We start from the raw sequence: 88,239 nt of genomic DNA on the forward strand, positions 1-88,239 counted from the left end.
ATTGACGGTCGGCAGGATCCACTGCGGAGTGCGCTGGAAGAGCGCCACTTTCGGCACCTGCCCGGCGAGTGCGCTCACCAGCTGGGTGCCGGTCGATCCAGTGCCGATCACCCCGATCCGCTTACCGGCCAGCTCCACCTCGTGATCCCAGCGCGAGGAATGCACCACGGGCCCGGCGAATTCGGTCAGCCCGGGGATGTCGGGCCGGTTCGGGTGGTGCAGGAAACCCGTTGCGCACATGACGAAGTCGAAGCGCGCCGTCGTCCCGTCGGCGGTGCCGACCAGCCAGCCCTCCGCATCGTATTCGGCCGAGGTCACCTCCGCGCCGAAGCGGGTGTGTGCGGGCAGGCCGTGCTCGCGCGCGACCCCGGCCAGATAGTCCTTGATCTCCGGCCCGGCCGAATACAGCTGCGTCCATTCGGGATTCATGGCGAACCGGAACTGGTAGTACCGCGACGGCACATCGCACACCAGTCCGGGATAGGTGTTGTCGCGCCAGGTCCCGCCGTAGTCGGCGGCCTTCTCGAAGATGGTGAAATCGGTGAATCCGGCCCGCTGTAGAGCGACGCCCATGCAGATGCCGGAGATGCCGGCCCCCACGATGGCGATCCGCGGTTGCTTCATGGGACGGCAGCCTAGACAGGAGTCTCATTCCCCGGGGGCGTTTTGGCGAACACCATTAGACATTCCGTCATTCGCTAGACACAGTGTAAAGCGAATGCTACCTTGTGCGCCAGATCACACGCGAGAAAACGCGGCGTCACTCGTGAGAAACACAGAGGAAGCACCATGCGAGCACTCCAGTGGACCGGCCCGGAAACGGTGGTAGTCAACGACATTCCGGTCCCCGACATCGGACCCAACGACCTGCTCATCCGGGTCGGCGCGGCGGGCGTCTGCCACTCCGACCTGACCCTGGTCAACTTCCCGATCCAGCTGCGCGAGGATCCGCTGACCCTCGGCCACGAGATCGCCGGCACCATCGAGGCCATCGGTTCGGACGTGACCGGCCGCGAGATCGGCGAGCGCGGCGTGGTGTACCTGTTCTGGACCTGCGGTGTGTGCCGGGAGTGCGTGAGCGGCAACGAGAACGTGTGCCTCGCGGCGGGCCGCGTCGCCATGCCGCCCTGCCCGGGCCTCACCATGGAAGGCGGAATGGCCGAGTACGTGCGCATTCCGGCCGGCACCTTCGTGCCCATCGGCGATCTGGACTTCATCCAGGCCGCCCCGGTCGCCGACGCGGCGCTGACCGCCTACCACGCGATTCGCGGGACCAAGGACGTGCTGCGGCCGGGCGGCACCGCGGTCGCCATCGGCATCGGCGGGCTCGGGCACGCGGCCCTGCAGATCCTGCACGCGATCAGCGGGGTGCGCGTGATCGCCGTCGATTCCGCGCCGGAGAAGCTGGAACTGGCCGCGGCCTGCGGTGCGGACGTGAGCATTCTGGCCGCCGACGACACCGCCGAGCAGATCCTGGACCTGACCGACGGCCGCGGCGCGGAAGCGGTGTTCGACTTCGTCGGCGTCGACAGCACCGCCAAGCTGGCCGTCGAGACGGTGGCCCCCAACGGCGCGTATCGCATGGTCGGCATCGGCGACGGCAATCCGGGAATCACCGCCGGACCCGCCGGTGGCCCCGGACTGCCGTGGGGCGCGACCGTGCGAAAGTCGCTGGGCGGCACCAGATCCGACCTGCACGCCTGTGTGGCGCTGGCGCAGGCCGGGAAGCTGCACATGGAGGTGGAGCGCTTCGATCTGGCCGAGGGCCCGGACGCGTTCCAGCGCCTGGACAAGGGCCTGATTCGCGGCCGTGCGGTGCTGGTGCCCTAGTCCGCACCCGGATCGACCTCGGCGAGAAAGGTTTTCACCCGCGCCGCGATCTCCTCGGGGAATTCGCCGTTGATGGCGTGCGATGCTTCCGGCCACACTTCGAACTGCCCGGCCGGCACCAGTTTGCGCGCCTTCGCGGCCAGCTTCTTGGACTTGTGCACGATGCTGCGCCCGGCGAAGATCCCGAGGAACGGGATCTCGAGACCCGAAAGCTGTTCCTTCGAAGGCTGTTTCACCATCGGCAGGTAGGCGGCGAAATCCTTCATGCCCGAGGCGATGAGCCGCCCCTCGGGCAGGTCCTGCGGCGCTTGCACGCCCCCGGAGATCCAGCCCAGCAAGCGATTACGCCATTTGTCCGGCATGCCCGGCAGTACCGAGCCCAGCGACACCATGATCATTTTCCAGGTCACGCCGCCGAAGACGAACGGTGCGTCGAAGGTGATCAGCGCGGCCACCCGCTCCGGATGGTGCACGGCCAGATTCACCGCCGACCAGCCGCCGATGGACACCCCGAGCACGGGCACCGGCCGCGGTTCCAGCGCCGCGAGCGCCTCGGCCAGCCATCCGGCCTGATCGGCATCGTCCTGCAGGGGCTTGGTCTGCACGCTCGCGCCGGGTTCGCCCAGCAGATCCAGGGTCAGCACCGGGCGCAGGGCGGTCAGGCCGGGCAGGTTCGCCGCCCACATCGGGGTCGCGGCCTGCCGTCCCGGCAGCAGGACCAGCGGCGTGGCCGGGCCGTCGCCGAAACGATAGGCCCGCACGGTCCCGAAACTCGTCGGCACATCCACGGATTCGCGGACGGCGGGCAGCTGGGCGAAGCCGTCGAGATACGCCGCTCGATACCGCTTGTACCCTGCGGTCTCGCGGAAGTACCCGATCCGCTTGCCCTTCCACTTCGGACCCACATTGTGCTCGGGAAACTCGACCATGCCCTCGATCATTCCTCGGCCGCCCGGTACTCGCGCAGCGGCCCCGGCACCCCGCGCACCGCCAGCCACTCCAGCATCCGCACGCCGTCGGCCAGCGGCGCGTGCTCGGGCCAGCCCTCCCAGCGCACCGAATTGCCGTGATGCAGGGTCACCGTGGCCAGGGTGGCGTCGGCCGCGTCGAGGAATTCCAGGGCCACATCGCCTAGGCAGCGGCAGATGAATCCGGGCAGATCGGCGATGCGCAGCGACTCCCGGAGCGCCTGCATCGCAATCGGATCGCGTTCCTCCAGCAAAGGGTCCGGATCGCCGCGCAACTCCCGCACCCGCACCCGCTGTGCGCCGGCGAGGATCCGGTCCAGCGCCTGCGGATCCCCGCCTTCGAACTTGCCGCCGGACCGCATAGCTAACCCTATCGGGACCGGCCGGTCGCTGGGGAGCGTCGGGAGTGGGTAATCGTCAGGTGTAATTCGGCAAATGTTGTCCAACCAGTTGCTGAACTGGTTCGTACCAGTGGGTGATACGGTTCGCTGTGACGCCGACAACTCAGGTCTCGCCCCGGGATCGAGAGCAAGGACCCGGGAAGAGGCGTGAACTGCACAGTTGCCGAGAAGCCCAGATATAGGAGAGACAGTGGCGACTCCGGACCCTCAGCCTGAGGCGGTCGGCCCCGCGGCCACCCGCACCACCGGCTTGTTCCGCACCAAGACGGTCGAACAGTCCATTCGCGACACCGACGAACCCGACGCCAAACTCCGCAAGGACCTGACCTCCTGGGACCTCACCGTCTTCGGTGTCGCCGTGGTGGTCGGCGCGGGCATCTTCACCCTCACCGCGCGCACCGCCGGCAATCACGCCGGACCCGCGGTCTCGCTGGCCTTCGTCTTCGCCGCCATCGCCTGCGGCCTGGCCGCGGTCTGCTACGCGGAATTCGCCTCCACCGTTCCGGTCGCGGGCAGCGCGTACACCTTCTCCTACGCCACCTTCGGCGAACTCGCCGCCTGGATCATCGGCTGGGACCTCATCCTGGAATTCGCGCTCGGCACCTCGGTCGTGGCCAAGGGCTGGTCGCAGTACCTGGGCACGGTCATGGGCGGGCACATGCCGATCTGGCACTTCGGCTCGGTCACCTTCGACTGGGGCGCGGTGCTGCTGATCGCCATCCTCGGCGTGCTGCTGGCGCTGGGCACCAAGCTGTCCTCGCGGGTGTCCGCGGTCGCGGTCGCCATCAAGCTGGCCGTCATCGCACTCGTCGTGGTGGTCGGCGCGACCTACTTCAAGCTGGACAACCTGAAGCCGTTCATTCCGGCCTCGCAGCCGGTCGCCGATGACACCTCCGGCCTACGCCAGACGCTGTTCGCGCTGGTCACCGGTGGCGGCGGCACCACCTACGGCTGGTACGGCCTGCTGGCCGCGGCCTCCATCGTGTTCTTCGCCTTCATCGGTTTCGACGTGGTCGCCACCGCTGCCGAGGAGACCAAGGACCCGCAGCGCAATGTGCCGCGCGGCATCCTCGGCTCGCTCGCCATCGTCACCGTGCTGTACGTGGCGGTGTCGCTGATCCTCACCGGCATGGTGCCCTACACCGAACTGCAGGGCGACAATGCCACGCTGGCAAGCGCTTTCGCCATCAACGGCGTGACCTGGGCCAAGAACATCATCTCGATCGGCGCGCTGGCCGGTCTGACCACCGTGGTCATGGTGCTGTTCCTGGGCCAGACCCGGGTGCTGTTCGCCATGTCCCGCGACGGCCTGATGCCGCGCTCGCTGGCCCGCACCGGCCCCAAGGGCACCCCGGTCCGGATCACCGCCATCGTCGGCGTGGTGTGCGCGCTGCTGGCCGGGTTCGTGGACTTCGGCACGCTGGAGGAAATGGTCAATATCGGCACGCTCTTCGCGTTCGTGCTGGTGTCGCTGGGCGTGCTGGTGCTCCGCAAGACCCGCCCCGACCTGCCGCGCGGCTTCCGCGTGCCGCTGGTGCCGCTGATTCCGATCCTGTCGGTGGTGGCCTGCGCCTGGCTGATGTTCAACCTGTCGGTGGAGACCTGGCTGCGGTTCATCGTCTGGATGGCGCTCGGGCTGATCGTCTACTTCGCCTACAGCCGCAAGCACTCGCTGCTCGGCAAGCGGCTGGAGAGCAGCAAAACCGGTAGCTGATCGGCTGCTCGAGTTCGGTGCCGGTGGTGTGTCGTCCCACGGACGACCTGGCGGATGCGGTTCAATTGTCTCGACTAGTGAGAGTTGTGCCACAAGTTCCGCCCCGCCAGCACCGTCTCAGCATCCGAGAGGAACCGATCGTGAGCATGCTCCTCGCCGCCGTGCACGACACGTACACCACCGTCGTCGCGCAGATCGGCAATCCGACCCCGGAAACCCCGCCGGTGGCTGACAAGCTGATGAAGCTGGTCCGCTACTTCACCTGGTTCACCATGCTCTCCGGCGTCACCGCCATCACCTACGGCGGCGGCCGTTTCGCCTGGGAGAAGTGGAGCGGCGGCGGCCTGGAATCACCGAAGATGGTGGCGGGCGCCATGATCGGCGGCGCCACCGCCACCAGTGCCGGGACCATCATGAACGCGGTCATCGGCAGTTAGCCACCACGGGTGCGCCGGATCCGGCGCACCCGTTGCCTTTTCGCTGGACTAGTTCTGGGCGAGCATGCGGTTCATCTGATCGATCTCACCCTGCTGCGCGCCCGTGATGGCCTGCGCCAGGGTCTTGGCGTCGGCGTTCTGACCGGTCGCCAGTTCGGTGTTGGCCATGGCGATCGCGCCCTGATGGTGCTCGATCATCATGCGCATCCACATCTTGTCGAATTCGGCGCCGGACAGCTTCTCGAGCTGCTTCATCTGATCGTCGGTCATCATGCCGGACATGGCGTGACCGCTCATGGTCGCGCTCGGGGCGGGTTTGCCGAACGCCTGCAGCAGGGTGCTGATCTGCTGCATCTCCGGGGACTGGGCCTGCTCGACGCTCTTGGCCAGGGTGATCAATTCCTGGTTCTGCGAACGCGACGGGACCAGCTTTGCCATCTCCACCGCCTGCGCGTGATGCGGGTACATCATCTGCAGGAAGGTGATGTCGGCGGCGTTGAAATCGGTGTGGGGGGCCGAGCTGCTCGCGGCCGGGGCGCTGCTGGAGCTCGCGCCGTGATCCATGCCGGGCATGGAACCGTCCTTGTCGTCGCTGCTGCTACAGCCGGCGGTGAGCAGCGCGACGGCCGAGGTCCCGGCGACGAGGGCGAGCTTGATGCGGGTGCTGAACATGGTTGTACTCCTTGGCGATTGCGAAGATTGCCGTTGAATCCGGAAAAGGGCATGCGAAAACCCGCGTCCGCGTGGGGGCTACGCGGCAGCGGCGGCCCATCAGATCCGCAGAATCGCCAAATCGGCCAGGGTGAGCACCGTCCAGGGTGGGGGACGGGCCCGGTGCGCGCGCGGCTGGCGCACCCGCACGGTGGTGGTTTCCCGGTCGCGTAGACCGACCCAGCCGAGCAGGGCCAAGCCCAGTCCGAGCAGCAGGGCGGAGAGGACGAACAGGCAGCCATGCATACCGGCGTGCCCGCTGTCGCAATCGCCGCCGCAGCCGGGCATGGTCGTCGCGGCGTGCTCCTGCGGCATGACCGCGGCGTGCTCTTGCGGCATGGCGGCGGCCGTCACCGCCGCGTGGGAGCCGCCGGAATGACCGGATTCGGCGTGCGACATGCCGAAGACCACGGCGTGCATCGCCACTATCCCGGCCAGGAGGGTGAACAGCCCGAACGCCCGGATACACCGGGTGCCACGTGCCTGCTGTTCGACCACGGGGCCAGTCTAGTGGTCGTGCCGTGCGCTGTTTCGATACCCCTGCCTGGTATCGCCGGTGACGCGCCCGGGCTGCGCCGCCGCGAGGATCGGCCGACCGGGCGGTAGCCTGGCGGCCGTGTCACAGCGCGAACTGGTCATCCTCGGGACAGCCAGCCAAGTACCGACCAAGCAGCGCAATCACAATGGTTATCTGCTGCGCTGGGATCGGGAGGGTCTCCTCTTCGATCCGGGTGAGGGCACCCAGCGGCAGATGAGTTTCGCCGGCGTGGCGGCCAGCGGGATCACCCGGATCGGGATCACGCATTTCCATGGCGACCACTGTTTCGGGCTGCCGGGGGTGCTCGGGCGCATCAATCTGGACGGGGCCCTGCATCCGGTCGACGTGTACTTCCCGGCCTCGGGGGAGATCTTCTACGAACGGCTGGTCGACTCCTCCGCGCACAATCGCCGGGTCGAGCTGCTGCCGCATCCGATCACCGAGAACGGTGAACTGCCCGCGCCCGGAGCCGATTTCAGCCTGCGGGCGGCGCGGTTGTCGCATCCCGTCGAAGCGTTCGGCTACCGGCTCGACGAACCCGACGGCATGCGATTCATTCCGGAACGCCTGCGCGAACTGGGACTCGCCGGGCCGGTGGTGGGCAAGCTGCAGCGGGACGGGCGAGTCGAAATCGACGGGCGGGCAATCACTCTCGACGAGGTCAGCGAACCCCGGCCGGGGCAGAGTTTCGCGTTCATCATGGACACCCGGCTCTGCGACGGCGTGTACGACCTGGCGCAGAACGTGGACATGCTGGTCATCGAGGCCACGTTCAGCGATGCCGACGAGGAACTCGCCGTCGAATACGGACACCTCACCGCCGGGCAGGCGGCCTCGGTGGCGGCCAAGGCGGGCGCGCGCCTGCTCGTGCTCACCCACTTCTCCCAGCGCTACCGCACCCTCGACCAGCATCTCGCCGATGCGCGCGCCCATTTCGACGGTGACATCGTGGTCGCCGAGGATTTGATGCGCATTCCGGTGCCGCCGCGGCTCTGATCCGGGCGGCGCCCCGGCGCGCCGTGCGCGAAGATGCCCGCTCGGGGACAGCGGGCGGGGTGCGCGGGCATGATGGTTCGCATGGACGCGCACGACGAACTCATCTCTCTCGCGGATCGGTACTGGGATGCCATGCTGGAGTCCGCGCCCAGTGAGGCAACGCTGTTGGGGGACAGGCGTTTCGACGATCGCATCGAAGACCTGTCGGAGGATGCCGAGCAGCGGCTGCTGAGCACCTGGCGGGGGCTGCTGGCCGAGGTGGACGCGCTCGATCCGGAACGGCTCGACGCGCAGGATCGGATCACCCGGAGCCTGTTGCGGACCGAACTCGCTTCCGCCGCATCGCATTTGGAATGGCGGCCGGTGGAGATGGCCTCGGATCAGATGACCGGGGTGCATGCCGGGATGCTGACCATGGCGCCGCAGCTGAACGCGCCGGAGCCGGTGCACGCCGAGCAGCTGGTGCAGCGGTACCGGCAGTTCGGGGCGTTGATGGAGCAGGCGGTCGCGCGGTTCCGGGCCGGGCTGGCGGCGGGGCGGCGGCCGGCGCGGATCACCATCGAACGTTCGCTCAATCAGCTCGACGGGTACCTGGGGTCGGATATCGCCGCGGATCCGTTCGTCACCTTCCCGGGGCCGGTGGATTGGGATGGTGAAAAGGCTTGGCGTGCTGATCTTTCCGAGGTGACCCGCGATGTCATCCGCCCGGCGTTCGCCGCGTACCGGGCTGCCCTCGCCGAGGAACTGCTGCCCGCCGCGCGCCCCGACGACCAGCCCGGCCTGTGCTGGCTGGGCGACGACGGCGCGGATGTGTACCGGCGGTTGCTGCGGCATCACACCACGCTGCCGGATCTGGGTGCGGAGCAGATCCATCAGCTGGGGCTGGACGAGCTCGAAGGGCTGCGCGGTGAATACGCCGAGGTCGGCGGGCGCTTGTTCGGGCGCACCGAGCTCGGTGAGATCTTCACCCGGCTGCGTGAGGACCCTACGCTGCGCTATGCCGACGGCGAGGAGATCATGGCCGACGCGCGTCGGTATCTCGCTGCGGCACAGGCGGAAATGGGTAACTGGTTCGGTCGGCTCCCGAAGCAGTCCTGCGACATTCTGCCGGTGCCGGAGTTCCTAGCCGCCGACGCGCCCGCCGCCTACTACTTCCCGCCCGCGGCCGATGGGTCCCGGCCGGGCGCGTATTACGTCAGCCTGCACGAGCCGAAGGGCAAGAACCGCTACGAGACCGCCGCGGTGGCCTACCACGAGGCGATCCCGGGGCATCACCTCCAGTTGACCATCGCCAACGAACTGGAACAACTGCCCCGCTTCCAGCGCATGTCCTTCTCCAACACCGCTTTCGTGGAAGGCTGGGCTCTCTACACCGAGCGGCTGGCCGACGAAATGGGCTTGTACGCCGACGATCTCACCCGCATCGGGATGCTCGCCGCCGACTCCTGGCGCTCCTGCCGCCTGGTGGTGGACACCGGCCTGCACGCCAAGGGCTGGACCCGCCAGCAGGCCATCGACTTCATGGTCGCGAACGCCCCCGTCGGCCTGGAGGAGATCCGGATCGAGGTGGACCGCTACATCGCCATGCCCGGCCAGGCCGTCGCCTACAAGGTCGGCCAGCTGGAAATCCGCCGCCAGCGCGCCGCCGCCGTTACCCGCCTCGGAAACGCTTTCGACATCAAGAACTTCCACGACGTAGTGCTGGGCTCCGGCTCGGTAAGCCTCCCGGTACTCCGCGAACTGGTCGCCGGACTGTAAGCAACCGAGCCTCCCGACGCCGTGCGAACGTCGGACATTCGCCGCAGTTGTGGCGGAGTTCCTGCCGGCGGTGCTGCCGCGGCGGCTGCTCGTGGCGGAGTTCCTCCGGCTGTTGCTGCTGCGGCGTTGTCGGGCGGTATTGCTGGTGACGGACTTCCCGCCTGGCGGTGTTGCAGCTGGCAGAGTTCCTGCCCCGTTGTGCTGCTGCGACGCCGTTGTCCGGGGGTGCTGGCGGAGCTTGCTGCCCCTCCTGCTCCGGCCGGGTCGCCGCTACTGCGGCGACCCGGCCTTGCCTTCTTTTTCCAGGAGAAATGGAATAGCGGCCCCCGGGTGGTGTTCGATTCACTTAGTGAGTTGGGCTAACGAAAGGGTTTGCCGGTGACGGACACGGAAGTGGGGGCGTCGATCGGCCTGCGGTCGGAGCGCGGGCCGATGCTCGCGGCGCTGATGCTGGCTACCTCGCTGGTGGCGCTGGACTCCACGATCATCGCCACCGCCGTGCTCACCATCACCGATCAGCTCGGCGGGTTCTCGCAGTTCCCGTGGCTGTTCAGCATTTACCTACTGGCGCAGGCGGTTACCGTCCCGATCTACGGCAAGCTCGCCGACATGCTCGGGCGCAAACCCGTCATGCTGTTCGGCATCGCGGTCTTCGCGCTCGGCTCGCTGCTCTGCGGGCTCGCCACCAGCATGCCCGCGCTCATCGCCTTCCGGGCGGTGCAGGGCATCGGCGCGGGCGCGGTCGGGCCCATGTCCATCACCATCGCCGGCGATATCTACACCCTCGCCGAACGCGCCAAGGTGCAGGCGTACCTGGCCGCGGTCTGGGCCACCTCCTCGGTGCTCGGGCCGCTGCTGGGCGGCGTGTTCTCCGAATACCTCAGCTGGCGATGGATTTTCCTGGTCAACCTGCCGCTGGCCGCGCTCGCCGCCTGGATGATCGTGCGCAAGTTCACCGAGGTCGCCCCGCGGCAGCGCCATCGCATCGACTATCTCGGGGCGGCGCTGCTGACGGTCGGCGCGGGCGGGCTGATCCTCGCGCTGCTGGAGGGCGGCCAGGCCTGGTCGTGGACCTCGCCGATCAGCCTGGGGCTCTTCGCGGGCGGCGCGCTGGTGCTGGTGATCTTCGGCCTGGTCGAACGGCGCGCGGTGAATCCGATTCTGCCGCTGTGGGTTTTCACCCGGCGCATCCTGGTCGCCAGTTCGCTGGTCTCGTTGCTGGTCGGCGCGGTGCTGCTCGGATTGACCTCGTACGTACCGACTTTCGCCCAAGGCGTGCTCGGCACCAGCGCCCTGATCGCCGGGCTGACCGTCGGCGCGCTCACCCTGGGCTGGCCGCTGTCGGCCTCGCAGTCCGGAAAGGTGTACCTGCGCATCGGATTCCGCTACACCGCGCTGATCGGCAGCACCCTGGCCGCCGTCGGCGCGGCCTCGCTGCTGCTGGTCGGCGCGCACAGCACGCTGCTGCAGGTGGCGTTCGGGTGTTTCATCGTCGGCACCGGGATGGGCCTGGTCGCGAGTCCCACCCTGATCGCCGCCCAGGACAGCGCCGAATGGTCCGAGCGCGGCGTGGTCACCTCGACCAATATGTTCGCCCGCAACCTGGGCAGCTCGGTCGGCGTCGCGGTCTTCGGCGCGATGGTCAACTCCCGCATCGGCAATACCGACCATCCCGCGCCCGAGGCGCTGTCGGACGCGGTGCACCTGGTCTTCATCGGCGTGGCGGTGATGGCCGCCGTCATGATCGGGGCCTCGGCCATGATGCCGCGCCGCGCGCCCCGGTGAATTTCGAGTATTCGGCGAAAAGCAAGATCAGCACGTGAATTGCGGGCTCGCAGAATAACACCGGGGTCGAATAGGTTGCCTTTCGCATTTAACCCGGCCGAATGCGACGCGGCGGCAATGATCTAGCACACTGTAGGTGTGGTTGAGGTCGAGGAGTTGTTCGGACGATTGCGGCGGTATCCGGATGTGGAGGCGGTGAACCTCTACGCGGTGGATGCCGCCGATCGACTGCTGCTCGATGTGGCCGCCGATTCGCTGGCCGCCGCCGGCGACGGCCGGGTGGCGGTGATCGACGACGGCTACGGGGCGCTCACCCTGGGCGCCGTCGCCGCGCACGACCTGCACGGGGTGCGGGTGCACCAGGACCTGCTCACCGGCGAATTGGCGCTGGCCAACAATGCGCGCGCGGCCGGGCTGACGGATCGCTACGGCGTGCACGAGCTGGGGCGCGGGCTGCTCGAGGACGTGCGGGTGGTGCTGTGGCGCCTGCCGCGCGCGCTCTCCGGGCTTGCCGAAATCGCCGATGCGATCGCGCGTTTCGCCGCCCCCGATGTGGAGGTGTTCGCGGGCGGGCGGGACAAGTACCTGACCCCGGCGATGAACGAGGTGCTGGCCGAATCCTTCGGATCGGTGCGGGCCAGCCGGGGACGGCAGAAGTCGCGCATCCTGCTGGCTACCGAGCCGAAACCGGTGGGGGAGCCGCGGTTTCCGATGCGGAACAAACTGGACGATCGGGAACTCGAGGTGGTGGCGCACGGGGCCGCGTTCTCCGGGCCGCGGCTGGATATCGGGACGCGATTCCTGCTCGACTACCTGAAACGAATGAAGCCCGATGCCCGGGACGCCATCGACTTGGGTTGCGGGACCGGCATTCTCGCGGTGGCGCTGGCGCAATCCCGGCCGGGCATCCGGGTGACCGCGACCGACCAGTCCGCGGCGGCGGTGGCATCGACGCGGGCTACCGCCGAGCTCAATGCCGTCGCCGACCGGGTCACCGTGCTGCGCGACGACGCCATGTCCGGCGCGCCCGACAACAGCGCGGATCTGGTGCTGTGCAATCCACCGTTCCATGTCGGGGCGGCGGTGCACACCGGATCGGCCATCAAGATGTTCCAGCAGGCGGGGCGGGTGCTGCGGCCCGGCGGGGAACTGTGGACGGTTTACAACACGCATTTGAATTACCGCGGCGTCATGGAGCGCATGGTCGGGAAAACCGATGTGATGGGCCGGAATCGGAAATTCACGGTGACGCGTTCGGTGCGCGGGCTGCACGACGTCCGGGAATGAGTGGCGGCCGTCCGGAACAGGGCGGCCGAAACCATTGAGCGACCGACCAGCACAATATTGGTCATGGGACGAATCGATCTGCGCATTTTCACCGAACCGCAGCAGGGCGCGAGCTACGACACCCTCCTCCGCGTGGCCAAGGCCTCCGAAGACCTCGGCTACGACGCGTTCTTCCGCTCCGACCACTACCTGGCCATGGGTGACGCCGACGGCCTGCCCGGCCCGACCGACGCCTGGATCACCCTGGCCGGCCTGGCCCGCGAGACCTCCCGCATTCGCCTGGGCACCCTGGTCACCGCCGCCACCTTCCGGCACCCCGGCGTGCTCGCCATCCAGGTCGCCCAGGTCGACAATATGTCCGCGGGCCGCGTCGAATTCGGGCTCGGCGCAGGCTGGTACGAAGCCGAGCACACCGCGTACGGCATTCCCTTCCCCGCCGACAAGTTCCCCCGCTACGAGGAACAGCTCGCCATCCTCACCGGGCTGTGGTCCACTCCTGCCGGAGAAACCTTCTCCCACAACGGCGTTCACTACACTCTCACCGACTCCCCGGCGCTCCCCAAGCCGCACCAGCCCCGCATCCCCGTGATCATCGGCGGCATGGGCGCCAAGCGCACCCCGCGCCTCGCGGCCCGCTACGCCACCGAATTCAATGTCCCCTTCCAATCCGCCGAAGCCTCCGCCGAGCAGTTCGAGCGAGTCCGCCGCGCCGCCAAGGACATCGGCCGCGCCCCGGAGGAGATCACCTTCTCCAACGCCCTGGTCGCCTGCGTCGGCACCTCTGACGCCGAAATCGCCCGCCGCGCCGCCGCCATCGGCCGCGAAGTAGACGAACTGAAGACCAACGGCCTGGCCGGCACCCCCGACGAAGTGGTAGCCAAGATCGCCCACTACGCCGAAACCACCGGCACCACCCGCATCTACCTCCAGATCCTCGATCTCGGAGACCTTGATCACCTCGCGTTGATCGCCGACCGGGTCATGTCGCAACTCGATTGACCGGCGGCGGGCTCGACCCGATCTCGGCCGACCAGGGGGTTCGGGGGCCGGCCCCCGAATCTCCCGCTTTTTGTGCCGAAGGCGCGACAACATCTCGGCACCCCTGGTAAAGGTCGGGTAAAGTCCGGTTGGTCTGATCCGGGAACTAGACACATGCCCGGGTCGTTGGACGAGACAGAACCCGCGCCACGACCGACGTGCGCCGCGACTCCAGAAAGGGACGCACTGTGCGCTCCACATCCAACCCGGTTTTCCGGAACCTGACGCAGCAGCAACAGCAGGGCGGCGGTTACGCCGGCTTCGGCTCTGCGGCCGCTGGAGCCGGACAGTTCGCTCACCAGTACGGCCAGCAGCCGGGCTACCCGCCGCAGGGCTACCAGCCCGCGGTGCCGACCACCCGCCCGATGACCATCGACGATGTGGTCACCAAGACCGGCATCACGCTCGGTGTGGTGACCGTCGCCGCGATCATCTCCTATGCGCTGACCGCCGCCAACAACAACCTCGCCTCGCTGTTCGTGATCGTCGGCGGCCTGGCCGGTTTCGCGCTGGCCATGGTCGCGAGCTTCGGCCGCAAGCAGGACAACCCGGCGATCGTGCTGAGCTACGCGGCCTTCGAGGGCCTGTTCCTCGGTGCGCTGTCGTTCATGTTCACCAATATCCAGTTCGGCGGGGCCGGCGGTTCCGGGCTGATCGCGCAGGCGGTGCTCGGCACCTTCGGCGTGTTCTTCGGCATGCTGGTGGTTTACAAGACCGGCGCGATCCGGGTCACCCCGCGCTTCACCCGCATGATCGTGGCCGCCATGATCGGCATCCTGGTGCTGATGCTCGGCAACCTGGTCGCCAGCTTCTTCACCAGCGGCGGGCTCGGACTGCGTGACGGTGGCACGCTGTCGATCATCTTCAGCCTCGTGGTGATCGGTATCGCGGCGTTCAGCTTCCTGCTGGACTTCGACGCCGCCGATCAGCTGATCCGCGCTCAGGCGCCGGAGAAGGCGGCCTGGGGCGTTGCCTTCGGCCTCACCGTGACGCTGGTGTGGCTGTACGTCGAGATCCTGCGACTGCTGTCGTACTTCCAGGACCGGTAAGCCGCTGCGCGGCTGGGATGGGGTAGCGGGGCAAAGCCCCGGGCCCCATTCGGGGGCAAGCCCCCGAACCCCCGATTTCCAAGGGCGGGCACCGTATTCGGTGCCCGCCCTTCCTGTTCCGGACCTGTCCCGACTCGACCCGACCCGGACCTGTCCCGACTCGACCCGACCCGGACCTGTCCCGACCCGACCCTGACCGGACCGGACCTGTTGAGACCCGGACCTGTTGAGACCCGGGAACGTCCCGACCCAAACTCTTCCCGTCCCTTCCCGTCCCGCAGCTGTTGTGTGACCGAGCCGCGCTGGATCAGTCCGTGTCCTGGCCGGGGCGTGGGCGTGTCGCGTGTGAGGATCGGGTGATGGTGTCCTCGGTCCAGGCCGCCGCGGCGGTCGCGCCCTCGGCGATCACCTCGCTGTGCTGGATTTCGGTGGTGGCGGTGGCCGCGCCGCTGGTCGCGCGGGTGTTGCGCGGGTATGTGCCGAGTGTGGTGATCCTGCTGGTGTGCGGGATGTTGCTGGGGCCGCACGGGATCGGGTGGGCGGGGTCCGAGGGCGGGGTGGATCTGCTCAGTGAGCTCGGGCTGGGGATGTTGTTCCTGCTGGCGGGGTACGAGCTGGATCCGAAACTGCTGGGCGGTAAGCCGGGCCGGGTGGCGTGGGTGACCTGGCTGGTGTCGCTGGCGCTGGCATTGGGTTTGGTGATGGTCGCCGCCGGGGACGCCGGGTTCACCGCGCAGATCGCGGTCGCCATCGCGCTCACCTCGACGGCGCTCGGCACGCTGCTGCCGATTCTGAAACAGGACGGGTTGCTCGAACAGCCGCTGGGGCGCGCGGTATTGGCGCACGGCGCGGTCGGCGAGCTGGGCCCGGTCGTCGCCATGTCGGTGCTGCTCACCACCCGCAGCGTCACCGCCGCGGTGATCGTGCTGGCCCTGTTCGGGATCGCCGCGCTGATCGTGGCGTGGGTGCCGCGGCGGCTGCTTGACCGGGTGCCGGGCGTGGAGCGGCTGCTCGGCGAACTCGCCGGCGGCACCGAGCAATTGCCGGTGCGGGTGGTGCTGTTGCTGCTGCTCGTGCTGATGGCCGTGGCCGAAGTTTTCGACCTGGACGTGGTGCTGGGCGCTTTCGCCGCCGGCCTCATCCTGCGTTTCCTGATCGCCGAGGAGCATCCGGAACTCGAATCCGCCTTGGAGACCATCGGATTCGGCCTGTTCATCCCGGTCTTCTTCGTGGTGTCGGGGATGGGCATCGACCCGCGCGCCGTGGCGGACGATCCGCTGGCCTGGGTGGTGTTCGTGGCCGCCATCGCGCTCGCGCGGGGCTTGCCGGTGTGGTTCAGCGAACGGTTCGTCCCGCACGGCGAGAATCTGACCGAACGGCAGGACCGGGTGCAACTCGCGCTCTACGCCGCCACCGGGCTGCCGATCATCGTGGCCGTCACCCAGGTCGCCACCTCGGCCGAGCTGATGAGCCCGCAATTGGCGTCGATCCTGGTGGCGGCGGGCGCCACCACGGTGCTGCTGTTCCCGCTACTGGCCAAAGGCATTGCCGCCGTGCAGTCCTGACCGCGTCCGCGCATGCCGCCAGCGGCGGATGCGGGTGAGCGGCCCGCCCTCGCGTTCGGTGCCGGGCCGAATGGCCAGCACGATGATGCCCGACACCACGATGCCGATCAGATTGACCGCCAACTGAATCAGCGAGGTGGCCGTGACATGCCATTTCCCGGCGAAGGCGGCCGCCACCGCGAGCCCGGCCGCGGGCACCGTGGTGACGGAGATGAACACCCCGACAAGTGCCGAAGAGCGAGCCGTGATCTGGGCGAGCATGCCGGCCGCACCCGCGAGCAGCGCCACCACCAGGGAGAACGGGCCGACTTCGTAGATGAAGTCGAATTGGCGGGCATTGTCCACACCGTCGACGTCGATCCAGCCGAGGCGAATCCACACCCAGGTCGCCGCCGCGGTGATCAGCATGCCCAGCGGGAAGCCGACGGCCAGTGCGAACAGGCCGCGGCGGGTCAATTCGCGCCGGCGGCGCACCAGCCCGACCGCGATGGCGGCCAGCGGACCGTATTCGGGACCCACGACCATGGCGCCGACAATGGTGATCGGCGAGGCGGTGGCCACGCCGACGACCGCCAGCAGCAGCGCGATGGTGAGCAGCGTCAGGTACACCGGACCGGGTTCGGCTCCGCGCCAGGCCTTTTGCAGGGTCTCCTGCCAGACCAGGGCATCGTCGTCCGCACCGGACCGCGGTATCCGCGCGGCGACCTGATACTCGACGGGCTGAAAGGTGAGCGCGCCGGTGCGGGTCACGCCGAGCGCGATCAGTCCGTCGAACACGTCGTCGGCGGCCGTGCGCGCCACATCGGCTTCGACCAGATCGCCCGGCGGGGTGACGCTGCCGCCCGCGGTCAGGCTGACGCGGGTGACGCCGGAGTCGGCGGCGAGCAGACTCAGGACCCGCGCGGTCGATTCCGCGGGACAGCTCACCCGGATTCTCAGCACCTGCCGAGACTAGATCAGCTGTGCGATAGCTGTGTTCTGGACACGGGGTGAAAATCAGCTGTTCGCAGCAACATTGACATTGCCGCGACAGTTGCCGGTCGGCGAGCCGGGCGGGCCCACCAGGTACCCGCCCGGCTCCGTAGCCAATCGATCGGAGCAGCTTCCGTCGTTAGGCGGTCACCCCCTTCAGCACATCGGTGGACACGTGGTCCTCGCCGCAGTCCTCGGCGATGACGGCGACGCCGACCGAGTTCTCCGTGCGCAACGGCAGGATCGCCTGGTAGGCGGGGGAGTCGTACCACTCCAAAGCTTCCTTGTAGCTGGGGAATTCGACGACCACCACGTTCGAGTTCGCCGGACCCTCCTTGATGGTCTGCCGCCCGCCGTGGACGATGAACTTCCCGCCGTACGGCTCGAAGGTGCTCTCGATGCGCTCGAGGTATTCGACGATGTCGGCATTGACGTTGACGTCGTGCAGATGAGCGATGGCGTATCCGGGCATTTCGAGCTCCTGAAGAGGTACTTCGTTGTTGCCCTTGATACTTCCCCGCCCCGGGAACGAAGTCGATTACCTGCCAGGTAATAATCCGCGGAAACGAGAACGGCCGCCCCGACCAAAAGGTCGGGGCGGCCGTTGGCGTGGGGAGACTAGCCCCGCACGCCAGAAGGCCGATGCGGCCTATGGGGGTGTGGGGGCCTGGCCCCACACCTTCTCTACTTCGACCAAAGGTCGGATCGTCTCAGCTCAGGCGCTCGATGATCATCGCCATGCCCTGGCCGCCGCCGACGCACATGGTCTCGAGACCGAACTGCTTGTCGTGGGTCTGCAGGTTGTTGATCAGCGTGGCGGTGATGCGCGCACCGGTCATACCGAACGGGTGGCCCAGCGCGATCGCACCGCCCGACACGTTCAGCTTGTCGTGGTCCATGCCCAGCTCCCGGGCCGAACCCAGCACCTGCACCGCGAACGCCTCGTTGATCTCGTACAGATCCAGGTCGTTGATGCTCATGCCCGCGGTCTTCAGCGTGTTGCGCACGGCCTCGATCGGACCCAGGCCCATGATCTCCGGCGACAGCCCGGAAACACCGGTGGCCACGATGCGGGCGAGGGGGGTCAGCCCCAGCGCCTTGGCCTTGGTGTCGCTCATGACGACCAGTGCGGCCGCACCGTCGTTCAGCGGACAGGCGTTACCGGCGGTGATGGTGCCGTTCTCGCGGAACACCGGCTTCAGCTGCGAGATCTTCTCGTAGGTGGTGCCGGCGCGCGGCCCGTCGTCGGTGGTGACGATGGTGCCGTCGGGCAGGGTCACCGGGGTGATCTCCCGCTCGAAGAACCCGGCCTTGATGGCCTCTTCGGCGCGCTGCTGCGAGCGCACGCCCCAGTGGTCCTGGTCCTCACGCGAGATGCCGGTGTAGGTGGCGACGTTCTCGGCGGTCTGGCCCATGGCGATGTAAACGTCCGGGAGCAGGTCGTTCTCGCGCGGGTCGGTCCAGGTGGCGTTGCTGGCCGCGGTCTCCTTGGTGCGGGCCTCGGCATCGGCGAAACGCAGGTTGTGCGAGTCCGGCCAGCCGTCGGCGGTGCCCTTCGGGAAGCGCGACACGGTCTCGACGCCGGCGGAGATGAACACGTCGCCCTCGCCCGCCTTGATGGCGTGGAAGGCCATCCGGGTGGTCTGCAGCGAGGAGGAGCAGTACCGGTTGACGGTGACGCCCGGCAGGTAGTCGTAGCCGAGCTGCACGGCCACGGCGCGCGCCATATTGAAACCGGCCTCACCGGCGGGCTGGCCGCAGCCCAGGTGCAGGTCGTCGATGTCGGAGACGGCGAGCCCGGGGACCTTGTCCAGGGCGGCCTGCACCATCTGCGCGGCGAGGTCGTCCGGGCGCATGCTCACCAGGGAACCCTTGCCTGCGCGGCCGATGGGCGAGCGGGCGTACGAAACGATGACGGCCTCAGCCATGAGGACTCCTTAATTGCGGGGGTGGAACCTCCATCGAATTTACGACGAGCGTGATCCGGGCCAAACATCCGGTATGCCGGTATCCCAGTAAGTGAACTGGGACATTCCTCACTCTCGGTGCTCTCGTGCCCCGCTGGGCACGCCTGTCAATCGAGTTCGGGCTCGTCAGCCGCGGGGTGGGGATCCGGCGGCGGCGCGACCGGTGCGGGCACCTCGAAGGACCCGCGTTGCGGCGTGCCGGGCATATCGGTGAAGACGTTGACCTCGACGCGGCCCGGCCCGGTGTCCTGGAACAGCGCGTACTGGATGCTCCCGTAGATCCCGGCCACCACGGTCACCCGGAATTCGCCGGCCGCGCCGGTGCTGGTGTTCCGCCACGCCATGGTGGTCACGGTCTCGCAGAGCGGCGCGAAATTGTATGGCCCCTCGCCGAACCCGGTGATGGGCAGCGCCTGGATATTGAAGATCGCCCGCCCCGCGTAGACCGGATCGGTTTCCACCCAGGACCGGATGCGCCCGAAGCACAGCGCATCCCGGAACAGCGAGGTGACTTGCGGGAATTCGATGCTCCGGGCCTGCGCCGCCGGCGCCGGCAGGATCGGTCCCGCACCGGCGAGGCAGGCGAGCAGCAGGCCGGTGGCAACCCGTTTCGGCGTCCGCATGCGGCCGATGCTAGTTTCCCGCGACCGTGATATCCCCGACGTGCGCGAAGGCCCCGATCTCCTTTCTGCAACGATGATGGGTATGCGCATCGCTAACCATGTCGTCGATCTGATCGGAAACACCCCGCTCGTTCGCCTGAACTCCGTGGTGGGTCCGGACTCGGGACTGGTGGCCGCGAAGGTCGAGTACCTCAATCCCGGCGGCAGTTCCAAGGACCGCATCGCCGTCAAGATGATCGACGCCGCCGAGAAGGACGGGCTGCTGAAGCCCGGCGGCACCATCGTCGAACCGACCTCCGGCAATACCGGTGTCGGGCTGGCCCTGGTCGCGCAGCAGCGCGGCTACAAGTGCGTGTTCGTCTGCCCGGACAAGGTCAGCGAGGACAAGCGGAACGTGCTGCGCGCCTACGGCGCCGAGGTCGTGGTGTGCCCGACCGCGGTCGCGCCGGAGGATCCGCAGAGCTACTACAACGTCTCCGATCGCCTGGTGCGCGAGATCCCGGGCGCGTGGAAGCCGAATCAGTACTCCAACCCGGGCGGTCCGGAATCGCACTACGAGACCACCGGTCCGGAGATCTGGCGCGATACCGAAGGCAAGATCACGCATTTCGTGGCGGGCGTGGGCACCGGCGGCACCATCACCGGCACCGGCCGCTACCTGAAGGAGATCTCGGGCGGCAAGGTCAAGATCATCGGCGCGGATCCGGAAGGCTCGGTGTACTCCGGCGGCACCGGCCGCCCGTACCTGGTCGAGGGCGTCGGCGAGGACTTCTGGCCGACCGCCTACGACCCGGCCGTCCCGGACGAGATCATCGCCGTCTCCGATGCCGACTCCTTCGAGATGACCCGCCGCCTGGCCCGCGAGGAGGGCCTGCTGGTCGGCGGCTCCTGCGGTATGGCCGTGGTGGCGGCGCTCAAGGTCGCCGAGCGCGATCCGGACGCCGTTGTGGTGGTGCTGCTTCCGGACGGCGGCCGCGGCTACCTGTCCAAGATCTTCAACGATCAGTGGATGCAGTCCTACGGCTTCCTCAAGCAGGACGGCACCCACGCCGAACCGCTGGTCGGGGAGATCCTGCGCGGCAAGTCCGGCAGCCTGCCCGATCTGGTGCACACCCACCCGTCGGAAACCCTGCGCGACGCCATCGAGATCCTGCGCGAGTACAACGTCTCGCAGATGCCGGTGGTCGGCGCCGAACCGCCGATCATGGCGGGCGAGGTCGCGGGCAGCGTCACCGAACGCGATCTGCTGTCGGCCGTTTTCGAGGGCCGCGCGCAGCTGACCGATCCGGTCTCCAAGCACATGAGCCCGGGCTTCCCGCTGATCGGTTCCGGCGAACCGCTCTCGGCCGCCCGCAAGTCGCTCGAAGAGACCGACGCCCTCATGGTGGTCGAAGACGGCAAGCCGGTCGGCGTGATCACCCGTCACGATCTGCTGGGCTTCCTGTCCACCGGAGCCCTCGCGTAACCTGCCACACATTCGCCGCCCGCCATGACCGGTCTTCCGGTCCGGCGGGCGTTCTGATGTCACCGCTGTGATTTGCCCTGGAACACAGGATTTTTTGCCTGCATCGGAGATCACACGTGTCGCTCCGTCGCGATAACTGCGTCGTTACTGTCCGTTAATGGTCGGCGAGCAAGATCGTCTCGTATGGACCGGAGACACGTGGTCGCCTGGGTGGCTCTCGCGGCCGCCGTACTGGGCGGCGCGGCGCTGCTGGATCGCATCGGATTCCCCGCGCCGCAGATGATCCTCGCCATCGTGGTGGGCGCGGGCCTGGCCATGACCGGGCGGCTGCCGAAACCGCTGCCGCGCCAGGTGAATACGGCCGTGCAGGGCATGCTGGGCGTGGTCATGGGCAGCTACCTGCAGATCTCGCTGCTGACCACGCTGGGCCTCGCGCTCATCCCCGTGCTCGTGGTGACGGCCGCGACGGTCCTGCTGAGCGTCGGTGTCGCACTGGTTTTCGCGCGCGCCGCCAAGGTGGATGTCCCGACCTCGACGCTGGGCCTGCTGGCCGGCGGCTCGGCCGCGGTGGTCTCGGCCGCCGAGGAACTGGACGCCGATCCGCGCCGGGTGGCGTTCATGCAATACCTGCGGGTCGCGCTGGTCGCCTTGAGCGCGCCCGCCGTCGCCGCGATTCTCGACGACGAGGAGGGCATCTCCTACGGCCCGGTCACGCTCGGCGGCGCGGTCACCGATCCGGACCTGCCGTTCTGGATGATCGTCGGCCGCGGCGATCAGGTCGCGGGCCTGTCCACCGCAATCATGTTGTGCCTCATCGGAACTTGGGCCGGTCGCCGCATCGGCCTGCCGAATGCCGCGCTCCTGGGGCCGATGCTGCTGACCGCGATCCTCACCGCCGCCGGCATCAGCCACGGCTACGCGCCGACCCACCTGTTCAAGGATCTGCTTTTCGTTCTGGTCGGTTTCGAGGTCGGCACCCGCTTCACCCGCGAGGTGGTGCGGGAGATGGCGCGCATGATCCCCGCCGTGATGACGGCGGTACTGGCCCTGTCCGGCCTGGTGGCAGCGCTCGCATTGGGCCTGGCCTATCTCGTCGACCTGGAGATGTCGGACCTGTATCTGGCCACCACCCCGGGCGGCATCAACGCGGTCCTGGCCACCGCCGACAAGATGAACGCCAACCTGCCCCTCATCACCAGCGTGCAGACCATCCGCCTGCTGCTGATGATGGCGTTGCTGCCGCTGCTCATGCGCGCCATCCGCCGTTTCAATGCGCGAAGCCGCAGTTCCGGAACCGCCACAGCGCCACCCGTGCCCACTCCGGTGTGAAGCGGATCGGCTTGCGGCGCAGTCGAATCGATGCCATCGCCGTCAGCCGTTCGCGATCGCCGTGATGTGCTTGGCGGTGTCGCCGTAATGCCGGAACGCGCTGACCCGCCCCGTGTCGTCGAAGGTCCACAGGTGCAGTTCCTCGTCGGCGATCCGGTGGTCGCCGGGCAGCACCACATCGCTGCGCACCTCGGCCACCACCTTGCGCCCGTCGCCGATCACCTCGAGCACACTGAACTCGTTGAACTTCCATTCCGCCAGCAGCGCGAAGAATTCCGCCACTTCGGCGGGCCCGCGCCGGGGCTGCAAATGCGGCACCCCGGCCTGCTGCGCGGAATTGCCCGCCCAGTCGGCGTCCCAGGACACGTCATCGGCGAGCTGATCGAGAATGAAGGCGATATCGCCGGTTCCGAAGGCACGGTAGAGGGCGCCGACGGTATCGGCATTGCTGGTTTCGCGGTGAGCGTTCATGCCACGATGGTCGGCCCCGAACCGGTCCGCTCACATCGGTCGATCGACCTATCCGGTGCGCAGGCTCGGCATTTCGCGTTCGTGCAGGCGCAGCACCTCGCGCGCGGCCTGGTCGAGCTGGTCGGCATTGATCACCAGTTTGGACCGGCTGCGGCCGTCGCCGGGGTGGGCCCGCTCCCGATCGCGGCGGTGCCGGACCGCCAGCTCCGTCTGTGCGTGCGCGATGAGCTTGTTCAGCGCGTTCTCGATCTCACCCATGAGTGATCCTTCCGTGCGCGCGGATGGGTTTGCCGAACGGATTGCCCTTTCCAGCCTACGAGCCCCGGCGCCGCCTCCGGCCCGGTCGGCGAACGCCGCAGCTCATCCGGGCAGCAGCCCGTGCTCCATGGCGAACACGGCCGCGCCCGCCCGGGTGCGGCGGCCGGTCTTGTCGTAGATGTGCGCCAGATGGTGGCCGACGGTGCGCTCGGACACCACCAGGTCGGCCGCGATCTGGCGATTGGAGAGGCCGCGGGCGGCCAGGCGCAGCACGTCCACCTCGCGCTCGGTCAGCCCGCACGGATATTCGGTGCGGGCCGGGCGCAGGCCCGCCGCCTCCACCACCGCGGCGCAGGCCTCCCGATCGAGCCGGCCCGCCGCGGCTTCGGCGGACAGGTGCGCGGCGGCCTCGCTGGGTTTGTGAGCGGGCCGGTGCGGGCGCGGTTCGGTCATGGCGGCGAAGACGTCGGCGGCGGCGAGCAGCCGGGCCGACTGCGAGAGGTCGTGCACTCGCACGCCGCGGTGGTAGCCGCTGCCGTCGAGGCGTTCGTGATGCCCGGAGGCGACCTCGGCCAGATCGCTCAGGCTGGGGCAGCGGCGCAGGATGCGATCGGTCCAATAGCAGTGCAGCCGAACCCTTTCCCAGTCGCCGGGGCCGAGCGGCCCGGGTCGATCCCAGACCGCGCTGGAGACCGCCGCCCGCCCGATATCGTGCAGCAGCGCGGCGGCGCGCAGGGCGGCGCGATCGGTGGCGTTCATCCCCGCCAATTCGGCTGCCGCATTGGATAATTCGGCTACGTGGCCCGAATGTCCCAGCAGGTAGCGGCCTTTCAGGTCGACGATCACGGCCATGGCGGTGCACAGGTGGTCGCGGTCCTCGGGCCGGATCACGGTGGGCAGTCCGGGTTCGGCCGCCACCACGGCGGTGAGCAGATCGGGCTGATCCAGCACGCTCCAGACCGCGTCCGGTTCCGCCGCGAACGCCGCCACCAGATCCGGATCCAGGTGTCCGCCCGCGCGCCGCCGCAATTCGGTCACGGCGGCCATGCGGTCCCGGGTGCCGAGCGCCAGCACCGCCTGTTCGGCCAGATGCAGGATGCGGCCGGGCAGCGACAGGTCCTCGCCGGACAGCCGGTCGGGCGCGCCCAGACCGTCCCAGCGCTCCTTGACCTCGGTGAGTGCGCGTACGGCCGCCTCGGGCAGCCCCAGACGCGGTCCCAGCGCCCGGCTGACCTCGCAGACCGATCGGACCGCGATCGGCGCTCCCTGCGGCGCCTGGGTCACGAAACGGTCACGCATAGCGGCCTGGGTCAGTGGCGACCAGGACCCGAAGTCGCGCATCTGATCGGCGAAAACGCCCGGATCACCCGGGTCGAGGGTGTGATACGCCTGCTGGAAGGCGATGTCGTCGGCGTAGGACTCGGCGTTCTCCGAGGCCCGGCTGGTGCACCCGACCGCGCCGAGCAGGGCGGCGTGGAACACCACGCGCCGATCGGGCTCGTCCAGACCGAGCCGGCCGGCCACGGCATCGGCCACCAGGCACACCGACAGGCCCTTCTCGAACGGCATTCCGGTCGCGAGATCGGTGGTGAGCGAAAGGGCCGCCAGCACCTCGGTGACCCGGATGGATGCCATGGATCGACCCTAATCCGCGGTGCGCCCGCGTGCATGGCGTTGACGGTGGTGAATGCGTTCGTGATCGGCCGGTGATTGGCGTCCGGAAGATCGCCGAAAGTTCGCCGAATGGCACGCGAAACGCCGACAAATGGTGCGATTCATGCTTTATCGCAATATCGGGACTAAATTTCTCTGTGATCTGAAACACTCTGTGGTTTGAATTGAATCACCTGGTCAGCGCTTGTATTAATGCAGGTCCCGAGGTTGCCGCCCGGACCGGTTCACCGTCTGTTCATGTTTGGTTCAGGCTGTGTTCATCTAGCGCAATCAAGCTGTGACCTTGTCGGAAACAGACCACAAGTCTGCTAGGCGCAAGGAGATGTCGAAAACATGCGGAACGTGATCACGACAACGGTGCGATGAGGCACCTCGGCCCGCGCGGCCGTCGCTGACACCGCTGACCTCCGATTCAGCGTCAATTTCCCTGGCCCGCAACGGGTCTCACAACAGAAATAACAAACACCGGTAGTGCGTGGTGAGCATCCCAATGGGTGCTCGCGTGGCCGCGCGCTGCCACTCGAGGCCCAGCGAGGCCGAAACCGAACAGGAATCCTACTTCGCCATGCCCACGAACCCTATGACCGCTCTGAAATGCCCCGCCAGACGTAGCAAGGTGGTTGCCGCCGCCCGTACCGCCGGCACCGCCGCCCTGGCCCTCGGGGTCTTCGGATCCATCATCACCGCCGCGGGCTCCGCGCAGGGTGAGGTCGAGCCCGTCGCGCTGAAGGAAACCCTCGCAGCGACCGCTCCCGCCATGCAGGCCGCCCCGGGCAAGCTCGACGCCGCTCCCGCCCCGGCCCCCGCGCCCATGCCGGCCCCCGAGGTCGCCGCGCCGGCCCCCGCGCCGCTGCCGCCTGCCCCGGTCTACGCCGACAACCTCGACGGCTGGATCCGGCACGCGCTGGACATCATGGCCGCCAACAACATTCCGGGCAGCTACGACGGCATCATGCGCAACATCCTGCGCGAGTCGAGCGGCAACCCGCAGGCCATCAACCTCTACGACTCCAATGCGGCCATGGGCATCCCGTCCAAGGGTCTGCTGCAGGTGATCGACCCGACCTTCGCGGCGTACCACGTGCCCGGCACCGAGTTCAATGTCTGGGATCCGGTCGCGAACATCGTGGCGGCCTGCAACTACGCCGCCCACCGCTACGGCTCGATGGACAACGTCAACAGCGCGTACTGATCCCGCTGCTCGATTCCTGCCGGTTTCCCGGCTGATCGCGAGTACGCCGGAGCCCCCCGATGAGGGGAGGGCTCCGGCGTTTTCGTCGTTCGGGAGCCGATCGGCAAATCGTAGGCATCCTTTTTGGCAACTTTTTCGCAAACAACGCATTGCGAAGATCAACTGGGGGTATAACCGCCCTTGGAGCAAGTCCCGGCATCCGGCCGGGGCCGGATAGCGACGAGGAACGGGGTACCCATGTACACCTCGAGTTTGGCTATCGATATCCAGCAGGGGTTGTCGGACGCGTGGAGTTCGGTGGCCACGTTCGTACCGAAATTCGTCGGGTTCCTGGCCATTCTCCTCATCGGCTGGTTCGTGGCGAAAATCATTGAGCGCCTGGTGGTTCGAGTGCTGCACCGGGTCGGCTTCGACCGGCTGGTGGAGCGCGGCGGCATCAAGGACATGCTGGCGAACTCGCGCTACGACGCGACGCAGATCATGGCGCGGCTCGCCTACTACGCGATTCTGCTGATCACCCTGCAGCTCGGCTTCGGCGTCTTCGGCCCGAATCCGGTGAGCACCATGCTGAACGGGATCGTGGCCTGGCTGCCGCGGCTGGCCGTCGCGCTGGTCATCGTGTGCATCGCGGGCGCGATCGCCAAGGTGGTCATGGACATGATCGCGAACATGCTCTCGGGCCTGGAGTACGGTGCCATGCTCGGGCGCATCGCGGCCGTATTCATCTGGGGCATAGGCATTATCGCGGCGCTGAACCAGATCGGCGTCGGCACCTCGGTGACCATGCCGATTCTCGTGACGGTGCTGGCGACCATCGCCGGCGTGGTGATCGTCGGGTTCGGCGGCGGGCTCATCCGGCCGATGCAGCAGCGCTGGGATCGCTGGCTGAACAATATCGAAGGCGAGATGCCCGAGCTCAAGGGTCACGCGCAGGCGTACCAGCGGGGCCGCGAGGACGCGGCTCGGGCGCGCGAGGCGGCTCGGCAGCAGCAGGCCATGATGCAGCAGGGCATGAGCGGCGGTCAGCAGATGCCGCCCGGCAAGTGGGCCGAGCAACCCGTCGGCACCGCTCCCGGTGCGGGACAGCAAGGTTACGGCCAGCAGGGCTACGGCCAGCAGGGGTACGGGCAACAGGGCTACGGTGCGCAGAACTATGGCCGGCAGGGTGGCTATGGAGCGCAGCAGCAGCCCATGCCGGGCGGTCAGATGCCGGGTCAGCCCGGCCGGAGCGGCTACGACCCGGAAGATGATTCCGGAATGCGCTGACGCGCAAGTGAATACGCGAACGGCCCGCGCACTTGAAGTGCGCGGGCCGTTCGTATGTCCAGGTGTTCAGTCGCCGCGCGCCAGGGCACAGACGCCCGCCAGGCGCAGGTGCACCCAGTCGGCGTGCTGCCAGTCCTCCGGCACGATCGGCAGTCCGATGCCGGATTCGCGCAGGTCCTCCAGGAGTCCGCGCGCGTATCCGGCGAGCAGCACGCTCACCGGCACGGTGGCCGAGTTCTCCACCCCGAGCTCCAGGATGTCGCGGACCGCGGCGGCGTGCTGATCCACCGCGGCGCACACACCGGGGAGCTCGCGGGCGGCCAGCATGGCCGGGGCTCCGTGCGTGCGCTGCAGTCGGTTCAGGGTCTTACGCGCCGAGACGACGAGCAGGGCGGAGCCGGGCAAAAACACGCCGTCATGCTAGCAATCGGGGAGCATTCTCGGATCGGGCTGTGAGATATCGCGCAGTTGCTCCCCGAACGTCCGGAATGTGGTTCAGCGGAAGGCTTTGGCACCGGTCAGCGCCTCGCCGAGCACCAACTGATGCACCTCCGCGGTGCCCTCGTAGGTGAGCACGGATTCCAGGTTGTTGGCATGCCGCAGCACCGGGTATTCGAGGGTGATGCCGTTCGCGCCGAGAATGGTCCGGCATTCGCGCGCGATGGCGATGGCCTCGCGGGTGCTGTTCAGCTTGCCCGCGCTGATCTGCTCGTTGGTGACCGCGTGCCGGTCCTTGAGCCGGCCCAGGTGCAGCGCCAGCAACTGGCCCTTGCCGAGTTCGAGGGCCATATCGGCCAGCTTGGCCTGGGTCAGCTGGTAGGCGGCGAGCGGCTTGTCGAACACCTCCCGGGTGCGGGCGTAATCGATTGCGGCGGAAAGGCAATCGCGGGCCGCGCCGAGCGCGCCGAACACGATGCCGAACCGCGCCTCGGACAGGCAGCCCAGCGGCGAGGCCAGCCCGCGCGCTTGCGGCAACTGCGCGTCGGCGGGCAGCCGGACTCCGTCGAGGGACAGCTCGGCGGTGAGCGAGGCCCGCAACGACAGCTTGTGCTTCATCTCCCGTGCGCTGAATCCCGGTGTGTCCGTGGGCACTACGAACCCGCGCACCACATCCCGTTCGCCTTCGCGTGACTGCGCCCAGATGATCGCGACATCGGCCACCGACCCGTTGGTGATCCACATCTTGGATCCGTCCAGAATCCAGTCGTCCCCGTCGCGCCGCGCCCGCGTCCGCATGCCGCCGGGATTCGACCCGAAGTCGGGTTCGGTCAACCCGAAGCAGCCGATCACCTGCCCGGCCGCCATGCCCGGCAGCCACCGCTGCTTCTGCTCCTCCGACCCGTACTTGTGAATCGCCGTCATGGCGAGCGATCCCTGTACCGAAACCAGGCTCCGCACACCGGAATCCACCGCTTCGAGCTCCAGGCACGCCAGCCCGTACGCGGTGGCAGAGGTGCCCGCGCATCCGTAGCCCTCGAGATGCATGCCCAGCAGCCCAAGCTTGCCCAGCTCCGGTGCCAGCTCCCGCACCGGGAAGGTCCCCGCCTCGAACCATTCCGCGATATGCGGCCGCAACCGCTCGGCCGCGAAATCCCGCACGGTAGCGCGGATCTGCCGCTCCTCGTCGTCCAGCAGCGAATCGATAGCGAAGAGTTCGTCAACGGTCACCATGCGCCCCACCCTAGAACCGCCGCGCCCCCCTCACAATCCCGCCCCACCCCGGTTCCCACCTGCGAATAAGCCGCTCCCCGAGACACCTTCCGGTACATCCTCGAGACACTCTCCGCCGCACCCGCCGTCTACCGGCCGTGCCTTCGAGAGACACGGCAGAGCGCCGATACGAGACATTCCGGCGGGTTCGCCCGTGTCTGTGCCCGAGATTGGTCCGTTTGCCTGTTTAGTCCGCTCGCGATCTGATAGAACCCGCCCCGGAGCGGGCGCGAATTCTGCGCGACCTAGGCTGGGGCCATGAGTGATCAGCTGGGTTTCTCCACGCGGGCCGTGCATGCCGGGTTCGATCCGGACCCCCAGACCGGTGCGGTGAACGTGCCGATCTATGCCAGCTCGACCTTCGCCCAGGACGGCGTGGGCGGGATGCGCGGCGGGTACGAGTACGCGCGCACCGGTAATCCGACGCGGACGGCGCTCGAAGCCAATCTGGCGGCGCTGGAGTCGGGCACCTACGGGCGGGCGTTCGCGTCCGGGATGGCGGCCACCGACTGTGCGCTGCGGGCGAACCTGCGGCCCGGCGATCACCTGGTCATTCCGAACGATGCCTACGGCGGCACCTTCCGGTTGATCGACAAGGTGTTCACCCAGTGGGGGATCACCTACGACGTGGCCGCGGTGTCGGATCCGGACGCGGTGGCGGCGGTCATGAAGCCGAACACCAAGCTGGTCTGGATCGAGACGCCCACCAATCCGCTGCTGAACATCGGCGATATCGCCGCGCTGGCGGCGGTGGCGCACGCCGGCGGCGCGAAGCTGGTGGTGGACAACACCTTCGCCTCGCCGTACCTGCAGCAGCCGTTGCAGCTGGGCGCGGACATCGTGATCCACTCGACCACCAAGTACCTGGGCGGGCATTCCGACGTGGTGGGCGGCGCGCTCATCACCAACGATCAGGAGCTGGACGCCAAGTTCGCGTTCCTGCAGAACGGCGCGGGCGCGGTGCCCGGGCCGATGGACGCGTTCCTCACCATGCGCGGCATCAAGACCTTGGCCGTGCGCATGGACCGGCATTGCGACAACGCCGAGACCATCGCCGAGTTCCTGTCCAACCACCCGAAGATCGCCGAGGTCATCTACCCCGGCCTGCCCGAGCACCCGGGCCACACCGTCGCCCAGAAGCAGATGAAGCGCTTCGGCGGCATGATCTCGGTCCGCGTGCACGGCGGCAAGGAAGCGGCGCTCGACTTCTGCGCCCGCACCAAGATCTTCACCCTGGCCGAATCCCTCGGCGGCGTGGAATCCCTCATCGAGCACCCCGGCGCCATGACCCACGCCTCCACCGCGGGCTCCGCCCTCGAGGTCCCGGCCGACCTGGTCCGCCTCTCGGTCGGCATCGAAGACATCGGCGACCTGCTCGCCGACATCGAACAGGCACTGGCCTAGGGGACCTTCGACGCATGACGAAAAACGCAGCGCCGCACCAGGATTGGTGCGGCGCTGCGCCGTTCTTACAGTGTCCGCGGAATCGCGGCAGAAATTCAGCTGTGGTAGGGCTCAGCCGATACGAGCGTCACCTTCATGGTGCTGCCATTGGGAAGGGTGTATTCGCGAGTCTCGCCGACCTTGGCGTCGATCAAAGCGCCACCCAACGGGGAGTTGGGGGAGTAGGTCTCCAGGTCCGCGGACCCCAGGCCCTCTTCGCGGGTCGCGATGAGGAAGGTCTCGGTGTCGCTCTCGTCGCCGTCGTAGTACACCTTGACGACGGAGCCGGGCAGCGCGATCCCGGACTGCGACGGGGCCACGCCCACCTTGGCGTTGTTCAGCAGTTCCTGCAGCTGGCGAATGCGCGCCTCCTGCTGGCCCTGCTCCTCACGCGCGGCGTGGTAGCCACCGTTCTCCTTGAGATCGCCTTCTTCACGACGCTCGTTGATTTCGGCCGCGATGACCGGACGGTTGGCGATGAGCGCGGCGAGTTCGCTCGTAAGCCTCTCGTGCGACTCCGGTGTCAGCCAGGTCACGTTCTCAGTCATCTCGATCACTCCCTAGTAGTTGTCCCCGGCAGGCCGGGATTCCCTGATCCCGACATACCCAGCCGGGGCCAGGCATGACGAGGTTGGACGGCCAGAGCGTTCCTGGGGGAGATACCCGAGCGCACCTGCCGCCAATGCAAGCAAACACGGCTCCGAACCCCGGAACCGTGTATCGCGTCATTCTAGCACGTTTTATAAAGGCGCAGGTAGAAGCGTCAAAGCGGGTCGCGGACCGGACTTTTCACCCGGCACGAAGATATGCGGGCACCTTGTCGTCGCAGGCGTAGATATTGGCCGCGCCGGCCCGCGCGGTGGTCTTCAACGTGGTGGTGAGCCGGACCGTGCCGCTGTCGGAGCCGGGCACCAGCACCTCGCGCCGGCCGACCTCGACGCTGTCGGGATCCATGGCGCGGATGTAGCAGACCACCGGTTGGCTCGGGTCCTTGCGCGTCACCTTGAAATCGACCTCGACGGTGGAATCGTCGAACACGGTGTAGCCCAGGCGTTCCGGCTCGATGTCCTTGGGTCCGTAGGTCTTGTACCCCATCCAGGCCACCCCGAGCCCGGCCAGGATGACCACCGCGCCCAGGGCGAACGGAAGCCAGCGGCGGGTCTTGCGCGGCGCAATCCCGTACCGGTCGGCCGGTCTTTCGGTCATGACGCGCACTCCCGGGGGGTAGGTCGGAACAAATAACGATCGGATGGAACTATAGGGAATAGAGATCGGACACGGCCTGGGACTCCGGCGGAAGCGATGAGATGAGCATTGTGATCGGTGAGGTGAACGAGAAGTGAGTGGTCTTCGCCTCATGGCGGTACACGCGCACCCCGACGACGAATCCAGCAAGGGCGCGGCGACGACCGCACGCTATGCCGCCGAGGGCAACGAGGTGCTGGTCGTCACGCTGACCGGTGGCGAGCGCGGTGACATTCTCAATCCGGCCATGGACACCCCCGGCATCAAGGATCGCATCGCCGAGGTGCGGCGCGAGGAGATGGCGGCGGCGGCCGAGGCGCTCGGGGTCGAGCAGACCTGGCTGGGCTTCGTGGATTCCGGTCTGCCCGAAGGGGATCCGCTACCCCCGCTGCCCGAGGGCAGTTTCGCGCTGGTGCCCCTCGACGAGGCCACCGAAGCGCTGGTGAAGGTGGTGCGCGAGTTCAAGCCGCACGTCATCACCACCTACGACGAAATGGGCGGCTACCCGCACCCCGACCACATCATGTGCCACAAGGTGTCGGTGGCGGCCTACGAGGCCGCCGGTGATCCGGAGAAGTTCCCGGACGCGGGCGCGCCGTGGACGCCGTTGAAGCTGTACTACAACCACGGATTCAGCCTGTCCCGCCTGGAGATCTTCGCCGACGAGTACGCGCGGCGCGGCGAACCGTTCCCCATGCAGGACTGGATGGACCGGATGCGGAAATACGCCGCCGAGCGCGGCGATATCATGGGTCGGGTCACCACCCAGGTCGAATGCGCCAAGTACTTCCCGGCGCGCGATGACGCCCTGCGCGCGCACGCCACCCAGATCGACCCGAACGGCGCCTTCTTCGCCATCCCGACCGAGTTGCAGCAGAAGCTGTGGCCCACCGAGGAATTCGAGTTGGCCAAGACCCGGGTGCAGACCGCCATCCCCGAAACCGACCTGTTCGCGGGAATCGACGACGCCGACACCGAGGACCCCGACCGATGATCCTGACCCTGCTCGCCCAAGGAAATACGCCCACCGGACCCGAGTTCGGCAAGGCGTCACCCCTGGGACTCGTCATCGTCCTGATCCTGCTGGCCGGCACCGTGCTGCTCATCCGCAATATGAACAAGCACATCAAGGGCCTGCCCGCGACCTTCTCCCCGGAACACCCGGAACCGGACCAGGAAGCCGACGAGGGCACCGAGCACGGCGTCGCCGCTCGCGAAGCGGAGCAGCCGAAGCCGGAGGCGTCGAACGGCAGCACCGCCTGACGCGTCGGCGCAAAAGCAATACACGGCCCCGGTCCTGACGGACCGGGGCCGTGGTGTTTTTCAGAAGGGCCAGTTCGCGTGCTTGCCTGCTTCGATGAGAGGGATCATCGTGAACGCGGCGTCGGACAGGCCGCCGAAGGCGTGGCGGTTGTGGGAGCCGGTGGGGGCGTGGCCGGGGCGGTAGCCCACCAGGTTCCAGGTGTAGAGCGGGACCGTGGCGGGCAGGGCCGTGTGCACGTTGTGGCCGGTGGCCTGTTCATCGGTGAGGATGACCACGCGGTCGTGGTTCGCGAAGTGCTTGCGAACCGCGCCCGCGGTGTCGGTGCCGCCGTTGATGAAGTAGCCGTCGGACTTCCAGCGTTCGACCGCGCGCAGTACCGGTTCCCCGGCCCGGGCAGGGAAGGGGATGGTGTACGGGCCGATGCCGCCGTCCGGGCCCCAGGCGCCGGAGTAGGACACCACGTCGGCGTGTGCGCAGCGCGAGGCGAGGGCGAGGCCGAACAGGGCTGCCGCGTCCCAGTAGCGCAGGGTGCCGTCCTTGGCGAAGTTCGCCGTCATCGAACCGGAGGTGTCGATCAGCACCAGGGTGCGACCGGGCAGCGCCGGGATCGAGGTCAGCGAATGGTTCAGCGCCTGCTCCAGGGCGTGACCCCAGCGCAGGGACGGCGCCGCGCGGTAGGCGGACAGGAAGCGCATGGGCAGCTGGCGCGAGGCCCGCACCTGCTCCGGATCCGCCAGGCGCGCGGCGACTTCCGCCGCCACCGCATCCGAGACGCCCGCCAGGTCGAAATTGCGGACGTTCCGCAGCAGCGCCATGTAACCCATGGCCGGGATCAGGGCTTCCCACACGGCGGCGTCCATCGGGCCCTGCAGCCAGCCGCCGACCGCCTCCCACGTCATGCCCGCGGAACGCAGTGTGGTGCGGGCGGTTTCGGCGTCCTCGAAGAGCGCGCGCCGCTGTTCGACGGGAGTCGCGAGCAGTCCCGCCCGGGCCCGCAGCACCCGCAGCTCCTCCGGAATGGGATTGTCCCGATGGTGCCGGCGATCGATGGCATGCGCGAAAAGCGCTCCCTGCCAAGGCTTGTCGGCAGCCGCGGCGGGATGCGTCAGCTCCAGCACGTCACCGAACCGGAAGCTGTGCGCATCGCCGTCCCACTTGGCGAGCGCGCGTTCCCCGTACAGCCGCCGCACCGCATCGCCGATACCGCGCTTGACCGGCTTGGGCAGCGCCCGCCCGTAGACAGCGTGCCAGTAGGCGATGAGCTCGCCCGGTTCGTCGGCGCGCAGCAGCACGGAATCGATGACCTGGCGCGACATTCCGGCCGCACCGGCATCCAGCCGCGCCTTGGTGAACTCGGCCGCGCCGACCAGTGCGGCGGTGCGCATAGCGGCGTCGGCGCGCAGCCAGCGCAGGAAGCGCGCGGTCCATTCGGGATCGGCGACAGTGGCCTCGCGGACCAGAGCGGCGTACCGCTGATCCCGCGCGCCGGCGGCTTCGTAGAAAGTGTTCTCTCCCACCAGGTTCGATACCGCGAGCAGGAACAGCTCACCCTGCACCGTGCGCCGGTAGCCGGGCGCGCCCTCGTGGGTGCGCGCGGACGGCAGCTGCTCGCCGCGGATGGGCGAGGTGGCGGTGGCGGTGAGCGGCGCGACCAGGCCGCGCAGGCGTGCGATATTGAACTTGGCCATGGGATTTCCCCTGATTCGTGCGGGGTGGCAGGGGTGTGACCGGCCCGAGAACAAAGCGACGACGGTACCGTTGAGCTACCACTACACCACCGCACGCGGTGACACGCGTACGGGCCGGAATCGAACCGACGCCGCCTGAACCCGAATCAGATGTGAAGTAACCGTTGTCTGCGCACCGGGCCGGTGCACACCATGCCCCCGAGATAATTGTGGCGACAGTGGAAATACCGCTCCCGAAGCGAGCCATCGCCCCCTGAGTGGAGCGACCAGGAATTGAACCCGAAGTAACTGTCACCGGCGCACCGGGTGCGAAAAGAAAAGTACGCCCGGCCGATTCACCGCCGCAACCGAATTACGCTGCTGGAAATGTCCTGGTGTGCGGCCGGGCGCTGTGTGAGGCTGGAACGGTGACCGATCGACTGGATTCCGAGATCGCCGGAGAATTCCTGCTCACCGCGCGGTCGCTGGCCGAGTATCGGGCCATGTTCGCGCTCGGTGCGGACGAGCTGCGCGGGCGGATTCTCGACTGCCCGGGCGGTGCGGCCAGCTTCGCTTGCGAGGCAGCAGAATTCGGGGCCGAGGTGATCGCCGTGGACCCGTGCTACGCGCAGCCGGCCGGGGAGTTGCGAGAGACCGCGCTGGCCGATACCGATCGCGGAAATGCCTGGTCCGCCGCGCACGCCGGCCTGTACAGCTGGGATTGGTACGGCGGCGATCCGGCCGTGCACCGCCGCATGCGGCACGCTGCGGTGCGCCGGTTCACCGCCGACCTGAGCGAACATCCGGGTCGCTACGTCGCCGCCGCGCTGCCCGCATTACCGTTCTCCGACAACACCTTCGACCTGGTCCTGTCCTCACATCTGCTCTTCACCTACGCGGACAGGCTGAACGCGGATTTCCATCTCGCCGCGCTGCTCGAACTGGCGCGGGTGAGCCGGGGCGAGGTGCGGCTGTACCCGCTACTGGACCATTCCGGGGAGGACCTCGCCGAGTTGGTGGCCTGGGTGCGGGCGGAATTGCGGGCCCGCGGCGTCGGCAGCGCGCTGCGACCGACCGTCGCGTACGAATTCCAGCGCGGGGCGGATCGGCAACTGGTGCTGAATCCTCAACCCAGCGTGGGCGTTTCGTAGAGCGAGAAACCGCCCTTCCCGTCGGTGTCCACGCCGACGAACCTCCCGGCCCGGAACGGATTGTTGGCCAGGAATCGCACCACCAGATTGTCTGGATCGATGATGTCCAGCACCGCCCCGTATTCCCCGCGGTCGTAGACCTCGCCGCGCGTGCATTCCAATTCGTCGGCGAGGGCGGCCAGCGCGTGCAGATCGTCCACGGAATCGACCTCCAGCGCGAATACGTCGAATCCGCCCAGATCGGGCTTGCCCACGCAGTATTCGCGTTCCCGCAGCGCGATGCCGAATCCGGAGCGATGCATGAGCTGAGCGCCGCGCAGCACACCCTGTTCCCGGAATTCGCCGGCCAATTCCAGCCCGAGCAGATCGCAATACCAGGCGACGCTGCGCGCCAGATCGCTCACCGGCAGTTTGACATGGCGGATACGGGCGAACCCGGGCATGGTGCCTCCTGTGTCGGGATCGGGTGCGGCGGCCTGCGTGAGCCTTCTGCAGGATGCCACCTCCCGGCGTTTCCGTCAGCGGTGACGTGCGATGACGTCCGAATTCGTTCGGGGGCATGATAGGCGGATGCTTTCCACCGACCAGCTCGCGCAGGCGGACCGCGTGCCCGCCGTGATCGTCACCCCGCTCGGCACCGTCGAGTTCACCGTCGCACTGGGTTCGGACACGCTGTCGCAGGTGCCGGATACCGTGTGGCGCTTGCCGAACGGCGCCCGCCTGCACCGCTGGCGCACCCGCACCGCCACGGTCGATCTGCTGCTGGGCAGCATCGACGTGCCCGCCGCGGAGAGCGGTGAGCGCATCCCGACCTGGGCCGCCATCTGGCAGGTGGTGGCCGACGCCCCGGTGCCGGGCCTGACCGTGGCGGCGGAACTGACGGACCGGCCCGCCGGAGCGGACGGCGGCGGCGACCCCGGTGAATGGCTGGCGGCGGTCAGCCTCGAGGACGAGAACTTCGTCGTCTCGATCGGCGGCCCCGACACCGAACTCCTGGCCATGCAAGCCGCCGACGGCCGCCTGCTGCCCGCCGACTGGGCGGACGTGCTGCCCCCCGACGGCGACGACAGCGCCTCCGAATACGGTGTCCGCTACACGAATCCGGCCCGCCTCGCCTGGCACCTGCCCGGCCTGGCGACCGGCGAAGCCCTCCGCCTGTGCATCGCCACCGCCTGGTGCTCCCGCGCGGGCGACCCCTCCGCCGCCTGGTACGCCGTCGACGTACCCCTCGACACGGCGTTCTACCACCTGGCCACGAACCCGGCCTGAGCGTGTGCCGGCCGAATTACATCAAATCCATTTGATGTATTGAGTGCTAGGCTTTGGTGCATGGCGCCCACCCGGCACGAGCTCCCGCCGTTCGTTCAACTGGCCGCGCATCCGGTGCGGTGGCGGCTGCTGACGGCATTGTCGAGCGGCGACCAGCGTGTTCGCGAACTGGTGGCGCTGGTGGGCGAGCCGCAGAATCTGGTGTCCTACCACCTGCGCCTGCTGCGTGACGGCGGCCTGGTCACCATGACCCGCAGCAGTCACGACGGCCGGGACAGCTACTACCACCTGGATCTGGACCGCAGCGCCGAATTGCTCGGGGGTGCGGGGGCGGCGCTGCATCCGGGACTCCGGATGACGCCCGCCGCAACGGAATTCGAGACCGCGGCGCCGCCGGTGGTCTTGTTCGTGTGCACCGGCAACAGCGCCCGCTCCGTGATCGCGGAGGCGCTCTTGCGCCGGCACACCGGCGGGCGGCTCGAAGTGTTCAGTGCCGGAACGGATCCGAGGCCGGCCATGCACCCCGATACCGTGCGGGTGCTGCGCGCGGACTTCGATATCGACCTCGCCGGTCGATGTCCCCGCCACCTCGACAGCCTCACCGGGCAGCGGTTCGATCTGGTGATCACGCTGTGCGACAAGGCCCGTGAACGCTGTCCCGAATTCGGCGGTGAGGTGCGCCGGATCCACTGGAGCATTCGCGATCCGGCGGCCCCGAACGCCGCGAACACCGGCGGCTATCCCGAATTCCGGGCCACGGCCGCCGAGATCGACAGCCGGATCCGGTATCTGCTGCCGACCCTGAATCTTCTCGACTCCACGAACAGGAGTGTCCGATGACAACTTCCACCGAATACGCCGGCGTCCGCTACCTCGTCGACGATGTACAGGCGGCCGTCGACTTCTACACCACCCGGCTGGGCTTCACCCTGCACAACAGTGCCGCGCCCGCCTTCGCCGACGTGGTGCGCGGGCCGCTGCGATTGCTGCTGTCCGGTCCGGCGAGCTCCGGCGCGCGGGCGACCCCGGCCGATGCCGCCGAACCGGGCGGCAATCGCATCCATCTCATCGTCGACGACCTCGATGCCGAGATCGAACGGCTGCGTGCGAGCCAGGTCGAATTCCGGAGCGATCGGATCAGCGGCCCGGGCGGCCGGCAGATCCTGATCGCCGATCCGGCAGGCAATTTGATCGAGCTGTTCCAACCCGCCGAGCGCGCGGCGCGGCGCTGACCCACACCCGCCCGGGCCGTCACGACTCCGAGGTGCGCGGGAGCCGCCAACTCTTTGCCACTTCCGGCCGCGGCCCCGGCGGGCCCGTAGGCTCGGCACACGATGAGCGAGATCGAACTACACGGGTACGCGGACGACGGCTATGGCAAGGTCGCTGATGCGTTCAGGCGCAACTTCACTCAGCGTGGTGAGATCGGTGCGGCGGTCGCGCTGTACGACGGCGAGCGGGCGGTGGTGGACCTGTGGGCCGGGTATCGGGATCGGCGGCGGGGACTGGAGTGGGAGCGGGACACCATCGTGCCTGTTTATTCCTGCACCAAGGGTGTCGCGGCGCTGGTGGTGGCGGCCCTGGTTTCGGGCGGGCACCTGGATTACGACGAGCCGGTGGCGCGCTACTGGCCGGAATTCGCCGCGCACGGCAAGGGCGCGGTCACGGTGCGTGCGCTGCTTGATCACCGTGCGGGCTTGCACGCGCTCAGCGGTCCGCCGCTGACCATCGCCGATCTGGGCGATCTCGATCGTGTCGCGGTCGTGCTGGCCGCGCAACGTCCCGCGTGGACGCCGGGACTCCGGCAGGGCTACCACACCATTTCGTTCGGCCTGTTCGTCAACGAGCTGGTCCGCCGCGCCGATCCGCGTGGCCGCAGTATCGGGCAGGTGCTGGCCGAGGATATCGCCGCGCCCTTGGACCTCGACTTCACCATCGGTTCGGCCGATCCGCAGCGGCTCGGCCGGCTCGCGAAGCTGGTTCGCACCGGCGGCCTGGCGATCCGCCACGAGCGAGATCCCGCCTGGCAGTTGGGTATCGAGCTGCTGGTGCGCCGCGGCGACTTCTACCGCAGCACCATCAGCCCCGACCTGGGCATGCCCGAACACTTCGATCGACCCGAGCTGCTCGAGGTGGAGGTGTGCGGCAGCAACGGCATCGGCAATGCCCGAGCCCTGGCCCGCGTCTATGGCGCGGCGGTCGGCGGATCCCCGAAACTGCCTGTCGGTGAAGCGATCCTACGGCATCTGGCTGAGCCCGGCCCGGCCGCCGAATCCGACGCGGTGCTCCGGGTGCCCACCCGCTATCACGCCGGTTTCCGCCGCTCCTGCGACCGCTTCGCCTTCGGTTCGGCCGACCATCGCGCCTACGGCACCCCGGGACTCGGCGGTGCGCTCGGTTTCGCCGATCCCGCCACCGGCCTCGGCTTCGGTTACACGCCGAACCGACTGGGCCTCACCATCAACGCCGATGTGCGCTGCCGCGCCCTGATGGCCGCCGCCTTCTCCTGACCCGTTCCGTCACCCCGCGTTCGAGGTGCAGATCGTGTCCAGTACGAACAGCGGTTTCACGGTTTCGAAAAGCGGCGGCTGGTGCAGATCCGGCCCGGCCAGCTTCCTGGCGTTCGCTTCCGCTTCGGCGGCGGTAGCGCCCACGCCGGACGTGTAGGACGGCACGACCGCGTAGATGCTCCAGGTATCGCGTTCGAGCACGACGCCGCACTGATTGTGCACTCGCACTTGGATGTAGCAGGCGTTGGAGGACTGACGACAGGTGTCCAGCGCGGCTTGGTCGGCTTCGTGCTGGGTGGGGTAGTCGAACGCCGCACCGACATTGAACCCGCCCGTCGCGATCGCGCCGTAGAGGTCACGGGCGGCGTGCGCCGGAGCGGCCCCGCCGACGAGAAGCGTCCCGGCGGCGACGGTGATCATGGGCGCGGCGAATTTGCGCAGCATCGGCATGGTTCCCGGCCTCACCGCGCGCTCGAAGTGCACGCGGTCTGCTTGACGAACGGCGCCGAGGTCACAGTGCTACCCCAAGCGGCCTGTAGGGCAACGGCCCACGGCTGCAAGGGAAAAGGAGCCTGCGATAGCGCCATCTGTTCCGCGTCGGCCGCGGTGGCGCCGGTTCCCCACCACAGCGAGGACGCTCCGGGCACCAGCCCCCACCACCCCCGATTGGGCAGCTCGACCGCGGACCCGCAACTGTTCTTCAACTCCAATTTGATTACGCAATAAGACTTCCCGCACGCCTGCAACGCGGCCTGATTCGCCGCCTCCTGCGTCGGATAGTCGACCGCATCGAACACCTGCGAATAGTCGGTAGCCATCGCACCGTAAGCACCCGCCGCCTGCGCCGTCCCACCCCCGACACCGGCCAGCGTCCCACCCGCGGCAATCGCGACGGCCAGCGTGAACTTACTCGACAACGACATGCAACCAACCCCCGTTGGGCTCTACAGCGATACCCGGGCATCATCGCGGCGATTGTTCCGTGTGTCCAGTCCTGTCCTGATCTTCGATGGCTAGTCTCGCGAGATGAGTTGCAGCACAGCCTTTGTCCTGCGCGACGCCGATGGTCGTTGCCTGCTGATGGGGCAGAAGCAGAGCTGGTGGGACCTCACGCGCGCCGACCACCTGGCCGAGGCCCTGGCGGCCATTCGGCAGGTGGGCGTGCCCGCGGAACGGGCGAGCTCCGACTTCCTGGGCCGATATCACTGCAACGGATTCGCGCTGGATCTACTCGAAAAGCGTTGCCATCTCTATGTCTGCGGTGAGGGCCAGGGTGCGACGTATTTCGACAGCTACGCGGCTCGTTTCGGGGCACAGCCACTGTGGGCCGGATGGGAGGTGCGCTACGCCTGGGGCGGGCACGAAGAGCTCGCGCTGGCCATACCGCAGGCCGCCGGGGCCGTGAGTCCGGATCTCCGTCCGCCGGCGACGAGTTCGTCCACACCGTTCTTTTCCCGCGACGAGTGGTTCATCGATTGGGACCCGGTGCGACGGGAAATAACGGTGCGCGAGAGCGAATGGTCCGCCGATTGGCAGGACTCGCCCTGTGCGGTCCTCAGCGTGATCGGCACAGGCAACGCCGTGCTGGATTATCGGCTGGAGGACGAATACGTGCTGGACTGGCTTGCGGAGCAAGGGGCTTCAGGGGTCGCGGTGCTGGACCGGGAAGCCCCGTATCCGCTGCCGCACGAGAGCCTCGCGCACGCGGGCGCGGTCATCGACACCGCCGCAAAACGGTTGTCCTACTGGACCTTCACGTTATCTCGGCCCGCATTGCACGATTACGTGGTCGACGCCTGGCCTGGATGGCGCGTCGAACGTCTGCCGTTCGGCTATGCCTGCCACCTGGCGGTCACCGGTCGCGCCGACCACCAGGTGCTGATCGAGCGCGAGCAGTTGCTCGCGAGCTATTGGTGGGACGAGGCGCTGGTCACTCATCGTGAACAGGCTTGCCGCTCGGCCTCGCTGTCTCCGGCGATGTTTCAGTTCTGCCGAGTGATCGCAGCACCGTGAGCGGATTCCAAGGCCCGGGGCGGCCACGGGTGAACGGGTAGCAGGCGAAGCCGATCAGCATGGCGCTGAAGTGGCCGAGTGAGGTGAAGGTGCGTTCGGAAATGAGCGGGGCGGTGTAAACGACTGCCACGCCGAGGATGTACAGCAGGCGCCAGGGGAGGGCGATGCGGTAGGCGAGGACCGCGACGATGCCGGCGAGGGCGTAACTGACGCCTACATCGAGGGTGAAAACGGCGTCGGGGGAAGCGTTTCCGTGACGGATGGCCCAGTAGAGGGCGCCTTCGCTGAGGTATGTGGCGCCGACGTGGGCGAGAACGAGGACGGCCAGCCAGCGCAGGGTGCCCAGCCAGCGTTCGGCCTGGGCGTGAAAGATGGTGTACAGCACCGCGTATGGGAGCCAGCGGCTGCCGTCGATCCAGAAGGCGCTGCTGATGAGAACGTGGATCGGGTCCTCGGCCAGGTGGTGCAGGTTGGTGGAGCGGTTGCCCAGCAGCTCACGGGCGGCTTCGGGCGAGAGCCGGCGCACGACCATCGTGCTCATCAGGAGGATGGCCAGCCAGATGTAGGTGCCGGGGGCGCTGCGAAGGTAGGACCAGATGGCGCGCGGCACGGAGCGGAGCCGGTTGCCGTCGGGTTGCCTATGGGTCATTAGTTCAGTCTTGCGTATCGGCCTGTGCGGGTGGTTGATCAGCGAGTCCGTGTCGGCAGGTTAAGCGAGATCACGAGTAGCGATCCGGTTGCGAACTCCCGGGTAGGCGGGATGCGGCGGGATAATCAGGGTTCCGTCGAACCGCTCGAATACAAGGGGGTGGGATCGATGTCCCGCACTCTTCCCATTCTTGGCGATGCGTGGCCGTTGTTGCGGGATCCGGTCGGTTTTCTGGCCGGACTGCCCGCACGCGGCGATCTGGTGTGGTTGCGGCTGGGGCCGATGCCGATGGTCATGCTCTGCGATCCGGAGCTCACCTATCGGGTCCTCAAGGACGACCGCACCTTCGACAAAGGAGGTCCGTTCTTCGACAAGCTGTCCGACCTGTTCGGGGACGGGGTGGGCACCTGCCCGCAGTCCAAACACCGGCGGCTGCGGCGGCTGGTGCAGCCGGCGTTCCGGCCCGGGCAGATGCTGCGCTATCAGGAGGTGATGCGGGAAGAGGCCACGCGCATGGCCGAATCATGGAGTGCGGGCGAGGATTTCGACGTCTGCAAGACCACCATGGCCTACACCGGGCGGATAGCGTTCCGGACGCTGTTCTCCGCGTCGCTGACCGAGGAACTATTGGACGGGGCGCTGGCCGACCTGGACGATTTCGTGGCCGCGGTGCCCCGGCGCATGCTCACCCCGGACTGGCTGGCCCGGCTCCCGCTGCCCAGCAACCGCAAGTGGCGGAACACCATCGCGGGTTTGCGCGACGCCATGGACAAGATCATCGAAGAGCGCCGGCGGCAGGGCACCACCGAGGAATCGGATCTGCTGGCCAGCATGATTCTCGCGCACGACGACGAGGACGGCTGGCTCACCGACGACGAACTCACCGATCAGGCAGTCACTTTCGTGGCCACCGGCACCGAAACCAGCGCCACCACGCTGGCCTGGGCCATGTATCTGCTGGCCGTGCATCCGAAGATCCAGCGGCAACTTCGCGAGGTGGTCGCGGCGTCCGAGCACCCCTCCTTGACCGATACCGCCGACGAGGCGGCGGCGCTGTGTCATCGCATCGTGCAGGAATCGCTGCGCATGTACACCCCGCCGTGGATCCTCACCCGCGTCACCACCGTCGACACCATGCTGGGCGAGCATCACATTCCGGCCGGCACCGCGGTCGCCTACAGCGCGTACGTCCAACATCGAAACCCGGACATCTACCCCAATCCGGACACCTTCGATCCGGAGCGCTGGAACCCGCAAACAGCCCAGGCGCCATGCACTTTCATCCCGTTCGGCGAGGGCCCGCGGGTGTGCATCGGCTCCCGCTTCGCGATGCTCGAGCTCACCGCGGCCCTGCAGGCCGTCGCGGCGCGCTGGGAACTGAGCACGATCACCGATCGCCCGCTGCGCCCGCGCATCGGCACCACCGTCGCACCCCATGGACTGCGATTACGCGTCACCACGTGATACCAACCCGTTCCGTTCGCTGTGCCGATGACGGTATCGTCGTGGGAACAATCCACGCTCCGGAGCGATCTGGAATAGCCTTCCATCGTGATCGCCCGGACCGTGGGCACGGCCCCGCGCGATCACCGACCGCTGGTGCACCGAAAGGTATGGGTGACAGGTGAATATCAACGCCATGCGCGCACGGCAATCTCGGCCGAGCGTCGCTCGTACGTACAGCTATATTCTCGGCGGCCGGGACAATTACGGAGCCGACAAGGATCTCGGCGACTCCTTCAAACAGGACCTGCCCGGTTCCGAACAGCTGGCGATCACGAACCGAGCGGCGGTGCTCCGGGCAGTGCGCATCATGGCCCAGTCCGGTGTCCGGCAGCTGATCGATATGGGCTGCGGGCTCCCCGCCGAACCGAACGTGCACGATGTCGCCCGGCAGCATCAGCCCGAGGCCCGCATCGTGTACATCGACAACGATCCGTTCGTGGCCCCGCACGGTCGCGCCCTGCTCGCCATCGACGATCGCATCGCCATGCTCGAGGCCGATGTGCGCCGCCCGCAGCAGATTCTCGAGCAGCCGGATGTGGAGCGGCTGATCGACTTCGACCAACCGGTCGGGCTGTTGTTCAGTGCGGTCCTCAGCTTCGTCGAGAACGACGAGGACCCGGCCGGCGTGGTCCGTTTCTGGGCCGACCGGCTCGCCCCCGGCAGCTTCGTCTACATCTCCCACTTCCGCCCCGGCCAGACCCGCGAGGCCGCCGCCACCGAAGGCAAGATCCGCGAGGCCTTCGGCGGCCGCTTCCGCTCCGACGCGGAAATCCTTTCCTTCTTCGGCGGTCTCGACCTGGTCGACGAGGGTCTGCTGCCCTGCCGGCAATGGCACATGGACGCCGATATGCCCACCACCGCGGAGAAGGAACTCACCAGCTGGGAGGAGCTCATCGTCGCGGCGATGGCGCGCAAATCCTGATCAGGCGCTGAAGCCGGTGCGCCAGGAAGCGTGCATCGGCTTCCAGCCCAAGGCGCGAGCGCGGGCATTGCTCGCGCCGCGTTCCCATGCCGCACCGCCCGGCACCGCTTCGGGGATCGGCGCGCCGAACGCGGCGGCCAGCACGGGCACCCATTCGCTCGCGGGCGCGGGTTCGTCGTCGACGATATTGACGGGCCCGTTCGGCCAGTGCAGCGCCGCGACCGCGGCCCGCGCGGCATCCTGCACGTGCAGGAACGAGCGGATTCCGGAATTGGCGGGCAGTCCGGCGAGTCCCGCGGCGGCCGGATCGCTGTTGTCGCCGCGCAATACCCGATCGGCCACTCCGCCCCGGCGGTACCAGGTGCCGGGACCGTAGAACATGCCGTAGCGCAGCACCACGTGGTGCGGCATCTCGGCGACCGTCTCTTCCAGCCGGCGGATCCCTTCGACCGAGATCGAACGTGGTTCCGGCGCTTGCAGATCGAGCGGGGTGGATTCCTCGGCCGGTCCCGTACCCGGCTCGTACGCCCACGAAATCGACTGTGCCACCATGCGTTCCACCCCGGTGCGGCGGGCCGCGTCGACCAGATGGCGAGTACCGACCCGGCGAATGCGCGCATTGTCGACCGGTGAGCCGCCGCCCAGCGCGGTCAGCTGGTGGATGATCGCATCGGGCGCGGCCGCGGCGACAGCGCGTTCCACCGCCGCCGCGTCGAACACGTCCAGGAGCACGCTCTCGGCGCCCAGCGCCCGCACCCGTTCGGCTCCGCTGGTCCGGGAGGAGGTTCCGACCACCTCGTGCCCGGCCGCCAGCAGCTCCGGAATCAGGAATCCGCCGATCGCGCCGCTGGCTCCCGCCACGAAAACCCGCATACCGCCCTCACTTTCGCACCGATCCGGTCCGGTCGTCGGAACTGCGCGGCGATGCCGGGCACCGGTCCTTCGATCAGTGCGTGCGCGGAGTTCCCCGGCCGATCTTGAAAGTACCCGACGGTCGGTTGCACACCGGCTGCCTGGGTTACCGGCGCTGGTTTCCCACGGCGCAACGCGAGTTCGACGTCGAACACTCCCGGCACGAATTGCGGGCCGATCGGCCTTACCGCGAGCCGAGTACGCCGATCGACTCGAGCAGCCCCTGCCAGCTCATCCGGTCGTTCTCGCTGTCGCCGTGCGGGATTCGGAAACCGTGCGAGTAGAGGGCGACTTCGGTGAGATCCCAGCGCAGGCGGTAGAGGTCGAGCAGTTCGGGGAGCAGCGGGTGGCCGGTGCGTTCCGTATAGCGCTGTAAGGCGGTCGGATCGGACAGGTCCCAGAGATCGCGTTCGGGTGGGGCGATGCGGGCGGATTCCCAGTCGATGAGGACGTAACCCGCGGGGGTGCGCATGGTGTTGGCGGCGTGCGGTTCGCCATGGGTGAGGACGGCGCGTTCGGGATGCGATCGTGCGATCGTCGCCAGCGTGTCGTAGCGGGCCAGCGCAGCCCGGAGTTGTGCTCCGTGCTCGGCGACGAGCTGCACGGCGCGCCGGGTATAGGGGCCGGTGATTTCTTCTGGGGCGCTGGGATTGTCGAGTGCTTGTTCGAGTTCCGCACGGCGGTCGATCTCGAACGTGTCGAGCGGTGCGGCCGACCAGAGCGCGGGAGCTGCGGTGTGCAGCGCGACGAGCATATCCAGCACGGCGTTCGAATGATCGCTGTCCTGGTACTCCCCGAAGGCGAAGCTCTCGCCCTGCAAGTGCGGATAGAGCGAGACCGCGTACTCGGCGCCCAGCGCGGCCGTCGCACGACCGCCGAGCGTCGGCACCGGCGCTATCACGAACTCGAACCCGCTGTCCCGCAACCGGAGTGCGGTCCCGAGCGCCGGCTCCAGCGTCGAGCGCGCCTCGTCCACGGTGACGAACCAGTGCTCGCCACGGTCGTCGAACAGCTCCCAATGATGGCTGCCGAACCCCACCGGCCGGTATTCGAGGCTCCGCACCGCGAGACCCCAGCCCGCGCGCAACACCGACTCCGGATCGTCCTCGCGAAAACCCTCCGGTGGATTGAGCACGATTCCGACCCTAGCGGTCGATCGGGTTGTGCAGCGGTGTGGCGGCCCCGCACCGGCGACGACGGACCGCCGTGCCCGTTCGTGACTACTCGTCATGAGCAAGCCGGCCGCAGCTGATTCTCGCGTTCGACGCGTGCCCGGATCGCCGCGACCGAGTACCGGTCGCGGCGGTGCCGGGCCGTGCTGGGGTGCCGGACCGCGTGCTGCCGTGCGGCAAAAGCCGCGCTGAGCACGGAAACAACGGTGAGTAAACAGATTTCGATGAACATGCCGGGCCTCTCGCTGCTGTCCGCGCGCTTACCGCTGCGGCCGGGATGACTCGGGCGGAACGCCCAGATATTCGCGAGCGCTGATCCGCCGCGGGCACGGCGGTTCGCAGCTCTCGTGCAATGCCAGAATGCCGTCCGCGCGTTCGCGGGTGATCGGCACGATCCGCCCATTGCCGCAATGGTCATCGACCCACGAGACCGGATCGGTGGCGGTCATGGCAGATCCAGCTCGATTCCCGCCGAACGGCAGGCGAATTCCTGAAGCGCGGTCCGCGCCCGCTGCCGCACCCGGCACGCAGTGCGTTCGCAGTAGCGATGCACCCGCCAGGCCAGCGGCGCGTGCTCCCGGATCAACGGCCCGGGATCCGTCTCGCAATCAAGCAGATTCATGGCAATCCTCTCGATCCGGTGGTGCTCCCTCGGCCGGGCGCGATACCAGGAAAACGCGGAATATGGGCGGTGTCAGGTCTTCTCGGATGATCCGATAAGGATTTTTCGAAAGCCCAGCAACCCATCCGACCTGGCTGTCATCCTTGATCCGAAGCGGATTTCAACAGCCATCCGAAACGGAAGGACCGTTATGCCGCACGCGGGCCTGAATCTGCCGCTCCGCCAGCTCGGTCGGCACCTGCGGGATTGGCGACTGCGAACCTCGATGAGCCTCGAAGAGGCCGCGAGGCGTTTGGAGGTCGGGGCGACCACGCTGCAACGCGCCGAGAAGGGTGGCAACAGCCGGATCAAGACCTACTTCGTCGAAAAGGCTTGTGAGCTCTATGGAGTGCCCGGCGAAATCCGGGACGGAATGGTCGGTTTGGCGAAGCAGGCCGCGACAAGCACCAACTGGTGGCATTCCTATGGCGATGTAATTCCGAAGGACTTCGATGTGTACGTCAGCCTCGAAGCTCTCGCGCGTACGGTCATCTCCTACCAGCCTCAGCTGGTCCCCGGATTGCTGCAGACCACCGATTACGATCGCGTTCTCGTAGAACAGATCTGGCCCGACGGTCCCCCGGAGGAGTGGGATCGGCGCATACAGATCAAGGCTCACCGCCGGCACATCGTCATGCGAAAACTCGAACCGGCCACCCTGGATGTCGTCGTCGGCGAGGCAGCCTTGCGCCATGTAGTCGGTGGCCCTGCCGTCATGGCCGCCCAGTTGCGCCGCCTCATCGAACTGCCTGCGTTGCATCCGAATATCCGGCTGCGAGTTCTCCCGTTCACGGTCGGCTTCCCGGGCGGTAGTGTCATGCCCCCGTTCGTGGTCCTCCAGTTCGATCACGACGCCACGGGCGAGCCCGTCGAGCCGCCTGTCACGTATCTGGAATTCGCGGTAGGCGGTATGTACCTCGAGAAAGAAGCCGATGTCAGCTTCTACACTCGGAGCTACCAGCGACTGAAGCAGGCCAGCCTGTCAGAAGCCGAATCTGCAAGCCTGCTGGTGCGGGTAGCGAAGGAGTACGAGCGTGAAAGATGAACGAGCCACGGTGAACTGGTTCAAGAGCAGCTACAGCCAGGGTGGCCAAGAATGCGTCGAGGTCGCGTTCCTCGGCGACGTGGTCGGGGTGCGGGATTCGAAGGATGCCGGGGGCCCGGCGCTGATGTTCACGCCCGCGGCTTGGGATGTGTTCACCGAGGGCGTCAGCAGTGGTGCTTTCGATCGCGGTTGAGGTGATCGACTTCATGGGGCCCGTGGCAGCGCGGTCTTCCCGGTGGCCGGTGAAACCACCGGCGACACCGTCGAATACGAACCCCTCGCCCTGGGCCCGTCGAACTGACGGCACCGTCCGCGATCCGCTCGCCCGGGCCGGTCCCATCCCGGCCGCAGCGCGCCCCACTGCGATTCACCAGGATTCGATCAGCGGGGCATCGAGTTGCCGCCCTTGCCATTCCGCGTTGATCCGAGCCAGGCGGGCCGGGGCGGCGATGCTGCGGATGGCCGCGATCTTCTCGCCGCGAACTTCCAGGATCGCTACGCCGACGACCCGGTCGCACATGGTGCCGACCATGGCCGGGCATCCGTTGACGATCGCGGCATGCAGCGTGGGTGAGCCACCCACCAGACCTCGTTTGGCGGCAGTGGGTTTGAAGCCGGACCGGATCGCGGTGGCGAGCCGGGCGGGGTTCGTGTAGCTGATCACGCGCTTGGCCAGGCCGCCGAGGCCGTCCGAGGTACCGACCGCGTCCTCAGTCAGCAATGCCACCAGCTGGTCGGTGCGGCCCGAGGCGGCGGCATCGACGAAAGCCTGGACGATGCGGCGGGCATCGGCCGGGGCGATGCCGGTATCGCCGGCGGTGGGCGTGATGCGCCGGCGAGCCCGATGGGTGTGCTGCTGGCTCGCCGATTCGGTAATGCCGAGTATCCGTGCGATCTCGGCATGGCTGTACGAAAAGGCTTCGCGCAGTACGTAAACGGCGCGTTCGACGGGCGACAGCTGTTCCATGAGCAGCAGCACGGCCAACGTCACCGATTCGCGTTGCTCCACGGTGTCGGCCGGGCCGAGCATCGGGTCGCCGCTCAGCAGCGGTTCCGGTAGCCACGCGCCGACCGCGCGTTCGTGCCGGGTGTGCGCCGAACGCAGACGGTCGATCGCCAGATTGGTGACGGTTTTGGTCAGCCAGGCTTCCGGCACCTCCACATACCGGCGATCGGTGGCCTGCCACCGCAGGAACGCGTCCTGCACCGTGTCCTCGGCGTCGGCGGCCGAGCCGAGCATGCGGTAGGCGATCGCGGACAGCCGATCCCGGCTGGCCTCGAAACTCGCCACGGTGGCAGTGTCCATGAGCATCGACATTATCGGGCGACCAGGTCGGTCGAGGTTTCCCGAACGGCGCGGTAGTGGTGGCGGAGTTTGCCGAGATTGGGGCGGCCGACGGCCCAGCCGCTGAGTCCCACGATCGCCGACTTCACGCGCGCGGCCGGGCGACCGCAGACGGCTCCGCGCCTGGAACGCGCCTCGCCATCGACCAATTGCAGGATCCCGTCCCGGCGGCCGAGGCTGATGTGGTTGCCGACGTAGGGCAGCGCGGCCGCCTCGATCTTGCGGCCGGTCAGGTCGCCGATGATGGAGGCCGTCGCCTGCGTGCTGGTGAAGCCGGCGGACGCGCACGACATGGGCAGCTCCCGGCCGTTGTCGCCGATGACGAACGCGCTGTCGCCGGCCACGTAGATATCGGGGTGCGAGACCGAGCGCAGTTGCCGGTCGACCGTAATGCGGCCGTCGGCCTCCACCGCGAGCCCGGCGGCCGCGGCGATCGGATGCGCGGCGAACCCGGCGGTCCAGACCGTCGCATCGGAAGGGAAGACGGAGCCGTCGCCGGTGCTCACCGTGTGCTGCTCGACGCGCGTGACGGTCGTGTTCTCGTAGATCGCGATACCGAACCGGTCGAAGGCGCGCAGCAGGTGCCGGCGCGCCTTCGGGCCCAGCCAGCCGCCGAGTTCACCGCGGGTCACCAGGCTGACCTGAAGTCCCGGATGGGATTCGGCGATCTCGGTGGCGGCTTCGATGGCGGTCAGATTGCCGCCCACCACCAGTACTTCCGCGCCCTCGCCCAGTTCGTCCAGGCGAGCGCGCAGGCGCAGCGCGGCCGGGCGCGACGCCACATGGAAGCCGAACTCCTCGACTCCCGGAACACCGTGATCGGCGATGGTGCTGCCCAGGGCGTACAGGAGAGTGTCGTATTCGAGCTGGTCGATGCCACCGTCCCCGGCGATCGTGACATTGCGGCGGCCGGCGTCGACCCCGAGCACCCGCGCCACTCGCAGCTGGATCCCGGTGCCCGCGAACATCTCCGCCAACGGCCGGTGCCGCAGCTCGTACCCGGCCGCGAGCTGATGCAGCCGCAACCGTTCGACGAAGTCCGGTTCGGCGTTCACGACGGTGATCTCGAAGTCGTCGGCATGCAGTTGACGCGCCAGGAATCCGGCGGAGACGGCCCCGGTGTATCCGGCGCCCAAAACGACGATGCGGTGCTTCATGATTCGCTCCTGTCTGGTTCGCGTGCCTCTTGAACGAGACAGGTCCCGACTTCCTGACAGGGCGGGCAGTGATCTGGATCACCTGGGGTCCGGGCCTGATGACAGCGGTCGATACCATGTGCCCGCGCACCCAGTTGGAGACCGGAGGGTACACATGTCGGTTGTTCCGCGTGTTCTGATCGCGACCGTCGCGATGGGTCTGGTCACCGCCGCGCCGGTGTCGGCCGAGCCGATTCCGTCGGGCGCTCGGTATGTCGCCCTGGGCAGTTCGTTCGCCGCAGGCCCGGGCCTTCCCGACACCATCGACGGCGGCTGTGCACGGTCGGCCCGGAACTACCCGCACCAGGTCGCGGCGGCCGCCGGTCTGGATCTGGTCGATGTGACCTGCTCGGGTGCCACGACCGCGAACATTCTCGATACGCCGCAGTCCGCCGGTGATTCGCGGCCGCCGCAACTCGAGGCCGTCACCGCGGACGCGCGACTGGTGACGGTGACCATCGGCGGCAATGATCTGAACCTGGTCGGCTCGATCATCGCGGCGAGCGGTTGCGCCGCCGTGCTCGGCCCGGCGGGGCAGCTCTGCGAATCACTCACAGGCGCAAAGCAACCCACCGCCGCCGATTACGACCGGGTAGAACGCGCGTTGATCGCCGTGGTCGACGCGGTGCATGTCCGAGCGCCGTCGGCCGAAGTGCTGCTCGTGCAGTACCTGCCCCCGGTCGCGCAGGACGCCGCCGTATGCCCCGCCGCGCCGATGGATCGCGATCAGGCAGCTCGTGCGCGCGTGGTCTACGACAATCTCATCGCCCTCACCGCGCGAGCGGCCGAACAGGCTGGCGCGCAGGCGATCTCCGTCTCCGATGCCGACCTGCACGGGCCGTGCGCCCGTGAACCGTGGGTGTCCGGTCTGCTTCCCGATATCGATGCGGGACCGGTTCAGCGGCTGAGCGGGTCGTATCACCCGAACCTGGCAGGCACGACCCGCGTCGCCGAGCGGATTCTCGCGGGTATCGGCTAGCGACGAATCTGCGTGCGCTACCGCCTTTTTCGAAGGGATTCCTGGTACTTGCCGACGCGGGCAGCGCCGCCGCGCGCGCTTCGAAAGCCTTGGATTCCTTGGTCAGATCACTGCCCGTGACCGTCGCCCAGAAGCTCATCGTCCACTTCCCTTGAGCTCGTCGATACGAGACGAGACGTAGTCCCATTTCGTCCAGAAATTCGCGAGTTCCTTCCGCCCGGCTGCGTTGAGCGCGTAGAACTTTCGCGGCGGCCCGACATCGGAAGGCCGCTTCGTGACATCGACCAGCCCGTTCTTCTCCAGCCGCAACAGAATCGCGTAGATCGTCCCCTCGATCACATCGGTGAACCCGAGCTCGTTCAGCCTGCGCGTAATCGCATACCCATACGTCTCCTCGCCCCCGATGATCTCGAGAACACACCCTTCCAGCGTGCCCTTCAACATCTCGGTCAAGTTGTCCGTGACGACCTCCTGCGATCGAACCTCGCTACTCAGTGGTACTGACTACCAATAGGCTGTACCACTGAGTAGTGCCGAGTCGGTTGACCCGGGTTTCGTGGATGCGCGGCCGGGGTATCTTCTCGGAGTCCTGAAGGGTGACCCGTAACGGGTACGTCGGGTTCTAGGAGCGCCATCATGTTCACCGCGCTGCCATCGGTATGTGTCGCAATGATCGCCGCCGCCAACGCCAACTCCCTCCTGTCTTCCCCCTCCCGCGATCGATTCGATCCGCGCCCGGAGTCGCAGGCGACGGCTACACGGCAGCAGCGGGTTGATAATCCCCGCCCCGCTGCCGGTTCATGACCGCGAATCGATTGGTGGCGTTGATGAGTGCGATGAATACCACCAGCGCGGCCAGCTGATCCTCGTCGTAATGTGCGGCGGCCTGCGCCCACGCCGCGTCGGTGACCCCGCCCGCGCCATCGGCGATGCGAGTGCCCTGCTCGGCGAGTTCCAGTGCGGCGCACTCGGCGGCGGTGAACACCGAGGTTTCCCGCCACGCCGCCACCAGGTTGATCCGTGTCGCGCTCTCCCCGGACTGTGCCGCGTTCTTGGTGTGCACATCCGTGGCATAGCTGTCGCCGTTGATCTGGCTGGCGCGGATCATCACCAGGTTCTGGATGGTCTTCGGCAGCGCCGACTCACCGATCAGCACCGGCGCCACCGCGCTGTAATGCCCCAGCGCCTTGGCGACGACCGGGCTGCCGAAGAGGTTCAAACGTGCATTCATGATGTGTCCCTTGATCGTTCGGATCCAACGAGCACAAGATGCCGACCGTCCACGCCCCGTGACACCGCGTTCCTGTGACCCATCCCACCCGGTGCCGATGTCACAAACCGCACCCGATCGGCATCGTGTGCGTATGAGTCCCACCGCCGATGACGCCACCGCCGCCTTCGTCACCCATCGCAACCTGCTCTTCACGGTCGCCTACGAAATGCTCGGCTCGGCCGCCGACGCCGAGGACGTGCTGCAGGAGACCTGGATGAAATGGGTGGGCGTGGATCTCGGCGATGTGCAGGATCGGCGGGCCTATCTGGTGCGCATCACCACCCGCCAGGCGCTCATGCGATTGCGCGCCCTCGGCCGTCGCAAGGAGTCCTACGTGGGTCCGTGGCTACCCGAACCGCTGCTCACCACCCCCGACGTCGCCGAGGATGTCGAGCTCGCCGAAAACGTATCGATGGCAATGCTTCTCGTCCTCGAAACCCTCACGCCCACCGAGCGGGCCGTCTTCGTCCTCCGCGACGTCTTCGACCTCCCATACGGCGAAATCGCCGCGGCCGTAGCCAAATCTCCGTCCACCGTCCGCCAGATAGCCCACCGCGCCCGAGCTCATGTCGCTGCCCGCCGCCCCCGAGGCGCCGTCACCCCCGCCGAAACCCAGGAGGTGATCACCGCCTTCCAGCACGCCATCGAAACCGGCGACCTGCAGGCCCTGCTCGACCGCCTGGCTCCCGACGTGGTCTTCCTCGGCGACGGCGGCGGCATCAAACAAGCTGCCCTGCAGCCCATTACCGGCGCCGCCACGGTAGCCGCCCTCCTGCTCGCCAGCCTCCCCCGAATCGGCCGTGAAATGGCGGTCGAACCCGCCCATCTCAACGGGCACCCCGCTCTGATCCTTCGCCTGGCCGGCGAAGTCGACACCGTCATGGCCATCCGCATCGACGACAACCTGATCACCGGCCTCTACTCGGTCCGTAACCCCGAAAAACTCCTGCGCTTGGCACACGAGACCGCCCTGCGCCGCTGAGCGCGGCCATCACCGAGTGCTCGGCGCGCACGTGCGCGGATTACTCTGCAAGTGATGGCCCACGAGTCTCCGGAGGGTGATGGGTGTGAACCGATTGGCCGGTGCTACCTCGCCGTATCTGCGTCAGCATGCCGATAATCCGGTGGATTGGCGGGAATGGGATGCGGGGGCGCTGGCCGAGGCGGCGGAGCGGGATGTGCCGATTCTGTTGTCCATCGGGTACGCGAGTTGTCACTGGTGCCACGTGATGGTTTAAGGTTACTAGCCTTATTCATGCAGGTAGATGGCATATTTTTGGCCTGGATCGATCATTCCGCGCTCATTCGGTCGGTCGAACGCCGGTTTGATTCGGGCGCATCCGGCACCTTGCCAGCTTTGGTTCGGCCTACGGCTCGAGCAACTGGCTTTAGTCAGATCCGGACCCGGTCCTCACACCAGTCTTAAGTAGCCGAATGTAGTGCCTTGATCCACCAATCCGGGGCCACAGTTCGATGATCTCTTTGTCGGTCAGTTCGCTGGTATCGACGATCGTCTCGGTGTCACCGGCCCGGGCTGTCAGGAGTTGTTCGGTGGTCGAGACGAACACGGTCACAACAGAATTCCTTCGAACTCGATGTGTGATCGGCGCGCGCGGCGGCGCGGTCAGGGCTGGGTGGCGAGGGCGGGCCAGAGGGTGGTGGTGAGCTGTTCGGGCAGCTGGGCGCGGGTGGCGGTGTCGTCGCCGCGCAGGAACGCCCCGAAGAAGCCGCCGAAGACCATGGTCGCGATGGTGCGGGTGTCGATATCAGCGCGGACGGCGCCGCGGTCGATCAGCTGGCGCAGGACGTGTTCGACCTGGGAGACGCGGGGTTCGACGGCGCGGGTGACGACATGGGCGAGGAGTTCGGGCACGCGTTCGGCTTCGCTGATGAATCCGCCCTGCAGGATGATGGCGTCGGGGTTGTAGTAGCAGGGGTCGACGCGGCGGATGGCTTCGGTGAACGCCTCTTGCGGTGTCATCTCGTCCAGAGGGAAGGGTGGGGTGGCGGCGAGCTGGGCGCGCAGGCCGTAGTCGAGGGCGTCGATGACGAGTTCGAGTTTGCCCGGCCACCGCCGATACAGGGTCGGGCGGGTGACCCCAGCGTCGGCGGCGATATCGCCCAGGGCCATGCCGGTGTAGCCGTCGGTGACCAGGCGTCGGCGGGTCGCGAGCAAGATCGCCTCGTCCACGGCGGGATCGCGGGGCCGCCCGCCGCGCGGCCCGGACTTGCGGGTCTGCGGGTGGTCGGTGGCGTCGGCGTGCTGTCCGGTCATGGCCTCCCCGATCGTGTTTCGTTACAGGCCACGACTGTAATCCTTCATCGGGTGCAGCCGGTGTCGAGGCAGCACGCCGCCGTGGCCGAAGCCACGGTGGTGGCGTGGGAGAGCAGGTCGGTGAACTGGGCGAGGGTGCGGGCGCCTTCGATTACGCCGTGGCCGTCGAGGACGAAGGTGGGGACGGCACGGATCCCGGCCCGCAGGGCGCGGTCGATGCTCGCGCGGACCTCGGCGGCCCCGGTATCGGTGGCCAACGCCGTGGCGATCCGGTCGCCGTCCAGCCCGGCTTCGATGGCGAGCACAACCAGGGCATGCGGGTCGGCGATGTTGGTGCCGTCGGTGAAGTAGGCGCGTTCCAATGCTTCGTCGACCGCCGCCGCGGCGGCGGGGCCGCCGTCGCGGCGCGCCAGCCAGACCAGGCGGTGTGCGTCGAACGTGTTCACCGCCAGCGCGCGGTCCAGCCGCATCGGCAGGCCCTCGGTGGCAGCGATGTCGGCCACGGCGGCGTGTTCGTCACGGAATGCCGGGCCGCCGCGCGCGGCCCAATACTGCAGCAACGGTTGCGGGGTCGTGGGTAGGGCCGGGTTGAGTTGGAAGGGAAGGTAGTTCACCTCGACGTGGTCGCGATGGCCGAATGCGTCCAGCGCGCGGCGCAGTCGCGCCTTGGCCACGAAGCACCAGGGGCAGGAGATGTCGGAAACGACGTCGATCTTCACTAGAGGGATTCCTTTCACCGATTCTGTTGCCGCGCCGCGTGGTCCGGTCACGCCTTCACCACGGCGGCGGCAGGTGCGGGCCGGTAGAAGGCGACCAGTTGCACGGCCCCACCGGCGAGTCCGAGGCCGACCGCGATGACCAGTCCGGTCCAGCCGGTGAGTACGGGGTGGCTGAACAGCAGTTGTTCGAGGCTGGCGCGCCCGGCGCCCAGGGTGGCGACCGCGACGGCGGCCAGGGCGATAATCAGGTTGTATTCCCAGCCGGAGTCCATGACGAAGAACCCGTTGCGCCGGTGGACGGTGACGACGGCGACCAGCATCAGTGCCACGAACGCGGCGGCCGCGGGCGCGGTGAGGAACCCGGCCGCCAGCGCGAGCCCGGCGGCGATCTCGGTCGCGGCGGCCAGGCGTGCGTGCAGCGCACCCGGTGACATTCCCAGGCTTTCGAACCAGGCCGCGGTCCCGGTCAGGCGGCCGCCGAGGAAGATCTTGTGATAGCCGTGCGCCATGAGCATGGCGCCCAATCCGGCACGCAACCCCAGCACGGCAGCATCGAACGAATTCATGTCCCTCGTCTCATTTCTCTTGTCTGCCTGCGTATTTACCCGTGTGCGACGGTGGTGCCGTGGGTGGGTGGGTTCAGGTGGTAGCGGGCGATCACGTCGTCGAGCCAATCGGGGTGGCCGTAGGTCAGCCCGTAGCGGGCGGCGAGGTCGTCGAACGCGGTCGCGGGTGTGGTGCCGGTGGCGGTGAGCTCGCCCAGTTCGGCGAAGTACTGCTCGAAACCGCCGGGGATGATGATCTCGACGATCCGGCCCGGGGTGTCCCCGGCGTTCCACATGGCGTGCATCTCACCGCGCGGCTTGATCACGTATCCGCCGGGGCCGAGCACGGTTTCGGCGTCGCCGGAGCGGAATCCGATCTCGCCTTCGAGCACGAGCGAGTACTCGTCCTCGAAGGTGTGGGTGTGCGGTGGGGTGATCTGGCCGACTGCGAAGGGGTGCTCCACGATCGACACCGCGCCGTGGGTGAGGTGGGTGTCGAATTTGAGGTCCGCACCGAATCCGGGGATCGGCACGTGCCGACCCTCGCCCGGTCGCAGGACGGTGAACGGCGGAATCAGGGTGTGCTGCATGAGTTTTCGTCCTCTGGGTCACGCGAGCGCGCGGGTTCGGCTGTCGCTGTCGAGGCGAGTTCGACTCGGGCGTCGTCCTGCTCCGGCGCGGCTTCGGTGGTGGTGATTGCCGCGCCGGCGGGGAGGGGCGCCCCCTCCCCGGTCCCCGGCGGAGATTGCGGGTCAGCGGGTGCCCTGGTACGCCTGTTCGATCACCTCGGCGACGGTGTCGGGGTGGCTGAGCATGACCGCGTGTGAGGAATCGACCTCGGTGACGGTGGATCCAGCGCGGTCGGCCATGAACCGTTCCAGGCTCGGCGCGATGGCGTGGTCCTTGGTGGCGACCACAGCCCACGACGGGAGGGTCTTCCATCCGGCGGCCGTCGCGGGTTCGCCGAACGCCTCGGCGGCGACCGGGCGCTGGGAGACCGCCATGTAGGCGGCGGTGGCGGCGTCGACGTCGGCGGCGAACGCGGTCGCGAACTGGGCGTGGTCCAGCCACACCTCGGTACCGGTCGACCCGTCGGGACGGGTGTACTGGAACACCTGCTGCGGCAGCGGCGGCACCGACGCATCCGCGTGGGCTTCCAGCAGGCCACCGAGAGCCTCGCCCGCGTCGGGGACGAACGCCGCGACGAACACCAGGGCCGTGACGTCGGTGATGGCGGGGGCGGCGTTGGAGATGACCGCTCCGGCATAGGAGTGCCCGACCAGGATCTTCGGGCCCTCGATCCCGGCCAGGACGCCTTGGAGGTAGGCGCTGTCGTGGGCGAGGCCGCGCAGCGGGTTCGGGACCGCGATCACCGGGAACCCGCGCCGGTGCAGCCGCGCGGCGACCGGCCCCCAACCCGACGCGTCGGCGAACGCGCCGTGCACCAGCACCACCGTCGGCTTCGGCGCCCCATCGTCCTCACGGTCGGTGTGCGCGCCCGGCACCAGGGAGGTCAGGGCGGCCTTGATCGAGGCGGCGAAGTGGTTGCTCATGAATGTCTCTCCTTCAAACGAGGGTGGTGCCGCCCCGCTCTGATGCGGGAGAACCACCGACTTTCGTTACAGTGAGTGACTGTAACGTAACTCGAGATGTTTGCCAAACTATGGATCTGCGGCCCGCGCCGTTCGACGTCTGCGAGGACGCCCGGGCGCCCCTACCGGGACCGGGCGCGGATGCTCAGTTGGGCGAGGTTGGCGCAGATCAGCGCGCGCAGTGCGGCGATCTGCGCGGGGGAATGGAACCGCGGCGAGAACGCGAGCTCGAGGCTGGCGCGCCCGGCGAACGTGGACACGAAGTAGCCGACCCAGGACACCGGTTCGGAGGTCGCGAAGCCATGGAAGTCGACGATCTCGACCCCGGCCGGGACGGCGAGCTCGGGCATCTCGCCCCAGTTGGTGAGAAAGTTCCCGACACCCTTGCGCGGCCCGCCGTGTGCGGCGACCGCCGCCGCGGCCCGCATCACCGCCAGTGCTGCGCCGGTCTCGATTCCGGCGACGATCTGCGTCTTCGCCTGGGCCGCGAGGACTTCCAGGACGGTGCCAGGCTCGCAGGCGGTGACCGTCGGCGCGAACCCCAGCGCGTTGGTGACCTCGTCGGCCCGCGCCGCGGGCCGCAGGTAGGCGCGCAGGTCCACCAGATGGAACATGATCATCGGCAGATCGGTGGCATCGCCGAACTCGGTGAGTATCGCGCGTTCGGCCCGCACGATCGCCGCGGTCAGCAGGGCGTGCAGCGTCGTGCCCGCCGCCCGCGCGTGCGCACGCAGCGCGGCAGTGTCGGCCCGCGACAAGGTGATCCGTCCTCCCGGTGAGGGCGCGAACCCCGCTCCCTCGCCGCGTTCGGCGGCCGGGATGCTGTGCACCGCGCCCGCCGCAGGGAGATCGGGTTCGGGCAGGGCCATGCTCCGCGCACGGTAGGCGTGCTCGAGGCTGTGCGGGTGGACCGGAGTGGTGTCGGGCAACGCGGCGGTCCCGGCAAGGGTGGCGGCGACGCGCCAGAAATACGCAAGCAGCTCCAAGCCGAGGGTGGCGTCGTTGATCGCATGGCTGATCTGCAGCGCGACCGCAGTCCGGTCCTCGTCGCTGACGATGGTGAGTTTCGCCAGGCTGTGTGCGGGATCGAGCGGGCTCAGCGCCGCACCGGCGAGCCAGTCGGAGATCGGGCCCGCCACGGTCTCGGTGGTGGCCGCGCTGGTGCCGTCGCCGGGAATCTGTAGCCAGCACTGCCTGCCGGTGATCTCGATCGTACCGGTCAGCATCGGATACTTGCGGCACAGCAACCCGAAGGCGTTGTGCAGCAGCGTGATATCGATGTTCCCGGTGCAGATCGCGGTGTAGGTGACGGTCAGCTTGCGCGGCACGAAACCGTGATCGATCAGTCCCAGCCGATATCGCGTGGCGTTGTCCGCTCCGGCTGCGGCACGGCTCACGCCAGCCCCAGCAGTGCCGGGTCGGTGGCGCGCGACCGCAGTTCCTGGGCCGGGTCGGCGACCATGCGCCGGGTCCGCATATCCAGCAGGCCGCTGACACTGTGCACTTCGGCGACCAGGGTGCCGTCGGGTTTGGTCAGGGTGTGTTCGACGCGGTGGGTTTTGCCCGGCCCCCACACGAACACGCACGTCACATCGACGGTGTCGTCGGCGCGCAGTTCGGCGTGGTGGCGCACGGTGGTTTCGAGGTTGATCGGCCCGAACCCGTCGGCGAGCAGCCGCTGCGGAGACAGCCCGGCTGCTTGCCCGCACGCGAAGCGGGTGTGCTCGGCGTACTGCAGATACACCGTGGAGGCCAGGTGATGGTTGGTGTCGAGCTCGTAGCTGCGCACCGCGAACCGCAACGTGAACGGCGCGGTGCCGGTCGCGTCCGAGGACCTCTGCTGCGGGGACGCTGTTGCGGGCGTGGCTGTTTCGGTCATGACCGATGGACTCCTCGTCGGGGAATGTCGAATGGTGGCCGATCGCAGCTTGCTGGGGTCGCGGCACCGGTACCAAGACACTGGTGACACTGGTGTCGCCAGCACCCGGCAACCATCTGGCATCCCCTGCGGGGTGTGGCCGATGATGGACGCCGTGACCGCCCCCGCCTCGTCTCGCCGTACTGAACTGGCCGCGTTCCTGCGCAGCCGCCGCGACCGCCTCACCCCCGCCCAGGTCGGGCTGGCACCCGGATTGCGGCGCAAGACACCAGGATTGCGCCGCGAGGAGGTCGCCGGACTGGCCGGGGTGTCGGTCACCTGGTACACCTGGCTCGAACAGGGCCGCCGGATCAACGTCGGCGCGCAGGTCCTCGACGCCATCGCCGCCGCCCTGCGCCTGGACGGCGCCGAACGCGCTCACCTCTACCGCCTGGCCGAGGTCCCGATCCCCGCTACCGCGGGCCGCGCCGAAGCGCTCACCCTCACCGTGCAATCGATCCTCGACGCCATCACCGGATATCCGGCCGCGGCCATCAATACCCGCTGGGATCTGTTGGGCCACAACACCGCGGCCGCCTTGCTGTGGCCACGGCTGACCGCCCCCGGCAGCTCACGCAACGTGCTGTGGGAGCTGTTCACCACCCCCGCCCAGGACCGCTGCTTCGTCAACCGCGACGCCGGCCTGCCGCACATGGTGGCCTCCTTCCGCGCCGACTTCGCCCATCACCTACACGACCCCGCCTGGACCGACCTCATCCGCGGACTCGCCACCGCCAGCCCCGAATTCACCCGACTGTGGGCCACCCGTGACGTCGCCGCCCCACCTACCCAAACCATGATCTACCGCCACCCCAGCGCCGGGGAGCTGGCGCTGACGCTGACCCGCATGGAACTGCCCGCCACCCCCGACACCATCCTCACTGTGTGGACCCCCATCGACGACGACAACCGCGGGCGCCTCGAAGCGCTGCTGGCTCACCCCAACATCCCCGCACCCACACCCCTGCACCGACCGCACCGCGGTCGATCGCACGACGCCGAAAGATCGTGTGGCTGAGAGCTTCGGGTGCGTGGGAAATCGATGGCGCTGCAGTGGAATTCAGTCGGAGGGGGAGTCCGGATCGCGCAGTGGCCGGTGACCGCCGCGCAGGTCGGGCAGATGGAAGGCGCCATGCCCGTCCAGCCCGATGCGCTCATGCACGAACGGTGAAAGCCGCGCGGTGTCCTCCGCTGGCACCGGGTCGTTCTGGGCGCGCAACTCGTCCAGGCACGGTCGAGGCAGGCGACCTTCCGCCCGAGCATGACAGGCGAACAACCCGTCGGCAGTACAACAACCTTGTATTGCCGCGTCGAGTGCTTTTCGAAGCGGCCATCGCCCAAGCTGTCTGAGATGATGGCGCACTACTCTTCATGTGATGGCGCACGAGCCTGGGGCGCGATACTGGGACGGTTGTGCCAATCCGGCCGATTTCACAGCGGAGGCATGGAGTATGGGTTGGGTGGAGTGGGTTGTGCGTCGGCTCGAAATGGGAGGTTGGTGGGCATGAACCAATTAGCTAGTGCCACATCGCTTTACCTGCGCCAGCATGCTGACAATCCGGTGGATTGGCGGCAATGGGGTGCCGAAGCTTTGGCTGAAGCGGCGGCGCGGGATGTGCCGATTCTGCTGTCGGTGGGATATTCGTCTTGCCACTGGTGTCATGTGATGGCGCACGAGTCGTTCGAGGACGAGGCGACGGCGGCGTTGATGAATGCGAACTTTGTTTGCGTCAAGGTGGATCGGGAGGAGCGGCCCGATCTGGATGCGGTGTATATGAGTGCGACCGTGGCCATGACGGGGCAGGGTGGGTGGCCGATGACTTGTTTTCTGACGCCGGCGGGGGAGCCGTTCTATTGCGGGACGTATTACCCGAAGACGCCTCGGCACGGGATGCCTTCGTTCACGCAGTTGCTGACCGCGGTGGGGGAGACGTGGCGGAATCGGCGGGACGAGGTGGACCAGGCGGCGGGGCAGGTGGGGGAGGCGTTGCGGCAGCAGACGGCGGGGTTGCCGGAGCATGAGATCGGGCTCGGGAGTGAGCTGCTGGATCATGCGGTGGCGGCGGTGCTGCAGGATGTGGACAAGGAGAACGGGGGATTCGGTGGGGCGCCGAAGTTTCCGCCGTCCGCCCTGCTGGAGGGGTTGTTGCGGAGTTACGAGCGGACGGGGAGCGAGGCGGTGCTGAGCGCGGTCGCCGAGACCGCGGATGCCATGGCGCGGGGTGGGATCTACGACCAGTTGCGTGGCGGGTTCGCGCGGTATTCGGTGGATGCGGCGTGGGTGGTGCCGCATTTCGAGAAGATGCTGTACGACAATGCGTTGCTGCTGCGGGGATACGCGCATTTGGGTCGGCGGCTGGGCAGCGATGCCGGGAGTCGTTCGGGGGCAATGGGTTCCGTACTCGGAGCGCTGGAGTACACGGCGGTGCGGGTGACCCGGGAGACGGTGGGATTCCTCGTCGATGATCTCGGCACCGAGCAGGGGGCGTTCGCATCGGCGCTGGATGCCGATACGCACGTGGAGCCGGGTAGCCCGGGAGTCGAAGGCGCCACCTATGTCTGGACCCCGGCGGAACTCAACGGACTGCTGGGCGCCATCGACGGAGCTTGGGCCGCAGAGTTTTTCGGCGTCACCACGGCCGGGACGTTCGAGCACGGGACCTCGGTGCTCACCCGGTATTCCGAGCCCGGCGCGCACGATGCCCCGGCGCGCGAAGCGGAAGCCGAACGGCTGGAACGGATTCGCGGACTGATGCGGGAGGCGCGGGATCGCCGACCGCAGCCCGAGCGCGACGACAAGGTGGTCACGGCCTGGAACGGGATGGCCGTCACCGCGCTCGCCGAAGCGGGCATGGGCCTCGGGCAACCGGAATGGATCGCCGCCGCCGAACGCTGCGCCCGATTCCTGCTCGACGTGCACGTCACCGGCGACCGCGTCATTCGCGCCTCGCTCGGCGGGACCCCCGGTTCCGCGCCGGGCGTGCTCGAGGACTATGCCTGGCTCACAACGGGTTTCCTCGCCCTCTACCAGGCCACCGGCGACGGTGAGTGGCTCGGCCACGCCCACCGCATCCTCGATGCCGCACTCACGCATTTCGCCGATCCGGCCGCCCCCGGCAGCTGGTTCGACACCGCCGACGACGCCGAAACCCTGCTCACCCGCCCCCGCGATCCCATGGACGGCGCGACCCCGGCGGGCGCTTCCGCCCTGGCCGAAGCCCTGCTCACGGCCTCCGCCCTGAGCGATGCAGACCGCGCCATCCGCTACCGCGAACTCGCCGACCAGACCCTCGGCCGCGCCGCGGTACTGCTGGCCCGCGCACCCCGCTCCGCCGGCCAATGGCTGGCGGTGGCCGAGGCCGCCCTCCGCGGACCCATCCAGGTCGCGATCGCCATCGACACCGAGCCGGACACCGACCTGAGGACCACCGCCCACGCGGCCGCCCCCGGCGGTTCGGTGGTGGTCTCCGGCACGGTCGATTCCGGCCCGCTGCTGCTCGACCGCCCGCCGGTGCACGGCGATCCCGCCGCTTATGTCTGCCGAGGCTCGGTCTGCGATCTCCCGGTCACCACCGTCGAGGAACTGAAAAGCGCACTGCTGCCGCCGATTCCGGCATAACCGGTCCGATGGCCGAGCTCGCGGGAACCGGCGCGCCGGAACCCGCTGTGCCGCAACGTCAATGCGTGGATCGTTCGCGGCCGGACCATCCCGCGCGCAGCATGGCCGGGACGGCTACCAGCACCGCGGCGATATGCGTGATGCGGCACAGCGCGATGAGCCAGGACTCCACCGTCCAGCCCGAGACCAGGTCACCGAGACCGTCGGCATCCAAGGCAGCGGTGATCGGTTCGACGATCAATGACGCCAGGCCCACGATGCCCAGCCCGGCGACCAGGGTGTTCCGGGCCCATCGCGACCCGTCCGCCATGCGATAGGCCACCGCCAGTACGGCCAGATAGACGGTGGCCCGCACCATGAGCCCCGGCAGCAGATCCCCGATCTCCGCGGCCGGGCGGTCGAGATAGCGGGCGGCTTGGATGACGGCTTCGCTCGCACCCGCCGCGAGCGCGATGACGATCGCGCGGAAGGCCAGCGAAAGCAGCGAGGCGGCCGGGGTTTTCGGATCGGAGGCGGTTCGGCTGACAGGAACGCTCACACCTCGAATGTGCACCCCCGCCGCCCCGGCCCGAATCGGCCGCAAGTAGCACCCGATCCCGCTCACCCACTACCCCGGAGCTAGCGGCCGAGCGGCCGCGATATTTCGTTGCCGCCGGATTCAGCCGGTTCTACAGTCCCGGGGTGGTGTCTACCTTGATTTTGTCGCCCATGTTTACGCGGATGCCCGGTGGGCGGCGCGAACGGTGCGGGTGGAATGACTAGCGGTCGGCGGTCTGGTCGGCGACGGGGGCCGGGGTTGCGGCCGGCGGAGTCTCGGCCTGCGGGGCGGTGCCGTTGCGGTGGGCTTTCGGCGCGGACGGTGTGTCGGTCCAGCCCGGAGTGGGTTGTTTGCGACCGCGGAGGTGCAGGATGTCGTGCAGCTGCCACCTATCGCGCTCGGCTTCGGAAGCGGCATCGATGACCGATTGCGAGGCCAGGATGCGGCGGGGGACCTGTTTGGCCTCGGTGGTCAGGCGGGCGGCTTCGTTGACGGCGTCGCCGATCACGGTGAATTCCAGGCGGGTGTCGGCGCCGACGTCACCGGCGAAGACCAGGCCGCGCGCCAGGCCGATGCCGACGTCGAGTTCGCCCAGCGCTGCTACTTCGTCGCGGATGCGACGGGCGGCGCGCAGGGCGGGGGTGGCATTGTTCTCCAATTCGACGGGGGCGCCGAAAATGCAGAGGGCCGCATCGCCTTCGAACTTGTTGACCAGGCCGTGATTGTCCTCGGTGGCCGCCACGACGATGGCGAGCAGGCGATTGAGCTTGGCCACGAAATCGCGCGGAGCCAGTTCGGTGGACAGCGCCACCGAACCGGTGACGTCGACGAACAGCGCCGTGACGACCAGCAGATCACCGGTCAGATCGGGCGTGCCGGCCAGGGCCCGCGCCGCTACTTCGGTGCCGACGTGCCGGTCGAAAACCGAGCGCATGCGTTCGCGCTCACGCAGATTCGTGGCCAGTTCGTTGACCGAATGCTCCAGCCGGCCGATCTCGCTGGTGCTGCCGATCGGAATGTTCACGTCCAGATCACCGCGCGCGATGCGGTCCAGCGCATCGCGCAGGGTGTGCATGGGCGAGGCCACCGCGCGGGACAGCGCGGCGGTGGCGACCGCGCCCGCGGACAGGCCGACTAGCGCCAGATAGATGCCGGTGCGAATGCGCTCGTTGGGCGCCGACGACGGATCGGCGAGCACCGTGATCAGCATGAACAGCGGGACCGCGCCCGCCACCGCGAAAGTGACCAGCACCCGCACCAGCACGGTGGAACTCCAGTGCGCGGTGCCGTCGGTGACCTCCGCGACCACCGGAATGGTCGGGCGGATCAGGCGATCCACGATGAGATAGGTGAGCGCCGCCGACTCCAGGCCGCCGAGCGTGAACATCGACAGCACCACCGCGAAATCGTTCTGCGGGGTGGCGTGCGCGAAGATGGCCGCCGCGATGATCACGCCCGGCAGCCAGATCGCCAAGGCGCGCAAGGTGATATCCATGGGCAGCTTCAGCAGCCGCCGCGCCTCGGATTCGGCGGGCGGGCGATGCTGATCCAGCCAGCCGAAATAGTGGGTGCGATCGCGCACCGCCAGCACGATCCCGATGCTCGCGCCCAGCGTCGGATAGATCGCCACCAGAATGAACGTGGTCACCCACTGATCGCCGAGCCGGGTGAAGAAGCCGCTGAGCCACAGTTCGGTGGTGATCACCGCGAGGCCACTGAGATTGCAGGCCATGACGACCGCCGACAGGCCCCACCGCGCGCGCAGCGCCCAATAGATGAGCTTGCTGATCACGTCGGCCGGGTCGTGAGTGTGGGGTCGGTCATAGCGTCGTTCGTGCCTCGGTGTCGTCCGTCTCTTTGCAGCCGACTTTAGAGTTCTTCAGGGTCCGAGCGCACGTTTGCGGAGAAATGCAGTCGATCTAGGTGAGCAGTACCAGCCACACCGCGATGTAGTGGCAGAGCGCGGCCACGACCGTTGCGGCATGGAAGAACTCGTGATGGCCGAACACTTCCGGCCACGGATCGGGCCAGCGGGAGGCGTAGAGAATGCCGCCGACGCTGTAAGCAATCCCACCCGCGAGCAGCAGTAGCACCGGCGTCCAGCCGACATTGCCGATGAGGGTGCCGGCGACCGGAACGATGGCCCAGCCCAGCAGCAGATACAGCGGGACGCCGACCCAGCGAGGTGCGGTGGGCCACAGCATCTTCAGCGTGACGCCGGCGATCGCACCCGCCCAGACCGCCGCGAGCAGCACGGTTCCGGCGGTGCCGCGCACCCCGAGCAGCGCGAACGGGGTGTAGCTGCCCGCGATGAAAAGGAAGATCATCGAGTGGTCGGCGCGCTTCATCCACATGCGCGCGCGATCGGTCTTCCAATTCACCCGGTGATAGGTGGCGCTGACGCCGAACACCCCGCACACGGTCAGTCCGTAGACGAGTGTCGCCCAGGTCGCGGTGGCCGAGATGGTGCTCGCGACGGCGACCAGTGCGATCACGCCGATGGCCGCCACACCCACGGCCCAGGCGTGGATGATCCCGCGCATGCGTGGCTTGAGCAGCGCGAGCTCTTCCTTGACGGTTGCCAGCTCTTCGCGAACGGTATCGAGGGCGTCCGCCACCGGGGCGGAGGGCTGCACAGTGTCGGACACGACTTACCTCCTGAGTAACCTACGGTACCGTAGGTTGGCGACTGATTTCGTGAGAGGTGGGTAACTCGTCGGGGACCCCAGAATCGGTTTCGCACCCGTCCGCCGGTCCGGTCCAGGACGTTCGACGGCACTTCCGACCGGCAAGAGTCGCGAAGAGGTGGGGGAGCGTAGGGTTGCGGCTTGTGAAGCTTGCGGTTCAGCTGCGGGGACTCCCTTATCGCATCTACGAGGCTCGGCTGTCCAAGCAGCTGGCCGGTCGACAGCACCCTCGCCATGTGGCTGTGATGTGTGACGGGAATCGCCGCTGGGCCAAGGAGAACGGGTTCGCCGATCTCAGTCACGGGCATCGGGTGGGTGCGCTCAAGATCGCCGAACTGGTGGGCTGGTGCGGTGAGGCCGGGATCGAGATGGTCACGCTCTACCTGCTCTCCACCGAGAACCTGAATCGCGACTCCGATGAGCTCGAGACGTTGTTCGAGGTCATCACGGATGTGGTCGACGAACTGTCCGCGCCGGAACAGGATTGGAGCGTCCGCATCGTCGGCGCGCTCGATCAACTGCCCGACGACATGGCCAGACGTTTGAGAGAAGCGGCCAAGCGCACCGAAGGCCGCAGTGGTGTGCACGTGAACGTGGCCATCGGCTACGGCGGCCGCCAGGAGATCACCGACGCGGTGCGGTCGCTGGTCCGCCAGGAGATGGAGGCGGGTGAGACGGGCGAGGATCTGGTCCAGGCGATTACCGTCGATGCCATCGGCCAGCATCTCTACACCTCCGGGCAGCCTGATCCGGACCTCGTGATCCGTACTTCCGGCGAACAGCGTCTCTCCGGATTCCTGCTGTGGCAGAGCGCCTATTCCGAGATCTGGTTCACCGAGGCCTACTGGCCCGAGTTCCGCCGTGTCGATTTCCTCCGGGCACTGCGCGATTACGCCGCCCGGCACCGCCGCTTCGGGGTGTAACCCCGGCAACACGGTTCCATTGCAGTGCAACGGCTTCCGTGTTCGCGGGAACGTCGCTCCCGTACCGTCGGATTGCATGAGTGAGCTGCGGGCAGTCGATGGCGACTACATCACCTACGAAGAGTTCGGTCGCAGATTCCTCGAATACGCGGCGTCCACCGAACGCATACTCGGGGCGTTCGAGAAACTCACGGGGGAAGCCTTCGATTTCGGTCCGATAGGGGTCGGGCCGGGGCGGATCGCGAAACTCTCCGCCACCGTGCGACTAGGTCAGCCGCGGTTGAATCGTGAAGTCGAGCAGCATATTTCGTTCGATCTGGTGATTCCGCTCGATGTGGATCTGCTCATCGATCTGTCCGTCGACCGGTACCCCTTCCATGTGGACGGGACCATCCATCTGCATCTGACCGTGCGGACAGCAGAACCGCTGCGGGTCATCATCGAAATCGACGAACCGCAACCCAGCAATGTGCGCATCAATGTGGCGAGCGCGTCCCGGCGCGGTGAACTGCTGCGCATCCTGGCCAGCGTCGATACCGAGATCCGGCGGTTCGTCTCGAAATACATCGCCGCCGAGATCTGTAAGCCGAATATCCAAGCCGCCACCGATATCGATGTGGCGGGACGGCTGGATGCCGCGTGGAAGCTGTGAGCCGCTAGAGCTTGCGCAACCGCAGCCGGTTGATGGTGTGGTCGGAATCCTTGCGCAGCACCAGCGTCGCGCGCGGGCGGGTCGGCAGGATGTTCTCCACCAGGTTCGGCCGGTTGGTGTTGTTCCAGATCTCCTTGGCCGCGCTGGTCGCCTCGGAATCGTTGAACTTCGCGTAGTGATGGAAATGCGAATTCGGATCGGCGAAGGCGGTTTTGCGCAGCGCCAGGAAGCGCTGCACGTACCAGTTCTCGATGTCCTCGATGCGGGCGTCGACATAGATGGAGAAGTCGAACAGGTCGCTGACCATGAGCCGGGGACCGGTCTGCAGGACGTTCAGGCCCTCCACGATCAGGATGTCGGGCTGGCGCACGCAGTGGAACTGGCCGGGCACGATGTCGTAGGCGATGTGCGAGTACACCGGCGCGCACACCTCGGTCGCGCCCGATTTCACCTCGGTGACGAAACGCAGCAGCTTGCGGCGGTCGTAGGACTCGGGGAAGCCCTTGCGATGCATGATGCCGCGCCGGGTGAGTTCGGCTGTCGGGTAGAGGAATCCGTCCGTGGTGATCAGGTCCACCCGCGGATGATGGTCCCAGCGCGCCAGCAGCGCCTGCAGCACGCGCGCGGTGGTCGACTTGCCGACCGCCACCGAGCCCGCCACGCCGATGACGAACGGCACCTGGCGATCCGGATGGGTCTCCCCGAGGAAGGTCGCGGTGGCGGCGAACAGGCGCTGCCGGGCAGCCACCTGCAAATGGATGAGCCGCGCCAGCGGCAGGTAGACCTCGGCGACCTCTTCCAGGTCGATCTGCTCACCCAAACCGCGCAGACCGGTGAGTTCCTCTTCGGTCAGCACCAGCGGTGTCGACTTGCGCAGCGTCCGCCACTGCTTGCGATCGAACTCGACATACGGACTGGGTTCACTCATCCGTGCCACTTACCCACGTCCTCGGGTCGGCGAACAACAGCCACGCATGACCGAATTGTGCTCGCGGGCAACGAGGGCATGAACACCAGGTATGCCTACTGGCGAGTAACACGCGTGAGATAGGCCACGTACAACTCTCGAAAACTCTCAGGGGCTTCGCCCCCGAACCCCCTCGGGTGGGGAGAAGGGACAACTCTCGTAGCTCTCAGGGGCTTCGCCCCCGAACCCCCGAGGCGGGGTGAGGCTCTTCGCGGCTCGACTTTGGGAGGAGGGCTGACGCCGCCCGCTACCGGGCGGCGTCGCCCCAGCATCGGGCACATCGATCGACGCAATCCAATAGGGTCGGGGGTATGGGAGCGCATCCACTCGTCACCGAATATCTGCGGCTCGGACTCGCCTTCGATCGGCTGGAGGAAGGGTTCGTCGATGCCTATACCGGTGATCCCGCGCTACGGCGGGAAGTGGAGAACGCGCCTGCGCCGGAACCTCGGGAGCTCGCGAACACGGCTGCGGCGCTGCGTAAGGAACTGCCGGACGCCGGGTTGAGTGCGGAGCGGGTGGAATTCCTGGAGGCGCATCTGCGGGCGCTGGAATGCTCGGGGCGCAAGTTCGCGGGGGACGACATCAATTTCATCGACGAGGTGAAGGCGTACTTCGATGTCGATATCGCGCCCGGCAGTGAAGAGGAGTACCGGGAGGCGCATCGGCAGTTGGATGAGGTGCTGCCGGGGGAGGGTGCGCTGCTGGATCGGGTGACGGCGCATCGGCGCAATGACGAACTGCCGGCTGAGCGATTGCGGGAATGCGTGGACGCGTTCTCCAGCGCGCTGCGGGATCTGGTGCGGCAGCGGTATCCGCTGCCCGATACCGAGACCGTGGAATACGAAGTGGTGGGCGACAAGCCGTGGTCGGGGTTCAACTACTACCTGGGTGATTTCAAATCCAAGGTGGCCATCAACTCCGATCTCAAACAGCACATGGCGCATCTGCCCGCGCTGATCGCCCACGAGGCGTACCCGGGGCATCACACCGAGCACTGCCGGAAAGAAGCCGGACTGGTCGCGGCGGGGCAGGACGAGCAGACCCTGTTCGTGGTCAACACCCCGCAGTGCCTGATGGCGGAGGGCCTGGCCGACCTGGCGCTCAAGTCGATCGTCGGCCCGGGCTGGGGCAAATGGGCGCAGGAGATCTACGCCGACCTGGGCCTGCGCTTCGACGGCGAACGCGCCGAACGCATTTCGACCGCATCGGCGAACCTGCTGAGCGTGCGCCAGGACGCCGCCCTGCTGCTGCACGACAAACGCAAGGACGAGAACGAGGTGTCGGCGTTCCTGGAACGCTGGAGCCTGGTCACCCCCGAACGCGCCCGGCAGTCGCTGCGCTTCCTGTCCTCGCCGCTGTGGCGCGCCTACATCTCCACCTACGTCGAGGGCTACCGGCTGCTCGGCGGCTGGCTGGACCGGGCCGCCGACGCGGACGAGCGTTCGGACCGCTTCCGCCGCCTGCTGGACGAGCCGCTCACCCCGGGTGCGATCCGCCGTATGTGATCGCGAGCAGGCCCGATAGGATGGGCGGCATCGCGACTGGCGCACTCGAGGTGGAAGCAACCACCGGGAAGCACCGATGTCCCGCACCGCGCGCCTGGGTACTGGACAACCAGCCCTGGGGCATACCCGGATGACGGAGGTTGCGATGCAAGACGACACGATGAACCCTCTGGCCGACACTCCGGCGACGGACAATAGACTCGGCCGCGTGACGCCGACGAACTCTGTGAATTCCCAGTCCCTCAACGAGCTCGATCCCGAGGTCGCTGCCGCGATGGGCGGGGAGCTCGCTCGCCAGCGCGACACCCTCGAGATGATCGCCTCGGAGAACTTCGTGCCGCGCGCGGTACTCCAGGCGCAGGGCAGCGTGCTCACCAACAAGTACGCCGAGGGCTACCCGGGCCGCCGCTACTACGGCGGCTGCGAGAACGTCGACATCGTCGAGGATCTCGCCCGCGCCCGCGTGACCGAGCTGTTCGGCGCGGAGTACGCCAATGTGCAGCCGCATTCGGGTGCGCAGGCCAACGCGGCCGTGCTGCACGCGCTCATGACCCCCGGCGAGAAGCTGCTCGGCCTGGACCTCGCGCACGGCGGCCACCTCACCCACGGCATGCGCCTGAACTTCTCGGGCAAGCTGTACGAGGTGCACGCCTACGGCGTGTCCAAGGAAGACCATCGCGTCGATATGGACGAGGTGCGCAAGCTCGCCAAGGAGACCCGCCCGAAGGTGATCGTGGCCGGCTGGTCCGCCTACCCGCGGCACCTGGATTTCGCGGCCTTCCGCGAGATCGCCGACGAGGTCGGCGCGTACCTGTGGGTCGATATGGCGCACTTCGCCGGTCTGGTCGCCGCCGGGCTGCACCCGTCGCCGGTGCCGCACGCCCACGTGGTGTCCTCCACCGTGCACAAGACCCTCGGCGGTCCGCGCTCCGGTCTGATCCTGGCCAAGGAGGAGTTCGCCAAGAAGCTGAACTCGGCCGTGTTCCCGGGTCAGCAGGGCGGTCCGCTCATGCACGCCATCGCCGCCAAGGCCGTGTCGTTCAAGATCGCCGGTTCGGCCGAGTTCAAGGAGCGCCAGGAGCGCACCCTGTCCGGCGCCAAGATCATCGCCGAGCGCCTGACCGCCGCCGACGCCAAGGACAAGGGCATCACCGTCCTCACCGGCGGCACCGATGTGCACCTGGTGCTGGTCGACCTGCGCAACTCGCAGCTCGATGGCCAGCAGGGCGAGGATCTGCTGCACGAGATCGGAATCACCGTGAACCGCAACGCGGTTCCGTTCGACCCGCGTCCGCCGATGGTCACCTCGGGTCTGCGCATCGGCACCCCGGCGCTGGCCACCCGCGGCTTCGGCGACACCGAGTTCACCGAGGTCGCCGAGATCATCGCGGCCGCGCTGACCGGTTCCGCCGATCTGGATTCGCTGCGGCAGCGGGTTTCCAAGCTCGCGCAGTCGTTCCCGTTGTACGAGGGCCTGGAGGACTGGCGTCTGCTCGGCTGAGCGCCGAGAGTCCTTGGATAGCAATGGAGCCCGCCGCGATCGGTGATCGCGGCGGGCTCGCTGCTGTGGACAGGGTAACGCGGCCTTTCGCCCGAGCGGTTACAGTCGCGCGAGGCGGGGGATGGGACCGAACTTGCCGCGCCGGAAATCGACGTAGGCCTGTTCGACCTCGGCCCGGGTGCTCATCACGAACGGTCCGCCGAACACGATCGATTCGCGAATCGGCTTGCCGGAGAACACCATTACCGTCGTGCGCTGCTCCGGGTCCGCGCCGGTCAGCTCCAGGCTGGTGGGTTCGGTGACGTTCATCGGATCCGACCACGCCACCTGACCGGCCGCCACCGGCTGCCCGGCGATGGTGGCCTTGCCCTCGATGACATAGGCGAAGGCGCGATCCTCCGGTGCCAGGACCGGCGCATACGTGCTGCCGGGCTCCAGCGTCACCATGAGACCCGTGATGGGCCAATGGTTCTCGGCCGGCCCGGAGACCTCCCCGGCGGCGCCGGACACGACGCGCACCAGCACACCCGGCGCTTCGATCTTCGCCTGATTCTCCTGCCGCACATCCTGATACCGCGTCTGCACCATCCGCTTGTCGGTCGGCAGGTTCAGCCACAGCTGCAAGGTGTGCGCGTGCTCGTTCCGGAAAGCCAGTTCGCGGTGGATGATCCCGCTGCCGGCCGTCATCCACTGAATGTCCCCGGGTTCCAGCGCTCCCGCGTGCCCGAGACTGTCCCCGTGTTCCAGGACCCCGTCCAGCACCACGGTCACGGTCTCGATCCCGCGATGCGGATGCCATTCGAAGCCGGGTTCGGAGAACCAGTCCTCCGCCATCAACAGGAAGGGATCGGTCTTGCGGACGTCGTCGGGCGCGATGATCAGCGCGTTCTTGTCGACCTGCTCGGTCGGCCCGCCCATGGCCTTGGTCCGGACGCGATCGACATGCCGCGCCACCGTGACGGGTGTGGTCATACCTGCTCCTCTCGCCCGGCCCGGATGGCCCGGAAATTTAGATGACAAGTCAACCAACAAGCGGCCCGGCCGTGGTATTCCGCATCGCTACGACCGGCCCGAACGGGCTGGAACGCCTATGCTGCAAGGGGATCGGAGGTGGCCATGTCGACGAATGTGCTGCTGCTCGGCCGGACGGCGATCGTGGTGGATGACGCCCACGCTCAGCTGGAGTTGCCGGAAGTCGAGATCTACTCGGGGACGAGTCTCGAGGATCTGCGGAAGGTGTTCGCGCAGACGCGAATCGATCACGTCATCATGGGGGCGGGGCTGGATCTCGAGCTACGTCTCAGCATCGTGCGCGAGGTGTTCGAGTCCAGCGACTCCACCACGGTGCATATGAAGGATTTCGGGTCGGGACCGCAGGGGTTCCTGCCCTTCGTGCGGGCCGTGCTGATCGGCCTGCGCGAGCTCTGAGCTCAGGCGTGTTTGGCCAGGTAGTCCACGTACATGGGCCGCAGGACCTCGCCGATCTCACCTTCGCCGGCGTGCGCGTAATCGTCCAACATGGGCAGTACGTACTTGATGTCGGCTTCGCTCTCGCCGATGTCACCGGCGGCGGCCTCGGCGGCGGGAATGGACTTCAGCAGCTCCCACAGGAATTTGACGTCACCCCGGCGAACCGCCAGCTTCACGGCCCGGTCGTGCAATTCCTTGGTGGACAGCGTCTCGAGATCCTGAGTTTCGGCCATGCCATCGACTGTAATGGAGGGCATGACCCAGCGGCTGCGCGGTCAGCAAAGAAACGGCACATATCGATGAATGGGCCAAGGCGGTAACGCCTTCCGGCGAGCTGCGGAAGTGGTACCACGCCGATCCGCAGACACGCCGAGCCGAGTTCGAACGGAAGTATCGATCCGAACTCGCCGCCGACGACGCCCGGGAGGGCCTGGCCCGCCTGCGCGAACAGGCCGCCGCGGGACCGTTGACCCTGATCACGGCAACCAAGGACCCCGAGCACAGCCATGTTCCGGTACTCCTCGCCGAATTGGGCGAAACACCCACAGCGGACGCGCGTTAACGGGATCTTCACCAACACGCCTGAAAACCGGCGGGCCGGAAATGCGAAACGGCGGTAGCGTCGGTGGTGCGAGCCGCGTAGGTGTGGCTCGTACGGGAGGTCCTGATCGTGTCTGAGCAACTCAGTGCGAGAGGGCCGGCACCTGGCCCTCGGGTCGTACGACCCCAGAGCTGACCGGCCCAGCGAGAACGCTCGCGCGGTGTCGCGCGAGTGGCAAAGGAGCCCACCGTGACTGATGCACGCTCCGCTAACGCTCCCACCAGCGTTGCCGCCGCCGATCGAGGCGCCGGCACCAAAGGGCAGGGAGATCGCGCCTCGCAGTCGTCCGATTCCGGACAGAAAACCTTCGTCGTGGATACGTCGGTGTTGCTGTCTGATCCTTGGGCATTGACCCGCTTCGGCGAGCACCACGTGGTGCTGCCGCTGGTGGTGATCAGTGAACTCGAGGCCAAACGCCACCACCACGAACTGGGCTGGTTCGCCCGGGAGGCGCTGCGCATGCTGGACGATCTTCGTCTGGCGCACGGTCGGCTCGATCAGCAGGTGCCGGTCGGCACCGCCGGTGGCACGCTCCAGGTGGAGCTGAACCACACGGATCCGAATGTGCTGCCCGTCGGATTCCGCACCGACACAAACGATTCCCGCATTCTCGCCTGCGCGCTCAACTTCGCGGCCGAGGGCAAGCGGGTGGTGCTGGTATCCAAGGACATTCCGCTGCGAGTGAAAGCGAGTGCGGTCGGCCTGCAAGCCGACGAGTATCACGCCCAGGATGTCGTCACCTCCGGGTGGACCGGCATGGTGGAGCTCGAAGTGGGCTCCGAACTGGTGGACAAGCTCTACGCCGAGTCCGTCATCGATCTCGACGAAGCGCGAGAACTGCCCTGCCACACCGGGGTTCGGCTGCTCAGCGCGCGCGGCAGCGCGCTGGCCCGGGTCAGCCCGGACAAGCGGCTGCAGCTGGTGCGCGGCGATCGGGAGGCGTTCGGGCTGCACGGCCGGTCCGCCGAACAGCGCATCGCACTGGATCTGCTGCTCGACGAGAGCGTGGGCATCGTGTCGCTGGGCGGGCGCGCCGGTACCGGCAAATCCGCGCTGGCCTTGACCGCCGGCCTGGAAGCCGTGCTGGAGCGCCGGACCCATCGCAAGGTGGTGGTGTTCCGTCCGCTGTACGCGGTCGGCGGCCAGGAGCTGGGCTACCTGCCCGGCAGCGAGGCCGACAAGATGGGGCCGTGGGCGCAGGCCGTCTTCGACACCCTGGAAGGGCTGGCCAGCCCGGAGGTGATGGAGGAGGTCCAGGCGCGCGGCATGCTGGAAGTGCTGCCGCTCACCCATATTCGCGGTCGTTCGCTGCACGATTCCTTCGTGATCGTGGACGAGGCGCAGTCGCTGGAACGCAATGTGCTGCTCACCGTGCTCTCGCGGCTGGGCAGCGGTTCCCGGGTGGTGCTCACCCACGATGTGGCCCAGCGCGACAATCTGCGCGTCGGGCGGCACGACGGTGTGGCCGCGGTGATCGAGAAGCTCAAGGGGCATCCGCTGTTCGCGCATGTCACCCTGACCCGTAGTGAGCGGTCGCCGATCGCGGCGCTGGTCACCGAGATGCTGGAGGAGTACGGGCCCAACGCGTAAGCGTTGAGGCGATCCCGATCGGGCGGCACGCGCCGCCCGATCGGGCAACCTTCGGGAATACGTTTCACCTCCCGAGATGCCGGGTATATTCCGCGAAATACCTGCTCGTCGATCTTTTCGATAGTCCATGTCTGGATTGCTTGAAGATTGCCGAGCGTCGGCCTGAAATCTCGAGAGGATGGAAATGCACCACTTCGCTCGACGCACGGCTGGCATTGTCGCGGCGCTCGCGGTCGTCACCGCATTCGCCGCGGGGTGCGACAAGGACGACAAGAAGGACACGAGCTCCGGCTCGACCACCACCGCCACCACCACCACCACCACCACGGCCGCCGAACACGGTGAGCACAGCGGCGCCACCGAAACCAAGATCGCCACCCGCAACGGCGGCGAAATCGCGGTCAGCGGAGACGTTCTCGCCAAGTACACCGCGGCCGGCGGCGCCACCGGACCGCTCGGCGAGCCGACCGGGGCGCAGCAGGAAGCCGCGGGCGGCGGCGTGCTGCAGGAATTCACCGGCGGCGCGATCTATGTGGCCCCGGGCGGACCGGCCCATGTGGTGTGGGGCGAGATCCGCAAGGCGTACGACGAAAACGGCGGCCCCGGCGGCAAACTCGGCTACCCGACCAGCGACGAGACCGATATCGCGGGCGGCAAGCAGAGCACCTTCACCGGCGGCACCATCACCTGGGTGGACAACCAGACCACCGTCACCACCAACTGAGCACCGGGTCGCGAAACGGCGGGATCGATCACGATCCCGCCGTTTCGCTGTTCATAGCCGTCACAAATACCCGGCGAAGATCCCCATGTTTGCCGCGGAGCCGCTAGGTTGTGCTGGTGCAGAACGTTTTGGCCGACCGTGAGCTGCTCGAGACGCTCGCGGCAGCGGTGGAATCCAACCTGACCCGGCATATCGAGGTGGCCGCCGAATGGCAGCCGCACGACTACGTGCCCTGGGCCGATGGCCGCAACTTCGCCTTCCTGGGCGGGACCGACTGGGACCCCGCGCAATCCGAGCTCGGCGACACCGCCAAGCTGGCGCTGACCGTGAGCGTGCTGATTGCCGACAATCTGCCGTCCTACCACCGCGAGATCGGCAAGTATCTGCGCACCGGGCCGTGGTGGCGCTGGGTCGGGCGCTGGACCGCCGAGGAGAACCGGCACGAGATCCTGATCCGCAACTACCTGATGGTGACCCGCGCGGTCGACCCCATCGAACTCGAGCGCATGCGCATGGCGCACATGACCGCCGGTTTCCGGCGGCCCGCGCTGCACCTGCTCGACGTGCTCGCGGCCGCGGCCTTCGAGGAAGCCGCGGCGGCGGTGCGGCATCGCAATACCGCGGCGCTGGGCGAAAACCCCATCGTCACCATGATTTCCGAGCGCATCGCGGTGGACGACGAACTGCAGGCCGAGTTCTTCGGCAACCTGATCGCGGCGGCGCTGGACCTGACCCCGGACCAGACCGTGCGCGCCATCGCGGATCAGGTGGCGGCCTTCCACGTCCCGGTGGTGCAGCTGGCGGACGGTCGCACCAGCGACGAGGTGCTGGCCGAGGCCGGCATCTACGACCGAGCACGCGAAGGCGAACTGGTCTTCGCCCCGCTACTCGAGCGCTGGAACATCTTCACCCGCACCGACTTCGGCGAGGAAGGCGAGAAGGCCCGCGCCGAACTCGCGCACCTGCGCCGCTGACGCGCCCGGGGCTTCGGCGTGCGGCGCGTTCTGTGCCGGCCGTTTCTTCTGAACCGCTGATGCGCTCGGGGGCTTCGGTGCGCGGCCCTGTTCCGCGCCCGAGCGCCCCTTGCACATAGGGGGTTTGGGGGCATGCCCCCAAACCCCCACTCTCTTCACGCCCGAAGGGCGTGCTGTTCGCTCACCGCGGGCGAATCGCCCGGAACACGCCGAGCACGCTGCCCCGCAGGAAGTTCTCCCACGAAAAGTGGTCGTGCCAGAGCACGATTCGGCCGTCTTTCAGCTCGAACGTCCCGCACACCCAGAAGGCGATCTCGACCGGGCCGAAGCGCAGGTAGTCGGTTCGTTCGGTGAGTACGACGTTTTCGCCGTCGGCCGCGATGTGATGGATATCGACCCGGAAACCGAAGCGCGGGTTCTGTAGTTGCTTCAGAACCCAGCGCACCCGGTCCAGGCCGCGCACATCCGGCAGTGAGGTGTTCTTCCAGACCAGGCCCGGGTCGGCCAGGTCCAGGGCTTCGTCGATGATCTTCATCTCCAGGGCGGCGAAGAACTCGCGGACCGTAGTGACGGCGTCCTGCTGCAACTCCGGTATGTCGGACATGAGCCGAGCGTAGGCCGATTCCGCGCCGCCCGGCCTACTTTCGCGCCGCCATGAGCACGCCGAGACCGTCCAGAATCCGGTCGATGCCGAAGCGCAGCGCGTCGTCGCGCCCGTTCTCGGCGGGCGGCTGCGCGGCCTGTTCGGCCATGATCGCGGTCAGGTGCGGATAGCGGTCGCCGTGCACCGCGAGCACGCCCGCGATCTCCTTGGCGAGCAGCTCCTCCACGCCCTCGGTCGTGTCCGTGGGTACGGCGACCTGCTGCACCAGGCTGCGGGCGTGACCGAGCAGCAGCACCACGGCGTCCAATTGCTCCGAGGCGGTCAGCCCCTTGTCCTTCAGCACGGTGAGAGCCGTTTCCGGCCAGCTCAATTCATTGGGGCCGGACGGGCGCACCCCGGTCGCGACCTCGAGCCCCCACGGGTGGGCGTAATAGCGCCGGAAGACGGTTTCGGTCCATTCACGCAGGTAATCGCGCCAGCCGTCCGGGGTGTCCGCCCAGCCGGCCGGGACCTCGGGCGCGGGCCCGAGCGCGACTTCGGCCATCAGCGCGAGGAGTTCGGTGCGGCCCGGGACATACCGGTACAGCGCCATCTTCGCGCAGCCCAGCCGCTCGGCCAGCCGTGCCATGGAGAGATTGGCCAATCCTTCGGAGTCCGCCAGCGCGATCGCCTCGGCGACGATTCGAGCCAGGGTCAGCGAGGGTTTCGGCCCGCGCTTGGGGCGATCTTCCCGAAGGCCCCAGAGCAATTCGAGGGTGGTGGGTCCGGCCATGAACGTCATCCTTCCGCATGCACCGCTTGACGGCTAACTGCGTCCATCGTACGCTAATCAACAACAGCGTCCGACGGACACAGTTTCTCGAACAGGGAGCACGACATGCGCAACACCACCGTTCTCATCTCCGGCGCCAGCGTCGCCGGCCCCGCCCTCGCCTACTGGCTGCACCGGTACGGCTTCGACGTCACCGTCGTGGAGAAGGCCCCCGCGCTGCGGGAAGGCGGCCAGGCCATCGACTTCAAGGGGCAGACGCATATGACGGTCATCGAGCGCATGGGCATCGTGCGGGACCTGCTGGACCGGCAGACCGGCAAGACCGACATGGTGCTGGTCGACGAGGCGGGCCGGGAAAAGGCGGTCATCTCCGGCGACTTCACCGGCGGCGATATCGAGATCCTGCGCGGCGACCTGGCCGAGGTCATGTACAAGCGCACCGCCGAAGCCTGCGAATACCTCTTCGGCGACACCGTCACCGCGCTCACCGAGACCGCCGACGGCGTGCACGTGGAATTCGAGCACGCGCCCGCCCGCACCTTCGACCTGGTCTTCGGCTGCGACGGGATCCACTCGCGGGTCCGCAAGCTGGCCTTCGGACCCGAAGCGGACTTCGTCGCCCACGAGGGCTACTACTACTGCATTGCCGGGCAATCGCATTGGCTGAACGACGCCACGGGAGAGCGGGAGCGCGCCCGGTCCCTGGCCTGGCACGCGCCGGGGCGGCTGGCGGTGGACGGCGGGTCCAAGGCGGCGCAACTGTACATGTTCGCCTCGAAGGAACTCGATTACTCCCGGGACGATGTCGACGAGCAGCGCGGGATCGTGGCGCGGGTGTTCGACGGCATGGGCGGGCGGGTGCCCGAGATGCTGGCCGCGCTGCCGCAGCTCGGCGGCTTCTACCTCGACTCGATCAGCAAGGTCAGCATGAAGACCTTCGTCAAGGGACGCGTTGCGCTGGTGGGGGATTCGGCCTACGGGCACACCCTCGCCGGTTTCGGCACCGGGCTGGCGGTGGTCGGCGCGTATGTGCTGGCCGGTGAATTGGCCTTGGCCGCAGGGGATCACACCGTGGCGTTCGAACGCTACGAAGAGATCATGAAGCGCTACACGAAGAAGGCGAAGGGGGCGCAGCCCGGCCCGTTCCTCGCGCCGAAGACGGCCCTGGGGGTTCGGTTCCGCAATTGGTTCCTGGGTTCACGGGCATTCGGTCTCATGTTGAAGTACGGAGACGATGCTGCGAACGATATCGACCTGAAGAACTATCCCGAGCTTTTCGGTGCACGCTGACGGCGGGCGTGGGTATGGCGACTCACGTCGCCATACCCACCGACCGCGATATTCAAATGATGACGCCGAGGGTGGTCAGGAATGCGACCACTCCGGCAAAGCCCAGGGCGGCCAACGTAACGGCGAGTCCGATCAACATGGTTTCTTTCCTTTCGTGGAGCATCCGCAGGACGCGGATACTCAGCTAATCGATGGCAAAGCGTGGTGTGTTTCACACTTCCATCCGAAAAAGGAAAGTCGCTCGATGACCGGCGGTTTGTTTATTTGCGCTCGTCGACCCGGCTCATGCCCAGCACGTCGAGCCGCCGATCCAGCTCGGCTTCGGTGAGATTCTCGCTGATCAGACCCCGATCGATGACCGTCTGGCGGATGGTCTTGCGCTCCTTGAGCGCCTCCTTGGCCACCGCCGCGGCCTCCTCGTAGCCGATCGCCGAATTCAGCGGTGTGACGATCGAAGGCGAGGATTCGGCGAGCTGCCGCAAATGTTCCTCGTTCGCGACCAGGCCGACGATGCAGCGGTCGGCGAACAATCGGGAAACATTGGACAGCAGGCGAATGGATTCGAGCACATTCCGCGCCATCACGGGAATATAGACATTCAATTCGAAATGGCCGTTGCCGCCGCCCCAGGCGATTGCCGCGTCATTTCCGATGACCTGCGCGGCCACCTGGGTAACGGCTTCCGGGAGAACGGGATTGACCTTGCCGGGCATAATCGAGGAACCGGGCTGCAAATCGGGCAGCTGGAGTTCGCCGAGACCGGTGAGCGGGCCGGAACCCATCCAGCGAATATCGTTGGCAATCTTGGTGAGACTGATGGCGACCGTGCGCAGCGCGCCGGACAGCTCGACCAGGGCGTCACGGGCGGCCTGCGCCTCGAAGTGGTCCTGGGCTTCCGACAGCGCGTCCAGGCCGGTCGACTTCGCCAGTTCCGCAACGACTTTCGCGCCGAACCCGGCGGGCGCGTTGAGCCCGGTGCCGACCGCGGTGCCGCCGATGGCGAGCTCGCCGACGCGCGGCAGGGTGGCCAGCAGGCGTTCGATGCCCGCGCTCACTTGCCTTGTGTAGCCGCCGAATTCCTGGCCCAGCGTGACCGGCACCGCGTCCATCAGATGGGTGCGGCCGGATTTCACCACGTACCGCCACTCCTGGGACTTGTCCAGCAGCGCCAGCCGCAGATGCTCCAGCGCCGGCACCAGATCCTTGACCACGGCCTCGGTGGCCGCGAGATGCGTTGCGGTGGGGAAGGTGTCGTTGGACGACTGCGACATGTTGACGTCGTCGTTGGGGTGCACGGTGACGCCGTTGCGGGCCGCGATGCTCGCGATCACCTCGTTGGCGTTCATATTCGAGCTGGTGCCGGAACCGGTCTGGAAGACATCGATCGGGAACTGGTCGTCGTGCTCGCCGTCGGCGATCTCGGTCGCGGCGGCGACGATGGCGTCGGCCTTGCTCGCGTCCAGCAGGCCCAGCTCCCGATTCACCACGGCGGTAGCGGCTTTCAGCAGGCCGAGCGCGCGGATCTGAGCGCGCTCCAGGCCGCGGCCGCTGATCGGGAAGTTCTCCACCGCGCGCTGGGTCTGCGCCCGCCACAACGCGTCGACGGGAACGCGGACCTCGCCCATGGTGTCGTGTTCGATGCGGTACTGGGTGTCGTCGGTCATGACATCGACCCTATGCCCGGCCCGAGGCCGGTGGGGGTGCCACGCCTGAGGGAAACCGCACACGGCGCGGCGGGAATAGCCGCCGCGCCGTTCGCGACTCAGGGCATCGGGGGAGCGGCGTGCTCGTCGCCGTCGAAGTCCACCGAGGAGTACTCGCGCAGCTTCGACAGGCGGTGGTAGGCGTCGACCATGCGCACGGTGCCGGACTTGGCGCGCATGACGATCGACTGGGTGGACGCGCCGCCGCCGTAGTAGCGGACGCCGCGCAGCAGATCGCCGTCGGTGACGCCGGTGGCGCAGAAGAAGACGTCCTCACCGGAGACCAGGTCTTCGGTGGAGAGAATGCGATCCAGGTCGTGGCCCGCGTCGATGGCCTTCTGGCGCTCGGCGTCGTCCTTCGGGGCCAGCTTGCCCTGCAGCGCGCCGCCCATACAGCGCATGGCCGCCGCAGCGATGATGCCCTCGGGGGTGCCGCCGATGCCGATCAGCATGTCCACGCCGGAATCCGGGCGGGCGCACGCGATGGCGCCGGCCACGTCACCGTCGGAGATGAGGCGGATGCGGGCGCCGGCCTCACGCACTTCCTGCATGTGCGGGGCGTGGCGGGGACGGTCCAGGATGCAGACGGTCAGGTCGGAGACCGAGGAGTTCTTGGCCTTGGCGACGCGGCGTAGGTTCTCCGCGATCGGCGCGCCCAGATCGATGACATCGGCGGCCTCGGGGCCGACGGCGATCTTCTCCATGTAGAACACGGCGGAGGGATCGAACATGGCGCCGCGCTCGGCGACCGCCAGCACCGAGATGGCGCCCGGCGAACCCTTCGACATCAGGGTGGTGCCGTCGATCGGATCCACCGCGAAGTCCAGCTCCGCGCCGGTGCCGTCGCCGACCAGCTCACCGTTGTACAGCATAGGCGCTTCGTCCTTCTCGCCCTCGCCGATCACCACGATGCCGCGCATCGAGACGGTCGCGACCAGCTGCCGCATCGCGTCCACGGCCGCACCGTCGCCGCCCTCCTTGTCGCCCCGGCCGACCCAGCGGCCCGCGGCCATGGCCCCGGCCTCGGTGACCCGGACCAGCTCCAGCGCGAGGTTGCGATCCGGAGCCTCGCGGCGGGGTGCGGGCGTGGGTGCCGTCATTACGGTGCCTCCTTGGTTGTCTACAAGCTGCCCAAATTGTCGCATTGAGCATCGGAGGCCCGAGCAAGTACTCGTATTGCACTCTCGTACCGATCACCGCGCAGGTCACCGGCCTGATCTCGGGCTGACCGGCGGCGGGCGTCTCGTTCGTCCGGAAACATGCCGGGACACGCGGGTTTCGGGCGGACTGTGTGCTCGGTCGCAGTCGGGGCCCGTGGATACTGGTGCCGTGTCGTACCAGAAGCCCCGCACCCAGCACGATTACAAGGACCTGATCTGGTCGTTGCTGCCGCTGCTGCTGATCTGCCTGGTGATCGCGGGCATCGCCGCGCAATGCAGTTTCCAGACGGGCGGGCCGAAGCAGGGACAGATCCCGGAATTCAAGATTCACGATTCCCTGACGGTCGCGGCGCGTGAACTGCCGTTTCCCATACGGGAACCCGCCGTCCCCGCCGACTGGACGCCCAACTCGGGTTCACGCGCCGATGTGACCGGCGGCGGGAAGCTGGCGACGGTCGGGTACATCACCAACCACGGCGCGTACATGCAGCTCACCCAGAGCGACGCCACCGAGGACAAGCTGGCGGCGCAGATCGTGGGCAGCCGGTACGCCACCGGGACCGAGCAGATCGGCGATCGCAAGTGGGTGGTGTACGGCGAGGCCGACACCGAACCCGCCTGGATCTCCGATTACGGCAATGTGCGCGTGCTGATCAAGGGTGCGGGCAACAAGGGTGCGTTCCTGACCCTCGCCACCGCGGTCGGCAACGCTCAGCCGCTGCCGAACAAGTAATTCCCCCGTCATTCCGGGATAGCGAGCGGGCGGTGCCGGAATGACGAGTGGCCGTGAGTCGGGCTCAGTTCTCCTGATCGCGGTGGGCCAGGGCGTCTTCCACGCGCTTGCGGGCGCCCGCCAGGTGTTCCTCGCAGCGCGCGGCCAGGGCTTCGCCGCGTTCCCACAGGGTGAGCGAATCGTCGAGGTCCATGCCGCCCTGCTCCAGCATCTTCACCACATTGACCAGCTCGTCGCGGGCGCGTTCGTAGCCGAAGGTGGCGATCTCGGCGCGATCGGCGTCGGTCATATTCTTACGAATCCTTTCGAGGGGGACGGGAACCCAGCGGTACGGCGCCGAGCCCGGCGGCGGAAATCGCGCCGTCGGCCACCCGGATGCGCAGCTGGGTGCCGGGCGGGGCGTCTTCGATGGAACGGATGACGTGGCGGTCCTTGCCCGAAACCCGTTGCACCACGGCATAACCCCGGGACAGCGTGGCGGCCGGGCCGACGGCGGTGAGTTTTTCACGCAGATGCCGCGTGGTGGTCGATTCACCGGAGAGTAGATGGTCGACGGCGCGCCGCGCGGCCGTGCGCAGCCGCTCCACCTCGTCGTGCCGCTGATCCAGCAGCCGCAGCGGTTCGGCGAGCACCGGGCGCGAACGCATCTGCGCCAGCGCGCGGGATTCGCGATCCACCCAGCCGCGCAACGCGGCCGCGGACCGTTCGCGCAGTTCGCGCAGCAGCGCCATTTCCGCCGCGGCGTCGGGCACGATGCGTTTGGCGGCATCGGTCGGGGTGGCGGCGCGCAGGTCCGCCACATAATCCGAGAGCGGATTGTCCGGCTCGTGCCCGATGGCGCTGACGATCGGCGTGGTCGCGGAAACGATTGCCCGGCACAGCGTCTCGTCGGAGAACGGCAGCAGATCCTCCACGCTGCCGCCGCCGCGCGCCAGCACGATCACATCCACCCGGGGATCGGCGTCCAGCGCCGCGATGGCCTCCAGGATCTGCGGCACCGCCGTCGCCCCCTGCACGGCGGTATTGCGAATCTCGAATTGCACGGCGGGCCAGCGCTGCGTCGCCACCGTCACCACATCGTGCTCGGCCGCACTGGCGCGCCCGGTGATCAGCCCGATGCGATTGGGCAGGAACGGAATCGGCCGCTTCAGCCGGGGATCGAAGAGCCCCTCGGCCGCCAGCAGCGCCTTCAGGCGTTCGATCCGCGCGAGCAGTTCGCCGATACCCACCGGCCGAATCTCGGTGATGCGCAAGGACACCGTGCCGCGCCCGGTGAAGAACTGGAGCTTGCCGTAGACCACGACCCGGCTGCCCTCTTGCAGCGGCACCGCCGAATTGCGCAGCAGCTCCGGATCGCACGTCACCGAAAGCGACATATCGGCTGCGGTATCGCGCAATACGAGAAACGCGGTCCGCGTACCCGGCCGCATATTGATCTGCGTGATCTGCCCCTCGACCCAGATCGCCCCCAACCGGTCGATCCACTGCGCCACCTTGACGGCGATGGTGCGCACCGGCATCGGGTTCTCGGCGGTACTGCTCGCCTTGGCCGGCGGTGCGGGCTGCTCGGGCTGTGCGGACGTCACGCACCGATTCTGTCAGTGCCCACCGACTACGACGGCAAGACGCCCACCGACACGAAGAACCCGGTGGCCACGGCGGCGTGCGGAACGAAAACGGGCCGCAGGTGGTGCCCACTCCACCTGCGGCCCGTGGCGCTCAGTGCGCTGGTGCGCTCACCCACATCCAACGGGTTCGGGCGAAGCCTCGAACGCCGATTCTGTGAGACGTGCGCACCTCGAGGGGGTTCGGGGCGAAGCCCCTGAGAGCTACGAGAGTTGTTCTCAAACACGTGCGCCGACCGCCCGCGCCGGGTGGCTCGGGTGATCGGCGCTCGCCGGAAACAGCTCACTTGGCCTGAACGGTCGCGATGCGGTTGGTCAGCATGGTGACGAACGGGGCGCGATCGCGCGTGCCCTGCTCGTACGCCAGCAGCGTGGATAGGTCCTCGACCGATAGCTGGCGCAGCCGGGCGCGCAGCTGCGCGATGGTCATCTCGTCGTAGTTGAAACGCGACGCCACCTCGGGGGTGGCCGGCGCGCTGCCATTGTGGCCGTTGGTCGCAGCGACGGAAGCCGTTGCGGGGGCCTCGGTTTCGGCAGCCTCAGGTTCGGCGGCCTCCTGCGCGGCCGACTCTGCGGCGACCGGCTCGGGCGCGGCCACGATCGGATCCGAAGCCGGCGCGGATTCGGTTTCGGCGGCGGCCGATTCGGTCACCACCGGTTCGGTGATCTCCGCGACGGGTTCCGCGGGTGCGGATTCCTCGGGTGTAAAGAGGTCGAAACGGCTCTTGCGTACCGATTCCGAGCCGAAGCTCGGCGTTTGCTCGAGGTCTTCGTCCTCATCGAAAGTGGCCCACGCGGGCTGTTCTTCCGGCTGGTTGACCAAACGGTCGAAAACGGCATCGCCTTTGAGAGCGAGGCTGGTCACGAACTGCTGGAAGTGCATGGTGGTTTGCAGCATCTGGCTGATCGCGGTGATCGGGAAATTGATTGCGGTCGTCGGTAGCCGACGAGTTTCCTCGAGAGCATAGACGGCAGCCCCGGCGGCGACCCGGGCCAGGAACGGAGGTCGGAACATGCCCATAGCCTGCCCCAAACGCCCTGTGATGCAAAGGTGAGAACGCACGAAAAGTGATTTTGCCCGCGACCTCCGATCGAATGCGCGTCACCCCGCACACGTATTCTGTGGGGCATGTCCTCGGCTATCCCTTTGAACGTCGGAATCGTCCGGTCGCCGTCGGGTGCCGCCGACGCCCCGAAACGGGTACTGCTCGCCGAACCGCGCGGCTATTGCGCCGGTGTCGATCGCGCGGTGGTGACCGTCGAGAAAGCTCTCGAAAAGCACGGTGCGCCGCTGTATGTGCGCAAGGAAATCGTGCACAACCGGCACGTGGTGGAAACGCTGCGGGACCGCGGTGTGATCTTCGTCGACGAAACCGACGAGGTGCCGGAGGGCGCGGTCGTGGTGTTCTCGGCGCACGGGGTGTCCCCGGCGGTGCACGAGTCCGCGGCCGAACGCAACCTGCACACCATCGACGCCACCTGCCCGCTGGTCACCAAGGTGCACCAGGAGGCCAAGCGGTTCGCGCGCGACGACTTCGACATCCTGCTCATCGGTCACGAAGGGCACGAGGAGGTCGAGGGCACCGCGGGTGAGGCGCCCGACCACGTGCAGCTGGTCGACGGGCCGGACGCGGTCGACAACATCACCGTCCGCGACGAGAACAAGGTGATCTGGCTGTCGCAGACCACGCTCTCGGTGGACGAGACCATGGAGACGGTGCACCGGCTGCGGGCCAAGTTCCCGAATCTGCAGGATCCGCCGAGCGACGACATCTGCTACGCCACCTCCAACCGGCAGACCGCCGTGAAGGCGATGGCGCCCGAATGCGATCTGGTTATCGTGGTCGGCTCGCGCAACTCCTCCAACTCGGTGCGCCTGGTCGAGGTCGCGCTGACCGCCGGGGCCGGGGCCGCGCATCTGGTCGACTACGCCCGCGAAGTGGATCCGGCCTGGCTGGAGGGTGTGCGCACCATCGGCGTCACCTCCGGCGCCTCGGTGCCGGAGATCCTGGTCGAGGGCGTGCTGGAATTGCTGGCGCAGCACGGTTTCGGTGAGGTGCAGCCGGTCACCACCGCCAACGAGACCCTGGTCTTCTCGCTGCCCCGGGAACTGCGCGCCGCCCGCGCCTGAGCTCCGGACAGCGAAAACACTCGCGCCCCTTACCGATTCGGTAAGGGGCGCGAGTCGTATTCGGGGTTGTTTCCCCGTCAGCGTTCGATGCGGCCGGAATCGCGTTCGCGGTAGCGCACATTCGGGCGCGGGTGCGGGGGCACGTCCGGGTTCTGGGCGCGGCGGCGCGGTTCGCCCGCGGCCGGGTTGCGG

At 67.7% G+C, this 88,239-nt stretch carries 92 protein-coding genes, 2 pseudogenes and 1 riboswitch (1 of these 95 only partly in view); of the genes and pseudogenes, 44 read left to right on the plus strand and 50 right to left on the minus strand.

What is annotated here, in order from left to right; translation table 11 throughout:
• Positions 1–624: the start of a flavin-containing monooxygenase gene (locus tag NY1_RS10090; protein WP_067710628.1), read on the minus strand. Its footprint begins 837 nt before the window's first position; only the first 624 of its 1,461 coding nucleotides appear in the window; the start codon lies at positions 622–624; its stop codon lies off the left edge, out of view.
• A 165-nt stretch (positions 625–789) separates the two neighbouring features.
• Between NY1_RS10090 and NY1_RS10095 the strand changes: the two genes are divergently transcribed.
• Positions 790–1,830, plus strand: a complete 1,041-nt coding sequence (locus NY1_RS10095) for an NAD(P)-dependent alcohol dehydrogenase (protein WP_067710629.1) — start codon at positions 790–792, stop codon at positions 1,828–1,830.
• Here NY1_RS10095 and NY1_RS10100 read toward each other — a convergent pair.
• Both NY1_RS10100 and NY1_RS10105 read right to left on the minus strand, forming a co-directional pair.
• Positions 1,827–2,759: an alpha/beta fold hydrolase gene (locus NY1_RS10100; RefSeq protein WP_067710744.1), complete on the minus strand. Its 933-nt coding sequence runs from the start codon at positions 2,757–2,759 to the stop codon at positions 1,827–1,829. The two genes, NY1_RS10095 and NY1_RS10100, sit on opposite strands and share 4 nt — an antisense overlap.
• A gap of 8 nt (positions 2,760–2,767) precedes the next feature.
• A complete protein-coding gene (locus NY1_RS10105; protein ID WP_067710630.1) occupies positions 2,768–3,160 on the minus strand; it encodes a hypothetical protein in 393 nt (130 codons plus the stop codon).
• 229 nt (positions 3,161–3,389) lie between these two features.
• On the opposite strand from NY1_RS10105, the gene NY1_RS10110 reads away from it, so the two are divergent.
• Together NY1_RS10110 and NY1_RS10115 are read left to right on the plus strand one after the other, a co-directional pair.
• Positions 3,390–4,913 (plus strand): amino acid permease, encoded by a 1,524-nt coding sequence (locus NY1_RS10110; RefSeq protein WP_067710631.1) that lies wholly within the window; start codon positions 3,390–3,392, stop codon positions 4,911–4,913.
• A gap of 146 nt (positions 4,914–5,059) precedes the next feature.
• Positions 5,060–5,350, plus strand: a complete 291-nt coding sequence (locus NY1_RS10115) for a hypothetical protein (protein WP_174564479.1) — start codon at positions 5,060–5,062, stop codon at positions 5,348–5,350.
• Positions 5,351–5,398: 48 nt separating this feature from the next.
• On the opposite strand, the gene NY1_RS10120 is transcribed toward NY1_RS10115, so the two are convergent.
• A complete protein-coding gene (locus NY1_RS10120) occupies positions 5,399–6,022 on the minus strand; it encodes a DUF305 domain-containing protein (protein ID WP_067710633.1) in 624 nt (207 codons plus the stop codon).
• Positions 6,023–6,121: 99 nt separating this feature from the next.
• Positions 6,122–6,559 carry a DUF6153 family protein gene (locus NY1_RS10125; protein WP_067710634.1) on the minus strand — a complete coding sequence of 146 codons (438 nt, stop codon included), beginning with the start codon at positions 6,557–6,559 and terminating at the stop codon, positions 6,122–6,124.
• A gap of 118 nt (positions 6,560–6,677) precedes the next feature.
• Between NY1_RS10125 and NY1_RS10130 the strand changes: the two genes are divergently transcribed.
• The 7 genes from NY1_RS10130 (at position 6,678) to NY1_RS10160 (ending at position 16,077) form a co-directional block, all read left to right on the plus strand.
• Positions 6,678–7,595 carry a ribonuclease Z gene (locus tag NY1_RS10130; protein ID WP_067710635.1) on the plus strand — a complete coding sequence of 306 codons (918 nt, stop codon included), beginning with the start codon at positions 6,678–6,680 and terminating at the stop codon, positions 7,593–7,595.
• Between the two features lie 69 nt (positions 7,596–7,664).
• Entirely contained in the window at positions 7,665–9,353 is a 1,689-nt protein-coding gene (locus tag NY1_RS10135) for a DUF885 domain-containing protein (protein ID WP_067710636.1), read from the plus strand.
• A gap of 432 nt (positions 9,354–9,785) precedes the next feature.
• Positions 9,786–11,138, plus strand: a complete 1,353-nt coding sequence (locus NY1_RS10140; protein WP_067710745.1) for an MDR family MFS transporter — start codon at positions 9,786–9,788, stop codon at positions 11,136–11,138.
• A 138-nt stretch (positions 11,139–11,276) separates the two neighbouring features.
• The gene (locus NY1_RS10145; RefSeq protein WP_067710637.1) at positions 11,277–12,425 is read left to right on the plus strand and encodes a class I SAM-dependent methyltransferase; all 1,149 of its coding nucleotides are present in this window, start codon (positions 11,277–11,279) and stop codon (positions 12,423–12,425) included.
• A 72-nt stretch (positions 12,426–12,497) separates the two neighbouring features.
• Positions 12,498–13,424: an LLM class F420-dependent oxidoreductase gene (locus NY1_RS10150; protein ID WP_067710746.1), complete on the plus strand. Its 927-nt coding sequence runs from the start codon at positions 12,498–12,500 to the stop codon at positions 13,422–13,424.
• A 227-nt stretch (positions 13,425–13,651) separates the two neighbouring features.
• Positions 13,652–14,512, plus strand: a complete 861-nt coding sequence (locus NY1_RS10155; protein ID WP_067710638.1) for a Bax inhibitor-1/YccA family protein — start codon at positions 13,652–13,654, stop codon at positions 14,510–14,512.
• Positions 14,513–14,871: 359 nt separating this feature from the next.
• Positions 14,872–16,077 carry a cation:proton antiporter gene (locus NY1_RS10160; protein ID WP_067710639.1) on the plus strand — a complete coding sequence of 402 codons (1,206 nt, stop codon included), beginning with the start codon at positions 14,872–14,874 and terminating at the stop codon, positions 16,075–16,077.
• On the opposite strand, the gene NY1_RS10165 is transcribed toward NY1_RS10160, so the two are convergent.
• From NY1_RS10165 to NY1_RS10180, 4 genes are all read right to left on the minus strand, one after another.
• Positions 16,042–17,019, minus strand: a complete 978-nt coding sequence (locus NY1_RS10165) for a DUF389 domain-containing protein (protein ID WP_084534825.1) — start codon at positions 17,017–17,019, stop codon at positions 16,042–16,044. The genes NY1_RS10160 and NY1_RS10165 overlap by 36 nt on opposite strands.
• 169 nt (positions 17,020–17,188) lie before the next feature.
• Positions 17,189–17,521 carry a DUF1330 domain-containing protein gene (locus NY1_RS10170; RefSeq protein ID WP_067710641.1) on the minus strand — a complete coding sequence of 111 codons (333 nt, stop codon included), beginning with the start codon at positions 17,519–17,521 and terminating at the stop codon, positions 17,189–17,191.
• A 238-nt stretch (positions 17,522–17,759) separates the two neighbouring features.
• Positions 17,760–18,977 carry an acetyl-CoA C-acetyltransferase gene (locus NY1_RS10175; protein ID WP_067710642.1) on the minus strand — a complete coding sequence of 406 codons (1,218 nt, stop codon included), beginning with the start codon at positions 18,975–18,977 and terminating at the stop codon, positions 17,760–17,762.
• 146 nt (positions 18,978–19,123) lie between these two features.
• Positions 19,124–19,639 (minus strand): hypothetical protein, encoded by a 516-nt coding sequence (locus NY1_RS10180; RefSeq protein ID WP_067710643.1) that lies wholly within the window; start codon positions 19,637–19,639, stop codon positions 19,124–19,126.
• Positions 19,640–19,721: 82 nt separating this feature from the next.
• On the opposite strand from NY1_RS10180, the gene NY1_RS10185 reads away from it, so the two are divergent.
• Together NY1_RS10185 and NY1_RS10190 are read left to right on the plus strand one after the other, a co-directional pair.
• Positions 19,722–21,104, plus strand: a complete 1,383-nt coding sequence (locus NY1_RS10185) for a cystathionine beta-synthase (RefSeq protein ID WP_067710644.1) — start codon at positions 19,722–19,724, stop codon at positions 21,102–21,104.
• Between the two features lie 183 nt (positions 21,105–21,287).
• Positions 21,288–22,433: an AbrB family transcriptional regulator gene (locus tag NY1_RS10190; RefSeq protein WP_084534826.1), complete on the plus strand. Its 1,146-nt coding sequence runs from the start codon at positions 21,288–21,290 to the stop codon at positions 22,431–22,433.
• A 42-nt stretch (positions 22,434–22,475) separates the two neighbouring features.
• Here the strand turns inward: NY1_RS10190 and NY1_RS10195 are convergent, their stop codons facing one another.
• The 3 genes from NY1_RS10195 to NY1_RS10205 all read right to left on the minus strand — a co-directional run bounded on the left by NY1_RS10195 (position 22,476) and on the right by NY1_RS10205 (position 24,797).
• Complete coding sequence (locus NY1_RS10195; RefSeq protein ID WP_067710646.1) at positions 22,476–22,904, minus strand: nuclear transport factor 2 family protein; 429 nt, start codon at positions 22,902–22,904, stop codon at positions 22,476–22,478.
• A 48-nt stretch (positions 22,905–22,952) separates the two neighbouring features.
• Entirely contained in the window at positions 22,953–23,162 is a 210-nt protein-coding gene (locus NY1_RS10200) for a hypothetical protein (protein ID WP_067710647.1), read from the minus strand.
• A 102-nt stretch (positions 23,163–23,264) separates the two neighbouring features.
• Complete coding sequence (locus tag NY1_RS10205) at positions 23,265–24,797, minus strand: HD domain-containing phosphohydrolase (protein ID WP_067710648.1); 1,533 nt, start codon at positions 24,795–24,797, stop codon at positions 23,265–23,267.
• Positions 24,798–25,401: 604 nt separating this feature from the next.
• Between NY1_RS10205 and NY1_RS10210 the strand changes: the two genes are divergently transcribed.
• Positions 25,402–26,028 carry a transglycosylase SLT domain-containing protein gene (locus tag NY1_RS10210; protein ID WP_233033410.1) on the plus strand — a complete coding sequence of 209 codons (627 nt, stop codon included), beginning with the start codon at positions 25,402–25,404 and terminating at the stop codon, positions 26,026–26,028.
• 237 nt (positions 26,029–26,265) lie between these two features.
• A complete protein-coding gene (locus tag NY1_RS10215; RefSeq protein WP_084534827.1) occupies positions 26,266–27,294 on the plus strand; it encodes a mechanosensitive ion channel family protein in 1,029 nt (342 codons plus the stop codon).
• Positions 27,295–27,360: 66 nt separating this feature from the next.
• Here the strand turns inward: NY1_RS10215 and NY1_RS10220 are convergent, their stop codons facing one another.
• Both NY1_RS10220 and NY1_RS10225 read right to left on the minus strand, forming a co-directional pair.
• Positions 27,361–27,705 (minus strand): DUF6401 family natural product biosynthesis protein, encoded by a 345-nt coding sequence (locus NY1_RS10220; RefSeq protein ID WP_067710649.1) that lies wholly within the window; start codon positions 27,703–27,705, stop codon positions 27,361–27,363.
• An 84-nt stretch (positions 27,706–27,789) separates the two neighbouring features.
• The gene (locus NY1_RS10225; protein ID WP_067710650.1) at positions 27,790–28,965 is read right to left on the minus strand and encodes an acyl-CoA dehydrogenase family protein; all 1,176 of its coding nucleotides are present in this window, start codon (positions 28,963–28,965) and stop codon (positions 27,790–27,792) included.
• Positions 28,966–29,262: 297 nt separating this feature from the next.
• Here NY1_RS10225 and NY1_RS10230 point away from each other — a divergent pair, with 297 nt between their 5' ends.
• Positions 29,263–30,408: a cystathionine gamma-synthase gene (locus tag NY1_RS10230; protein WP_067710651.1), complete on the plus strand. Its 1,146-nt coding sequence runs from the start codon at positions 29,263–29,265 to the stop codon at positions 30,406–30,408.
• Between the two features lie 95 nt (positions 30,409–30,503).
• Here NY1_RS10230 and greA read toward each other — a convergent pair whose 3' ends face one another.
• Both greA and NY1_RS10240 read right to left on the minus strand, forming a co-directional pair.
• Entirely contained in the window at positions 30,504–30,995 is a 492-nt protein-coding gene (gene greA / locus NY1_RS10235; RefSeq protein ID WP_067710748.1) for a transcription elongation factor GreA, read from the minus strand.
• A gap of 241 nt (positions 30,996–31,236) precedes the next feature.
• On the minus strand, positions 31,237–31,653 hold the full coding sequence (locus tag NY1_RS10240; RefSeq protein WP_067710749.1) for a DUF4307 domain-containing protein: 417 nt from the start codon (positions 31,651–31,653) through the stop codon (positions 31,237–31,239).
• Positions 31,654–31,804: 151 nt separating this feature from the next.
• Between NY1_RS10240 and mca the strand changes: the two genes are divergently transcribed.
• Entirely contained in the window at positions 31,805–32,686 is an 882-nt protein-coding gene (gene mca, locus NY1_RS10245) for a mycothiol conjugate amidase Mca (protein ID WP_067710652.1), read from the plus strand.
• Positions 32,683–32,955 carry a hypothetical protein gene (locus tag NY1_RS10250; protein ID WP_067710653.1) on the plus strand — a complete coding sequence of 91 codons (273 nt, stop codon included), beginning with the start codon at positions 32,683–32,685 and terminating at the stop codon, positions 32,953–32,955. The genes mca and NY1_RS10250 overlap by 4 nt, the downstream gene beginning before the upstream one ends.
• Before the next feature lie 60 nt (positions 32,956–33,015).
• Here the strand turns inward: NY1_RS10250 and NY1_RS10255 are convergent, their stop codons facing one another.
• Positions 33,016–34,644 (minus strand): TROVE domain-containing protein, encoded by a 1,629-nt coding sequence (locus tag NY1_RS10255; RefSeq protein ID WP_067710654.1) that lies wholly within the window; start codon positions 34,642–34,644, stop codon positions 33,016–33,018.
• Between the two features lie 407 nt (positions 34,645–35,051).
• Here NY1_RS10255 and NY1_RS10260 point away from each other — a divergent pair, with 407 nt between their 5' ends.
• Positions 35,052–35,774: a class I SAM-dependent methyltransferase gene (locus tag NY1_RS10260; RefSeq protein WP_233434271.1), complete on the plus strand. Its 723-nt coding sequence runs from the start codon at positions 35,052–35,054 to the stop codon at positions 35,772–35,774.
• On the opposite strand, the gene NY1_RS10265 is transcribed toward NY1_RS10260, so the two are convergent.
• Positions 35,750–36,217 (minus strand): VOC family protein, encoded by a 468-nt coding sequence (locus NY1_RS10265; protein ID WP_067710655.1) that lies wholly within the window; start codon positions 36,215–36,217, stop codon positions 35,750–35,752. The two genes, NY1_RS10260 and NY1_RS10265, sit on opposite strands and share 25 nt — an antisense overlap.
• Before the next feature lie 127 nt (positions 36,218–36,344).
• Here NY1_RS10265 and NY1_RS10270 point away from each other — a divergent pair, with 127 nt between their 5' ends.
• The 4 genes from NY1_RS10270 (at position 36,345) to NY1_RS10285 (ending at position 39,553) form a co-directional block, all read left to right on the plus strand.
• Entirely contained in the window at positions 36,345–37,043 is a 699-nt protein-coding gene (locus tag NY1_RS10270; protein WP_067710656.1) for a hypothetical protein, read from the plus strand.
• Between the two features lie 60 nt (positions 37,044–37,103).
• Positions 37,104–37,883 carry an arsenate reductase/protein-tyrosine-phosphatase family protein gene (locus NY1_RS10275; protein ID WP_067710657.1) on the plus strand — a complete coding sequence of 260 codons (780 nt, stop codon included), beginning with the start codon at positions 37,104–37,106 and terminating at the stop codon, positions 37,881–37,883.
• The gene (locus tag NY1_RS10280) at positions 37,880–38,275 is read left to right on the plus strand and encodes a VOC family protein (protein ID WP_067710658.1); all 396 of its coding nucleotides are present in this window, start codon (positions 37,880–37,882) and stop codon (positions 38,273–38,275) included. The genes NY1_RS10275 and NY1_RS10280 overlap by 4 nt, the downstream gene beginning before the upstream one ends.
• A gap of 102 nt (positions 38,276–38,377) precedes the next feature.
• The gene (locus tag NY1_RS10285) at positions 38,378–39,553 is read left to right on the plus strand and encodes a serine hydrolase domain-containing protein (RefSeq protein ID WP_067710659.1); all 1,176 of its coding nucleotides are present in this window, start codon (positions 38,378–38,380) and stop codon (positions 39,551–39,553) included.
• Between the two features lie 9 nt (positions 39,554–39,562).
• On the opposite strand, the gene NY1_RS10290 is transcribed toward NY1_RS10285, so the two are convergent.
• Positions 39,563–39,997 (minus strand): DUF4189 domain-containing protein, encoded by a 435-nt coding sequence (locus tag NY1_RS10290; RefSeq protein WP_169815327.1) that lies wholly within the window; start codon positions 39,995–39,997, stop codon positions 39,563–39,565.
• 17 nt (positions 39,998–40,014) lie between these two features.
• Positions 40,015–40,476, minus strand: coding sequence for a DUF4189 domain-containing protein (locus NY1_RS10295; RefSeq protein WP_067710661.1), 462 nt, complete (start codon positions 40,474–40,476; stop codon positions 40,015–40,017).
• 103 nt (positions 40,477–40,579) lie between these two features.
• Between NY1_RS10295 and NY1_RS10300 the strand changes: the two genes are divergently transcribed.
• Positions 40,580–41,566, plus strand: coding sequence for a hypothetical protein (locus NY1_RS10300; protein ID WP_157762137.1), 987 nt, complete (start codon positions 40,580–40,582; stop codon positions 41,564–41,566).
• Here the strand turns inward: NY1_RS10300 and NY1_RS10305 are convergent.
• Positions 41,484–42,215 (minus strand): rhomboid-like protein, encoded by a 732-nt coding sequence (locus NY1_RS10305; protein WP_067710663.1) that lies wholly within the window; start codon positions 42,213–42,215, stop codon positions 41,484–41,486. The two genes, NY1_RS10300 and NY1_RS10305, sit on opposite strands and share 83 nt — an antisense overlap.
• Before the next feature lie 168 nt (positions 42,216–42,383).
• On the opposite strand from NY1_RS10305, the gene NY1_RS10310 reads away from it, so the two are divergent.
• Positions 42,384–43,679: a cytochrome P450 gene (locus NY1_RS10310; protein WP_067710751.1), complete on the plus strand. Its 1,296-nt coding sequence runs from the start codon at positions 42,384–42,386 to the stop codon at positions 43,677–43,679.
• Between the two features lie 160 nt (positions 43,680–43,839).
• The gene (locus NY1_RS10315) at positions 43,840–44,643 is read left to right on the plus strand and encodes an SAM-dependent methyltransferase (RefSeq protein WP_218028341.1); all 804 of its coding nucleotides are present in this window, start codon (positions 43,840–43,842) and stop codon (positions 44,641–44,643) included.
• Here the strand turns inward: NY1_RS10315 and NY1_RS10320 are convergent, their stop codons facing one another.
• The 4 genes from NY1_RS10320 to NY1_RS42745 form a co-directional block, all read right to left on the minus strand.
• Positions 44,644–45,516 carry an NAD-dependent epimerase/dehydratase family protein gene (locus NY1_RS10320; RefSeq protein ID WP_067710664.1) on the minus strand — a complete coding sequence of 291 codons (873 nt, stop codon included), beginning with the start codon at positions 45,514–45,516 and terminating at the stop codon, positions 44,644–44,646.
• A gap of 223 nt (positions 45,517–45,739) precedes the next feature.
• A complete protein-coding gene (locus tag NY1_RS10325; RefSeq protein WP_169815328.1) occupies positions 45,740–46,690 on the minus strand; it encodes a phosphotransferase in 951 nt (316 codons plus the stop codon).
• Positions 46,691–46,987: 297 nt separating this feature from the next.
• Entirely contained in the window at positions 46,988–47,176 is a 189-nt protein-coding gene (locus NY1_RS10330; RefSeq protein WP_067710665.1) for a hypothetical protein, read from the minus strand.
• Positions 47,173–47,349 carry a hypothetical protein gene (locus tag NY1_RS42745; protein WP_157762138.1) on the minus strand — a complete coding sequence of 59 codons (177 nt, stop codon included), beginning with the start codon at positions 47,347–47,349 and terminating at the stop codon, positions 47,173–47,175. The genes NY1_RS10330 and NY1_RS42745 overlap by 4 nt, the downstream gene beginning before the upstream one ends.
• On the opposite strand from NY1_RS42745, the gene NY1_RS10335 reads away from it, so the two are divergent.
• Both NY1_RS10335 and NY1_RS10340 read left to right on the plus strand, forming a co-directional pair.
• On the plus strand, positions 47,348–48,433 hold the full coding sequence (locus NY1_RS10335; RefSeq protein ID WP_233434272.1) for a helix-turn-helix domain-containing protein: 1,086 nt from the start codon (positions 47,348–47,350) through the stop codon (positions 48,431–48,433). The genes NY1_RS42745 and NY1_RS10335 overlap by 2 nt on opposite strands.
• Positions 48,423–48,626, plus strand: a complete 204-nt coding sequence (locus tag NY1_RS10340) for a DUF397 domain-containing protein (RefSeq protein ID WP_067710667.1) — start codon at positions 48,423–48,425, stop codon at positions 48,624–48,626. The genes NY1_RS10335 and NY1_RS10340 overlap by 11 nt, the downstream gene beginning before the upstream one ends.
• Positions 48,627–48,800: 174 nt before the next feature.
• Here the strand turns inward: NY1_RS10340 and NY1_RS10345 are convergent, their stop codons facing one another.
• Both NY1_RS10345 and NY1_RS10350 read right to left on the minus strand, forming a co-directional pair.
• A complete protein-coding gene (locus tag NY1_RS10345; RefSeq protein WP_067710754.1) occupies positions 48,801–49,739 on the minus strand; it encodes a sigma-70 family RNA polymerase sigma factor in 939 nt (312 codons plus the stop codon).
• An 11-nt stretch (positions 49,740–49,750) separates the two neighbouring features.
• Positions 49,751–50,935, minus strand: a complete 1,185-nt coding sequence (locus NY1_RS10350; RefSeq protein WP_067710668.1) for an NAD(P)/FAD-dependent oxidoreductase — start codon at positions 50,933–50,935, stop codon at positions 49,751–49,753.
• Between the two features lie 154 nt (positions 50,936–51,089).
• Between NY1_RS10350 and NY1_RS10355 the strand changes: the two genes are divergently transcribed.
• Positions 51,090–51,953, plus strand: a complete 864-nt coding sequence (locus tag NY1_RS10355; RefSeq protein WP_067710669.1) for an SGNH/GDSL hydrolase family protein — start codon at positions 51,090–51,092, stop codon at positions 51,951–51,953.
• A gap of 135 nt (positions 51,954–52,088) precedes the next feature.
• Here NY1_RS10355 and NY1_RS10360 read toward each other — a convergent pair whose 3' ends face one another.
• Together NY1_RS10360 and NY1_RS10365 are read right to left on the minus strand one after the other, a co-directional pair.
• Positions 52,089–52,397, minus strand: coding sequence for a PadR family transcriptional regulator (locus tag NY1_RS10360; protein WP_067710755.1), 309 nt, complete (start codon positions 52,395–52,397; stop codon positions 52,089–52,091).
• Positions 52,398–52,707: 310 nt separating this feature from the next.
• Positions 52,708–53,184: a carboxymuconolactone decarboxylase family protein gene (locus NY1_RS10365; RefSeq protein WP_067710670.1), complete on the minus strand. Its 477-nt coding sequence runs from the start codon at positions 53,182–53,184 to the stop codon at positions 52,708–52,710.
• A gap of 133 nt (positions 53,185–53,317) precedes the next feature.
• Here NY1_RS10365 and NY1_RS10370 point away from each other — a divergent pair, with 133 nt between their 5' ends.
• Positions 53,318–54,208, plus strand: a complete 891-nt coding sequence (locus tag NY1_RS10370) for an RNA polymerase sigma-70 factor (protein WP_233434273.1) — start codon at positions 53,318–53,320, stop codon at positions 54,206–54,208.
• 79 nt (positions 54,209–54,287) lie between these two features.
• Positions 54,288–54,458 (plus strand): annotated as a pseudogene (locus NY1_RS41870) (DUF255 domain-containing protein); the annotation flags it as partial.
• 392 nt (positions 54,459–54,850) lie between these two features.
• On the opposite strand, the gene NY1_RS10380 reads toward NY1_RS41870, so the two are convergent.
• The 7 genes from NY1_RS10380 to NY1_RS10410 all read right to left on the minus strand — a co-directional run bounded on the left by NY1_RS10380 (position 54,851) and on the right by NY1_RS10410 (position 60,236).
• Positions 54,851–55,501, minus strand: coding sequence for a TetR/AcrR family transcriptional regulator (locus tag NY1_RS10380; protein ID WP_067710673.1), 651 nt, complete (start codon positions 55,499–55,501; stop codon positions 54,851–54,853).
• 44 nt (positions 55,502–55,545) lie between these two features.
• Complete coding sequence (locus tag NY1_RS10385) at positions 55,546–56,220, minus strand: DsbA family oxidoreductase (protein WP_067710674.1); 675 nt, start codon at positions 56,218–56,220, stop codon at positions 55,546–55,548.
• Positions 56,221–56,267: 47 nt separating this feature from the next.
• Positions 56,268–56,786, minus strand: a complete 519-nt coding sequence (locus NY1_RS10390) for a DoxX family protein (RefSeq protein WP_067710675.1) — start codon at positions 56,784–56,786, stop codon at positions 56,268–56,270.
• A 35-nt stretch (positions 56,787–56,821) separates the two neighbouring features.
• Positions 56,822–57,355, minus strand: coding sequence for a cupin domain-containing protein (locus NY1_RS10395; RefSeq protein ID WP_067710676.1), 534 nt, complete (start codon positions 57,353–57,355; stop codon positions 56,822–56,824).
• A 162-nt stretch (positions 57,356–57,517) separates the two neighbouring features.
• Entirely contained in the window at positions 57,518–58,318 is an 801-nt protein-coding gene (locus NY1_RS10400; RefSeq protein ID WP_067710677.1) for an alpha/beta fold hydrolase, read from the minus strand.
• Between the two features lie 161 nt (positions 58,319–58,479).
• Positions 58,480–59,754, minus strand: coding sequence for a phthiocerol/phthiodiolone dimycocerosyl transferase family protein (locus tag NY1_RS10405; RefSeq protein WP_067710678.1), 1,275 nt, complete (start codon positions 59,752–59,754; stop codon positions 58,480–58,482).
• A complete protein-coding gene (locus tag NY1_RS10410) occupies positions 59,751–60,236 on the minus strand; it encodes an acyl-CoA thioesterase (protein WP_157762139.1) in 486 nt (161 codons plus the stop codon). The genes NY1_RS10405 and NY1_RS10410 overlap by 4 nt, the downstream gene beginning before the upstream one ends.
• Before the next feature lie 142 nt (positions 60,237–60,378).
• Between NY1_RS10410 and NY1_RS10415 the strand changes: the two genes are divergently transcribed.
• Complete coding sequence (locus NY1_RS10415) at positions 60,379–61,293, plus strand: helix-turn-helix transcriptional regulator (RefSeq protein ID WP_218028342.1); 915 nt, start codon at positions 60,379–60,381, stop codon at positions 61,291–61,293.
• Between the two features lie 42 nt (positions 61,294–61,335).
• Here the strand turns inward: NY1_RS10415 and NY1_RS42750 are convergent, their stop codons facing one another.
• Complete coding sequence (locus tag NY1_RS42750) at positions 61,336–61,473, minus strand: hypothetical protein (RefSeq protein ID WP_157762140.1); 138 nt, start codon at positions 61,471–61,473, stop codon at positions 61,336–61,338.
• Between the two features lie 306 nt (positions 61,474–61,779).
• Here NY1_RS42750 and NY1_RS10425 point away from each other — a divergent pair, with 306 nt between their 5' ends.
• Complete coding sequence (locus NY1_RS10425; RefSeq protein WP_067710681.1) at positions 61,780–63,894, plus strand: thioredoxin domain-containing protein; 2,115 nt, start codon at positions 61,780–61,782, stop codon at positions 63,892–63,894.
• Between the two features lie 58 nt (positions 63,895–63,952).
• On the opposite strand, the gene NY1_RS10430 is transcribed toward NY1_RS10425, so the two are convergent.
• The 3 genes from NY1_RS10430 to trhA all read right to left on the minus strand — a co-directional run bounded on the left by NY1_RS10430 (position 63,953) and on the right by trhA (position 67,017).
• Complete coding sequence (locus tag NY1_RS10430; RefSeq protein WP_067710682.1) at positions 63,953–64,432, minus strand: hypothetical protein; 480 nt, start codon at positions 64,430–64,432, stop codon at positions 63,953–63,955.
• A gap of 220 nt (positions 64,433–64,652) precedes the next feature.
• Entirely contained in the window at positions 64,653–66,224 is a 1,572-nt protein-coding gene (locus tag NY1_RS10435; RefSeq protein WP_233033342.1) for an adenylate/guanylate cyclase domain-containing protein, read from the minus strand.
• Between the two features lie 127 nt (positions 66,225–66,351).
• Complete coding sequence (gene trhA, locus NY1_RS10440) at positions 66,352–67,017, minus strand: PAQR family membrane homeostasis protein TrhA (protein WP_369690431.1); 666 nt, start codon at positions 67,015–67,017, stop codon at positions 66,352–66,354.
• A gap of 245 nt (positions 67,018–67,262) precedes the next feature.
• Between trhA and NY1_RS10445 the strand changes: the two genes are divergently transcribed.
• Both NY1_RS10445 and NY1_RS10450 read left to right on the plus strand, forming a co-directional pair.
• Positions 67,263–68,042 (plus strand): isoprenyl transferase, encoded by a 780-nt coding sequence (locus NY1_RS10445; protein ID WP_067710683.1) that lies wholly within the window; start codon positions 67,263–67,265, stop codon positions 68,040–68,042.
• A 76-nt stretch (positions 68,043–68,118) separates the two neighbouring features.
• Positions 68,119–68,694, plus strand: a complete 576-nt coding sequence (locus NY1_RS10450) for a hypothetical protein (RefSeq protein ID WP_067710684.1) — start codon at positions 68,119–68,121, stop codon at positions 68,692–68,694.
• Positions 68,695–68,698: 4 nt separating this feature from the next.
• On the opposite strand, the gene coaA is transcribed toward NY1_RS10450, so the two are convergent.
• Positions 68,699–69,631: a type I pantothenate kinase gene (gene coaA / locus NY1_RS10455; RefSeq protein ID WP_067710685.1), complete on the minus strand. Its 933-nt coding sequence runs from the start codon at positions 69,629–69,631 to the stop codon at positions 68,699–68,701.
• A gap of 341 nt (positions 69,632–69,972) precedes the next feature.
• Here coaA and NY1_RS10460 point away from each other — a divergent pair, with 341 nt between their 5' ends.
• Together NY1_RS10460 and glyA are read left to right on the plus strand one after the other, a co-directional pair.
• The gene (locus tag NY1_RS10460; RefSeq protein WP_067710686.1) at positions 69,973–71,169 is read left to right on the plus strand and encodes a DUF885 domain-containing protein; all 1,197 of its coding nucleotides are present in this window, start codon (positions 69,973–69,975) and stop codon (positions 71,167–71,169) included.
• Between the two features lie 22 nt (positions 71,170–71,191).
• Positions 71,192–71,276, plus strand: a riboswitch (ZMP/ZTP riboswitch).
• Positions 71,277–71,377: 101 nt separating this feature from the next.
• Positions 71,378–72,670, plus strand: coding sequence for a serine hydroxymethyltransferase (gene glyA / locus NY1_RS10465; protein WP_267888404.1), 1,293 nt, complete (start codon positions 71,378–71,380; stop codon positions 72,668–72,670).
• A 99-nt stretch (positions 72,671–72,769) separates the two neighbouring features.
• On the opposite strand, the gene NY1_RS10470 is transcribed toward glyA, so the two are convergent.
• Positions 72,770–73,642 carry a pirin family protein gene (locus NY1_RS10470; protein WP_067710687.1) on the minus strand — a complete coding sequence of 291 codons (873 nt, stop codon included), beginning with the start codon at positions 73,640–73,642 and terminating at the stop codon, positions 72,770–72,772.
• A 144-nt stretch (positions 73,643–73,786) separates the two neighbouring features.
• Here NY1_RS10470 and NY1_RS10475 point away from each other — a divergent pair, with 144 nt between their 5' ends.
• A complete protein-coding gene (locus NY1_RS10475) occupies positions 73,787–74,098 on the plus strand; it encodes a hypothetical protein (RefSeq protein ID WP_157762142.1) in 312 nt (103 codons plus the stop codon).
• Positions 74,099–74,100: 2 nt separating this feature from the next.
• Here NY1_RS10475 and NY1_RS10480 read toward each other — a convergent pair whose 3' ends face one another.
• Positions 74,101–74,373: a hypothetical protein gene (locus NY1_RS10480; protein WP_067710689.1), complete on the minus strand. Its 273-nt coding sequence runs from the start codon at positions 74,371–74,373 to the stop codon at positions 74,101–74,103.
• A gap of 50 nt (positions 74,374–74,423) precedes the next feature.
• On the opposite strand from NY1_RS10480, the pseudogene NY1_RS45375 reads away from it, so the two are divergent.
• The 4 genes and pseudogenes from NY1_RS45375 to NY1_RS10495 all read left to right on the plus strand — a co-directional run.
• Positions 74,424–74,702: pseudogene (locus NY1_RS45375) on the plus strand (DUF488 domain-containing protein); the annotation flags it as partial.
• A gap of 228 nt (positions 74,703–74,930) precedes the next feature.
• Positions 74,931–76,331, plus strand: a complete 1,401-nt coding sequence (gene phoH2, locus NY1_RS10485) for an RNA 5'-3' helicase PhoH2 (protein WP_084534843.1) — start codon at positions 74,931–74,933, stop codon at positions 76,329–76,331.
• A gap of 184 nt (positions 76,332–76,515) precedes the next feature.
• Positions 76,516–77,055, plus strand: coding sequence for an LGFP repeat-containing protein (locus NY1_RS10490; protein ID WP_067710760.1), 540 nt, complete (start codon positions 76,516–76,518; stop codon positions 77,053–77,055).
• A 116-nt stretch (positions 77,056–77,171) separates the two neighbouring features.
• Positions 77,172–78,029, plus strand: coding sequence for an acyl-ACP desaturase (locus tag NY1_RS10495; protein WP_067710761.1), 858 nt, complete (start codon positions 77,172–77,174; stop codon positions 78,027–78,029).
• 181 nt (positions 78,030–78,210) lie between these two features.
• On the opposite strand, the gene NY1_RS10500 is transcribed toward NY1_RS10495, so the two are convergent.
• Together NY1_RS10500 and NY1_RS10505 are read right to left on the minus strand one after the other, a co-directional pair.
• Positions 78,211–78,633 (minus strand): limonene-1,2-epoxide hydrolase family protein, encoded by a 423-nt coding sequence (locus tag NY1_RS10500; protein WP_067710691.1) that lies wholly within the window; start codon positions 78,631–78,633, stop codon positions 78,211–78,213.
• A 34-nt stretch (positions 78,634–78,667) separates the two neighbouring features.
• Positions 78,668–79,405, minus strand: coding sequence for a TetR/AcrR family transcriptional regulator (locus tag NY1_RS10505; protein ID WP_067710762.1), 738 nt, complete (start codon positions 79,403–79,405; stop codon positions 78,668–78,670).
• 105 nt (positions 79,406–79,510) lie between these two features.
• Between NY1_RS10505 and NY1_RS10510 the strand changes: the two genes are divergently transcribed.
• Positions 79,511–80,695 carry an FAD-dependent monooxygenase gene (locus NY1_RS10510; RefSeq protein ID WP_067710692.1) on the plus strand — a complete coding sequence of 395 codons (1,185 nt, stop codon included), beginning with the start codon at positions 79,511–79,513 and terminating at the stop codon, positions 80,693–80,695.
• A 260-nt stretch (positions 80,696–80,955) separates the two neighbouring features.
• Here the strand turns inward: NY1_RS10510 and NY1_RS10515 are convergent, their stop codons facing one another.
• Positions 80,956–82,359, minus strand: a complete 1,404-nt coding sequence (locus tag NY1_RS10515; protein WP_067710693.1) for a class II fumarate hydratase — start codon at positions 82,357–82,359, stop codon at positions 80,956–80,958.
• Between the two features lie 98 nt (positions 82,360–82,457).
• Positions 82,458–83,498 (minus strand): class II fructose-bisphosphatase, encoded by a 1,041-nt coding sequence (glpX, locus tag NY1_RS10520; RefSeq protein ID WP_067710694.1) that lies wholly within the window; start codon positions 83,496–83,498, stop codon positions 82,458–82,460.
• Positions 83,499–83,727: 229 nt separating this feature from the next.
• On the opposite strand from glpX, the gene NY1_RS43625 reads away from it, so the two are divergent.
• On the plus strand, positions 83,728–84,291 hold the full coding sequence (locus NY1_RS43625) for a DUF4245 domain-containing protein (protein ID WP_067710695.1): 564 nt from the start codon (positions 83,728–83,730) through the stop codon (positions 84,289–84,291).
• 64 nt (positions 84,292–84,355) lie between these two features.
• Here the strand turns inward: NY1_RS43625 and NY1_RS10530 are convergent, their stop codons facing one another.
• From NY1_RS10530 to NY1_RS10540, 3 genes are all read right to left on the minus strand, one after another.
• A complete protein-coding gene (locus NY1_RS10530; protein ID WP_067710696.1) occupies positions 84,356–84,580 on the minus strand; it encodes an exodeoxyribonuclease VII small subunit in 225 nt (74 codons plus the stop codon).
• Positions 84,581–84,584: 4 nt separating this feature from the next.
• Entirely contained in the window at positions 84,585–85,877 is a 1,293-nt protein-coding gene (xseA, locus tag NY1_RS10535; RefSeq protein WP_067710697.1) for an exodeoxyribonuclease VII large subunit, read from the minus strand.
• 322 nt (positions 85,878–86,199) lie between these two features.
• On the minus strand, positions 86,200–86,931 hold the full coding sequence (locus NY1_RS10540) for a lipid droplet-associated protein (RefSeq protein ID WP_067710763.1): 732 nt from the start codon (positions 86,929–86,931) through the stop codon (positions 86,200–86,202).
• A gap of 114 nt (positions 86,932–87,045) precedes the next feature.
• On the opposite strand from NY1_RS10540, the gene NY1_RS10545 reads away from it, so the two are divergent.
• Positions 87,046–88,047 carry a 4-hydroxy-3-methylbut-2-enyl diphosphate reductase gene (locus tag NY1_RS10545; RefSeq protein ID WP_067710698.1) on the plus strand — a complete coding sequence of 334 codons (1,002 nt, stop codon included), beginning with the start codon at positions 87,046–87,048 and terminating at the stop codon, positions 88,045–88,047.
• Positions 88,048–88,239: the final 192 nt, after the last annotated feature.

It is taken from the genome of Nocardia yamanashiensis NBRC 100130 (assembly GCF_001613325.1).
Classification (GTDB): domain Bacteria; phylum Actinomycetota; class Actinomycetes; order Mycobacteriales; family Mycobacteriaceae; genus Nocardia; species Nocardia yamanashiensis.

What these genes read in the sequence shown, in the direction of transcription:
- mca (WP_067710652.1), top strand. Translation starts at nt 31,805, where the DNA reads ATGGCGGTACACGCGCACCCCGACGACGAATCCAGCAAGGGCGCGGCG.
- NY1_RS10250 (WP_067710653.1), top strand. Translation starts at nt 32,683, where the DNA reads ATGATCCTGACCCTGCTCGCCCAAGGAAATACGCCCACCGGACCCGAG.
- NY1_RS10140 (WP_067710745.1), top strand. Translation starts at nt 9,786, where the DNA reads ATGCTCGCGGCGCTGATGCTGGCTACCTCGCTGGTGGCGCTGGACTCC.
- NY1_RS10135 (WP_067710636.1), top strand. Translation starts at nt 7,665, where the DNA reads ATGATGGTTCGCATGGACGCGCACGACGAACTCATCTCTCTCGCGGAT.
- NY1_RS10395 (WP_067710676.1), bottom strand. Translation starts at nt 57,355, where the DNA reads ATGCAGCACACCCTGATTCCGCCGTTCACCGTCCTGCGACCGGGCGAG.
- NY1_RS10505 (WP_067710762.1), bottom strand. Translation starts at nt 79,405, where the DNA reads ATGGCCGGACCCACCACCCTCGAATTGCTCTGGGGCCTTCGGGAAGAT.
- NY1_RS10285 (WP_067710659.1), top strand. Translation starts at nt 38,378, where the DNA reads ATGAGCGAGATCGAACTACACGGGTACGCGGACGACGGCTATGGCAAG.
- NY1_RS10530 (WP_067710696.1), bottom strand. Translation starts at nt 84,580, where the DNA reads ATGACCGACGCCGATCGCGCCGAGATCGCCACCTTCGGCTACGAACGC.
- NY1_RS10450 (WP_067710684.1), top strand. Translation starts at nt 68,119, where the DNA reads ATGAGTGAGCTGCGGGCAGTCGATGGCGACTACATCACCTACGAAGAG.
- NY1_RS10160 (WP_067710639.1), top strand. Translation starts at nt 14,872, where the DNA reads ATGGTGTCCTCGGTCCAGGCCGCCGCGGCGGTCGCGCCCTCGGCGATC.
- NY1_RS10545 (WP_067710698.1), top strand. Translation starts at nt 87,046, where the DNA reads ATGTCCTCGGCTATCCCTTTGAACGTCGGAATCGTCCGGTCGCCGTCG.
- NY1_RS10225 (WP_067710650.1), bottom strand. Translation starts at nt 28,965, where the DNA reads ATGGTGACCGTTGACGAACTCTTCGCTATCGATTCGCTGCTGGACGAC.
- NY1_RS10120 (WP_067710633.1), bottom strand. Translation starts at nt 6,022, where the DNA reads ATGTTCAGCACCCGCATCAAGCTCGCCCTCGTCGCCGGGACCTCGGCC.
- NY1_RS10305 (WP_067710663.1), bottom strand. Translation starts at nt 42,215, where the DNA reads ATGACCCATAGGCAACCCGACGGCAACCGGCTCCGCTCCGTGCCGCGC.
- NY1_RS10190 (WP_084534826.1), top strand. Translation starts at nt 21,288, where the DNA reads ATGGACCGGAGACACGTGGTCGCCTGGGTGGCTCTCGCGGCCGCCGTA.
- NY1_RS10370 (WP_233434273.1), top strand. Translation starts at nt 53,318, where the DNA reads ATGAGTCCCACCGCCGATGACGCCACCGCCGCCTTCGTCACCCATCGC.
- NY1_RS10335 (WP_233434272.1), top strand. Translation starts at nt 47,348, where the DNA reads ATGGCAATCCTCTCGATCCGGTGGTGCTCCCTCGGCCGGGCGCGATAC.
- NY1_RS10205 (WP_067710648.1), bottom strand. Translation starts at nt 24,797, where the DNA reads ATGGCATCCATCCGGGTCACCGAGGTGCTGGCGGCCCTTTCGCTCACC.
- NY1_RS10095 (WP_067710629.1), top strand. Translation starts at nt 790, where the DNA reads ATGCGAGCACTCCAGTGGACCGGCCCGGAAACGGTGGTAGTCAACGAC.
- NY1_RS10320 (WP_067710664.1), bottom strand. Translation starts at nt 45,516, where the DNA reads ATGCGGGTTTTCGTGGCGGGAGCCAGCGGCGCGATCGGCGGATTCCTG.
- NY1_RS10240 (WP_067710749.1), bottom strand. Translation starts at nt 31,653, where the DNA reads ATGACCGAAAGACCGGCCGACCGGTACGGGATTGCGCCGCGCAAGACC.
- NY1_RS10270 (WP_067710656.1), top strand. Translation starts at nt 36,345, where the DNA reads ATGCTTTCCACCGACCAGCTCGCGCAGGCGGACCGCGTGCCCGCCGTG.
- NY1_RS10200 (WP_067710647.1), bottom strand. Translation starts at nt 23,162, where the DNA reads ATGGGTGAGATCGAGAACGCGCTGAACAAGCTCATCGCGCACGCACAG.
- greA (WP_067710748.1), bottom strand. Translation starts at nt 30,995, where the DNA reads ATGACTGAGAACGTGACCTGGCTGACACCGGAGTCGCACGAGAGGCTT.
- NY1_RS10300 (WP_157762137.1), top strand. Translation starts at nt 40,580, where the DNA reads ATGAGTTGCAGCACAGCCTTTGTCCTGCGCGACGCCGATGGTCGTTGC.
- NY1_RS10105 (WP_067710630.1), bottom strand. Translation starts at nt 3,160, where the DNA reads ATGCGGTCCGGCGGCAAGTTCGAAGGCGGGGATCCGCAGGCGCTGGAC.
- NY1_RS10210 (WP_233033410.1), top strand. Translation starts at nt 25,402, where the DNA reads ATGCCCACGAACCCTATGACCGCTCTGAAATGCCCCGCCAGACGTAGC.
- NY1_RS10255 (WP_067710654.1), bottom strand. Translation starts at nt 34,644, where the DNA reads ATGGCCAAGTTCAATATCGCACGCCTGCGCGGCCTGGTCGCGCCGCTC.
- NY1_RS10330 (WP_067710665.1), bottom strand. Translation starts at nt 47,176, where the DNA reads ATGACCGCCACCGATCCGGTCTCGTGGGTCGATGACCATTGCGGCAAT.
- NY1_RS10350 (WP_067710668.1), bottom strand. Translation starts at nt 50,935, where the DNA reads ATGAAGCACCGCATCGTCGTTTTGGGCGCCGGATACACCGGGGCCGTC.
- NY1_RS10115 (WP_174564479.1), top strand. Translation starts at nt 5,060, where the DNA reads ATGCTCCTCGCCGCCGTGCACGACACGTACACCACCGTCGTCGCGCAG.
- NY1_RS10380 (WP_067710673.1), bottom strand. Translation starts at nt 55,501, where the DNA reads ATGACCGGACAGCACGCCGACGCCACCGACCACCCGCAGACCCGCAAG.
- NY1_RS10195 (WP_067710646.1), bottom strand. Translation starts at nt 22,904, where the DNA reads ATGAACGCTCACCGCGAAACCAGCAATGCCGATACCGTCGGCGCCCTC.
- NY1_RS10215 (WP_084534827.1), top strand. Translation starts at nt 26,266, where the DNA reads ATGTACACCTCGAGTTTGGCTATCGATATCCAGCAGGGGTTGTCGGAC.
- NY1_RS10310 (WP_067710751.1), top strand. Translation starts at nt 42,384, where the DNA reads ATGTCCCGCACTCTTCCCATTCTTGGCGATGCGTGGCCGTTGTTGCGG.
- NY1_RS10475 (WP_157762142.1), top strand. Translation starts at nt 73,787, where the DNA reads ATGTCGACGAATGTGCTGCTGCTCGGCCGGACGGCGATCGTGGTGGAT.
- NY1_RS10180 (WP_067710643.1), bottom strand. Translation starts at nt 19,639, where the DNA reads ATGCGGACGCCGAAACGGGTTGCCACCGGCCTGCTGCTCGCCTGCCTC.
- NY1_RS10100 (WP_067710744.1), bottom strand. Translation starts at nt 2,759, where the DNA reads ATGGTCGAGTTTCCCGAGCACAATGTGGGTCCGAAGTGGAAGGGCAAG.
- NY1_RS10275 (WP_067710657.1), top strand. Translation starts at nt 37,104, where the DNA reads ATGGCGCCCACCCGGCACGAGCTCCCGCCGTTCGTTCAACTGGCCGCG.
- NY1_RS10480 (WP_067710689.1), bottom strand. Translation starts at nt 74,373, where the DNA reads ATGGCCGAAACTCAGGATCTCGAGACGCTGTCCACCAAGGAATTGCAC.
- NY1_RS10295 (WP_067710661.1), bottom strand. Translation starts at nt 40,476, where the DNA reads ATGTCGTTGTCGAGTAAGTTCACGCTGGCCGTCGCGATTGCCGCGGGT.
- NY1_RS10265 (WP_067710655.1), bottom strand. Translation starts at nt 36,217, where the DNA reads ATGCCCGGGTTCGCCCGTATCCGCCATGTCAAACTGCCGGTGAGCGAT.
- NY1_RS10280 (WP_067710658.1), top strand. Translation starts at nt 37,880, where the DNA reads ATGACAACTTCCACCGAATACGCCGGCGTCCGCTACCTCGTCGACGAT.
- NY1_RS10230 (WP_067710651.1), top strand. Translation starts at nt 29,263, where the DNA reads ATGAGTGATCAGCTGGGTTTCTCCACGCGGGCCGTGCATGCCGGGTTC.
- NY1_RS10360 (WP_067710755.1), bottom strand. Translation starts at nt 52,397, where the DNA reads ATGTTGAAGGGCACGCTGGAAGGGTGTGTTCTCGAGATCATCGGGGGC.
- NY1_RS10185 (WP_067710644.1), top strand. Translation starts at nt 19,722, where the DNA reads ATGCGCATCGCTAACCATGTCGTCGATCTGATCGGAAACACCCCGCTC.
- NY1_RS10175 (WP_067710642.1), bottom strand. Translation starts at nt 18,977, where the DNA reads ATGGCTGAGGCCGTCATCGTTTCGTACGCCCGCTCGCCCATCGGCCGC.
- NY1_RS42745 (WP_157762138.1), bottom strand. Translation starts at nt 47,349, where the DNA reads ATGAATCTGCTTGATTGCGAGACGGATCCCGGGCCGTTGATCCGGGAG.
- NY1_RS10365 (WP_067710670.1), bottom strand. Translation starts at nt 53,184, where the DNA reads ATGAATGCACGTTTGAACCTCTTCGGCAGCCCGGTCGTCGCCAAGGCG.
- NY1_RS10425 (WP_067710681.1), top strand. Translation starts at nt 61,780, where the DNA reads ATGAACCAATTAGCTAGTGCCACATCGCTTTACCTGCGCCAGCATGCT.
- NY1_RS10500 (WP_067710691.1), bottom strand. Translation starts at nt 78,633, where the DNA reads ATGTCCGACATACCGGAGTTGCAGCAGGACGCCGTCACTACGGTCCGC.
- NY1_RS10390 (WP_067710675.1), bottom strand. Translation starts at nt 56,786, where the DNA reads ATGAATTCGTTCGATGCTGCCGTGCTGGGGTTGCGTGCCGGATTGGGC.
- NY1_RS10510 (WP_067710692.1), top strand. Translation starts at nt 79,511, where the DNA reads ATGCGCAACACCACCGTTCTCATCTCCGGCGCCAGCGTCGCCGGCCCC.
- NY1_RS10490 (WP_067710760.1), top strand. Translation starts at nt 76,516, where the DNA reads ATGCACCACTTCGCTCGACGCACGGCTGGCATTGTCGCGGCGCTCGCG.
- NY1_RS10460 (WP_067710686.1), top strand. Translation starts at nt 69,973, where the DNA reads ATGGGAGCGCATCCACTCGTCACCGAATATCTGCGGCTCGGACTCGCC.
- NY1_RS10355 (WP_067710669.1), top strand. Translation starts at nt 51,090, where the DNA reads ATGTCGGTTGTTCCGCGTGTTCTGATCGCGACCGTCGCGATGGGTCTG.
- NY1_RS10400 (WP_067710677.1), bottom strand. Translation starts at nt 58,318, where the DNA reads ATGAGCAACCACTTCGCCGCCTCGATCAAGGCCGCCCTGACCTCCCTG.
- NY1_RS10290 (WP_169815327.1), bottom strand. Translation starts at nt 39,997, where the DNA reads ATGCTGCGCAAATTCGCCGCGCCCATGATCACCGTCGCCGCCGGGACG.
- NY1_RS10170 (WP_067710641.1), bottom strand. Translation starts at nt 17,521, where the DNA reads ATGCCCGGATACGCCATCGCTCATCTGCACGACGTCAACGTCAATGCC.
- NY1_RS10415 (WP_218028342.1), top strand. Translation starts at nt 60,379, where the DNA reads ATGATGGACGCCGTGACCGCCCCCGCCTCGTCTCGCCGTACTGAACTG.
- NY1_RS10515 (WP_067710693.1), bottom strand. Translation starts at nt 82,359, where the DNA reads ATGACCGACGACACCCAGTACCGCATCGAACACGACACCATGGGCGAG.
- NY1_RS10410 (WP_157762139.1), bottom strand. Translation starts at nt 60,236, where the DNA reads ATGACCGAAACAGCCACGCCCGCAACAGCGTCCCCGCAGCAGAGGTCC.
- NY1_RS10470 (WP_067710687.1), bottom strand. Translation starts at nt 73,642, where the DNA reads ATGACCACACCCGTCACGGTGGCGCGGCATGTCGATCGCGTCCGGACC.
- glpX (WP_067710694.1), bottom strand. Translation starts at nt 83,498, where the DNA reads ATGACGGCACCCACGCCCGCACCCCGCCGCGAGGCTCCGGATCGCAAC.
- NY1_RS10540 (WP_067710763.1), bottom strand. Translation starts at nt 86,931, where the DNA reads ATGTTCCGACCTCCGTTCCTGGCCCGGGTCGCCGCCGGGGCTGCCGTC.
- NY1_RS10345 (WP_067710754.1), bottom strand. Translation starts at nt 49,739, where the DNA reads ATGGACACTGCCACCGTGGCGAGTTTCGAGGCCAGCCGGGATCGGCTG.